This is a genomic window from Janthinobacterium sp. 13 (assembly GCF_002749695.1).
Taxonomy (GTDB): Bacteria; Pseudomonadota; Gammaproteobacteria; order Burkholderiales; family Burkholderiaceae_D; genus Janthinobacterium; species Janthinobacterium kumbetense.
The window spans coordinates 4297686-4409570 of sequence record NZ_PEEQ01000001.1; the positions used below are offsets into that span (position 1 = coordinate 4297686).

The window sequence follows — 111885 nt, forward strand, 5'->3', positions numbered from 1 at the left end:
GGTGCGGCGCGTAGGGCAGCAGCCAGATCAGCAGCAAGCCGCAGCCCGTCAGGCTGCCGACCCAGTAGACGAGGCCGTAGCCGCCGCCGGCGATGTGCATGGCCCAGGCGAGGCCGGCCGCCAGCGCCAGCCACCCCGTCCACTGCAGGCGGCGGCGCAGCGGCGCGGGAGGTTCGGCGCCGCGTCCATGCAAGTCGGCGTAGTGGCGGTCCATCGCCAGGCACAGCGAGGACAGGCCTGCGTAGCACAAGGCAAAGACGAGGAAGTTCGACAGCAGCTCCATCACGCGGCCTCCATCGTCGTCGGCGCCGGCTTGGCGGTGGGTGCGGCCTTGGCCGCCTTCACGGGCAGCGGTTTCAATTTGAACGCCGCATACGCGAGGCCCAGGCCCAGCACCAGCACCACCAGGTCGAAGGCGGCCACCGCCACGGGGCCGCGGCCCAGGAACAGGGTTACGCCCAGGTGCGATTCGGTGGTGAAGACGTTCAGCATGGGCAGCGACGCCAGCAGGAAGGCGCCGGCGGCCAGCTGCATGCGCCACATGGCGCGCGACGGACGCAGCTGCGCGATGATGGCGGCCAGGGCCCAGGCGCCGAAGAAGCAGGCGATTTCCTCCTGCGGCCGGTCTTCCATCGTCACCGACAGCAGGCGGTTGGCCCAGAAATAGGCGCCGAAGGCGATCGGGATGCCGGCGATGGCGCCGATGTTGAGCGCTTCCACCAGGCGCAGGCCGAAGCTGGCGCGCTTGCCGGCGGCCAGCGCCTTGGCCTGTTTCTGGCGCGTCTTGACGGCCCACAGCAAGGCGCCCGTGGCGACCATGGCGCAGCCGGCCAGGCCGGAGAGGAAGAACAGCGCGCGCAGCAGCGGTCCGCCGAAACGGGCGATGTGCAGGCCATACATGACGCCGTGCGTGGCTGCCGCGCCGGGCAGCGCGTCGCCGTCGGTGGCCAGCAGCTTGCCGGACACGCCATCGAATTCCAGCGACGGCTGCTTCGACGACATGTCGCGTCCGGACGCGCGCGACAGCGTCACGGTGGCGTTGGCGTCGCCCGGATTATTCACGGAGATGCGCTCGACCTTGCCGCCGCCCCAGTGCTGTTCCGCCTGGCGCACGAGGGGCGCGAACGGCGTCAGCGGCGCGGCCACGCCGGTCGCCTTGCGCTCGTCCGAGCGGCCCGGGAAGGCTTCGGCAAAGAAGGCATCCTGGTCGCCCTTGTAGGCGGCCGTGGCACCGGACGGCATGTACAGGAACATCAGGGTGACGAGGCCCGTGTAGGTGATCATCATGTGGTAGGGCAGGGCCAGCACGGCCGTCACGTTATGCGCGTCCAGCCACGAGCGCTGGCCCTTCTTCGGCCGGAAGGTGAACAGGTCCTTGAAGATGCGCTTGTGCGTGACGATGCCGCTGATGATGGAGACGAACATGAACATGGCGCAGAAGCCCACGATCCAGCGGCCCCAGATGGCGGACATGTAGTGCAGGTCGAAATGCAGGCGGTAGAGGAATTCGCCGCCCCGCGTCTCGCGCGGCTTGGACAGCACTTCGCCCGTGGCCGGGTCGGCCTTTTCGCTATGAAAATTGCCGCGCCGTCCGCGTTTCTTTTCGCCCGGTTGCGACGGTTTGCTCCAGCCCAGCTGCGTGGCGGGATTGCGTTCGCCGGGCAGGCTGATGAACCAGCGCGTGGCGCCCGTGGCCCGCTCTTCCATCGCCTGTTGCGCGACCTTGGCCGCCACTTCCGTCGTCACTTCGCTGGCGGCGGCGCCATGCAGCTCGGGCTGCATCCACAGGGTGATTTCATTGCGGTAGTAGCTGGCCGTGCCGGCGCAAAACACCAGCAGCAAGATCCAGCAGACGAGCAGGCCGGACCAGGTGTGCAGCCATGCCATCGACTGGCGGAAACCTTCTTTCATGCGAGACTCCAGGATAGTGCGTCCATCCACTGCAGGATGGCGGCGATGACGGCGGCGGGAATCAGAAGGCCCAGCCAGGCGCGCAGGGCGCTGCGCGTGGCGAAGACCCACATCACGGCGCAGGTATAGATGGCAAACGACAGCAGGGTGGCCGTCATGACGGCTTCGGAGCGGGCCATGGGCAGGCTCACCGACAGCAGCATGGTGACAAGCGCGGCCAGCACGTAGCCGCCGAAGATGGCTGCCACGCTGCGCGAAGCCACGCCGAGGCGGTACACGGCCCCGGCGGAGAGCCGCAGGCGCGGCATTTTTTCAGTGGTGGCTGGCGCTTGCATGGTCAGTCGTGATCCTTGCTCGGCGGCAGGGCCGGGCCGGCCGGCAGCGGCGTCACGCCTTGCGGCTGCACCAGGCTCAGGGTCGTCACGAACATGGCCTTGTCATAGGCTTGCGTGCCGCGCTGGCCGGCCGTCTTGTCCGTGTGCTGCACTTCCAGCACATAGGTGCCCTTCCATGGCAGCGGGAAGCTGACCAGGCCTTGCGCATCGCTCCACGCTTCCTTGCCCCAGCCCGACTGCACCACGGCGTTGACCTTGGCTTGCGCCAGCGGCTTGCCCTGGTAGCTGACCTGGAACTGGCCTGGTTTGCCGGTCGGCACCAGGTCCAGGGTCAGCGCGGGCGCTTGCGCCTTGCCGTCGGCGACCAGGCGCGCGGCCGGGACCCACACGGTGCGCGTGGCCTTGCCATCCTTTTTCTCTTCCCACGACGGGTAGTTGTCTTCCTCGACGATGATGCTTTCGCCGGCGCTTACCTTGCCATTCAGGATGAACGCGCCGGCCGTCTTGCTCGCCTGCAACGGCTGCGCGCCCTTGGCGGACACCCACGTCACGTTCTTGATGCTGAACTTGTCCAGCAAGCCGGGCGAGGCTTCGCGCAGGTTGTCGCCGAATTCGCCGAAGTACACGCTGGCCGTCTTGCCGTCCTGCTGCAGCCAGATCTGGTGCGCGCTGGCCGTGCCGGAAACGAGGGCCGCGCCCAGCAGGGCGGCGGCGAGGGCGCCGAGGCGCGCGATGGAAGTGAGGTGCATGGTGTATGCCTTAGTTTGTGGTGAGAAACGTGGTTGTCGCAGCGGTGCAAAGTACCGGAAAGTGGCGGCGGCAGCGCCGGCCAGCGAACGTGCTCGCGCCATGAAACGACCTTTTTGCGTTATGGATATGGGAAGGCTTGCTTGGCAGGGATGCCTGGCTGGCGCAGCGTGTCATCCAGCTGCGCATCGGCCATGCCGTCCTGGCCGGTCGATGGCAGGCGGGACATGCGAGATGCAGACCCCGAATGGAATCCAAATGTGAATGAGAACTATTCTTATTATAGTGCGAGGTTGCGAGACATGCAAGAGTGTGATGTTGTAAACGCGCACGGCCACCGCAGTGACGCGGCGGCCGTGCGTGCGCGGGAGCGCGAGTTTACAGCTGGCCGCGCAGGGTCAGCATGGCGTTGCGCGGTTCGCCATAGAAGTTGGAACCATACGCGGCCCACACGCGCGTGTAGTATTTTTTGTCGAACAGGTTGTTCACCGTCAACGACAGCTCCAGCGTGGGACTGAGGCGGTAGCCCGCCTGCAAGCCCACCGTGGTGACGGGGCCCTGTTCGAATTTCACGGGCCCGTTCAGGCGGTACATGCTGCTGACGCTGCGCAAGCCGCCGCCCACGCTGATCTTGTCGAGCGCGCCGGCGAGCCGGTAATTGGTCCACAGGTTGAAGTTGTGGCGAGGCGCGATGAAGGAATACAGTTGCGCTTTCTGGTCATCGCTGCCTTCGAGGGTGCGCGTGCTGGTGTAGGAATAGCCGCTCGTGATGTTCCAGCCCGGCAGGGGGCTGCCGCTCAGCTCGGCTTCCAGGCCCTGGCTGCGCATCTTGCCGGCGCCGATGGAAAACAGCGGATTGGCCGGATCGGGCATGTCGCGGTTCTCGTCTTCCATGCGGAACAGGGCCGCATGCGCATTGACGTTCTTGTCGAACAGCTCCGCCTTCAAGCCCAGTTCGAATTGCTGGCCCGTGCGCGGCTTCAGGGTTTGGCCTGCTGCGTCCGTGGTGGTCTGGGGCGAGAAGATGCGCGTGTAGCTGCCGTAGGCCGACACCTGCTTGTCGAGTTCATAGACCAGGCCCGCGTACGGCGTGAACTTGGCCTTGATGGTGTTGCTGACGTCGGTGAACTGGTTGAAATACGTGTTGCGGCTGACGGCATGGTTGTTCCGGTGCGTCAGGCGCCCGCCCAGGTTGACGGCCAGCCGGTCCGTTGCCTGCAGGCGGGTGCGCGCGTACAGGCCGAACTGTTTGGTGCGGTTGTCGTTACCGTCAGTAAAAGTGTAACTGGCCTGGGGGATATTGTTATCCGGATGGTAGATGTTGATCGGGGTGACCTTGCCGCCGCCGTAGCGGAAATTCTTGTGCACCTGGCGGTAGTCGGCGCCCACGATCAGGTCGTGGCTGCGGCCGAACGCCTGGAAGGGCGTGGCCAGGTAAGCATCGACTCCCTGCGTCTTCCAGTGGCTGCGGTAGCTCCAGGTGACCAGGCAACTGTCGCCAGTGACAGGGTCTGCCGAACAATCGGACCAGCCGAAATGGCGCGATGGCTCATCCTGTTCGCGGGACAGGGCGGTCACCTTGAACTGGCCGCCGTTGTCCAGCTTGTGATCGAGTTCGGCAAAATATTCCGTGACCTTTTCCGTGATGTGGTTCCAGGCCGGGTCCAGGTAGGTCGAGCGGGGCACGTCGAGCAGGCGCCCGTCTTCATAGGCGGGCAGACCGAAGGCGGGACGGCCCTTGTATTCCTGCCAGGTGACGCCGCCCGTCAGCACGGTGCCCGGCGCCAGGTCGATGGCGACGGTGCCGTACAGCAGCGGTTTTTCCGCATACACGTGGTCGACGAAGGAGCGCCGGTGTTCATAGGCGGCCACCAGGCGGCCGCGCACCTTGCCATCCGCGCTCAGGGGGCCGGTGACGTCCGCTTCCGCATAGTAGCGGTCCCAGGAACCCGCGCTGAGCACGCCGCTGGCGGCGAAGGTGTCGCGCGCCCGCTTGCGCACCAGGTTGATGGTGCCGCCTGGATCGCCCGCGCCCTGGAACAGGCCGGCGGGGCCGCGCAGCACTTCCACGCGGTCATAGATGGCCAGGCCGTAGCCGGCCGACAGGTCGTTGCCCGTGCTGGCGGGCGTCATCACGCCATCGACCTGCACCGAGTCAAGCGCATGGCCGCGCGAGTAAAAATTGCCGTGGTTACCGCCCGTGCTGCTCGCTTCGACGGTGATGCCCGTCACGCCGCGCATGGCGTCGTCCAGGCTCAGCAAATTCTGGTCGTTCAGCTGCTGGCGCGTCAGCACGGAGACGGACTGGGGAATGTCGCGCAGGCTTTGCCGGCCCTTGCCGATGCTCACCGCTTGCGCCGCATACGACTTCGTCAGCTCGGTATCGATGGTCGCGTCCTGGCGCGCGCTGACGGTGATTTCCGCCAGGGTCGCCACCTTGCCCGTGGCGGCGGGCGCCGGGCGGATGATGACGCTGTTGCCGTCGATGCTGGCGGCCAGGCCGCTGCCGGCCAGCAGGCGCTCCAGGCTGTCGGCCACGCTCAGGGTGCCGCTGACGGCGGGCGCCGTCTTGCCGGCCACCAGTTCCGGCGCAAACAGCAGTTGCAGATTGGCTTGCCGCGCCAGCTCATTCAGGGCTTGCCCCAGCGGCTGGGCGGCGATGGCCAGTTTGACGGGGGACAAGGTTTGCGCCTGTGCCAGGGGGATGTTGCCCAAGGCCAGCATGGCGGCCAGGGCGAGGGGAGCGGGTGTCAGATTGAGGCGGGGGGACCACATGTTGCATTTCTCCAGGTTAATTTATTGTCGATTAACTTGGTAGACGCAGCAGCGGAGAAAACCCTCACCTGCGAATGCGAATTATTTTCATTTATTTTCTTGCAGGTGCATGGCCGGCGCCTGCGCGGCAGCTTTCGGCGCCATGCCGATGGTGCTGACGGTGCCGCTGCGCACGATCTGCACGGGCAAGAGCTGCGGCAGGGCGGCGGCGAAACGGTCCAGCTGGGTCAGGCTGAAGCTGCCGCCGATGCGCAGCCTGGCGACGGCGGGATCGCGCACGACGAAGCCCGTGTCGCCATAGCGTTCGAACTCGGCCAGCGCCGCGCCCAGCGGCACATTGTCGAAGGTGATCCTGCCGTCGCGCCACGACGCCACGCTGCCCGGGGCCAGGCTGGCGATGGCCGACAGGCAGCCGCTGGCATCGCTGCTGACGCCCTGGCCGGCCCGCAGGTCGACCCGGTCTTGCCGCGCACCCGCCACGCGCACCTGGCCATGCTGCACGGCCACGCGCAGCTTGCCGTCGTGCTCGAGGGTATTGCGCACGGAAAACTGCGTGCCCACCACCGTCACTGTCAGGGGACCGCTGAGCACGTCGAAGGGCTGGCCCTGCTTCGATTGCACCTGGAACAGCGCTTCGCCGTGCGCCAGGCGCACTTCGCGCCGCAGGCGGTACAGGGTGACGTGCAGTTGCGTGGCCGTATCGAGCTGCAGCTGGCTGCCGTCGGGCAGCGCGACGGCCAGGCGCTGGCCGCGCACGGTGGCATACGACTGGCTGAACACGGCTTGCTGTTGCCACCACTGGTAGCCGCCCGCGCCCACGCTCAGCAGCAACATGGCGGCGGCCGCATACGGCAGCGCGCGCAGCCAATGACGGCGCGGCGCCTGCGGTGTCACGTGCGTTGCGGCTGGCGGCACCGCCCAGCGCGCGGCGACCTGCGGGGGAATCCGGCGCGCCACGCGGTGCGTGCTTTGCAGTTGCGCATAGGCTTCGGCATGGGCCGGATCGGCCGCCAGCCAGGCGGCAAACTCGGCCTGTTGTTGCGCATCAAGGTTGCCGTGCCGGCTGAACCAGGTGGCGGCCGCCAGCGCCACGCCATCTTGCGTGGCGGCAAAGTCGGCGTACTCGCGCAAGTCCGCCTGCTCCTGGGCAGAGGGGCCGAAATCATGGCGGGGCGAGTGGGCGGTCATGGGCGCCATTATGTGGCTTCCCGCAAAGAATGCAACTGCGCCTGGCAACTGAGCATGCCGCGCGCGATATGTTTTTCCACCATGCTCACGGAAATGCCCATGCGCGCGGCGATTTGCGCGTGCGGCAATTCCTCGAACACGTGCAGCACGAAGGCGTCGCGGCAGCGGGGCGGCAAGGCGTCGATGGCGGCCACGCAGGCTTGCCAGTCCTGGCTGCTTTCCAGCGCCTGCTCCGGCTGCAGATGACGGGGGGCGGCCGGATGCGCGGACTCCGGCAGGGCGTCGAGCTCCTCGTGCTGGCGCAAGGCGGCGCGGCGGTGCTTGTCGATCAGCAGGTTGCGCGCCGTGCGGTACAGCAGAGCGCGCGGTTCGCGCACGGCCGCTTCGCCCAGCACGCGCGCATAGCTTTCCTGCACCAGGTCGGCAGCGGCCTCGCGGTTGCGCAAGCTGCGCCAGCAAAAGTTCAACAGTTCTTGGTAATAGCGTGCAACCACGGCGTCCGATGTATGAGTCCGCAGCCAGGAATGCCGCATATGAGAATGATTCTCATTATATGTCATGCCGGGATGTCGCGCTAAGCGGCTTGGCGCACCGTGGCAGATGTACAACGCTTTGCCGCTTGCCTGGCATGCGTTAACATGGGAAGTTAATATGGAGGCAAGATGGCTATACAAATCATCAATACGGCGCCGATAGCCGGCCAGCGGCCCGGCACTTCGGGCTTGCGCAAGAAGGTGGCTGTCTTCAGCGCACCGCAATACCTGGAAAATTTCGTGCAGAGCGTTTTTGACACGCTGGGCGACTGCCGCGGCCAGACCCTGGTGCTGGGCGGCGACGGCCGCTTTTACAACCGCGCGGCCATCCAGACGGTGCTGCGCATGGCGGCCGCGCACGGCTACGCGCGCGTGCTGCTGGGGCAAGGCGGCATCCTGTCGACGCCGGCCGTCAGCTGCGTGATCCGCAAGCATGGCGCCAGCGGCGGCCTGATCCTGTCGGCCAGCCATAACCCGGGCGGCCCCGATGGCGATTTCGGCATCAAGTACAACATCGCCAATGGCGGCCCGGCGCCCGAAAAAGTCACCGAGGCCATGTTTGCGCGCACGCAAACGATCACCGAATACCGCATCAGCGATGCGGCCGACATCGACCTCGATACCCTGGGAGTGGTGCGCATCGAGCAGATGACGGTCGAGGTGATCGATCCGGTGCTCGATTACGCGGAACTGATGCAGCAGCTGTTCGACTTCGACGCCATCCGCGCCCTGTTCGCGGGCGGCTTGCGCATCTGCTTTGACGGCATGCACGCCGTTTCCGGCCCGTATGCGACGGCCATCCTGGAAGGCATGCTGGGCGCGCCCAAGGGCAGCGTCATCAACGGCGTGCCCCTGGAAGACTTCGGCGGCGGCCACCCGGACCCGAATCCCGTCAACGCGCAGGAATTGATCGCCATCATGGCGGCCGACGATGGGCCCGACTTCGGCGCCGCCTCGGACGGCGACGGCGACCGCAACATGATCGTCGGCCGCCGCTTCGACGTGACGCCCTCGGACAGCCTGGCCATCCTGGCCGCCAACGCCACCGTGGCGCCCGGCTACCGCGCCGGGCTGAAAGGCATCGCCCGCTCCATGCCCACGTCGGGCGCGGCCGACCGGGTCGCCAGCGCGCTGGGCATACCGTGCTACGAGACGCCGACGGGATGGAAGTTCTTCGGCACCCTGCTCGACGCCGGCCTGGCCACCCTGTGCGGCGAAGAAAGCTACGGCACGGGCTCGAACCACGTGCGCGAAAAGGATGGCCTGTGGGCCGTGCTGTTCTGGCTCAACCTGCTGGCTGAGAAAAAGCAATCGGTGGAAGAGATCGTGCGCGCCCACTGGGCCACCCATGGGCGCAATTATTATTCGCGCCACGATTACGAAGACATCGACAGCGCCGGCGCGGCGCAGCTGATGGAAGCCGTACGCGGCCAGCTGGCCGCCTTGCCGGGCCAGGCGCTGGGCGGCTACACGGTGGCGCTGGCCGACGATTTCAGCTACACGGACCCCGTCGACGGCTCGGTGGCGACGCAGCAGGGCATCCGCATCATCATGACGGACGGCGCGCGCATCGTGCTGCGCCTGTCCGGCACGGGTACCGAAGGCGCCACCCTGCGCCTGTACCTGGAGCGCTACGCAGCCGATCCGGCGCAGCATGACTTGCCGACCCAGCAAGCGCTGGCGGGGCTGATCGCCGTGGCGGAAACAGTGGCGCAGATCCGCTCGCGCACGGGGCGCGACGGGCCGACGGTGACGACGTAAAAAAAAGGGCGCCCTCGGGCGCCCTTTTGCGTTACATCAAACCGGCATCACGCTTTCGCCGGGATGACCGCCTGGCGGTAGTTATCCACCATCTTGTAGCGCTTCGCATACAGGCCGAAGGCCAGCATGGCCACGGCGGCGAAGGCGGCGAAGAAGAACATCTGGAAGGCCGTCACGCTGATGCCGCTCTCGGCGATCTTGCCGATCACGCCTTCGTTCATGACGCTGCGGTTGACGATCAGCACCCACAGGTTGCCCACCGTGGTCGACAGGTTCCAGAAGCTCATGATGGCGCCCTTCATGGACACGGGCGCCTGGCTGTACGCAAACTCCAGGCCCGTGGCCGAGACCAGCACTTCGCCGAACGTCAGCAAGGCATACGGGAGGATCTGCCACATGATGGAGACGGCGTTGCCGCTGTCGAGGGCCAGCTGCAGCAGACCGATGACGATCCACGCCAGCGAGGAAAAGCCGATACCGGCCGTCATGCGGCGCAGGGCCGTCGCTTCCAGGCCGAAGCGGTTCAGCATCGGGTACAGCACCAGGTTGTTGAACGGGATCAAGAGCATCACCAGCATCGGGTTCAGCGCCTGCATCTGCGCCGGCAGGAACCAGCTTGGTTTTTCCATGGTGTTCGCCTGCACGATCCACGTCGAGGCCTTCTGGTCGAACAGCGAGAAGAACGGCGTGACGAGGGCGAAGATGACGAGGATGCGCAACACGGCGCGCACGCCTTCGACGGCTTCGTCAGGGTGGATGCCGCGTGCGCGTTCCAGCTGCATGGCCGTGCCGATGCTGCCGAAGGCCAGCAGCAATACCAGCGCGGTACACGCGGCAATCACGAAGCCCCATTCGGGAATGCTGTAGAACGCATACAGGGCGCCGATCACGCCGACGTAGGCCACATACAGGCCGGGACGCGAACCGCCGTCGACACGGGCCAGCAGGGCCGTGCGGGCCACGCGGGTGAACGAATCGGGATTCGGCGGCGCCGGCGGCACGTGCACGTATTTCTTGGCGCCCATCCAGAAGACGATGGTGGCGGCCAGCATCATCAGGCCGGGGATGCCGAAGGCGATCGACGGGCCGAAGTCGCGCAGGAACATCGGCATCAGCAGCGAAGCGAAGAAGGAGCCGAAGTTGATGATCCAGTAGAACAGGTCGAATACCAGCTTGGCCTTGTGCTTGTTGGTCTGGTCGAACTGGTCGCCGACAAACGATGCCACCAGCGGCTTGATGCCCCCGGAACCGAAGGCGATCAGGAACAGGCCGAAATAGAAGCCGTTGACGCTGTTTTCAAACAGGGCCAGGCAGGCATGGCCGGCGCAATACACGAGGCTGAGCCAGAAGATGGTGTTGTACTTGCCAAAGAAGCGGTCGGCCAGCCAGCCGCCCAGCAGCGGGAAGAAGTACACGCCGATGACGAAGGTGTGGAAGACGTGCTTGGCTTCGCCCGTGCGCTGGTCGATCGGGATCATCAGCAGCAAGGTGCTGATGAGGAATGGCGTCAGGATGTTGCGCATGCCATAGAAGCTGAAGCGTTCGCAGCCTTCGTTGGCGATGATGTACGGTATTTGCCGCGGCATTTTGCCCGTGGCGGTTTGTGTCTCGGCCGATGACATTGGCTCTCCCCCAAGTTTTTTTTGTAAGCCGCGATGCTAAGGCCTGCCGCGTTTGCTTGCAACAGAAAAAACGGCCTGTCCGCTATTTCGCAGAGATTTGTAAGGTATTGATTTTCATAAAGACATTACTTTCGGCACTTGCGCGCGCCGGGCGGGGCAGCCACAGCTGCATTTGCAGCATGCCATCCGATGCGGGACAGTCTTCCAGGGTAAAACCGCAACCGAGGTACAGGGTCAATGCCGCGTGGTTGTCCTGCGCCACGGCCAGGCGCACGCGGCCCAGTTCGGGAATGGCGCAGGCATGGGTGATGGCGGCCTGCACCAGTTGCCGTCCCGCGCCGCGCCCGCGCGCCTGCGGCGCCACGTACACGCCCCACAGGCTGGCCTTGTCATGCACGACGGCAATCGGTTCGCGGCGCAGGCCGGCCAGCGCGATCAATTGTTCCTCGTCGAAAGCGCCAAATATTATTTGGTGGGAAGTGGCGCGCAAGCGCTGGGCTATCTGTGCCAGCGGCAAGCCGCTTTCCGCCGCATGCGTGGTGCAGAAGGCGGCGGGCAGTTCGGCGATGCCGGCCAGGCGCAGCGCGCGGTAGGCTGCAACGTCGTCTGGCGCGAGGGGACGGACAGTGATGGCTGGCATGTGGGCGAGTATCGGGCTTCGATGCCAGAAAGTAAAGCTTGCGCTGCAAGGCAAGCGTCCCTGGCCATCGCGCCCGCAGCCGGCGCAGGGGCCTTACTGCGTGGCGACGCGCTGCATGGGCGCATTGTCCTTGCGCCATTGTTCCAGGCTGATCAGCTCAGCGCTGACGATGTCGTCGACGAGGATGCGCTTGCCGTCGGGCGAAACGACGAAACTCTCCCACCGGTGCGCCGCATCGGGCGTATTTTCGAAAAAGCTCAGCTGATAACAGGCGACGCCATCGACGAGGCGCATCTCGGGCGACGTTTCCATCACGGCACCATGGGCGCGGCCGCCCGACGCCTTTTCGATATGCGCCGACCAGGCCTTGATTTCCGGCAAAGCCATCAAGGCATCGATGGCGCGCGCGTTCTGCTCCGGCGCCGCCGTCTGGCTGCTCGCGGCGGGGGCATTGCCTGCCTGCGGCGCGGATTGCTGGTGCAGGTAGAACGCGCCGAGCCCGGCGGCCAGCAAGCCGGCCAGGATGCCGGCGATGATGGTGGTTTTGGAAGAGGAGGCGCGTGGCGGCATGATGGTGAGCATGGGAAAGAGGGACGATGGCGGCCATGCTAAAGCAAAACGCCCAGGCCGGCAATCGCCGGGCTTGCCAAACGGGTTTGCGAAACGGGTTTGCCAGATCGCCAGGCGAAAAAAAGCCACCTTCCGTAGAAGGTGGCTTTCGGGGCCGCCGGGAGGCGCTGGCAGCTTTTGGTCTGCCAGCCCTGTCCCTGCGTATGCGGCCAGTCGCGCCGTCGCCTGCGCGACTGGCCGCCGGACATTACATCATGCCGTCCATGCCGCCCATGCCGCCCATACCACCCATGCCGCCGCCCATGCCGCCGCCTGCCTTGTCGTCAGCGATTTCGCAGACCATGCAGTCGGTCGTCAGCATCAGCGAAGCGATCGAAGCGGCGTTTTGCAGCGCCGAACGGGTCACTTTGGCTGGGTCCAGGACGCCCATTTCAACCATGTCGCCATACGTGCCATTGGCAGCGTTGTAGCCGTAGTTGCCCGAGCCAGCCAGTACGGCTGCCACGACGACCGAAGCTTCTTCGCCAGCGTTTTGCACGATCATGCGCAGTGGCTCTTCCATTGCGCGCAGGACGATCTTGATACCAGCGTCTTGATCAGGATTGTCGCCCTTGACCGTGATGTTGGCGCGTGCGCGCAGCAGGGCTACGCCGCCGCCTGGCACGATGCCTTCTTCCACGGCAGCGCGGGTTGCGTGCAGTGCATCTTCAACGCGGGCTTTTTTCTCTTTCATCTCGACTTCGGTGGCTGCGCCAACCTTGATCACGGCAACGCCGCCAGCCAGTTTGGCTACGCGCTCTTGCAGTTTTTCACGGTCGTAGTCCGAGGTCGCTTCTTCGATCTGTACGCGTACTTGTTTTACGCGTGCTTCGATCGAGGCAGCTTCGCCGGCGCCATCGATAACGATGGTGTTTTCCTTGCCCACTTCGATGCGTTTCGCTTGGCCCAGTTCGGCCAGGGTCACTTTTTCCAGGGTCAGGCCGACTTCTTCAGCGATCACTTGGCCGCCGGTCAGGACAGCGATGTCTTCCAGCATGGCTTTGCGGCGGTCGCCGAAGCCAGGGGCTTTCACTGCGCAAGTTTTCAGGATGCCGCGGATGTTGTTCACAACCAGGGTCGCCAGCGCTTCGCCTTCGATGTCTTCCGCGATGATCAGCAGTGGACGGCCAGCTTTTGCGACTTGTTCCAGTACCGGCAGCAGGTCACGGATGTTCGAGATTTTCTTGTCGCACAGCAGGACGAATGGGCTGTCCAGTACGGCAACTTGTTTCTCTGGGTTGTTGATGAAGTATGGCGACAGGTAGCCGCGGTCGAACTGCATGCCTTCAACGATGTCCAGCTCGTCGTTCAGCGACTTGCCGTCTTCTACGGTGATGACGCCTTCTTTGCCGACTTTTTCCATCGCTTCAGCGATACGCTCGCCGATCGAGTAGTCCGAGTTCGCCGAGATCGCGCCAACCTGGGCGATTTCCTTGGTCGTGGTGCAAGGACGGGCGATTTTCGCCAGTTCTTCGACGGTGGCTGCAACAGCCTTGTCGATACCGCGCTTCAGGTCCATCGGGTTCATGCCGGCGGCAACGAACTTCATGCCTTCGCGCACGATGGCTTGTGCCAGCACGGTCGCGGTGGTGGTGCCGTCGCCGGCGTTGTCGCTGGTGCGGGAAGCAACTTCCTTGACCATTTGCGCGCCCATGTTCATGAGCTTGTCTTTGAGTTCAACTTCTTTCGCTACCGATACACCATCCTTGGTGACGGTAGGGGCGCCGAACGAGCGCTCCAGGACCACGTTGCGGCCTTTCGGGCCCAGCGTTACTTTGACTGCGTTGGCGAGGATGTTGACGCCTTCGACCATCTTGGCGCGCGCTGCGTCGCCGAATACTACTTCTTTAGCTGCCATGTTCAATTCTCCTGAGTTTCGGGATGTATCTGTCTACAACGTGGAAACAATTACTTGACGACGATCGCCATGATGTCTTCTTCGCGCATGACCAGCAGCTCATCGCCGTCAACTTTGACGGTTTGGCCGGCGTACTTGCCGAACAGGACGCGGTCGCCCACTTTGACATCCAGAGGACGGACTTTGCCGTCGTCGAGAATCTTGCCATTGCCTACGGCAAGGACTTCGCCTTGATCCGGTTTTTCAGCAGCTGCATCAGGAATGATGAGGCCGGACGCAGTTTTGGTTTCCTGGTCGAGGCGTTTGACGATGACGCGATCGTTCAATGGGCGCAGATTCATACAAAACTCCTTAAAGTTCAATGGATAAGTGTTGCTAAATGAATACATGCCTGGCGCAGCGCCAGGCCTGCTTTCAGTGACCGCCGTTGAAAGCAGCCCGCAACGGTCAAGCAAACCCCATGTCATCGAGTGCGTGCCGGTGCTGGGCAGTGGTGGCATCGCGGCGTCGCCCGCCGCGTAGCGTTCCCTGCTGTTGTCCGGCATGCACCATCATGTCCTGAGGATTGCTACGAAAGAGTTTGTTAGCACTCTCTACTAACGAGTGCTAATTATAGGGACGCTAAGGGTCAACTTCAAGGGCTTATTCAAGGGGAACATATAGATAGATGCTGAGCAGAGCCTGCATCTACACAGGGTTTGCGCCAGCACAAGCCTCGTTCCCGGGCGTCAGCAACAGGCGGGACTCTAGCATGTCGTTCGGAGAGGGGGTGTTCCTGTACGCACAGGAAACAGAGTTTGACTATGAAATTTGATAAGATGATTGCAATTGCATATCAATATCACCACATATCACCGCTCGCGCCAGAAAGAACACCATGCCATTCCCGCTTTCCCGTCCCGCCCTGCGCCTGCTGGGCGTCACCGTCATCGGCCTCGCCTGCCTGGGCAATGCCGCCGCGCAAACGCCCACCATCGTCGATGAAATCACCGTGGCGGCCCTGACCCCGCTGGAAAAGAACATGCTGCTCAATGACTTGTTCAACGACTTGAACAAGGATGACGACGACCAGGAAGCCCATGTGTGGGACAACGGCGGCAACCGCGGCGTGCTGGTGAAAGTCACGTATAACTTCAGCAATTCCGGCATGACGGAGCACAGCCTGAAGGCGCACGTCTGCCGCGACCTGAAATTCGTCGTCACGGCGGGCGGCAAGTCGCAGGACCTGAGCCGCCGCACCTGTTCGCAAAACAGCGGCAACTGGGATGTGCAGGGCAAGGACCCGGCGCCCGTCGTGTATCCGCCATTCCTGTCCGACGTGACCATCGCCAAGCTGAATGCGAAGGAACAGAAAGCCTTGCTGACAGCTGCCGTGCGCACCTTGAAGGATGAAGAGGATGGCAAGACGCGCCAGTGGAGCAACAAGGGCCTGGGCAATGCGGTGCCGCTGGCAGTGCGCCTGACGCCCTCGGGGACGGACGCCAAACCTGGCAGCTACCGCAGTACATGCCGCGACTTGACGATGGTGCTTGACGGAAAGGGTGGACAACAGACGCTGACCCGCCGCTCTTGCGAAAACCGCTATGGCGGACTCGATATCGAACCCGATTACGTCGACGAGTAAAACGCCGCCATCGCGGCGCTGGCGGATGCGCGCACTTGGCGAAAAGCGCCGGAAAAAGCGTGTATTGTCCGCCAACTGCCCTGCATTGATGTAAATATGTGTGACAGCGGCGTGATTCGATTGACGCCCATGGAGCGTCCGCCCTATAGTGGCGGGATGATTTCCGAATTCAACGAATTATCCGACAAAATAGGCCTGCTGGCCGAAATGACCCATGCGCTGCGCCGTGAAAACGCGCAATTGCGCAAGGACAATGCCGCGCTGGCCGCCGACAACGCCCTGTACGTGCAACGCATGCGCGAGGCGCAGGAGCGGGTGGAAGCGTTGCTGGAAAAAATTCCCGAACTGGTGCAAGCTGGCCTGGAGCAAGCCGCTTCGGAAGCGGGCGCCTATATTGCCGAGAACGAGAAGGAAGCGTAATGCCGCGTGTCGATGTCAATATCATGGGCCAGTCCTACAGCATGGTGTGCCGCGACGGCGAAGAGCGCGCGCTGCGCGAAGCGGCGATCTATCTCGATAGCAAAATGAAAGCCATCCGCGACGCGGGCAAGGTCAAGGGCAACGACCGCATCGCCGTGCTGGCCGCCCTGGGCGTGGCTGCGGAATTCCTGTCCGTGAAGTCGCCGCAAGGCCCGCTGTCGGAATTGACGATACTGGAAGTGAAGCAGAAAATCTCGGCCATGCACACGGTATTGGATAGTGCTCTGACGCCCCAGGAAAACCTTTTTTAAGCGCGTACGCGACGATTTGTCTTTGCGATGCGCGATCAAAGGAGTAAACTTGGGTCTACCCTGCGGTGTTCGCGATTGCCATATATTCCTTGAACCATTTATGCGCATCGGTTGCGAATTTTGTTTGATGGGAGTGAGCGTCGCTCGTTCGACGAACCCGAAATTGAACTAACGTGACCACCTTGAACCGTTTGGTTCGGGATGCCGGCATAGCGGCACAGGCGGGGCCCAATTTGCAGTACCAAGAAAACGGTTGCAGCATCGATGCGCAACCGTTTTTTTACGCCTGTTGCTTTTGATAGGGAGTGAACATGAAACAATATTGGCTGATGAAATCCGAACCCGATGAAGTGAGCATCGACGACCTGATGGCGGCGCCGCAGCACACCATGCCGTGGTTTGGCGTGCGCAACTACCAGGCGCGCAACTTCATGCGCGATGGCATGCAGCCGGGCGATGGCGTGCTGTTCTACCATTCCAGCTGTCCGCAGCCGGGCGTGGCGGGCGTGGCCGAAGTGGCCAGCGGCGCGTATCCCGATCACAGCCAGTTTGAAGCGGGCGGCAAATATTTCGATGCCAAGGCGACGCCTGAACAGCCGCGCTGGATCAGCGTCGACGTGCGCGGCCTGAAGAAGACGGCGCTGCTGCCCCTGTCCGAGATGCGCCAGATGCCGGAGCTGGAAGACATGCTGCTGCTGAAGAAGGGCAGCCGGCTGTCGATCACGCCCGTGACGCCGGCGCAATGGAAAGTCATTACCGGCAAGCTGAAAGCCTAGACTTCGACCCGGTTGCGGCCATTTTGCTTGGCCCGGTACAGGGCCTGATCGGCGGCGGCCAGCAATGCTTCCGGCGTTTGTCCTGCGTCACTCAAGGCCAGGCCGATGCTGGCCGTGACCAGGCCGCCGCGCGACGGCGCGTGGGCGATGGCGGCCGCGGCGATCGCTTCCTGCATCTTGTGCGCCACCGCCAGGGCGCCCGCGCCATCGGTGGCGGGCAGGATGGCGGCAAACTCCTCGCCGCCGAAGCGGGCCGCCAGGTCGCTGGCGCGCGGCAGTGCGGAATGCAGGGCCGCCGCGATTTGCACCAGGCAGGCGTCGCCATACGGGTGGCCGAAGGTATCGTTGAGGCTTTTGAAGAAATCGATATCGATGATCAGCAGCGCCAGCGCCTGCTGGTTGCGCGCGGCCCGTTGCCACTCCAGCTGCAAGGTCTGGTCGAAGCAGCGCCGGTTGGCGATGCCCGTCAAGCCATCCGTCAGCGACAGCTTTTCCAGCTTGTCATGCGCCGCGCGCAAGGCCAGTTCGCTTTGCATGTAGCGGCTTTGCAGGGTGGCCGAGCGCAGCGCGTGGACCGTCAGCGCGACAAACAGGGCGCTGGCCGCCAGGTAGAAATGCTCCCGCAGCACGACGAATCCCAGTCCCAGCAGGGCTGCCGTGAAGAAGATGGGACTGAAGTTGTCAATCAGCAAGGTTAACGGCCGCGGCGGCCGCGCCTCTTCCTCGCCCGGCTGCACGCGCATGGCCAGCACCGCCAGCAGCAGGAAAGGCATGCTGGGCAGTATCTCGCTGGGGCCGGATTCGGCCAGCGCGTGCAGGGTCAGGTAATTATAGGCGCCCGCGCAGGCGGCGTAGCACCACAGGAACACGCTGAGCAGCAGGTAGAAACGCCCTTGTGCGCCATCGCGGCGGTGCGCCAGCAGGCGCAGCGAGGCGCAACAGGCCAGGACGAGGTTTTCCACGTTGTACGTCGTCACCAGCAGGCTGGCGGGTATCGGCGCGATCGAGCGCTGGTCGAAGGGCGAGACGGAAAAGATGGCCGTGTAGGTCAGGTAGGCCGCCAGCAGCACTTGCACGGCGTCCAGCCATTGCAGGGTGCGCGAAGGGTGGCGGTCGCTGACCGAGGAAATGGCCAGCAGCAAGGGCGCGCCATACATGAAATAGGCAAAATCGGAGAAATACGTCGTGTCGGAAGCCACATGGCCGCTCAGGTCTTGCCAGGCGGAAAGGGCCATGCCCACGCTCCAGAAAAGCATGGCGGCCGCAAACAGGCCCCAGCCCGTGCGCACGACGCCGGGGGCGCTCAGGCTGGCGTTGCGGCAGCAGGCGGCCAGCGCCAGCAGTGGCGCCGTCACGCCGAACAGGTAGCTCACGGCGGGGCCGCGCGTCCCGGCCCAGGCCGTCAAGGCCAGCTGCGCCAGCACGTAGCCGCCCGCCAGCGCCAGCCAGAATGTCGTGGTCTTCCTCGCATACTGCATGGATGGGACTCCCCGCTCGAATTGCCAACACAGCATGATTGCATGCCCTGCTCTTGCTGCAGGGTAAAGCGATCATTGCGCTATCGCAAGCGAAGATTCATTCCGCAAGGAAATTGTGCTGCTTTGAGGGAAAGGTTGCCGGGGGAGGGGGATGGCGCGCCTGCCTGGCGCGCCATCGGGGGAACAGCGGTTTTACGTGTTTGCGGGGCGGGCCTTGGTGGGCGGCGTGCCCATCACCTGGCTTTTATACGCCCACACGAGCAGCGCGATGGCGCCGACGATCATCGGCAAGGACAGCATCTGGCCCGAGGTGATCGGCACGCCCAGCCACACGACTTCCCAGTCCGGCGTGCGGAAGTATTCCGTGAAGAAGCGCGCGCAGCCGTACAGCAGGGTGAACATGGCGCCCACGGCCATGCGCGGACGCTGCTTGCGCGCATACAGCCACAGGATGATGAACACCAGGATGCCGTCGACCAGCATCTGGTAGATCGGCGACGGGTGCACGGGATACGGGATGCCCGGCCATTGCATGGCCCATGGCAGGGTGTCCGGGGCGATGCGGCCCGGCAGTTCGGCATTGATGAAGTTGCCCAGGCGGCCGGCCGCGTAGCCGAGCGGCACCAGCGGCGCGATGAAGTCGAGCACGTCGAACAGGTTGCGGCCCGCCTTGCGGCTCCACAGGTACATGGCCAGGATGACGCCGAGGAAGCCGCCGTGGAAGGACATGCCGCCATGCCACACCATGAAGATCTCGAGCGGATTGTGCAGGAAGTATTCGGGGCGGTAGAACAGCACTTCGCCCAGGCGACCGCCGATCACCACGCCCAGCATGCCGTAGAACAGCATGTCGTCGAGGTCTTCCTTCTTCCAGCCCAGCACGGCGATATGCGGCTGCTTGATGCGCACGCGGCCCAGGATAATGAACAGGGCGAAGGCCAGCACATACATCAGGCCGTACCAGTGCACGGCGAGCGGGCCGATCTGGATGGCTATCGGGTCGGGCATCGGGTGTATCAGCATGGGGTTTCTTTCTTTGTTTAAAGCTAAGGTTGCGTAGTATGGGGGCGCTTGCGGTTTTTTGCCTTAGCGGCCACTTAATTTAAGGGGCAGTACCGCCGATCTGCTTGCGCAGCAGCGCCAGAAAGCCTTGCAGCACGGCGGACGGGTTGTCGCGGCGCCAGGCCAGGCCCGTTTCCACCAGCGGCGTGGCGTCCTGCAGCGGCCTGTATTCTACGCCCGGGCGCATCAGATTCGATACCGATTGTGGCACAAGCGCGATGCCCATGCCAGCCGAGACGAGGCTGACGATGGTTTGCATCTGGATCGCTTCCTGGCCGATCTGCGGCGTGATGCCGGCCGCGCGGAACACGCCGAGGATGGCGTCGTGCAGGGCGGGCGAGATCGCGCGCGGGAAAATGATCAAGGGCAGGGGCGGCACGTCGCGCAGGCGCACGGGGCCCGGCGTGTTCAAGATGTCGAGGCCGGACGGCGCGGCCAGCACCAGCGGTTCGGCCAGCACGGGCAGGTAATCGAGTTCCCCCTTCGCCTTCTCGGGCAGGGGCGGGATCAGCAAGCCCGCATCCGTGCGCCCGGCCAGCAGTTCGTCCAGCTGCAGGTCGGACGTGGCTTCCTGCAGCGCGATCTGCACTTGCGGATAGGCCGTCCGGTAGGCGCGCAGCAATGGCGGCAGCACGCTGTAGTCGGCCGAGGAAACAAAAGCCAGGCTCAGGCGGCCCGCCTCGCCCTGCGCGGCCCGCCGCACCAGCGCGGGCAAGTCTTGCGCCTGCGCCAGCAGCCGGCGCGCCTCGGGCAGCAGGGCGTTGCCGGCCGGCGTCAGCTGCACCTCGCGCCGGGTGCGCACGAACAGGGGCGCGCCCAGCAAGTCTTCCAGGGCCATGATGGTTTGCGACAGGGGCGGCTGCGTCATGTGCAGGCGCGCGGCGGCGCGGCCGAAGTGCAATTCCTCGGCTACCGTGACGAAATAGCGAAGTTGTCGTAATTCAAGATTCATATGCATTTCCATGCTGATCGGATGCTGTGATACATAAAACGACTCACAGACACGTGCATCATATATTTGACAGTGGGACGCGCGCAAGGCAATCTGACGTACCCCCACTGCACGCAGGGTTTTGCCCAGGGCTCCCCGCCGCAGTCAGGCATCATTCATTTCTTGGAAGGTCCCCATCATGCCGCAATACCGCTCCCGCACCACCACCCACGGCCGCAACATGGCTGGCGCCCGCGCCCTGTGGCGCGCCACCGGCATGAAGGATGGCGACTTCGACAAGCCGATCATCGCCGTCGTCAACTCGTTCACGCAATTCGTGCCCGGCCACGTGCACCTGAAGGACCTGGGGCAGATGGTGGCGCGCGAGATCGAAGCGGCCGGCGGCGTGGCCAAGGAATTCAACACCATCGCCGTCGATGACGGCATCGCCATGGGCCACGGCGGCATGCTGTATTCGCTGCCTTCGCGCGACCTGATCGCCGACTCCGTCGAATACATGGTCAACGCCCACTGCGCCGACGCCATGGTCTGCATCTCGAACTGCGACAAGATCACGCCGGGCATGCTGATGGCCGCCATGCGCATCAATATCCCCGTCGTCTTCATCTCGGGCGGGCCGATGGAAGCGGGCAAGGTCGTCAAGGTCGTCAACGGCACGCAGAAGATCATCAAGCTGGACCTGGTCGACGCCATGATCAAGGCGGGCGACAGCACGGTGTCCGACGCCGACGTGGCGGAAATCGAACGCTCGGCCTGTCCGACCTGCGGTTCCTGCTCCGGCATGTTCACGGCCAACTCGATGAATTGCCTGACCGAGGCGCTGGGCCTGGCCCTGCCCGGCAACGGCACCATCCTGGCCACGCACTCGGACCGCCAGCAGCTGTTCCTGCGCGCGGGCCGCCTGATCGTCGAACTGGCCAAGCGCCACTACGAGCAGGACGATTACAGCGTGCTGCCACGCTCGATCGCCACCAAGGCCGCGTTTGAAAACGCCATGGCGCTCGACGTCTCCATGGGCGGCTCGACGAATACCGTGCTGCACCTGCTGGCCGCCGCGCACGAGGCGGAAGTGGCATTCACGATGGCCGATATCGACCGCATCTCGCGCAAGGTGCCGTGCCTGTGCAAGGTGGCGCCGATGACGGACAAATACCATATCGAAGACGTGCACCGCGCGGGCGGCATCGTGGGCATCCTGGGCGAACTGGCGCGCGCCGGCCTGCTCAACACGACCCTGCCGACCATCCACGCGCCGACCCTGGCCGACGCCATCGCGCAGAACGACATCATGTGCACGGACAATCCGGCCGTGCATGAACTGTTCCGCGCCGCGCCGGGCGGCGTGCCCACGCAGACGGCGTTCTCGCAGTCGGAGCGCTTCGCTGCCGTCGATACGGACCGCAGCACGGGCTGCATCCGCGACAAGGCGCACGCCTACTCGCAGGATGGCGGCCTGGCCGTCTTGTACGGCAACCTGGCCGAAAAGGGCTGCATCGTCAAGACGGCGGGCGTCGATGAAAGCATTTTGAAATTCTCGGGCAAGGCGCGCGTGTTCGAAAGCCAGGACGCGGCCGTCGCTGCCATCCTGGAAGACACCGTGCATGAGGGCGACGTCGTCATCATCCGCTACGAAGGCCCGAAAGGCGGCCCCGGCATGCAGGAAATGCTGTACCCGACGTCGTACATCAAGTCCAAGGGCCTGGGCAAGGCGTGCGCGCTGTTCACGGACGGGCGCTTCTCGGGCGGTTCCTCGGGCCTGGTGATCGGCCACGCCTCGCCGGAAGCGGCCGAAGGCGGCGCCATCGGCCTGGTGGAAGAGGGCGACTTCATCGACATCGACATCCCCGAGCGCACGATCAACCTGCGCGTGACGGATGCCGAACTGGCCGTGCGCCGTGCCGCCATGGAAGCGAAGGGCGATGCGGCATGGCTGCCCGTCAACCGTGACCGCTACGTGTCGCAGGCGCTGCAGGCGTATGCGGCGCTGACGACGTCGGCCGACCGGGGCGCCGTGCGCGACCTGTCGCAGCTGAAGAAGCGCTGATTTGTTGCGCAGGTAAGACAGCCGGCCCCGATCTGCTGCGCGGGGCCGGCTGTCGTTACATCGCCTTACAAACAACATGGTCATGGGCGCGCAGATGGGGCAGAATATGACTGCCTCTCGTCTACATTGCGTTACTACATTGAAACGCTTGATCTGGGCTCGTGGTGCATCTGCGGAAACACAGTAAAATGCCGCAGGAAGTAACTTTGGAGAAAAGACAATGAAACGTTTTATGTTGGTGAGTGTATTGACCGTATCGGCTCTGGCATCGCAAGCAGCGTTGGCCAATCCGGACCTGGCGAAAGCAAAAAACTGCATGGCTTGCCACGCGGTGAGCACGAAACTGGTGGGCCCTGCGTTCAAGGACGTGGCAGCCAAGTACGCTGGCCAGAAAGACGCGGAAGCCAAGCTCGTGGCGAAAGTCATGAAGGGCGGTTCCGGCACCTGGGGCGCGATCCCGATGCCAGCGAACCCGCAAGTGAGCGATGCTGAAGCCCACACCCTGGTCAAATGGGTACTGGCACAGAAATAATCTGTGCCGCAGTACCTGCAGTCAGCGCGCCGGCAATCCCGGCGCATTTTTTTTGCCTGCCGCCTTCAGATTGCCCATGCCTTCCAGTGTCGCCCGCACCGCCTCGTCGAGCGGCGTATGCGCTTCCTGCCCCAGCACGGCCAGCAGTTGCGCATTGTCCATGGACAGGGGCGTTTGCCACAGATAGCGCATCTCGCGCATTTCGCGCAGGGTCGCCACGAACGGCGACGCCAGCGCCACCAGCCACCATGGAAAGCGCCGGATGGCGGGCTTGGCGCCCGTCGCCTGCTCCACCGCGCGGGCAATCGCGCCCGTCATTTGCAGGCCGTCGTGGTCCCAGTGGCCGGCCATGTGAAAGCGCGCAAAGGCGGGCAAGGCGGCGCGCATGGCCAGCAACTGCACCATCGTGCGCGCCACGTCGGGCAGGTAGGACCACTGGTGGCCCACGCCGGGCGCGCCCGGATACAGGATGCTGCGCACGCTCTGGCCAGGCTTGACGAGGCCTTGCGAAAACCAGTTATTGCCGGCGCGGGGACCGAAGAAGTCGCCCGCGCGCACGATCAGGACCCTGGCACCCTGCGTGGCGGCCCGTTCCAGGCGCGCTTCCAGTGCCACGCGGATGGCGCCCTTGCGCGTGAGCGGGCGCTGCTGCGCGTCTTCTGTCAAGACAGGAAAGGCGTCGGGGCCGAAGTTGTACACGGTGCCAGGCAGCACGATGGTGGCGTTTTCGGCAATCGCCGCGGCGATGGTGTTGTCGAGCATGGGCAGCACCAGCCGGCCCCAGTGGCGGTAGCCGGGCGGGTTGACGGCGTGCACGATGACGGCGCAGCCTTTCGCGGCTGCCAGCGCGTCCGCGCGCGACAGCGCATCGCCGCGCAGCCATTCGACGTGATCGCCGCGTGGCGACGGCGTTTCTCCCCGCGTCAGGGCGCGCACCTGCCAGCCCGCCGCCAGGAGCTGGCGCACCATCTCGCCGCCGATGCCGCCCGTGGCGCCCAGTACCAATGCCGTGTTTTTCGTGTTTTCCATCGTGACCTCCGTGTGGTTGATGGAGCCAGTATCTGCCGCGCAAGGTTAATTGGGAATTGACGAGCATCGACCACAGGCTATACATTTATGTATGATCAATTCGATTGCCTGGGAATACTATCGTTCGCTGCTGGCCGTGCTGAAGCATGGCTCCCTGTCCGGCGCGGCCCGCGCGCTGGGCATCACGCAACCCACAGTCGGCCGGCATATCGCCGCGCTGGAACAGGCGCTGGGCGCGACCCTGTTCACGCGTTCGCAGCTGGGCTTGCTGCCCACGGAAGTGGCGCTGGCGTTGCGGCCCCATGCGGAAACCATGGAACACACGGCCGCCCTGATGGAGCGCGCCGCCAGCAGCCACGGGCAGGGCGTGGCCGGCGTCGTGCGCATCGCGGCCAGCGAAGTGGTGGGCGTGGAAGTGCTGCCGACTATCCTGGCCCGCCTGCGCGCGCGCCATCCGGGCTTGGTCATTGAATTGGTATTGAGCAACAAGGTGCAGGATTTGCTGCGCCGGGAAGCGGATATCGCCGTGCGCATGCTGCGTCCGCGCCAGGAGCAGCTGGTGGCGCGCAAGGTGGGAGATATCGAACTGGGCCTGCACGCGCACGCGGATTACCTGGCGCGGCACGGCATGCCGCTGGCACTGGCCGACCTGGCGCGCCATGCCGTCATCGGCTACGACGAAGCGAGCCCTTTCGTGCGCAACGCTGGCGCCGCCTTCCAGGGATTTTCGCGGGACAACTTTGCCTGGCGCAGCGACAGCGACCTGGCGCAACTGGCCCTGATCCGCGCGGGCGCGGGCATCGGCGTGTGCCAGGCGGGGTTGGCGGCGCGCGATCCGGCCCTGCGGCGCGTGTTGCCGCAGGCGTTTGCGCTGCCCATGGAAACGTGGGTCACCATGCATGAAGACTTGCGCGGCAGCCTGCGCTGCCGCGCCACCTTCGACGCGCTGGCCGAAGGGTTACTGGCTTATGTGGCCGGACAGCAAGAACCTTAGCGAGCGGATGTGAGTTGTGGCTGAGAAGCGGAGCTGTGCGAATGCACAGTGAGCATCGCAGGCCGCAAATCGCGCCGCGCAGTAGGTTCTATTATTTGACCACTTCCATCTTGGTCTTCTTGCCATCTCGATAGGTGAACAAGGTCAGCGCGCCATCCTTGATGTCGCCGTTGGCATCGAACGAGATCGGCCCCGTCACGCCCTGGTAGTGCACCTTGGCCAGGAATGGCAGGTAGACGGACGGTTTCGACGACTTGGCGTCGGCCATGGCGGTGGCCATGGTCATCACGGCATCGTAGACGTACGGCGCGTACAGCTGCACTTCCATGTTGTACTTTTGCTTGTAGCGGGCGCGGAAATCGTCCATGCCTTTTTGCTGCGCGCCCGTCACGCCGCCCGCTTCCGCGCAGGTGACCATGTCTTCGCCCACGGCGTCGCCCGCCAGCTTGCCCAGCGGTTCCGTGCACAGGCCGTCACCGCCCATGAACTTGGCCTTGATGCCCAGCGCCTTCATCTGGCGCAGCATGGGGCCGCCCACGGAATCCATGCCGCCAAAGAAGATCAGGTCGGGATTTTTCGACTTGATGCTGGTCAAAATGGCATTGAAATCGGTCGCGTTGGCATTGGTAAATTCCTTGCCGACGATTTGCACGCCTGGCGCCGCCTTCTTGGCGCCTTTGACGAACTGTTCCGCCACGCCCTGGCCGTAGGCCGTGCGGTCATCGATGACGGCGATTTTCTTCGCCTGCAGCTTGCCCACGGCATACGCGCCCAGGGTGCCGCCCAGCTTGTTGTCATTGGCCACCACGCGGAAGGCCGTGTTGAATTTTTGCTGGGTATACGTGGGGTTGGTGGCGGCAGGCGAAATCTGCGGAATGCCGGCATTGAAGTAAATGCGCGAGGCGGGAATCGTCGTGCCCGAGTTCAGGTGGCCGACGACGCCGTTGACCTTGGCGTCGACCAGCTTTTGCGCCACGGCCGTGCCCTGCTTGGGATCGGCCGCGTCATCTTCGGGCACCAGCACGAATTTCACGGCTTTGCCGTCGATCTTGAAGCCTTTGGCGTTCAAGTCCTCGATGGCCATCTTGGCCGCGTTCTCATTATCCTTGCCCAGGTGGGAGCTGGCGCCAGAGACCGGGGCGACGTGGCCTATCTTGATGATTTCCTGCGCGCCCGCATGGCCGGCAAAGGCGAGGGCGACGGCGAGAGGAAGGACTTTGGTCTTGAGCAGCATAAACATTCTCCAATGGATAAAGATACGGCGGCGTCTCGTGAAAACCGCTTCGAGGGGCGGTGCATTTGAAGAAGGTACAACAAAAAACAGGCGGCGCAAAGCCGCTTTTGGGGCTTTTTGCATTTTGTCGCAACAATCACCAAAGTGAGGCGCGATGCACCGATTTCGCAGGCGCGAGCGCACCAAAGAATGGCGTTGGGGGAGATACAGGTGTAGAGAAATCAGGCCAAATATGCCTAGTAACCTGACAGCACCTGATAAAACCGTAGCGAGCGGAAGGGAGAGGTGGCTGAGAAGCGCAACCGTACCAGGGTACGGTGAGCATCGCAGGCCGCCTATACCGACGCGCAGTAGGTTTTTGCAGGTGTCTTAGTGCGCGGGAGGGTGCAGGTGTCCCAGCTCGTGGCTGACGGCATGGGCGACGATCTGTTCCAGCGATTGCTGCAAGTCTTCGCGCAGGGCGCCGCGCATGCCGATCAGGGCGTTTTGCAGGGCCGTCTGCAGGACGTGGGCAATGCGCTCTTCCAGCAGGTGGTCGATCTTGCCCTGGACTTGATGCAGGATGCGCTGCGTCAGGCGCTGTTCGATGGCGTCCCAGTCGGGTTGCACTATGCTCGGTGGCAACACCGGCGCTTCCTCGACGGCAGGCGCAGCTGGCACGGCAGGGTCCGGCACTTCCGGCCCCAGCAGCACTTCCGTCAGCAGGGGGATGCCCTGGTCGAATGGCTGCTGGCTCATGTCTTCCCTGCCACGAAGTGGGTCGGCTGCACGTTTTGCTGGCGGTAATGCAGGAAGCGCTGGCGGCCCGCCTGCGCATCTTGCTCATCCATGGAGACGATCTCGAAGACGCGCTGGAATTGCGCGTAATTAGCGGGCGGCAACTGCGACAGGTTGACGAGGATGTCGTGGTGCGGCAAGTCCGCCGCTACGTCATCGGTCAGGATGATGGGCGTCTGCGCCGCCAGCGGATCGCCGGCCAGCACGTGGGGCAGGAAATCCGTGGCGGAAATGGTCCACATGGCGCTGTTCAAGGCGTCGAGCTGGGCGCCATCTTGCGCCAGGACGACGACCTTGTTGCCGGCCATATACGCCTTGCGCGCCAGGCGGCAGGCGTAGGCCAGCTTGTCCGGCACATTGCTGTGAAAATCGACGCGGCTCATGGCGATCAAGCGGCCATGCCGCTGTGGCGCAGCAGGGCGTCGATCGATGGTTCGCGGCCGCGGAAGGCCGTGAACGATTCCAGCGCGGGGCGCGAGCCGCCGACGGACAGAATTTCCTGCAGGTAACGCTTGCCTGCCGCCGTGGTGGCGGCTGGGCCCAGCACCTTGGCTTCCTCGAACGCCGCATACGCGTCGGCGGACAGCACCTCGGCCCACTTGTAGCTGTAGTAGCCAGCCGCGTAGCCGCCGGCGAAGATGTGCCCAAAGGAATTCTGGAAGCGGTTGAACGGCGGCGGAATCAGCAGCGAAAACTTGGCGCGCACGCCGTCGATCAGCTGCTGCACGCTCTGGCCCGTGCTGGCATCGTAGTCATAGTGCAAATGCATGTCGAGCAAGGAGAATTCCACCTGGCGCAGGGTTTGCAGGCCGGACTGGAAATTCTTGGCCGCCAGCATCTTGTCGTACAGCGCGCGCGGCAGCGGCGCGCCCGTGACGGCATGCGCTGTCATGTGCTCGAGCACTTCCCATTCCCAGCAGAAATTTTCCATGAATTGCGACGGCAGTTCCACGGCATCCCATTCGACGCCGGCAATGCCCGACACGCCCAGCTCGTCGACCACCGTCAGCATGTGGTGCAGGCCGTGGCCGAATTCGTGGAACAGGGTGATCACTTCATCGTGCGTGAACAGGGCCGGCTGTACCTTGCCGTCGACCACGGCCGGTTCCGTGAAGTTGCAGGTGAGATAAGCGATCGGCGTTTGCACGTGTTGCGCGTCGGCGCGGCGGCCGCGCGCGTCGTCCATCCAGGCGCCGCCGCTCTTGCCCGCGCGCGCATACAGGTCCAGGTAGAACTGGCCGACCAGCTTGCCGTCGCGCTCGATGCGGTAAAAACGCACATCCTTGTGCCAGACGGGCGCCGTATCGAGCTTGATGTCAACGGCGAACAGGTTCTGGATCTGGCGGAACAGGCCGTCGATCACCTTGTGTTCAGGGAAATACTGTTTGACTTCCTGGGCCGAGAACGCGTAGCGGCGTTCCTGCAGCTTTTCGGAAGCGTACGGCACGTCCCATGCTTGCAGTTCGGCAATCCCCAGTTCTTCCTTCGCGAATTGTTTTAGTTCTGATAAGTCTTTCTCGGCGAACGGGCGCGCGCGTTTGGCCAGGTCTTCCAGGAAAGCGATGACTTGCGCGGGCGAAGTGGCCATCTTGGAGACCAGCGACACTTCGGCGAAATTGGCGTAGCCGAGCAGTTGTGCCTCTTCTTCGCGCAATTGCAACAGGGTGACGATGTTGTGCGTATTGTCCCAGTCCTCTTTCTTGCTGAAGACGTCGCCCTGGTCCGATGCCTTGGTGGCATTGGCGCGGTAGATGGTTTCGCGCAGCGCGCGGTTGTCGGCAAATTGCAGGATCGGGTAATACGACGGAAAGTGCAGCGAGAATTCGTAGCCTTGCTTGCCCGCCTTGTCGGCGGCGGCGCGCGCGGCAGCCTTCACGTCGTCGGGCAAGCCGGCCAGTTCAGCTTCGTTCTCGACCAGCAACTTGTAGTCATTGGTGGCGTCGAGCACGTTTTCGGAAAAGCGCGTCGAAACGGCCGCGTGTTCTTCCTGGATGGCGCCGAAGCGCTCTTTCTTGTCCTCAGGCAACTCGGCGCCACCGAGGCGGAAGTCGCGCACGGCATTGTCGACGATGCGCCGGCGCGCGGGCGACAGGCTGGCGAAATCGGCGCGGGCCTGCAATTGCTTGTATTTGCCGAAGAGAATTTCGTTCTGGCCCAGTTCGGTCCAGAATTCCGTCACCTTGGGCTGGTTCGCATTGTAGGCGGCGCGCAGCTCGGGCGTGTCGACTACGCTGTTCAAGTGGTTGACGATGCTCCAGGCGCGGCCCAGGGTTTCGGCGATCTGATCCTGGGGCGCGACGAAGTTTTCCCAGCTGACTACTTCCATGGGCGCTTCCAGCTGCGCCACCGTGGCGCGCGCCTGGGCCAGCAGGGTATCGATGGCAGGCGTGACATGCTCGTGCGTGATTGCGTCGAAGCGTGGCAGGCCGGAAAAATCAAGCAGGGGGTTGGTGTTCATCGTCGGTTCGTCCATTCTGTCTTCATATATGAAGCGCCTGAAAAATGTTCAAGGCCAGGCAACGCCGCCATGAGCATTGTCTCAGGTGCTCCTCTTAAATGCGCTCGGCGGCTTCGACCGTGTTCATCAGCAACATGGTGATCGTCATCGGACCCACGCCACCCGGTACCGGGGTGATGTGCGACGCCACTTCCTTGATGCCGGCAAAATCCACGTCGCCGCACAGCTTGCCGTCGTCGTCGCGGTTCATGCCCACGTCGATGACGATGGCGCCCGGCTTGACCATGTCGGCCGTCAGGGTGTTGCGGCGGCCGACGGCGGCCACGACCACGTCTGCCTGGCGTGTGTACAGGCCCAGGTCCGGGGTCGCGCTATGGCAGATGGTGACGGTAGCGTTCGCTTGCAAGAGCAGCAGGGCCATCGGCTTGCCGACGGTGTTGCTGCGGCCGATGACGACGGCGTGCTTGCCGCGCAAGTCCACGCCCGTGCTTTCGATCAGTTTCATGCAGCCGTACGGCGTGCACGGGCGGAAGCCGGGCAAGCCCGTCATCAGTTCGCCGGCGCTCAGGACGGAATAGCCGTCCACGTCTTTCGTCGTGGCGATCGCTTCGATGACCTTGTGCGGGTTGATGTGCTTGGGCAAGGGCATTTGCACGAGGATGCCGTGGATGGCCGGGTCGGCATTCAGGCTGGCGATGCGTGCCAGCAAGTCCGCTTCGGACAGGTCCGCTTCATATTTTTCCAGCACCGAGTGGAAACCCACGTCGCCGCACGCCTTGACCTTGTTGCGGACATACACCTGGCTGGCCGGGTCTTCGCCGACGAGTATCACGGCCAGGCCGGGCTGGGTGCCCTTGGCCGTGAGGGCGGCGGCGCGCGTGGCGATCTCGCTGCGCAGTTTTTGGGAGAGGGCGATTCCGTCGATCAGTTGTGCTGGCATGGTAGGGAGGCTGAGAGCTGGTAGGAGGGAAAAGTCAGATTATAAAGCCGGGCGGCGCAAAGGGGCGGTTTTGGCGCCAATGCCGTGACGTTAAAAAGCGGGCCGGAGACGCGGGCCTGAGAAAATGCCGATGGCGGCGTTGCAGCTCCTTGCCGTACTGGCGTACTGTCTGTGTCGCCGCGCCTTGCCCTAGACATTTTTCAGGCCCGCCTGGCCCGGCATAAAAGCGGGCCAGAGACGCGAGCCTGAGAAAATGCCGATGGCGGCGTTGCAGCTCCTTGCCGTACTGGCGTACTGTCTGCGTCGCCGCGCCTTGCCCTCGACATTTTTCAGGCCCGCTTGGCCCGGTATGCCTGTGCTGGCGACTGGGGTTTTAATTCGGTTTGCTGATGTGCTCGTAGAGCAGGGCCGGCCAGGGCATGCAAGTTTTCCGGTTTCGGCGCTATTTGCTACTCTGATCACCCTAATTTCCGGGCAGAATTTGCGGCAGTGCAGCATAAATTTCATAGGGTAATTTCACAATACGAAATGCTATATCGTAATTTGAAAAATAGTAAATACGCTGTTAGAATCCCCACACTAAACCGACTTAATAGTAAATAATCAGCGAAATACCGTCCGACAGCGATCCGGAAAATCGGGGTGGGGCGTTCACAAAGGAGACTCAACAGATGTCAGCTCAACTGAACCAGGTAACGACACAGATCGGCACCGACCCGGATATGCAGGAAACCAAGGAGTGGCTGGACGCGCTCGAAGCCGTGCTGGAAAATGAAGGTCCGGAACGCGCGCATTACCTGATGGAGCGCATGGTTGACCTGGCCCGCCGCCGCGGCGCGCAGATCCCGTTCTCCAGCACCACCGCCTACGTCAATACCATCCCCACCAAGCAAGAAGCACACTGTCCCGGCAACCTGGAATACGAAGAGCGCCTGCGCTCGTGGATGCGCTGGAACGCCATGGCCATGGTCGTCAAGGCCAACCGCGCCGACGGCGACCTGGGCGGCCACTTGTCCTCGTTCGCTTCGCTGGCGAACATGCTGGGCATCGGTTTCAACCACTTCTGGCACGCGCCGACGGCCGACCACGGCGGCGACCTGCTGTACATCCAGGGCCACTCCTCGCCCGGCGTCTACGCGCGCGCCTTCCTCGAAGGCCGCTTGACGGAAGAGCAAATGCTGAACTTCCGCAAGGAAGTCGACGGCAAGGGCCTGTCTTCGTACCCGCATCCGAAGCTGATGCCTGACTTCTGGCAGTTCCCGACCGTGTCGATGGGCCTGGGCCCGCACATGGCGATCTACCAGGCGCGTTTCCTGAAGTACCTGCACGCACGCGGCATCGCGAAAACCGACAACCGCAAGATCTGGGCCTTCTGCGGCGATGGCGAGATGGACGAGCCGGAGTCCTTGGGCGCGATCGGCCTGGCCGCACGCGACATGCTCGACAACCTGGTCATCGTGGTCAACTGCAACCTGCAGCGCCTGGACGGCCCTGTGCGCGGTAACACCAAGATCATCCAGGAACTGGAAGGCGAATTCCGCGGCGCCGGCTGGAACGTCGTCAAGGTCATCTGGGGCCCGGGCTGGGACGCCCTGCTGGCACAGGACAAGGAAGGCATCCTGCAGCGCGTGATGATGGAAACCGTCGACGGCGAATACCAGAACTACAAGGCCAAAGACGGCGCCTACGTGCGCAAGCACTTCTTCGGCAAGCATCCGAAGCTGCTGGAAATGGTTGCCAACATGACGGACGACGACATCTGGCGCCTGACCCGTGGCGGCCACGATCCGCACAAGATTTACGCAGCCTTCAAGATCGCCCAGGAACACAAGGGCCAGCCGACCGTCCTGCTGGTGAAAACCATCAAGGGCTACGGCATGGGCAAGTCCGGCGAAGCGCGCAACACGGCGCACCAGACGAAAAAACTGGACGACGAGGCCATCCGCGAAATGCGCGACCGCTTCTCGCTGCCTATTCCTGACGACAAGCTGGCCGACATCCCGTTCTTCAAGCCTGCCGACGATGCGCCGGAAATGGTCTACCTGCACGAGCGCCGCAAGGCCCTGGGCGGCTACCTGCCGCAGCGCCGCCAGAAGTCGGAAGAAACCCTGCCCGTGCCTGGCCTGGACGCGTTCAAGAACGTGCTGGAAGCGACTCCTGAAGGCCGTGAAATCTCGACCACGCAAGCGTTCGTGCGCGTCATTTCGACCCTGCTGAAAGACCCGAACCTGGGCCAGCGCGTCGTGCCTATCCTGGTCGACGAGTCGCGTACCTTCGGCATGGAAGGCCTGTTCCGCCAGATCGGCATCTACAACCCGAAAGGCCAGTTGTACGAGCCGGTCGACAAGGACCAGGTCATGTACTACCGCGAAGACAAGGCTGGCCAGATCCTGCAAGAGGGCATCAACGAAGCGGGCGGCATGAGCTCGTGGATCGCCGCGGCGACGTCGTATTCGACCAACGACCGCATCATGATCCCGTTCTACACCTTCTACTCGATGTTCGGCTTCCAGCGCATCGGCGACCAGGTATGGGCTTCGGCCGACATGCGCGCCCGCGGCTTCCTGATGGGCGGCACGGCCGGCCGCACGACGCTGAACGGCGAAGGCTTGCAGCACGAAGATGGCCACAGCCATATCTTCGCCGCCACCATCCCGACCTGCATGCCGTACGATCCGACCTTCAGCCATGAAGTCGCCGTCATCATCCAGGACGGCCTGCGCCGCATGATCGCCAACCAGGAAGATGTGTTCTACTACATCACGATCATGAACGAGAACTACGCCCAGCCAGGCATCAAGCCAGGCCAGGAAGAAGGCATCTTGAAAGGCATGTACAAGCTGCAGGAAGGCCCGGCCGACGCCAAGCTGCGCGTACAGTTGATCGGCTGCGGCACCATCCTGCGCGAATCGATCTTCGCCGCCGAATTGCTGCAAAACGACTGGGGCGTGGCTGCGGACGTGTGGTCGGCGCCGTCGCTGACCCTGGTGGCCCGCGATGGCCAGGATGCGGAACGCTGGAACATGGTCAACCCGTCGAAAGAGCAGCGCGTGCCATACGTGACGTCGCTGATGCAGGATACGGACGGCCCGATCGTCGCCACGACCGACTACATGCGCGCGTTTGCAGAACAGATCCGCGCCTTCATGCCGAAGGGCCGCACTTATAAAGTGCTCGGTACCGATGGCTTTGGCCGCTCGGACAGCCGCGCTAAGCTGCGCGAGTTCTTCGAAGTGAACCGTTATTATGTCACCGTGGCTGCGCTCAAATCGCTGGCTGACGAAGGCAAGATCGACGTGTCGGTGGTGGAGCAGGCGATCGCCAAGTACGGCATCGACGCGAACAAACCGAATCCGGTGACCCAGTAATCGTTGTGCGGACCCGATGATGCCAGGGCGGTGCGAAAGTGTCGCCCTGGCGTGTGTGCGGGTCCATCTGACAAATAAAATAACGGAGCAAGCTATGAGCATTGTGGAAGTCAAAGTCCCGGATATCGGCGATTTCAAGGAAGTCGAGATCATTGAACTGATGGTCAAGCCAGGCGATACGGTCAAGGTCGACCAATCCCTGATCACGGTCGAATCGGACAAGGCCAGCATGGAAATTCCATCGAGCCACGCCGGTGTCGTCAAGGAATTGAAAGTCAACGTGGGCGACAAGATCGCCGAAGGTTCGCTGGTCCTGCTGCTGGAAGTGGCGGACGACGCCTCGGCGCCAGCGCCAGCGCCTGCCGCTGCCGCCCCTGCACCGGCTGCTGAAGCTGCACCAGCCGCCGCTCCCGCGCCAGCGCCTGCCGCTTCCGGCGCGCCGGCCCTGGTGGAAGTGACCGTGCCCGATATCGGCGACTTCAAGGAAGTCGAAGTCATCGAACTGATGGTCAAGGTGGGCGACAGCATCAAGGTCGACCAGTCGCTGCTGACGGTCGAATCGGACAAGGCCAGCATGGAAATTCCATCGAGCCACGCCGGTATTGTCAAGGAATTGAAAGTCAAGGTCGGCGACAAGGTGGCCAAGGGTTCGCTGGTGCTGGTCGTGGAAACGACCGCTGGCGCCGCTCCTGCCGCTGCCGCCCCGGCCGCAGCGCCGGCGCAAGCTGCCGCCGCACCAGCCGCCGCCGTCGCTTCGGCACCGGTCGCCGCTGCTGCACCTGCTGCTGCCCCAGTCGCCGCACCTGCCGTCAACGGCAAGCTGGCGCATGCGTCGCCTTCGATCCGCAAGTTTGCGCGCGAACTGGGCGTAGACCTGGCCCGCGTGGGCGGTTCCGGTCCGAAGGGCCGCATCACCCAGGAAGACGTGCAGAATTTCGTCAAGGGCGTGATGTCGGGCGCCGTCGCTGCGCCGAACGCACCGGTCGCCAAGGCCGGTTCGGGCGTGGGTCTGGACCTGCTGCCTTGGCCGTCGCTGGACTTCAGCAAGTTCGGCACGACCGAATTGCTGCCGCTGTCGCGCATCAAGAAAATTTCGGGTCCGAACCTGCACCGCAACTGGGTCATGATCCCGCACGTCACGCAGTTCGACGAAGCGGACGTGACGGACCTGGAAGCATTCCGCGTCGACACCAACGCCGCCAATGCGAAGAACAAGGATGCGGCCAAGCTGACCATGCTGGCCTTCGTCATCAAGGCCTCCGTCGCCGCGCTGAAGAAATTCCCCGCGTTTAACGCTTCGCTGGATGCCAAGGGTGAAAACCTGATCCTCAAGCAGTACTACAACATCGGCTTCGCGGCCGACACGCCGAATGGCCTGGTGGTGCCCGTGATCAAGGGCGCGGACCAGAAGTCGGTCTCGCAAATCGCCCGCGAAATGACGGAACTGTCGCTGCAGGCGCGCGAAGGCAAGCTGAAACCGGCCGACATGCAGGGCGCCAGCTTCACGATTTCGTCCCTGGGCGGCATCGGCGGCACGCACTTCACGCCTATCGTCAATGCGCCGGAAGTGGCTATTCTGGGTCTGTCGAAAGCCTCGATCAAGCCGGTATGGGATGGCAAGGCCTTCCAGCCGCGCCTGATGATGGGCACCTCGCTGTCCTACGACCACCGCGTGGTCGATGGCGCGATGGGCGCGCGATTCTCCGTGTACCTCGGCGAAGTCCTGGCCGACATGCGCAAAATTCTGCTGTAAGGAGCGATTGATGAGCACAGTAGAGGTAAAAGTACCGAATATCGGCGACTTCAAGGAAGTCGAAGTCATCGAACTGATGGTCAAGGTCGGCGACACCATCAAGGTGGACCAGTCGCTGATCACGGTCGAATCGGACAAGGCCAGCATGGAGATTCCATCGACCCACGCGGGCGTCGTCAAGGAATTGAAAGTCAAGGTTGGCGACAAGATCGCCGAAGGCAGCGCGCTGCTGGTGGTGGAAGCATCTGAAGGCGCGGCGGCAGCTGCACCGGCAGCCGCTCCTGCGCCTGCAGCAGCTGCTCCGGCGGCTGCCCCGGCGGCAGCACCGGCAGCCGTTGCCGCCATCCCGGCCGGCAATTACAGCGGCCAGGTCGACATCGATGTCGACATGATGGTGCTGGGCGGCGGTCCTGGCGGCTATTCGGCGGCGTTCCGCGCGGCCGACCTGGGCATGTCGACGGTCATCGTCGAGCGCTACGCCACCCTGGGCGGCGTATGCCTGAATGTGGGCTGCATCCCGTCGAAGGCGCTGCTGCACGTCGCTTCCGTCATCGATGAAACGGCGCACATGTCGAACACGGGCGTGACGTTTGCCAAGCCGACCATTGATATCGATCAGGTACGCAAGTACAAGGAAGGCGTAATCTCGAACATGACGGGCGGTCTGGCCGGCATGGCCAAGGCGCGCAAGACGCAAGTCGTCACCGGCGTGGGCCAGTTCCTCTCCGCGAACCACATCGAGGTGACGGCTACCGACGGCTCGAAAAAAGTCGTGCAGTTCAAGCAAGCCATCATCGCTGCCGGTTCGTCCGTGGTGAAACTGCCCTTCGTGCCGGAAGACCCGCGCATCGTCGATTCGACGGGTGCGCTGGAATTGCGCCAGATCCCGAAACGCATGCTGGTCATCGGCGGCGGCATCATCGGCCTGGAAATGGCGACCGTCTATTCCACCTTCGGCGCGCGCATCGACGTGGTCGAAATGATGGATGGCCTGATGCAGGGCGCGGACCGCGACGCCGTCAAGGTGTGGCAGAAGTTCAACGAGAAGCGCTTCGACAACATCATGACCAAGACCAAGACGGTCGCGGTGGAAGCGTTGCCGGAAGGCATCAAGGTCACGTTTGAAGCGGCTGAAGCGGGCGCCACGGCGCCGGCGCCGCAGATCTACGACCTGGTGCTCGTCGCCGTGGGCCGCAGCCCGAACGGCAAGAAGCTGGCGGCCGACAAGGCTGGCGTGCAAGTGACGGACCGCGGTTTCATCAACGTCGACAGCCAGATGCGCACCAACGTGCCGAACATCTTCGCCATCGGCGACCTGGTGGGCCAGCCGATGCTGGCGCACAAGGCCGTGCATGAAGCCCACGTGGCCGCGGAAGCGGCTTCCGGCCAGAAGTCGCACTTCGACGTCAAGGTGATTCCATCGGTCGCCTATACGGATCCGGAAGTGGCATGGGCCGGCATCACGGAAGACGAAGCGAAAGCCAAGGGCATCAAGGTCGAGAAGGGCCACTTCCCGTGGGCAGCTTCCGGCCGTGCCGTGGCCAACGGCCGCGCCGAAGGCTTCACCAAGCTGTTGTTCGACGCGGAAACGCACCGCATCATCGGCGGCACCATCGTCGGCACGCATGCGGGCGACATGATCGGCGAGATCGCGCTGGCCATCGAAATGGGCTGCGACGGCACCGATATCGGCAAGACCATCCATCCGCACCCGACCCTGGGCGAATCGATCGGCATGGCCGCGGAAGTGTACGAAGGCGTGTGCACGGACTTGCCGCCGCCGCGCAAGCGCTGATGCTGTAGCCGTACCTTGTTACACTCAAAAACCCGCAAGCGATTGCGGGTTTTTTTATTGGAGCGGGCTACCACCCGCCCCCGACCCTGCGTGAATCGATCTGCAGGTTGAAAAAACCGCGGAAGTGTACGAAGGCGTGTGCACGGACTTGCCACCGCCGCGCAAGCGCTGATGTTGTAGCCGCACCTTGTCACACTAAAAAAACCCGCAAGCGATTGCGGATTTTTTTTATATCCCTTGATCCTGGCAGCGTAAACCGCAGATGGGGCGTGGCGGATACGCCCCATGTGAAAATTGGTGAGTATTGCCGTATGGAAAAAGTGGCAGAATGGAGGTCTGTCACCATGTTCTTCTTTTTGCTGCAATGGAAGCGTGTGATTTTCCAGGAATGTTGCCAGCGTGGGGTTCGGTCAAGTTCCGCTGTACCGATGAGAGCCTGCCCCGGTGGATGAATGCATCCCCTGCTGGCGCCCCTCGGAAGCGGGGACTGCGTTGATCGTCGTCGCGTGGCTCGCCCCGCGTGCTCCTCACGCCTTGTCCGCGCTCCTGATGAACTGCCAGCAGAAGACGCTCCCTACTGGGATAGGCCCCAAGAAAGTTTTGCAACAATGAAAAAATTTACCGCCCTCCATATTGCCGATGTCCGTTTGCGCCGGGCCGATGAGCAAGAGCAAGCCGTGATGCTGCATGCCTTGTACCAGGATGTGGCCGCTATTCTGGCGGCGGGCAAGAGGATCGATGCAATTTTCTTCACGGGCCAGCTGGTGGCGCCCGACGCCTGTGCCGGCACGACGCCCGTGTATGTCTACGAATACTTCCTGCGCCCCTTGCTGCAGGCGGCCAGCTTGCCCGGCGCGCGGTTCTACCTGGTGCCGGGCAGCCGCGCGCAGGGTGTCGCGGCGGCGGCGCTGGGCAATGCCGGCTTCAGCTTTTTCTCCGCCGATGAGCATGCCAGTGCCGAGCAGCGCGCGCACTACAAGAATATCCACGCCGTGTTCCATGGCCACCAGCATACGGGCGATGCCAGTTCGCTGATGAAGTCGCTGGGAATCTTGTTCAAAAGCAATCCCGGCAGTCTGTACGGTGCGCATGGCCAGATGGCGGCGTTTGCCGTACTCGAGTTCGGCACGGACGCGGCCGATGACGGCAAGGCAGGCACGCAGTGGACGGTGTCCCTGCGCGAGTTCGATGACGTGAGCAAGAACTTCGCCCTGTCGGTGCTGTACACGCCGAATGGGCAGGAAACGGGGCAGGTGGATGCCGAGTATGTGTTTGCCACCTTGCTGCCGCAACTGGCAGGCGAGCGCGCCTATCTCGATGGCTTGCTGGGCATGGCGGGCGCGCCGCGGCGCGTGGACGCCGGCGCGGCTGCCGATGCGCGCGAATTCCTGATGGAGCTGGCGTTCGTGATGTTCGAAGCGAAGACCGTCTTCCTCAGCGCGGCAGAGCTGGAGCGCTTTGCCGGCGACTATTGTGGCGTGAAGGGCTGGGACATGGCGGCCGTGGACTGGCTGGCGCCGTTGTATGCGCATGGCTTGTTGCTGCAGGCCGATGGCCAGGTGGCGTTTTCCTTCGATTACTTCCGCACGTATTTCCTGGCGCAGCGTTTTGAAACGTCGTTCGACCTGATGCGCTATGGCCCCGAGCGCTACGATGGAAGTGAGTCTTCACTTAGTCTCGATGGCGCATCGGCGGCCCAGCCTTTCCTGCGCGCGCTGGGCTTGAACGATGAACACGCCGACGCGGCGGCGATGGAAGACTGCAGCCGCCCCGGCTGACCTGGCGGGCCAGCCGTCCCGCGTCAGCCCGCCAGCGGCTGGCGCAGGGTGCCGCGCAGGAACAGGTCGAGACTGACCGCCACCTTGGCGCGCAATTGCGCCACGTCCGGTTGCGCCTGCGGCGGAAACAGCAGGCGCGACATCTGGTCGCCCAGCAGGCAATTGAGCAGGTGCAGCGCCAGCATGGACGGCGTCAGTTCGGCGCGGAACAGGGGCGCGATGTCGGGTCGGCTGAAAAACTTGACCAGCATCTCGCGCGTCTGTCCCGGCCCCACCTTGTAAAACGTTTCCGCCAGTTCCGGGTGCGTGGCCGCCTCGGCCACCACCATGCGATTCAGGCGGATCGCCGCCGGCATGGTGACGAGCTGCACGAACAGCAGGCCGAACTCGCCCAGGATGGTAGGCAGGGGCCGCATATCCGTTTCCAGCGCCGGCATGGTCGAGAAGTAGGCGGCGCGGCGCAGTTCCACCACGGCATTGAACAAGCCCGACTTGCCGCCAAACTTCACATAAATCGTGCGCACGGCCACATGGGCTTCGCGGGCGATCATTTCCAGGCTGACCTTTCCATACCCCTTTTCCAGAAACAGGCAGCCGGCCGTGTGCAGCAGGTTTTCCATGCGCGCTTCCATGTCGGCCGCGCGCGGGCGGCCGGCTGGCTTGCCGCAGCAGGAAAGCTCCTGGGCAGCTGCGTCGGATTCTTTATCGGTTGGCAAGGTATCGCTGAGGCCGGGATCGGGCATGGTCTGGGTCTCTTTATAAGTGGGAAGGTAAGTGATGGCTCACACTGTAGTGCAAATTAAAATGAAATGCAATCGTTTCATTTCTTGACTTTGGCTTTTCTTTGCCTAATAATGAACCTACATCATTTCATTTCCGGAGCGAGTATGTCCAACCAGCCAGGCCAAGCAGAGCACAAGGTGCTGAGCGCCGTCCCACCCGCGGCCCCGGCCGCACCTTCCGCGCCTGCCGCTTCCGCCAGCTCCGCAGCACCGAATAACCGCGTGAAAATCATCGCCGGCCTGATCGTCCTGGTCGCCCTGGGCGCCGGCGCGCGCATGTGGTACCGCAGCCACTACTTCGTGGAAACGGAAAACGCCTATGTGGCCGGCCACGTGCATCCCGTCTCGGCGCGTATTTCCGGCGTCGTCACCAAGGTCTTCATCGACGACAATCAAATCGTGAAAGAGGGCGACGTGATCGCCGAACTCGACCCGTTCGACCAGCGCGTGAAAACCGAGCAGATCGCCGCGCAGATCGCCAGCGCCGAACAGCAAGTGCTGCAGGCGGACGCGCAGATCGCCCAGGTGCAGGCGCAAGCCAGCGGCGCCCAGGCGCAAGTGGCGCAAGCCGACGCGCAATTGCTGCGCGCGAAACAGGATGCGGAGCGTTATGGCCAGCTGTACACGAGCCAGATGAAAGCCGTCTCGAAAGCGGAACTCGACGCGGCCAATGCGGCCCGCTCGAGCGCCGTGGCCGACCTGGCCGCCCGCCGCGACAGCGCTTCGGCCGCCAAGGCGCAGATCGGCGCCGCCCAGGCCGCGCGCGACGTGGCCAAGGCGCAAGTGGCCGTGCTGCGCGTGCAATTGAAGGACGCGGAACAGCAGCTGCAATACAACCGCATCCTGGCGCCCGTCGCCGGCCGCATCGGCAAGCGCAACGTGGAAACGGGCATGCGCGTGCAGCCTGGCCAGCAATTGACGGCCATCGTGCAAGACAACGTCTGGGTCACCGCCAACTTCAAGGAAACGCAGCTGGCCGACCTGCACCGCGGCCAGAGCGTGCACGTGACGATCGACGCCATGCCGGGCAAGAAACTGGTGGGTACCGTGGACAGCTTCGCCCCTGCCTCGGGCGCGCAGTTCGCCCTGCTGCCGGCCGATAACGCCACCGGCAACTTCACCAAGATCGTCCAGCGCGTGCCGGTGAAAATCGTCTTCCAGCCGGAAGACATCAAGGCCATGAATGGCCGCCTGGTGCCGGGCATGTCGGTGATCGCCGAAGTGGAAGTGAACCAGCCCGTGTCGGAAAAGGATGCGCGCCACGCCGCCGCTCCTGCCGCCCATACCGCCACCCGCTAAGCTTCCATGAGCAGCTCCTCCACCACGCTGGCGAAGCCGCCAGCGTTTCCCGTGATCGACGAGAAAGTCTCCGGGCGCACCTGGCTGGCGGTCGCCGCCGGCATGCTGGGCGCCTTCATGGCGGTGCTCGACATCCAGATCACGAACTCCTCGCTCAAGGATATCCTTGGCTCGCTGTCGGCCACCCAGGAAGAGGGCTCGTGGATTTCCACGGCCTACCTGGTGGCGGAAATTATCGTCATTCCCCTCACCGCGCTGCTGGCGCGCGTGTTCGGACTGCGTACCTACATGATCGGCACCACCGCCTTCTTCCTGCTGTTCTCCACCCTGTGCGGGGCGGCGTGGAACCTGGAAAGCATGATCGTCTTCCGCATGCTGCAAGGGTTTACGGGCGGCGCGCTGATACCGATGGCGTTCACCCTGGTGATGCTCAAGCTGCCGGCGTCGAAGCGCGCCGTCGGCATGGCCATCTTCGGCCTGACGGCCACCCTGGCGCCGGCCATGGGCCCGACCCTGGGCGGGTATCTCTCCGAACTGTATGGCTGGCCTTCGATCTTCTACATCAACTGGGTACCGGGCGTGCTGCTGATCGCCGGCATGATCTATGGCCTGGACAAGGAGCCGATGCAACTGAAGCTGTTCTGGAAAGCCGACTGGCTGGGCATCTTCTTCATGGCCCTGGGCCTCGGTTGCCTGACCATCTTCCTGGAAGAGGGCAATTCGAAGGACTGGTTCGACTCGGGTTTCATCATCGCCTTCGCCGCGCTGGCCCTGACGGGCATCCTGGGCTGGGTCGTCACCAGCGCCACGCGCGCCGAACCGTTCGTCAACCTGGCCCTGTACGGCCAGCGCAATTTTCTCGTCGCCACCGTGCTGTCGGCCGTGACGGGCATGGGCCTGTATGGCTCGGCCTTTTTGCTGCCCCTGTTCCTGGGCCAGATCGCCGGCTATTCGCCGATGCAGATCGGTGAAGTCATCATGTGGGTGGGCTTGCCGCAGCTGTTCATCATGCCGTTTGTCGCCAAGCTGTCGTCGAAGGTGGACAACCGCATCCTGTGCTCGTTCGGCCTGCTGCTGTTCGGCGGTTCGTGCATGATGAATGCCTACATGGACGCTTCCACCGGCTACGACCAGTTGCTGTGGTCGCAGGTGGTGCGCGCGCTGGGCCAGCCCTTCGTCATGCTGACCCTGTCGAACTTCGCCATGAAGGGCATCGCGCCGAAGGACATGGCGTCCGCTTCGAGCCTGTTCAACATGACGCGCAACCTGGGCGGCTCGATCGGCATCGCCCTGCTGGCCACCGCCCTGAGCACCCGCGAGCACTTTCACTCGCAGCGCCTGGGTGAAGCGATCAACGCGTATTCCAGTGCCACGCAGCTGCGCATCGACCAGTTGACGTCCTCGTTCATGGCCAAGGGCTATGACGCCGTCACGGCCGGCAACCAGGCCTTGCAGGCGATCGACGGCATCGTGCGCCGCGAAGCGTATGTGATGGCTTACAACGACGGCTTCTTCCTCGTCGGCGCCATCCTGCTGGCCTGTATCGTGCCCCTGTGGCTGGCCGACAAACTCAAAGCCCCCGGTGGCGGTGGCGGCGGTCATTGACCGCGCACAGGCCGCACGTGCAGCACCTCAAGAACAAGAAGGTACACATCATGAACACAGTTATGACCAAAATCGCCGCAGCCGCCTCGCTGGCCGTGCTGCTTGCCGCCTGCGGCACCGTGGGCCAGGATTTCAAGGCGCCCGCCAATCTGGCCGGCATCGACACGGCCACGTTCCGCCACGGCGCGGGTAGCGCGGACGCCGCGCAATTGCCGGCCGAATGGTGGAGCGTGTTCGGCGACGACACCCTGAACCGGCTGGAACAAGCCGCGTTGCGCGACAACCCGAGCGTGAAAGCGGCCGGCGAACGCCTGCTGCAGGCGCTGGCGCAAAGCGGCACGGCGCGCGCCAACCAGGGCCCGAGCGTGAACGTCAGCACAGGCATCTCGAACTCGCGCACCTCGGCCAACACCTCGCAGGGCCTGGCCCTGGGCAACCGCTCCATCAGCGGCAACAATTTTTCCGTCGGCGGCACGCTGTCGTATGAAGTCGACTTGCTGGGCCGCGTCAAACGCATGGTCGAAGCGGCGGACTCGCAGGCGCTGGCGGCGCAGGCGGACCGCGACGGCGTGCTGCTGATGCTGTCGGCGCAAGTGGCCAGCAATTACTGGCAGCTGCGGGGGCTGGACGCGGAAATGGCGATTTTGAACGGTGCGCTCGACACGCGCCGCGAATCGGCCCAGCTGGTCGAGGCGCGCTTCAACGCGGGCTTGACGAATGAGCTGGACCTGGCGCGCGCGAAAGTGGAACTGTCGAACGCGCAAGCGGACCTGCATGAAGTCAAGCGCCAGCGCAACCAGCTGGAAAACAGCCTGGCCACCCTGACGGGCAAGCCGCCGTCGGCGCTGCAGCTGCCGGTGGCCGCCGAACCCTCGTCCTTGCCGCTGCCGCCAGGTATTCCTGTCGGCTTGCCTGCCAGCCTGCTGGCGCACCGTCCGGACCTGGTCTCCAGCGTGGCGGGCCTGCGCGCGGCGAATGCACAGGTGGGCGTGGCCGAAGGCGCGTTTTACCCGTCGCTGCAATTGACGGGCAATTTCGGTTATGCGTCCGAAAAGCTGCGCGACCTGGCGCAGGGCGGTTCGCGCCAGTTCAGTTTTGGTCCGCTGGCCCTGTCCCTGCCGATCTTCGACGGTGGCCGCAACCAGGCCAACCTGGATTTGTCCAAGGCGCGCTATGCGGAAGCCGTGGCGAATCATGAAACCAAGCTCCTGACGGCCTTGCGCGAAGTGGAAGACGCCTTGTCCGACGTGGAGCAGCGCCAGTTGCAGGGCGACGCCCAGGCCCTGTCGCAGGCAGCGGCCGCGCGCGCCTACCTGGTGGCGCGCACGCGCTATGAACGCGGCATCTCGACCTACCTGGACGTGACCGATGCGCAGCGCAGCTCGCTGGCTGCGGACCGCGCCGCCGCGCAGATCAAGACCCAGCGCCTGCTGGCGACGGTCGCCGTGGCCCGCTCTTTAGGTGCCGGGTGGCAGCCGGACGGCGAGCTGGCCAAGCTGGCGTCGGCGCCCGCCGCAAAGGCCAACTAAGCTTCCCGGTTACGTGAGCGTGGCCGGCGGCGGTGTCGCCGCCGGCCCGTAGCGTTCCAGCAGAAAATCGATGAAAGTCGTCAGCTTCGGCGTGGGCTGGCGGTCGCGCGCATACACGAGGTGCATGGGGCGCGGCGCCGGCACGTAGTCGGCCAGCAGCGGCACCAGCTTGCCGGCGGCGATATCGCCGGCCATCAGGATTTCCGCCTGCATGACGATGCCGAAGCCGTGCAGGGCGGCCACGCGCAGCGCCTGCCCATTGTTCGAGCGGAAGCGGCTCTCGCGCACGGGGCTGCCGTCGTCGTCGCCGCTCCTGGCCAGGCGCCAGCGCACATGGCGCGTCCACTGCATGAAATCCAGGCATTCGTGGCGCGCCAGATCGGCCGGCGTATGCGGCGTGCCGTGTCTGGCCAGGTAGGCGGGCGCGGCGCAGATCACCATCGCATACGGCCGCAGCGCGCGCGCCACCATGGCGGAATCTTCCAGCTTGCCGATGCGGATGGCGGCGTCGAATCCTTCTTCCACCAGGTCCACCGTCCTGTCGTTCAGGTTCAATTCCAGGCTCACTTCCGGATACGCATCGAGGTAGTCGGCCAGCAGCGGCGCGATGCACTCGCTGCCGAACGACACGGGCGCCGTGATCTTCAGCTTGCCGCGCGGCGCCGTGCGCATGGCTTCCGCACCCCGTTCGGCCGCATGGATGCTGGCCAAAATCTGGCGGCACTGCTCCACATATTGCTGGCCGATTTCCGTCAGGCTTTGCCGCCGCGTCGTGCGCGCCAGCAGCCGCGCGCCCAGCCGCTCTTCCAGGTATTTGATGTGCTTGCCCACCATCACGGGCGAGATCTGGAACGCCTCGGCGGCGGCCGTGAAACTGCCCGCATCGACGACGGCGACAAAAATTTCCATGCTGCGCAATTTATCCATGGCGCCTTGATTGCAAACTGTAGATTAGTAATCTTGTAAATTCTAGCGTATTTATTCCTTTTTGTAAGCGGCGCATACTGGCTCCATCGTTCAACCAGACAAGGAAGCATCATGAAAATCGTTATCATCGGCGCCAGCGGCACCATCGGCACGGCCGTCGCCGCCCAACTGGCGCAACGCCATGAAATCATCGAAGTGGGCAGCCGCAGCGGCACGCATCAGGCGGACATGGGCGACATCGCGCAAGTGCGCGCCCTGTTCAAGCGCATCGGCAAGGTCGATGCTGTCGTCGTCACGGCCGGCAAGCTGCATTTCGGCCCGCTGGCCGAATTTACGCCCGAGCAATTCCAGCTGGGCCTGGACAGCAAGCTGATGGGCCAGGTCAACGTGGCGCTGGTGGCGCAGGAATACCTGAACGATGGCGGCTCGATCACGCTCACGAGCGGTATCGTGGCCGACCAGCCGATCCGCTTCGGCACGGCCGCCACCATGACCAACGCGGCCGTGGAAGGTTTCGTACGGGGCGCCGCCATCGAGTTGCAGCGCGGCGTGCGTATCAATGTCGTCAGCCCCACGGTGCTGGAAGAGTCGCTGGAGTCGTATGGCCCCTTCTTCTACGGCTTCGAGCCGGTCGCCGCCAGCCGCGTGGCCCTGGCTTACAGCCGCAGCGTGGAAGGCGCGCAGACGGGACAGGTATACAAGGTCTGGTAAGCCGCTTGCCATGCCATGGGGCAGGTGGGACAATCGCAGGCTGAACAAGGAAGCGGCCGCGCCGTGATGGTGCGGGGCGCTTGCTTGCTGTGAACCATACACCGAGGCCCCATGAAAAACATCCTGATTCCCCTGCTGATGGCCGCCGCCGCCGGCAGCGCCTGCGCCGCGACGCCAGCCGCCGCACCAGCCACCCCGGCCACCGCGCAACAACTGACCAGCATGAGTGCCCGCTATGCGCCCGTCGCCCTGACGGCCGATGTCACGCACCTGTCCGCAGGCGACCGCCAGGCCATCGCCAAGCTGGTCGAGGCGGCCAAGCTGGTCGACGTGCTGCAGCTGCGCCAGCGCTGGTCCGGCAATGAAGCGCTGTGGGCGGCCTTGAAGAAGGACAAGTCGGCCCTGGGCCAGGCCCGTCTGAACTATTTCTGGATCAACAAGGGGCCCTGGTCGGTGCTCGACGCCCACGCCTCGTTCATGCCGGCCAGCTATGCCGGCATCACGATTCCCGCGCACAAGCCGGAAGCGGGCAACTTCTATCCGCAGGGCGCCACCAAGGCCAGCCTGGAAACGTGGATGAATGGCTTGACGGCGGACGACAAGCAGCAGGCGCAATGGTTTTTCACGACCATCCGCGCGGGCAAGGACGGCAAATACCACACAGTAAAATATTCGGATGAATACAAGGTGGAACTGAAGCAATTGGCCAAATTGCTCGACGAAGCGGCGGCCGCCACGGACAATGCATCGCTGAAGAAATTTTTGACCCTGCGCGCCAAGGCTTTCCTCGACAACGACTATCTGCCGTCCGACTTCGCCTGGATGGACCTCGATTCGCCCGTCGACATCACCATCGGCCCGTACGAAACGTATAACGACGAGCTGTTCGGCTACAAGGCCGCCTTCGAAGCCTACGTGAACATCCGCGACCAGGCGGAAACGCAAAAGCTGAACTTCTTCGCCAAGCACATGCAGGAGCTGGAAGACAATCTGCCGCTCGACGCCCAGTACCGCAACCCGAAAGTGGGCGCGCTGGCGCCCATGGTGGTGGTCAACCAGGTGTATGGCGCGGGCGACGGCAACATGGCCGTGCAGACGGCCGCCTACAACCTGCCGAACGACGAGCGCATCATCAGCGCGCGCGGCTCCAAGCGCGTCATGCTGAAAAACGTGCAGGAAGCCAAGTTCAAGGCCACCCTGACGCCGATCTCGAAACTGGTGCTGACGCCCGAAGCGCAGCAGGACGTGGATTTCAACTCCTTCTTCACGCACATCCTCGCGCATGAAATCATGCACGGCCTGGGCCCGCACGCGACCGTGGTCGACGGCAAGCCATCGACGCCGCGCCAGGACTTGAAGGAAGCGTATTCCACCATCGAAGAAGCCAAGGCCGACATCACGGGCCTGTTCGCGCTGCGCTACATGATGGACAAGGGGCAGCTGAACGATACCCTGGGCCAGGGCGACGTGGCCGAGCGCAAGCTGTACAACACTTTCCTCGCCTCCGGTTTCCGCACCCTGCATTTCGGCTTGACGGATTCGCACGCGCGCGGCATGGCCATCCAGATGAATTACATCCTCGACAAGGGCGGCTTTGTGTCGCTGGGCGATGGCAAGTTCGGCGTCGATTTCAGCAAGATCAAGCAGGCCGTGATCGACCTGGACCGCGAATTTCTGACCATCGAGGCGACGGGCGACTATGCGCGCGCGCAAGCGATGATGAGCAAATACGTGGTCATCCGCCCGGAAGTGCAAGTGGCGCTCGACAAGATGAAGGCCGTGCCCAACGATATCCGCCCGGAATTCGTCACGGCGCGCGCACTGGACAAGGCGGCGAAGAAATAAGCCCGAGCTTGATTATTGTCAGTGTGAAAAGCCGGCGCCTTTGCGCCGGTTTTTTTTCGTCTTTATTTATGAAAAGTTGCCAGTTTTTCCTTGTGGAAATATCCGTGCCGCTTACCCTGCAATGGTTGCTGCCCCATTTGTCCTGTCGACCCCATGCCCAATCCGCTCTTGCTGATGAGCTTGCTCATCGCCCTATCTCCTTTGCCCGCCGTGGCTGCCGCCAGTCTCACGGATCTGGAAACCCGCTGGCTGCAGGCGGGCCAGCCCGTGATCGCGTTTGCGCGGGCGCAAGGTTTGCCCATCGATATCATCGTGCAGCCGCAGGAGGCGCCCGGCGCCGTGCCGCTGGCGCTGGGCTACGAAGCCGGGCGCTGCAAGCTGGTGCTGTCCTTGCGCGGCAATGCCATGGCTGATACCGTCCTGCAGGGCGTGCCGCCCGCGCGCCATGGCGCGATGATCGAAGCGATGACGGCGCATGAGATCGGCCATTGCCAGCGCTACGCGCAGGGCGACTGGCATGCCTTGCCGCGCGGCTTTGTCGAACCACGCAGCATGCAGCGCGGCAAGCTCACACCGCTGGCGCAGGAGCTGCGCGAGACGCGCCGCGAAGAGGGCTATGCGGATCTGGTGGCCCTGGCCTGGATGCATGCACGCCACCCCGGGCAGTACCAGGAGGTGCTGGCCTGGATGCGCGGCGTGCGCGCGGCTGGCGAGGCCGCGGATGGTTCGCACGCCACGCAGGCATGGCTGGCGCTGGCCGATGGCGCGGGAGTTTTTGATGAGTCTGTTTCACCATTTGAACAGGCGCAAGTATTGTGGCGGAAGGGCTTGAGCGGCGACAAATAAACATGATTTTTCCCGCGGATGGCCTGTCAGCGTGTGCTGTCGCACGGAGCTTTGCGTCCGGCAGGGGTCTAATCTGGGCATCAATTAACCAGAGAGGAACCATCATGAACAAAATGATCGCACTCATGCTGGCCGCCAGTGCCAGCGCCCTGCTTGCCGCCACGCCCGCGTATGCGCAGGATGCCTCATACAAGAGTTTGACGGACAAGGCTTCAAATGATTACAAGCAGGCCAAGGCCGCCTGCGACAGCCATAGCGGCAACGCGAAAAAAGTCTGCGTGGAAGAAGCCAGGGTGGCGCGCGCCAAGGCCGATTCGGATGCCGTGGCCCAGTACCGCAACACGCCGCGCGAGCTGGGCAAGGCCCGCAAGGACGTCGCCAATGCCGAGTATGACCTGGCCAGGGCCAAGTGCGGCGACCGCACTGGCGCGGATAAAACCACGTGCATGAACGATGCCAAGGCGGCGAAAACGGCGGCCCTGGCCGATGCGAAAACGGGCGCCAGGGCCGGTACCAATGTGGCGCAAAATCCGCCCGCCACGACGAAGGAAAATTGCGACGCCATGGATGCGACGGCCAAGGCCGCCTGCGTGACGCGCAACGCGGCCGGCAGCACGAAGACGGCCGTGGCCGACTCCGTCATCACCACCAAGATCAAGGCCGACCTCGTCAAGGACAATGACTTGAAAGCGCTCGATGTGCACGTGGAAACGGTGAACGGCGTCGTCATGCTCAGCGGCTTCGTGCCTTCCCAGGCGCAAGTGAAAAAAGCGGCCGACCTGGCCCGTGGCGTGGAAGGCGTGACGGATGTGAAGAATGGCTTGAAAGTGAAGTAAGCGCATTTTGCACAGGCGTTAAAGCCAGGACTGGAGCCGCACGCAACAGTGCAGCTCCAGCTTTTTTTGATTGTATAAATTACGATCATAATATAACATGGGAAAAAACCCGCCAGCAGGCGGCGCTGGGCTAACTCTTTTCTCATGGGGACTGCATGCTTTCCTATCCTTTTTCGCAATGGCTGGAGCGGCGCGGCGTGCACTTTGCCTGGGTCATCGTCGCCATCACTTTTCTCACGGCATTAACCTCGTCGGCCGCGCTGGGCTTGCCGGGCGCGCTGATGCAACCCTTGAGCCGAGAATTCGGCTGGGATGCGGAGCAGATTTCCTCGGCCCTGGCCGTGCGCTTCGTGCTGTTCGGTTTGATGGGCCCGTTTGCCGCCATCCTGATGGAGCGCTTCGGCTTGCGCAATATCATTTGCGTGGCCCTGGGCCTGATCGCCGCCGGCATGCTGCTGGCCACGCGCATGACGCAGTTCTGGCACCTGGTGGCCCTGTGGGGCATCTTGCTGGGGTTGGGTTCGGGCATGACGGCGCTGGTCTTGAGCGCCGTGGTGGCGAACCGCTGGTTCGAGACGCACCGGGGCCTGGTGGTGGGCGTGCTGACGGCCAGCTCGGCCACGGGCCAGCTGCTGTTCCTGCCCGTGGGCGCCTGGCTGATCGAGCACTACGGCTGGCGCACGGCCGTCATGCCCGTGTTTGCCGCCTGCGCCATCGTCGCCGTGCTGGCCTTCCTGTGCATGCGCAACCGTCCGCAGGATGTGGCCTTGCGTCCATATGGCGCCGATCCGGCCACGCCGCTGGCGCCACCGCCAGCAGCGAAGATGACGTTTGCCACGCCCTTTTTGATCTTGCGCAGTGTTGCCGCGAATCGCACCTTCTGGATCCTGTTCGGCACCTTCTTCATCTGTGGCCTCAGCACCAACGGCTTGATCCAGACGCATTTCATTTCCCTGTGCGGCGACTCGGGCCTGTCCGCCGTGCCGGCCGCGTCCGTGCTGGCCATGATGGGCGCCTTCGACCTGTTCGGCACCATCCTGTCCGGCTGGCTGTCGGACCGCTACGACAACCGGAAATTGCTGTTCTGGTACTACGGCTTGCGGGGCTTGTCGCTGTTCTGGCTGCCGTATTCGGAATTCACCTTGTACGGCCTGTCGCTGTTTGCCATGTTCTACGGCCTGGACTGGATCGCCACCGTGCCGCCCACCGTCAAATTGGTGGGGGCCACGTTTGGCCGGGAGCGGGCGGGCATGGTGTTCGGCTGGATCTTCGCCGGCCACCAGCTTGGGGCCGCCGTGGCCGCGTATGGGGCGGGCCGTATCCGCACCCTGATGCTGACCTACAACCCGGCCCTGTTCGCGGCCGGCGCCGCCTGCCTCGTCGCCGCGCTGATGGTGCTGGCGATCCAGCGGCAGAAGGCGGCCGTGGCCTCCGCCCAGCTCGCATGAAAAAAACCAGGCCCGCGCGTGCGGAGCCTGGCTTTTTCATTTTTCAAGAACGTTTCAGGACTTATTTGAGGTACTTGGCCAGCCAGCCTTCCAGTTCGCTGTAGAAGAAACGGCTGTTCTCGCCCTTCAAAATCCAGTGGTTTTCGTCCGGGAACACGAGCAGTTTCGCCGGCACGTTCAGGCGTTGTTGCACGGCAAAGTTCATCAAGGCATTGTTGGCCGGCACGCGATAGTCGAGCTCGCCCACGGTGATCAGGATCGGCGTGGTAAAGCCCGTGCCTTTTTCGTGGTTGCCCGCTTGCATGACGGGGCTTTGGTCGCGCCACACGGGCAGGTTCGACCAGACGGGGCCGCCTGCATTCGTTTCACGGCCGAAACCTCCGTCGCTGGTGCCCCACTGCATGATCAGGTCCATTTCGCCCGCGTGCGAGACGATGGCCTTGTAGCGCGTGGTGGTCGCCTGCAGCCAGTTGGCCAGGTGGCCGCCATAGCTGGCGCCGCCGGCGGCCAGTTTCGTGCCGTCGATGAATGGATATTTCTTGATGGCTTCATCGACGCCTTGGTTGACTTCGTCGCCCGGGCCCTTCAATGGGTCGAATTGAATCGAGCGCGAGAATTCCTCGCCATAGCCGGTGGAACCCTTGTAGTCCGTCAGCAGCACGACATAGCCGGGCTTGGCCAATAAATGATAGTTCCAGCGCAGCACGAACTGGTCGCGCCACATGCTGGCCGCGCCGCCGTGGATGACGGTAAACAGCGGATATTTCTTGTTCGGGTCGAAATTGGCCGGCTTGACGAGCATATTGTGGATCTGGCGGCCGTCGGCCGTCGTGAACCAGAAGTGCTCGGGCGCCTGCCAGTCGATCTTATCTGCCTTGTCCGTGTTGAAAGCCGTCAGGCGCTTTGGCTGCTTGCCGTTGAAGGCATAGATTTCCGGCGGGTTGATGGCGGACTCCCACACGCCGACCAAGGCCTTGCCGCCGCTGCTCAGCGAGTTGATGGTGCCCGTAGGCAAGGATGGCTCTTCGCGCACGTCGCCGCCCCTGGCGTCGATCGAGTACAGCTTTTCCAGGCCCGCATGTTCATAGCTGAAGAGGACGCGCTTGCCGCCTTCGGGCAGCACGAAGCGGGAGATCGAACGGTCCAGCTTGGCCGTCAGGATGGTCGGTGCAGGGTTGCTCATCGGCCAGGCGAAGCTGGCCAGGCGCTTCACGTCATACACTTTACCGGGCGTTTGCGCGTCGCTGAGGGCGAACAGGGTCTTGCCGTCGGCGGCAAATTTCAGGGAACCGTAGCTATGTTTGTCCTGCGTCAAGCGCTGCGCTTCGCCGCCCGCCACGGGCAGCAGATACAGTTGCGAGTAGACGGCTTCGCGCTGGGCCGCATCGCGGTTGGTGGCGGCGTTGAAGACGACGGCTTTGCCGTCCGGCGTCCAGACGGCGTCCAGCGATTGTCCCTCGTCGCCCTGGCCGCCGCCAAAGCCCGGCAGAGTGACCAGTTGCGTGCCCGACAGGATGTCGCGCGGCGTGTTTTCACCTTTCGTATCAGGCTGCGCATCGACGATGAACAACCGCACCTGCTTGTCGGTCAGCCATTTGTCGAAATAGCGGGGCGCCGTCGTTTCATACGAACGGGCGCTGTATTTGCGCTCCTTGCGCTCTTTCGCGCTTTGCTTGACGTCGGCTTCCGTCTTGTTGCCTGGATAGATGTCGCTGATGAACAGCAATTGCTTGCCGTCCGGACTCCATTTCGGCATGCGCGCGCCCAGGGTGAGCGAGGTCAGGCGTTGCGCTTCGCCGCCGGCGGCCACGTCGAGGCGGTAAATCTGGCCCGCTTCATCGCCGTCGCGCTTGGCAACGAAGACCAGCTGGCGGCTGTCCGGCGACCAGGCCACGGCGCTTTCGCCCCCCTTGGAAGAGGTCAGGCGGCGCGCGGGGCTGTCGTCAAGCAAGGACTTGATCCACAGGTCGGACGATTGGTCTTGGCTAGAGTAGGCGCTGTCGACCACGGAAAACACGGCCCATCGCCCATCGGGGCTGGCGACGGGCGCGCCCACCCGTTTCATCAGCCACACGTCTTCATGCGTGATGGCGTGCCTGGCCTGCGTGGCGGCAACTGGGGTGGTGGCCTTGGTATCGGCGGCGTGGACGGTCGTTGCCAGCGAGGCGCAGGTCGCTGCGATCAGCAGCGAGCCGAGGGAACGGCGAAGACGGGGTGAGGTCATGGGCGTGGTCCGGAGTAGTGAAAAAAGTACAGCGGGCAACATTATTGCCCATCGTTTCCTGCACTGCCAAGGCTGTGTACCGTTACTTACCAGGCCGGCGCACGCATGGCGGACGGGTGGGGCGTATCCGATCAGTTAAACTTGCCGCTTTACTCACGCTGGCGACGATTCAACATGAAAATTAGTCTACCTTTATTGAAAACGCTATTGCTGGGCGCAAACTGCCTGCTGGTCGCCCCGGTTTTTGCCGCTGCCGCCGCACCGTACCCGAATACCAGCGCCATGGGCGTGGGTCACGCGGAAAGCACGGCCTGGTATGCGGCTTGCCTGAAGGTCAAGGATGCGGCGCCGCCGCCCGCCGACTTGCCGGCGCCGTCCGCCGTGGCGTCGCTGCAGCAATGCCAGGCAACGGACCTGTATTACGATACCAAGAGTATGTCCTCGCCCAAGCCGGCCGACTGGCGTCCCGCGCGCCATTGCGCCATGGCCACGCAGAACAGCGCCGTGCTGATGATGCTGTACCAGAATGGGCAGGGCGTGCAGAAAGACCCGTTGCTGGCGCTGAAGTATGCGTGCAGCATCGATGCGGCGCCGGCCGAGATGCGGGGGCGCATCGAGCACTTGCAGCAGATCAATGCCAGCGGACGCGGCATGATCGACCTGTGCGACGACATCACGAGCGGCTACATGATGGGCGTGTGCAGCGCCATCGATGCGCGGCAAAAGCAGCGCGTGCGCGCGCAGGCGACAGATAAGGTCAGTGCGGCCATGCCGGCCGTGGCGCAAGCGTCGCTGCAAAAGCTGCAGGCGGCGGCAAGCAAGTTTGCCGATGCGCGCGCGGCGAATGAAACGGACTTGAGCGGCACGGCGCGCGCCGCCCTGAGCATCGCCGCCCGCACGGCCGAGCTCGACCAGCTGGCGCACGATCTGCGCGAGTATGAAGCGGGCAAGTTGCCAGAAAGCATGTCCAAGGAACAGGCGGCGGCGCTCGACAAGGAACTCAACGCCATCTACGGCAAGCTCATGAAAAAGCCGGCGGAAACCCATGCGGGCGCCGTGGGCAAGGATGGCATCCGCGCCACCCAGCGCCTGTGGCTGGCGTACCGCGACGCCTGGATGAATTTTGGCGCCGTGCGCTATCCATCCGTGACGAGCGAGACCTGGGCCGGCCGGCTGACGTCGCGGCGCAATGTGCAACTGCAAGATTTGCTGGGGAATTGAGCCATGCGGGAAGCGTACTACCACGAAGACGATTTTTGCATGATCGAACTGTTGCCGCTGGATAATTTACAGCATTGTCTGACGCAGATGGGCGAGCAGCAGGCGTTCGCCGACGCGCACCGCAGCGGCGCCGGCTGGACGGACATGTACGTGCCCGAGGCGCCGCCGTCGCCGCTGCGCGCGCTGGGCCTCACGGCGGACCAGCTGCGCCTGGCGCTGGCCGATGCCTTGCCGCCCTACGACGCCGTCTACACGGGCTACAGCAGTTACCGGGTGGAATGCAAGAATGTGCGGGCCTTTGGCAGCGACAAGACGGAGACTTTGTTCGCAGGCCTGGACGACAAGGGCATCGTGTGCGACCTGTGGTGCAGCGATGGCATGCCCGGGCTGTTGCTGCTGCCCTTGAAGGAACGGTTGCTGCTGGCCGACTGGGGCGCGGGGTTTGCGTGCCCGCTGGCCGATGGGGAACTGTTCGCCCGTTATCTGCAGGAATACGAACTCGACTGATTTATTCGCAGGCGATGGCGTTCGGTTGCGCCACTTTGACGACCGACGCCAGGCGCGCCATGTCGTTGCCGTCGCCTTGCTCCACATATGGTTGATACGTATCAATGACGATGCGCGCACGCGCCTGCCAACCGCAATTGTCGGCCTGGCGCGCGGGTACGCGCAGCAGGCGCCGCGCCTCGCCATCGTTGCTGAAACAAAACCACGCATCGTGCGTGGCGGCAGGCCGGGGCAAACGGCCCCACTGCGCCTTGTCGGGCGCGAAGCAGACGCGGTTGCCGATGATCTCCAGGCTCATCTCGTCCGTGCGCGCGCTGTACTGGCCGTCGAGCACGATGGGCGTTTGCGCCTGCGCGGACAGGCAGGTACAGGCCAGGAGGAGGGCGACGGCAAGTTTCATGTGTTGCTTTCAGGGCTGGCAAGACGAAGGGCCAGTATAACCGGAGGCTGGAAACGAAAAAAGCCAATCCCGGAGGATTGGCTTTTTAGTACTGCGCATTCGTGGTAGGCCGTGCGGGATTCGAACCTGCGACCAACGGATTAAAAGTCCGCTGCTCTACCAGCTGAGCTAACGACCCGAAAGAGGCCGCATTATATATCAGTTGAAAAAGAATGCAAAGCATTCCTGCGAGAAAGTACTGAGGCTCACGGCAGGGCCGCCGTGAGCTTCAGCACTTCGTCGAGACTGGTCGTGCCATCGATGATCTTGCGCGCGCCGGCGATGCGCAGCGGCGTCATGCCGTCCAGCAGGCTCTGGCGGCGCAGCGCGTGCAGGTCGGCCCCCGCCTTGACCAGCTGGCCGAACGTTTCCGTCACGCCCAGCAGTTCATAGATGCCGGCCCGCCCCAGGTAGCCGCTGTGCCGGCACAGGGCGCAGCCGACGGGGCGGTACGCTGCGGCCGGCCGTTCCAGCTGGCCGCCCGTCAGGCGCTGCCAGGCAGCGGCGCCGGGGGCGGCGTCCAGCTGCTTGCAGGCCGCGCACAGGCAGCGCAACAGGCGCTGCGCCAGCACGCCGGCCAGGCACGCTTCCAGCAGATAGGCGGGCAAGCCCAGTTCCAGCAGGCGCATGACGGCCGAGGGCGCGTCATTGGTGTGCAGGGTCGACAGCACCAGGTGCCCCGTCAGCGCCGCCTGGATGGCCATCTCGGCCGTGGCCAGGTCGCGGATCTCGCCCACCATGATGATGTCGGGATCTTGCCGCATCAGCGCCCGCACGCCATCGGCAAACGACAGTTCGATGCCGGCCTGGGTTTGCACCTGCATCTGGTTGAAGGCCGGTTCGACCATTTCGATGGGGTCTTCCACCGTGCACACATTGACTTCGCTGCCGGCCAGCGCCTTCAGGGTGCTGTACAGGGTGCAGGTCTTGCCCGAGCCGGTCGGGCCCGTCACCAGCACGATGCCGTGCGTGCGCGCCGTCAGCTGGCGCCAGCGTTCGGCGTCCGCGGGTGGGAAGCCCAGCTCGGCCAGGCTCTTGACGGCCACTTCCGGGTCGAAGATGCGCATGACGAGCTTTTCGCCGAAGGCCGTGGGCAAGGTCGACAAACGCAGCTCGATTTCCTGGCCCTGCGCATTGCGCGTCTTGATGCGGCCATCCTGGGGGCGGCGCTTTTCCACCACGTCCATGCGCCCGAGCAACTTGATGCGCGCCGTCATGGCCAGCAAGACCACGGGCGGCAGCTGGTAGGCCTGGTGCAGGCGGCCGTCGATGCGCAGGCGCACGAGGCCCGCGTCGCGCTTCGGTTCCAGATGGATGTCGGAGGCGCGCTGGGCAAACGCGTATTGCCACAGCCAGTCGACGATGCGCACCACGTGCTGGTCGTTGGCGTCCAGGTTACCCTTGTTGCGCCCCAGTTCCACCAGTTGTTCGACATTCTGGCGCAGCGCCAGGTCTTGCGTGGAGGCTTGCCGGGCCACCTTGACGGAACTGGCCAGGCTGAAAAATTGCGCGATGGCATCGGCGATGTGCAGCGGATTGGCGATGACCAGGCTCAGCTTGCGCGGCGCCAGCTTGCCCAGCTGTGCCTGCCAAGCGAGCGCGTACGGCTGGGCCGTGGCGATGACGATGCGCTCCGGCGTGCTTTCCACGGGCAGGATGTTGAAGCGGGCCGCATAGCCGGCCGTCATGACGTCGGCCACCTGGCTGAAATCGATGTGCAGGGGATCGATGCGCACATACGGCAGGCTTGCGCGTTGCGCCAGCCAGGCGCACAGGGTGTCGAGCGTCAGCGCGCCGTGGGCGATGCTGCACAGCGGATGCAGGGCCGGCGCCGGCAGCAGGGCGGCCTGGGCGCCGATGGCGGCCGCTTGCGCCGCGTCGAGCAAGCCGTCTTCCTGCAGCCAGGCCAGCAGTTGCGACAGTTGCAGCGGCGTATCGGGAGAAGGAGGGGATGCGGGCATGGCCGGCGCCTTTCCGGGCTGCCGGCCTTGCCTGGACTTGCCGGCGGTTACAGGGTGCTGACGATGCCCTTGACCCAGGACTTGGCGGGCAGCTTGGTCTCGGCGACGATCTGCTTGGCGCGCTCGAGCAGGGCGGCTTGCGCTTCGGCATCGAGTGCCACTTTCGTCTTGAAAGCGATGGCCACCACGTTCCCATCATGGACTTCCGGCAGGCAGATCACCTGTTCGAACGCAAACTTCATCGCCTTGATGTTCTTTGCATAGCTGGGGTGGTCGCCAAACAGGTTGACCGTCATGATGCCGTGCGGCGCCAGGCAGGCGCAGCAGGCGGAATAGAACTCGGCGCTGTCGAGCACGGGACCGCGCGCCGTGGCGTCGTACAAGTCCACTTGCAGGGCGTCCAGGCTGCCATGGTTGGCCTCATCGTTGACGTAGTCGAGCGCATCCATCTCGCGCACGTGCAGGCGCTCGTCGTTGGGCGGCAGCTTGAACATCGAGGCGCAGATGGTGATGACGGACGGGTTCAGTTCGATGGCCTCGACCTGTGCCTGCGGGAACTGGCGGTAGCAGAACTTGGTCAGCGCGGCCGTGCCCAGGCCCAGCTGGGCGAGGCGCTGCGGCTGTTCGATCCACAGCATCCACGCCATCATCTGCTGCGCGTATTCGAGTTCCGGCCAGTCCGGCTTGCGGATGCGCATGGCGCCCTGCACCCATTCCGTGCCGAAATGCAGATAGCGCACGCCATCCATTTCCGACAGGGTGACAGGGGCGTAGCGTGGCTTGCGCGCAGGGCGCGAGGATTCGACTTGTTCGATGGATTTTCGTTTGATAAGCATAAGGCGGCCTGAAAGTGTGCCGCATTATAGCCCGTGCCGGGGCGCCATAAAAAATGCCAGCCCCATGAGAAAGACATGGGGCCGGCATTTTAGTACTGAGTAACAACGCTTGACAGAAGCGTCGCGAGCGGAAGGCAGAGGTGGCCGAGAAGCGCAACCGTACTCCAGTACGGTGAGCATCGCAGGCCACCTATGCCGACGCGCAGCAGCTTATGTCAGGCGTTACTGTTGCGCAGGCTCGATGGAGACGCGCAAACGGATGCGTTCGCCCGGATCGTAGGACATGATGCTCGTGTAGTTGCGGCCGCGGTAGTCGTAGGTGACCTGGTAGCCATTGTTGCGCGATTCCCAGTGGTCGACCTGACGGCATTGCTTGACGGCTTGTTCCTGCATGCCGCCCTGGTAGTTGTTCTGGTTGTCGACACGGTCGCCGACGACGGCGCCGGCAATCGCGCCAGCGGCTGCCGCAGCCGTGCGGCCATTGCCGCCGCCGACCTGGCTGCCGAGCAGGGCGCCGGCGATACCGCCGACGATGGAGCCGCCAGCGCTGCGCTGTTGCGGCGGTGCCTGGACTTGCACGTATTCCGTACGGCATTCCTGGCGTGGACGATTGATCTGTTCCACTTGCGGCACGACGCGCACGACCTTGCCGAAATCTTCAAAGTCGGCGGCCTGGGCGAGTGGCAATGCACCGATACAAAGGGCTGACATCATCAATTTGGCTTGCAAGTTCATTTGTAACCTCGTTATCTAGAGAATCTTTCAGGGTATTTTTTACAACTTGGGGCTATAGTAATCCCGCCGGGCGGCGACAAGTGTTTCGCGTGGCAACAAAATGTAACAGCCCAAGCCCCTTGCCCCACAGTCTGTAACATGCACTTTCAATCGATACAAGATGTTGAAGTGACTTGAAACCAGCGGTTTGTAACAAATCTTGCGTTTGACATCATATTCGGGTTGATTCATGCAGGACAACACGTTACCCTAATACGCGTATGGCTTATATAAAATCGCACTGAATCGCATAAAAGTTGATACAGATCGAATCACCGCGTGCGCATTGACCCGCGTGCGGGGATGCAATAAGAAGAGCAGCTAGAAGATATCCATACATAACAGGTCGATTTGAGGGAAAAATGAGTTTGTTACTAACCGTGCCGCCCAACCTTGTCCAGTCCATCCGTGCCTTTCGCGTGACCGAATTACAAGACGAGGCGATCCGTCTCGGGCAGCACTTTTTATATGCGCATTGCAACGCTGGACAGACCAAACAACAAGTCATCGGCATTATTGCAGAAGCATTCCTGTTTCCGAAGAACCTGGCGAAGAATTTCGACGCCCTGCGCCTGTGCCTGACGGATACCATGTTCAAGGCGGGCACGCAAACGGGCTTCCTGGTGGTGCTCGAGCAATTGCCAAATACGCAAAAATTCGACAAGGAAGCGCGCGAGATCCTGCTCGACGTGTTCCGCGACGCGGCCGACTACTGGGCCGAGAAGAAAGTCCCGTTCCGCGTCTTCTATTCGTTTGAGTAAATACTTACTCTTGCCGCAGCGCCCTCAAGCGGGCCTCCGGCGCAGGTGAAAACCGGCATCGCCGGGCGGCTGCGGCGCGCCGGCGCTCATGTTGCGCCGCAACAATAATACCGGCCTTTCTAGATTCGCATCGCCATAGCGGGTACAATGCGCGCTATGAAAAATATCGTTATCCTCATTTCCGGACGCGGCAGCAACATGGAAGCGGTCGTCCGCGCGGCGCAAGCCGAGCAATGGCCAGCCCGTATTGCCGCCGTCATCAGTAACCGGGCCGATGCCCAGGGACTGGTTTTTGCCGCGGAACACGGGATAGCGACGGCAGTCGTTGCCAACAAGGATTATGCCAGCCGCGAACAGTTCGATGCGGCGCTGCAAGCCGTGATCGACGGCTTCGCCCCCGACCTGGTCGTGCTGGCCGGTTTCATGCGCATCCTGACGCCGCCCTTCGTCGAGCATTACGCGGGGCGCATGCTCAATATCCACCCGTCGCTGCTGCCGCTGTTCCCGGGCATGGCGACGCACCGCCAGGCGCTCGAGGCGGGCGTGACGGAACACGGCGCGACCGTGCATTTCGTGACTGCCGAGCTTGACCATGGCCCGGCCGTGGCGAGCGCGGTGGTGCCAGTCTTGCCAGGCGACACAGAAGACAGCTTATCGGCGCGCGTGCTGGTACAGGAACATCTGCTTTACCCGCGCGCCATCCGCCTGTTCATTGACGATAAACTGTCAGTCGAGCATGGCCAGGTCCGCGTGGACCCTCAATAAAATATTACAGGAAGAATAACAATGAGATTGCCACCAGCGATACTTGCCAATGCTGAAGAAGTATTGCGCGAAATTTTACGTTTCACGGCCCCGGCCGACACCACCCTGTCGCGCTATTTCCGCGACCATCCGCGCCTCGGTTCGCGCGAACGCGGCGCCATCGCCGAAGGCATTTATGCCGTCCTGCGCAACAAATCGTTCTTCACGGACTTCGCCGAAGCGGGCAGCGGCCCGACCATGCGCCGCCTGACCATCCTCGGCCTGGCCGAAGCCGTCGGCGCCGACTCCTTGGGCGGCCTGACGGAAGAAGAAGTGGAATGGCTGGAACGCATTACGCAGATCGACCGCAGCCTGATGCCGTCGAACATGCGCGCCAACATGCCGACCTGGCTGTTCGACAAGCTGATCGCCCAGTTCGGCGAAGCGGAAACCATGAAGCTGGCCGATGCGCTGAACGCGCCGGCGCCGCTGGACTTGCGCGTCAACTCGCTCAAGGCCACGCGCGACGACGTGATGCTGGCCCTGGCCGAAGCGCCTATCCTCAGCACGCCGACGCCGTACGCCCCGCTGGGCTTGCGCGTGATCAAGAAGCCATCGTTGCAAAACCTGCCATTGTTCCAGAGCGGCGCCATCGAAGTGCAGGATGAAGGCAGCCAGATCCTGTCGCAGATCGTCGGCGCCAAGCGCGGCGAGATGGTCGTCGATTTCTGTGCCGGCGCGGGCGGCAAGACCCTCGCATTGGGCGCGCTGATGCGCAACACGGGCCGTTTGTACGCGTTCGACGTGTCGGAAAAGCGTTTGGCCAAGCTGAAGCCGCGCATGGCCCGCAGCGGCCTGTCGAACGTGCATCCGGTGCAGATCGCGCATGAGCGCGATGCCAAGATCAAGCGCCTGGCTGGCAAGATCGACCGCGTGCTGGTCGACGCCCCATGCAGCGGCCTGGGCACCCTGCGCCGCAATCCGGACGTGAAATGGCGCCAGCAGCCGAACTCGATCGTGGAATTGCAAGCCAAGCAGGCAGCCATCCTGGCCGGCGCGGCGCGCCTGGTCAAGGGCGGCGGCCGCCTGGTGTACGCCACCTGCAGCTTCCTGAACGAAGAAAACGACTTTATCGCCGAGCAATTCCTGGCCGCCCATCCGGACTTCACCCTGGTACCGATGAGCAAGGTGCTGGCGGAACAGAAGATCGAGCTGGAAATGGGCGACTACCTGAAATTGTTGCCGCACCTGCACCAGACCGACGGCTTCTTCGCCGCCGTGTTCGAGCGCAAGGTCATGCCGAAAAAAGTCTACGCCGATGAAAAACCGGCCGACGACGCTGACGCTGAACAAGCCGAGTAAGCCTGTCACGGGCCGCCGCTGCACCTGGCAGTGGCGGTTTTCAATGCCGCCGGCCCGCCTGGCGGCATGGGCCTAGCCCCTCCGTATCACCTCCGTCCCACCCGTCTCACCTTCCGGACCGCATCCGCCATGAATGAAACCCCACTGCTGAATCTGATCACTGACTTTGTCGATGATTTCCGTCAACCGGCCATCCTGTGGCAGGCGCTGGTCATCGTCGCCTGCCTGGCGCTGAGCTGGCTGCTGGTGCGGCAGTTGCGCGTGTTCCTGCATCAGCGGGCGGAAGCGGCCACCGTGCCGGCCACGCCGGAAACCTTGCAGCGCACGGATAGTTTCATCCGCATCCTGACGCCCGTGCTGGCGGCCATGCTGCTGGGCATTGCGCAGCATTTCCTGGCCAAGTTCCAGTCCGTGAACCTGCTCAGTATTGCCATTCCCCTGTGCACGTCGATGGCGCTGGTGCGCTTCGGGTTTTATGTGCTGCGCCGCATTTTTGCCCGCCATGGCGACATCAGCCCGACCATGTTGCTGCTGGAGAAGATATTCACGGTGGTGGTGTGGGCCGGCATGGCCCTGTACATCACGGGCCTGTGGCCGGAATTGCACACCTTCCTGGAAAGCATCGTCGTGCCGCTGGGTCGCAACAAGGTGTCCGTGGCTGCCATCTTGCAAGCCGCTATTTCCGTGGCCGTGCTGCTGGTGCTGGCCATGTGGGCCGGTACCTCGCTCGACGAGCGCCTGATGAAAATGCAGGGCTTGCACACTTCCTTGCGCGTGGTGCTGTCGCGCATGGGGCGCGCCGTGCTGATCCTCGTTTCCGTACTGGTCAGCCTGTCGCTGGTGGGCATCGACCTGACGGTGCTGTCCGTGTTCGGCGGCGCCTTCGGCGTGGCGCTGGGCTTTGGCTTGCAAAAGATCGCCGCGAACTTCGTGTCCGGTTTCATCATTTTGCTGGACCGCAGCCTGACCATCGGCGACATGATTACGGTGGGTCAATTCACCGGCAAGGTCACGCAAATCAATACGCGCTATACTGTGTTATTGGGTGGCGATGGCGTTGAATCCATCGTGCCGAATGAAATGCTGATTTCCGGCGGCGTGCAGAACATGTCGCTGAGCAACCGCATGGTCTGGCTGTCGACGGCCGTGTCGGTGGGCTATGAAACGGATCTGGATGTCATCTTCCCCTTGCTGGAAGCGGCGACGGCCAAGGTGCCGCGTGTGTCGCAAAGCAATCCGCCATCGGCTACCCTCGTGCGTTTCGGCGCCGACGGCCTGGATGTGCAGATCGGCTTCTGGATCGCGGACCCGGAAAACGGCACCGGCGGCGTGAAGTCGAATGTGAACCGCGCCATCTGGCGCACCTTGCAGGAACATAAGGTCACTGTACCGTTTCCGCAACGCGAATTGCGTATTGTTGGTACGCCTCCTGCCCCGCTCGCCAGCGCGGCAGAGGGTGAGTCCGCCCCATCCGGCACCCAGCCTTAACCTCGCTGCCTGCCTCCGATTTTGCCTGACCGCACCCATTAGGGCGTACAATCACGCCTAAAATTAACTCTGCCGGACCTCCAGAGTCACTGGAGCGACCGTGCGCACGCCCTGTCCACTTGGAGTAGTAGTAATGACATTGAGTTCCGTTTTACACGACGTTTTGCAGTTCATGGCAACTGGCATTACCGATCTGTCCGCATGGCAAGTTTTCCTGTACACCATGGTGGTCACGCATATCACCATCGCCAGCGTCACGATTTACCTGCACCGCCACCAGGCCCACCGGGCGCTGGAATTGCATGCGATCCCCAGCCATTTCTTCCGTTTCTGGCTGTGGCTGACGACGGGCCAGGTGACCAAGGAATGGGCGGCCATCCACCGCAAGCACCACGCCAAGTGCGATACGGAAGAAGATCCGCACAGCCCCGTGACGCGCGGCATCAAGAAAGTCTTCTGGGAAGGCGCCGAGCTGTACCGCGCTGAATCGAAGAACATGGAAACCATGGCGAAATATGGCCACGGCACGCCGACGGACTGGATCGAGCGCAACCTGTACACCAAGTACAGCTGGCTGGGCGTGGTGTCGCTGTTCGTCATCAATTTCATCCTGTTCGGCGTGATCGGCATTTCCGTGTGGGCCGTGCAAATGATGTGGATCCCCATCACGGCGGCCGGCATCATCAACGGCATCGGCCACTACTGGGGCTACCGCAACTACGACTGCGCCGATGCGGCCACCAACATCATTCCGTTCGGCATCCTGATCGGCGGCGAAGAGTTGCACAACAATCACCATACCTATGCGACTTCGGCCAAGCTGTCGTCGAAATGGTATGAAATCGATATCGGCTGGGCGTACATCCGCGCGCTGGAAATGCTGGGCCTGGCCAAGGTGAAAAAGCTGGCGCCGGAGCCGAAGTTCTCGCACGGCAAGCTGGAAGCGGACTTCGAGACCTTGCAATCGGTCATCGCCAACCGCTACGATGTGATGGCCAAGTATGCGAAATCGATCAAGCATGCCTGGAAGGAAGAGCTGGAACACTTGAAGCACAAGGCGGAACTGGAAAAGCGCTTCCTGAAATCGTCGCGCAAGCTGATGCAGCGCGAGCCGGGCAAGCTGGCCGATGCGCACCACGAACAGCTGTCGGAATTGTTCCAGCACAGCAAGGCGCTGGAAACCATGCACCACATGCGCGTGGAGCTGGGTGCCATATGGGAACGCTCGCATTTTACGCGTGAGCAATTGCTGCAAAAGCTGCAAGACTGGTGCACGCGCGCCGAAGCGTCGGGCATCAAGTCGCTGCAAGATTTCTCCTTGCGCCTGCGCAGCTATGCCTGAGTAAGCTGTTGCGTCATATCAAGGCCCTGGTTTCCAGGGCCTTTTTTTCGTCCCGACACAAGGGGAGAACGGCGAGATGAAAATCAGGGCGAAAAAAAACCGCTCATCGGAGCGGCTCTTTTTACAGAACACAATATCAATTACTTGATTTTGGTTTCTTTGTACGTTACGTGCTTGCGTGCTTTAGGATCGAATTTCATGATCTCCATTTTCGCAGGCGTCGTACGCTTGTTTTTGGTGGTCGTGTAGAAGTGACCCGTACCGGCGGTCGATTCTAACTTGATTTTGTCGCGGCCTGATTTTGCCATGATAGCTCCCTTATTCTGCTAATTAGACTTTTTCGCCACGAGCGCGCATATCGACCAATACGGCGTCGATGCCGACTTTATCGATGACGCGCAGACCGGCGTTGGACAAACGCAGGGAGACCCAGCGGTTTTCAGATTCAACAAAAATACGACGATTCTGCAAGTTAGGCAAAAAACGACGTTTGGTTTTGTTGTTTGCATGGGAAACATTGTTGCCGACCATCGGCTTCTTCCCAGTGACTTGGCAAACACGTGCCATGGCGCACTCCTTAAAGATATTCCAAATTGGAAAAACGAGAGTATATCCAAAATAAGCCGATTTATCAATGACTTGCGAAAAACAATTGTGTCATGTTGTATTGAAATAATTTAACAATTTGACTTTTCCCCTTCTTCATAGGGGAAGGCACTGGTAAACAGCGCTGTTTACTGTTAGATAAGCGTCTCGCTGCAGTGACGTATGTCCTTGTTTACACATGGTTAACTGTCGCCTGGCCGGCCCCGGCCTAGATCTGGCCGTGTTCCGCGAACGAATGCACGTGCCGTCCGGCCACGACGAAATGGTCGAGGATGCGCACGTCCACCAGCGACAACGCTTGCACCAGCGCGCGCGTCAGCAATAGATCCGATTCGCTGGGCTCGGGCGCGCCGGACGGGTGGTTGTGCGCCAGCATGACGCTGGCCGCGTTGTGCAGCAGTGCCTGCTTGACGACTTCGCGCGGATATACGCTGGTGTGGGTGAGGGTGCCGCGAAACATTTCCTGGGTCGTGATCAGGCGGTTCTTGACGTCCAAAAACAACACGTGGAATGCTTCATGCGCCAGGTGGCCCAGGGTCAGGCGCAGGTAATCCTTGACGGCGTGCGGCGAATTGAGGGTCTGGCCCGCCTGCAAGTCTTCGATGATGGCGCGCCGCGCCAGTTCCAGCACTGCTTGCAACTGGGCAAATTTGGCGCTGCCCATGCCGTGCACGGCGGAAAAGCTCACGAGGCTGGCGCCAAACAGGCCCCGCAGCGAACCGAAGTGCTCGACCGTGTCGCGCGCCAGTTCCACGGCGCTCTTGCCGCGCACGCCCGTGCGCAGGAAGACGGCCAGCAATTCCGCGTCCGACAGCGATTGCGCGCCATCTTCGATCAGGCGTTCGCGCGGCCGTTCGCCGGCCGGCCAATCCTTGATGCCCATCTTGCCTCCCGTTCGCGCCCGGCTGGTCGTGGCGCCTGCCGATGATTGTCGCGCCTTCCCCGGGCGGCCATGCTGCGCTAGCTCGTCTTCATGGCGAATCCTATGAAAAAAACAAAAACCAAGATGCCCGGCCTGGCCATTTTCAAGCGCTATGATTTGCCTGTCGTTGCATTCCATGCAAGTTGCAGCGGCGGGGAGTCAGGGCCCTGAACTCAATGTCTTCCACTTGTTTTACAGGAGTCGTCATGCCGTACATCAAAGTTATCAATGGAGTCATGCAAGAGTTCAACGCCGCCGGCGTCAACACGGGCAAGGTCAGCGGCATCGGCCTCAATGCGCACGCGTATCTGGAGCGCCGTCAATGGAGCGCTACCGCACCGCTGGCGCCGGAAGTGGAACATCCTGATTACAGTACCGATTTGCCTTATCTTGCGGCCAACGGCTTCAAGTACATCCAGGTGATGGTGGCGCCATTCAACGGCAAACTGGCTGACGGTACGGGCTATCAGGTATGGGACTACGTTGTGGGCGCGCCGAGGTTTGCCACCGACAACACGGTCGTGGACCTGAGAATCCAGGATAAATATTGGAAAGCGGTGCAGGCGCTGCTTGACTATGCGCTGGCCAATGGCATCGGCATCATCGCCTGTCCATTCTGGAATCCCTTTGCCGTGCCGGAGTTGGTGGGGGAAGCGGGCGCTACGGGAGCTACGCCGGACGAGCACGATGCCGCCGCGCGCGCCGCACTGGCCAATCCACAATCGAAAACACGCCACTACATGCGTGCCTTTGCCAAGGCGTTTGCGCAGCGCTACAGCAACCACGCCGGCATCGCCGCCTGGATGGCTGCACAGGAACTGATGGCCATTGCCAAGATAGACTTGACTACCACCCGCGAAATCATCCAGGAAACGGCGCAAGCGCTGCGCGACAACGATGCCCTGGGGCGGATGATTTCCTCGGGTAATGCAGGAATCCCCGCTTACATACCGCACCAGGGTACCCTCGAACAATACATTGCGGAAACCCTGCCATTGATAAATCCGGATCCTGTCGACTGTATTTGTGAAAACCTGTTCTTGAATAATGAATATGTCAGCAGCGCCATGAACAGCAGTGCGGATCTGCCGGCCGACTTCGTCTCGTCTTCGCTCGCCTACCTGCAGGTGATGCAGCGCGCTGCCCATGCCTTGGGCAAACCGTATTACCTTGGCAGCTTTTGCTTGTCGAAAGAGCAAGAAACGGCGTTGCAAGATACCGAACGGCAAGACAACCTGCATGCCTTGCTGAGCGCCATACGCCGTACGGGCGTGCAACTGGCGTGCTATTGGGCCTGGAATGCGGGGAAAACCATGGAGCGCGCCGGTTTGAACCTGGTGGAGACGCCGGGCTACAGTAACAAACGCAAGGCTGTCTGGGACGCCTTGCGCGGCCAAGATGCCATGCGCCCGGCACCGCCCAAGCCCTGTTTCGGCGTGACGAAGACCTTGCAATTCAAGCCTGGCCTGCTGCTCACCGTGCCGTCGTCCGTGCGCTACGAGAGTGCGGATTTTTCGCTGTCGTATTGCATCCGGCAACAGGACTTCTCTTCGACCGTTGCTCTGGCGCAGGCTTTTATCGCACATCAGGCGAACAAGAAAGGATGGGTGCTGCTGACGCAGGATATCAAGACGTTCCTGTATTTATTCAATGGCGTTGGCGACAATGGCCTGGGCGCCAACAGCAATGGGCATGGCTTGAAGGTGGACATTCCCAACCGCTGGTTCCGCTGTACTTATACTGTGAAGCATGATGGACGCATCAGCCTGTATGTGGATGATTTCCTCATGTATCAGAGTTTGCAAAACATGGCGCCGCCATTCTTGAATGCCACTGGCACCCCGCTGGTGATCGGCCGCGCCGTGCATGCGCAGGAGCAGGGCGCGCCAGCCTGGCAGTTGTCGGACGTCATCCTGTACGACCGCGTGCTGACGCCGAAGGAAGTGTATGACTATGGCCAGTATGGCATCGTGCACCGGCCCGTAGGGCGCTGGAAGCTCGACGGCAACCTGGAAGACAGCTCCGGCTTCGGCAATCACGCCAGCACGGCGGGCGGGTTGACGTACGTCAACGTCTGATTCGTCGATTCGACGTCGGATGTGTTGCGCGGCCATGTTTTTTGACAAAAGCATGGCCGCGCCGAGATGGCATGGGGCGCGCTGGCTCAGGGTGGCTTACAATATCGTTTTGCACCAGTTACTTGAAAACTACTATGTCCAACGAGCAACCAGCAGTCGTCACCGAAGCGGCTTACCTCACCCTGCATTATCGTCTTGCCACTGTTGACGGTACTGACATTGTCACGACCTTCAGCGGCAATCCCGCGACCTTGATGCTGGGACAGGGCCAGCTGGCGCCGTTCCTCGAGCAGCGCTTGCTGGGCTTGCCTGAAGGCACGCACCAGACGTTCGAGCTGGCGGCCGGCGAAGGTTTCGGCGAGCGCAATCCCGAGCTGGTGCAGTCCGTCTCGCGCGCCACCCTGGACGAGAACTCCGTGCCGGGCGCCGACTACAAGATCGGCGACCTGGTCGATTTCGCCGCGCCGGGCGGCGGCCGCTTTGCCGGCGTGCTGCGCGAAATGCGCGAGGACTCGGCCCTGTTCGACTTCAACCATCCGCTGGCTGGCCAGCCGCTGCGTTTTGAAGTCAAGCTCATCTCGGTCCTGTAAGGAGTAGCGATGGATAAGGAACTGTTACTGGCCCAGCCCCGCGGCTTTTGCGCTGGCGTCGACCGGGCGATCGAAATCGTCGAGCGCGCCTTGCAGCAATTTGGCGCACCGATCTATGTGCGCCATGAAATCGTCCACAACGCCTATGTGGTGGCCGACTTGCGCAACAAGGGCGCCATCTTCATCGACGACCTCGATGACGTGCCTGCAGGCAATACGCTCGTGTTTTCCGCGCATGGCGTGTCGAAAGCCGTGCGCGCCGAGGCGGAATCGCGCGGCCTGAGCATTTTTGACGCGACTTGCCCGCTGGTCACCAAGGTGCACATGGAAGTGAGCAAGATGCGCCGCGAAGGCCGCGAGATCATCATGATCGGCCACGATGGCCATCCCGAGGTGGAAGGCACGATGGGCCAGGCCGATATGGGCATGCATCTGGTGGAAACGCTCGAGGATGTGGCGAAATTGCAAGTTGCCAATCCGGAAAGCCTGGCCTATGTTTCGCAAACAACGTTGTCAGTTGACGACACTAGCGACATTATTGCGGCCTTGAAAGCGAAATATCCGAATATCGCCGAGCCGAAAAAAGGCGACATCTGCTACGCCACCACCAACCGCCAGGAAGCCGTGAAATTCATGGCCCCGCAAGTGGAAGTGGTGATCGTCGTGGGCAGCCCGAACAGCTCGAATTCGAACCGCCTGCGCGAAGTGGCCGAGAAGATGGGCACGCCTGCCTACATGGTCGACAATGCCTCGCAAATCGATCCCGCCTGGCTGGAAGGCAAGCTGCGCGTGGGTGTGACGGCCGGCGCCTCGGCGCCCGAGGTGCTGGTGCAAGCCGTCATCGACCGCTTGAAAGAGTGCGGCGTGAAGAGCGTGCGCCCGCTCGACGGCGTGCAGGAAGCCGTCACGTTCCCGATGCCGAAAGGCCTCGATGGCCTCAAGCGCGACGTCGCCTGAGTCTGCAGGACGATTGAGTATCGGTGAAATAGTTACCTCAAAACCGAATTTAATTCGGAAATGATCGATTTATTCCAAGCTTAGTTTTTGCAAAAGATCGTTATGATTGCCTCAAGCTTGAATATGTTGTCGTTATGACTAAGCAAGGTCACGCCTTTTTTGAGTGCGTGCACCATGCTGGTGAGAACGGTCCAGGGATGGCACTGCAGGAATTCTTCCTCCGGTGCCGTTTTTGTATCAGCGACCCATGTTCTGGCGGAAGTTGTTCCCGAAAAATGCATATTTGATAGGGCAATCATGGATACATTCATCCAGCAGATCATCAACGGCTTGGTGTTGGGCAGCATGTATGCCTTAGTCGCCCTCGGTTACACAATGGTGTATGGCGTCTTGAATCTGATCAACTTCGCCCACGGCGACGTGCTCATGATCGGCGCCATGGTGGGCTTGAGCATTCTCAAGCTGCTGGGCATTTATGTACCGGACTGGCCCGGCTATTTGAAACTGGCCACCGCCATCCTCGGCGCCATTCCCATCTGTATTCTGGTCAACATCATCATCGAGCGGGTCGCCTACCGCCGCCTGCGCAACGCCCCCCGCCTCGCCCCCCTGATTACCGCCATCGGCGTTTCCATCCTGCTGCAAACCTTCGCCATGATGATCTGGACGCGCAATCCCTTGCCTTTCCCGCAATTGCTGTCGACGGACCCCATCAACATAGGGGGCGCCGTGATTTCGCAAACGCAAGTGCTGCTGCTGGCCCTGGCCGCGCTGTCGATGGGCGGATTGGTGTTGCTGGTGGAAAAAACGAAAATGGGCCGCGCCATGCGCGCCACGGCGGAAAATCCCCGCGTGGCGGGCCTCATGGGCGTCGATTCCGACAAGGTCATCGTCGCCACCTTTGCCATCGGCGCCGCGCTGGCCGCCGTGGCGGGCGTGATGTGGGGCGCCAATTACGCGTCCATCCAGTTTTCCATGGGCGCCATCCCCGGCTTGAAAGCCTTTTGCGCGGCCGTGCTGGGCGGCATCGGCAATATCTACGGCGCCATGCTGGGCGGTGTCTTGCTGGGCATTATCGAGAGCCTGGGCGCCGGCTATATCGGCGACATCACGGGCGGCTTCCTGGGCAGCCACTACCAGGATATCTTTGCCTTCGTCGTGCTGATCATCGTGCTGACCCTGCGTCCGTCCGGCATCATGGGCGAACGCGTGGCCGACCGTGCCTGATGTGAAACTGGGAGACTGAATCATGGCACTACTCGATTTTGACGCTAAGAAAAATCCGACCAAAGCCTACGCCGGCATGCTGGGCCTGGCCGCGCTGCTGATGGTGTTCCCGTTTTTTGCCGCGCAGTTCGGCAACTCGTGGGTGCGCATCATCGACATGGCCTTGCTGTACATCATGCTGGCCCTGGGCTTGAACATCGTCGTCGGCTTCGCCGGCCTGCTCGACCTCGGTTATATCGCCTTCTATGCCGTGGGCGCCTACCTGACGGCCTTGCTGGCGTCGCCCCAGTTCGCCATCCTGCTCGAATCGGTGGTGAATCAATATCCGGTGCTGGGCGCATCCCTGGTGCAGCTGATGGGCCCGGAAATCCGCGAAAACGGCATCCACCTGTCGATCTGGATCATCGTGCCGCTGGCCGCAGCCGTGGCAGGCCTGTTCGGCGCCCTGCTGGGCGCGCCCACCTTGAAACTGCGCGGCGACTACCTGGCCATCGTGACCCTGGGTTTTGGCGAGATCATCCGCATTTTCATGAACAATTTGAACGACCCGATCAATTTCACGAACGGTCCGCAAGGCATCAATTTGATCGACCCGATCCGCATCTTCGGCGTCAACCTGGCGGGCGAGGCGGGCACCAACAGCACCGTGACGGTGGCCGGTTTTTCCATGCCGTCCGTGAATGCTTATTATTTTCTTTTCCTCTTCCTGTGCATCACCGTCGTGTTCGTCACCAAGCGCTTGCAGCATTCGCGCCTGGGCCGCGCCTGGGTGGCCATCCGCGAAGACGAGATCGCCGCCAAGGCCATGGGCATCAACACGCGCAACGTGAAATTGCTGGCTTTTTCCATGGGCGCCTCGTTCGGCGGCGTGGCTGGCGCCATGTTTGCGTCCTTTCAGGGCTTTGTTTCGCCGGAATCGTTCTCGCTGACGGAATCGATCGCCGTGCTGGCCATGGTGGTGCTGGGCGGCATCGGCCATATCCCCGGCGTGATCCTCGGCGGCGTGATCCTCGCCTCGATACCGGAAGTGCTGCGCCATGTGGTGGAACCGGCCCAGCAGGCGCTGTTCGGCCACGTGGTGATCGAGGCGGAAGTGCTGCGCCAGCTGCTGTACGGCCTGGCCATGGTGTTGATCATGCTCAATCGTCCTGCGGGACTGTGGCCATCGCCGAAGCACGAAGACCGGCCCGACCACGATGTGGACCAGCCGAACAAATCCACCGGCGTCGTGTCCGCTTAAGGGAGGGATAGTATGAGCGAACAGATCATTCTCAATATCGCCGGCGTAAACAAGCGTTTCGGCGGCTTGCAGGCGCTCACCGACGTGGGCATCACCATCCGCCAGGGCCAGATCTACGGCTTGATCGGCCCGAACGGCGCCGGCAAGACGACATTTTTCAACGTGATCACGGGCCTGTACCAGCCCGACACGGGCACCTTCGAGCTGGCCGGCAAGCCGTATTCGCCGTCCGCGCCGCACCAGGTGGCGAAGGCGGGCATCGCGCGCACCTTCCAGAATATCCGTCTGTTCGGCGACATGACGGCGCTGGAAAACGTCATGGTGGGGCGCCACGTGCGCTCGCACCAGGGCGTGTTCGGCGCCATCTTCCGCCACAAGGCGGCGCGCGAGGAAGAGGCATCCATCCGCAAGCGGGCCATGGAGTTGCTCGATTTCGTCGGCATCGCCCAGTTCGCCAACCGGACGGCGCGCTTCCTGTCGTATGGCGACCAGCGGCGCCTGGAAATCGCCCGCGCGCTGGCCACCGACCCGACCCTGCTGGCCTTGGACGAGCCGGCGGCCGGCATGAACGCGACGGAAAAGCTGGCCCTGCGCGAGTTGCTGGTGAAAATCAAGGCGGAAGGCAAGACCGTGCTCCTGATCGAGCATGATGTGAAACTGATGATGGGGCTGTGCGACCGCATCACGGTGCTCGAATATGGCAAGCGCATCGCGGAAGGCTTGCCGGCCGAAATACAACAAAACCAGGCCGTCATCGAGGCTTACCTGGGGGGATCGCACGCATGAGCAATATATTGAAGGTGGCGGGCCTGCACGTGGCCTACGGCGGCATCAAGGCGGTGAAAGGCATCGACCTGGAAGTCAACGAGGGCGAGCTGATCGCCCTGATCGGCGCGAACGGCGCGGGCAAGACGACGACCCTGAAAGCCATCACGGGCACTTTGCCTGCCTGCAAGATCGAGGGCACGATCAGCTACCTGGGCGAATCGCTGAAGGGCACGAAATCGTTCCACCTGGTGGAACGGAAACTGGCCATGGTGCCGGAAGGGCGGGGCGTGTTTACCCGCATGTCGATCCGCGAAAACCTCATGATGGGCGCCTACACGCGCACGGACAAGGCGGGCGTCGAGGACGACATCGCCCGCTGGTTCGACGTGTTTCCCCGCCTGAAGGAAAGGGCGGCGCAGATGGCCGGCACCCTGTCCGGCGGCGAGCAGCAGATGCTGGCCATGGCGCGCGCCCTGATGAGCCATCCGAAGCTGCTGCTGCTCGACGAGCCGTCGATGGGCCTGTCGCCCATCATGGTCGAGAAAATCTTCGAGGTGATCCGCAAGGTGTCGTCCGAAGGCATCACGATCTTGCTGGTCGAACAGAATGCCCGCCTGGCCCTGCAGGCGGCACACCGCGGCTACGTGATGGATTCCGGCCTGGTCACCATGGGCGGCAACGCGGCCGCCATGCTCGACGACCCGCGCGTGAAGGCGGCGTATCTGGGCGAGTAAGCGCGTTCGGGAAGTGTTCAGGCATAAAAAATGCCCCAGCTGGGCTGGGGCATAATGGCATCCGTCGGGGAAGTGCGGGATGGATGCCTGGAGGAGCCGATAACAGCAGACCGCCGTGGCGGCCGCTTGATAATTACTTGGCGGCAGTGCGCGGCACGATTTTTTCAGCCGCTTGCGTGAACTGGTTCACGGCCGACGTCAGGTTCGCTTCGATGGCTTCGACGGCTTGCTTGCTGGTTTTCGAGAATTGCTCGTAGCCTGCATTGGCGTTGCCGATGGCGCTTTTCAGGATGGCGACGGCGTTTTCCGAACCGGCTGGCGCGTTCTTGGTGACTTCTTCCACCAGCGACAGGACTTTACGGTTGGTTTCAGCGATCTGCGATTCAGCAGCTTTGCTGAATTCGGCTTGCGTGCCCGACGTGATGGCAGCCAGGTGGCGGCCGTAAGCGATGGCTTTTTCGGCGCCAGGCTGGGCTTGGGCAGAGGCCAGCGAGAAGAATTCTTGTGGATCTTTTGCCGACAGCAATTGCTTGGCGGCGGCGGTCGATTCTTCCAGCGTTGCCTTGGCAGCGGTCAGGTTCAGTTCGACGATCTTTTCGATGCCTTCGAAGGCCTTGCCCGTCAGCGACGAGAACAGGGCGAATTGGGCTTCCAGGTTGGCTTTGGTAGCGGACGAAAATTGCTCAGGAATTGAAAACATATAAATCTCCAAAAAATCGAAATCTGGTTAATTTGATGCTGCGTGTACCGTTTGGGAAAGCAGGTGAATCTAAATTTTTCAAGCTGAACAAGAATTGTGCAACGCAACAAACCCTATTCTACGGCGAAAAAAACGTAAGTCAAGCGATTCTTGTGCGATGCAACAATTGAATAGATTTGCATCAAAAGTCATTGTTTCTAAAGAGAAATATTTGATTTCTACCTGTTAATGGTTTGTGCTTAAACTATCGTTTCCAGTGCCTGCGGGGACGATCGCGGCGCAGCATGCTAGACTTTGCCTCCCGCACTGGGCAACGCCCCGGTGCCGATCCCGTTTCCCGAGTCGATACCATGTCCAATCCTCCCGCCGCGGCTGGCGCCAGCGGCAAAGCCTCTTTCCTGACTAACTTGGCGCCGATGGCCTTGCCCGGCTTCTTCGTGTTGTTATGGAGCACAGGTTTTATTGTGGCCAAGTTCGGCTTGCCGTATGCGCCGCCGCTGACCTTTTTGCTGCTGCGCTTCCTTGGCGTGCTGGTCATTTTGTTGCCGCTGGTGCTGCTGTTGCGCGCGCCGTGGCCCGTGGGCCAATTCCGCCAGATCGCCGTGGCCGGCATCCTGATGCAAGCCGGTTACCTGGCCGGCGTGTGGTGCGCCATCAAGCTGGGCATGCCGGCCGGCCTGTCTGCGCTGATTGTCGGCATGCAGCCCGTGCTGACGGCCTGCGCCGCTCCCCTGATCGGCGAATCCGTGCGCCCGCGCCAGTGGCTGGGCCTGTTCTTTGGCTTGCTGGGCGTGGCCCTCGTCGTGTATGCGAAGATCAACCTCGTGGGCTTGACCGTGGAAAGCGTGCTGCTGTGCGTGTTCGCGCTGCTGTCGATGACGGCCGGCACCATGTACCAAAAACGCCACTGTCCGCACTTTGACTTGCGCACCGGCACGGTGGTGCAGTTTGCCGCCTCCATCGTGGTGGTCTTGCCATTCGCCCTGTATTACGAAGGATTGGACTTGCATTTCAGCAATGTTCAATGGACGGCGAATTTCATCGGCGCCTTGCTGTGGTCGGTGCTCGTGCTGTCCATCGGCGCCATCTTCCTGCTGTTCGCCCTGATCCGCCGCAGCGATGCGACGAAAGTGACGGGCTTGCTGTACCTGACGCCGCCCACGACGGCCGTGATGGCCTGGCTGATGTTTGGCGAAGCCTTTAATATGCTGGGCATCGCCGGCATGCTGGTGGCCGTGGTCGGCGTGGTGTTCGTGGTCAAGAAATAATAAGCTATAGCGGGAGAGCAGGGCAGTGAACAAGCAAGCATTGGAAACACCAGCGGCGCAGCAAGCCGTCGATAGCGTCATCCTGTCGCGCCGTTCCATCCGCGCCTTTTTGCCCACGCCGGTGGCGCAGGACGAGATCGCGCGCATCCTGGAAGTGGCGGCGCGCGCGCCTTCGGGCGCCAACATGCAGCCGTGGAAAGTGTATGTGCTGTCGGGCGAAGCCCGCCTGCGCCTGTCGCAGCGCATCCTGGCCGCCTACGCCGCACCGAAGGCGCCCGATGCGCCCGCGCGCACGGCCTCATATATCTATTACCCGCGCCAGTGGACGGCGCCATTCATCGAGCGCCGCCGCAAGATCGGCCTGGACCTGTACCAACTGCTGGGCCTGGAACGGGGCGACACGGCCGGCATGGCGGCCCAGCATGGGCGCAATTTCCAGTTTTTCGATGCGCCCGTGGGCCTGATCTTTACCATCGAGCGGGTACTGGAACAGGGTTCCTGGCTCGACTACGGCATGTTTTTGCAAAACATCATGCTGGCGGCGCGTGCGCGGGGACTCGACACGTGCCCGCAGGCGGCCTTCATCCATTACCATGACATCATCCGCGACGAACTGGGCGTGCCGGCCGGTGAAATGGTGGTGTGCGGCATGGCCCTCGGCTATGCCGACCCGGACAAGGTCGAGAACCGCCTGAACACGGAGCGCGAGCCGCTGGCCGGCTTTGTTAAATTCATGGACAAATAGACATTACTGGCGACGGGCGGAGAAAAACAGCCGGTTAAGGATGAGTTTGTTTGCTGATCGCCAACGATTTGTATTTCATTGCTGCAATAAATACTGTCCTAACTGTTAAATAGGCTTGCGATTGCTCTGCATTTCGCTACACTGCAATAAGGCAACAGCTTCACGGGGAATTATCGAATGGCTAAGTTTAAACTTGCGCTGGGTATCCTGGCTTCCCTGCTGTTTGCACTGGCGCCGGCTGCGGCCGTGCACGCCAAGGAAGCGAACGGCAAATCCTCAGCCTCGAAGAAACACAACACCAAGAAAATCAAAGTCGTGCTGCGCAAGGGCGCGACGGCCGCGCCGCGCGAAAAGACCGTGCGCCGGGTCGTCATGGTGCGCGGCAAACGCAAGGTCATCTATCAAAAAGTCAGTAGCGTGGCCGTGCCCATGGCCGCACCGATGCCCACCATGGGCGACCTGGCGGGCCTGAACCTGACGCGTGATCCGCTCGACCTGAAGTCCAGCGTGGCGCTGGTGCTGGACCAGGCGAATGCGGAAGTGTTGTTTGAAAAGAATTCCAATGTGGCCCTGCCCATCGCCTCCATCACCAAGATGATGACGGGCCTGGTGGTGGTCGAAGCGCGCCAGGACATGGATGAGTTGCTGACGATCACGGACGAGGACGTCGACCGCGCCAAGTTCAGCAGCTCGCGCCTGAAAGTGGGTTCGCAATTGACGCGCGCGAATATGCTGCACATCGCCCTGATGAGCTCGGAAAACCGCGCCGCCTCGGCGCTGGGCCGCAATTATCCGGGCGGCTTGCCGGCGTTTGTCGACGCCATGAACAGCAAGGCGCGCCAGCTGGGCATGATGGATACGCATTACGTCGATTCCAGCGGCTTGTCGAAGATGAACGTGGCCAGCGCGCGCGACCTGGGCAAGCTGGCCATGGCCGCCTTCCGCCATCCGCTGCTGCGCGAGTACTCGACGGACCCGAAAGCCATCGTCGAAGCCAGCGGCCAGCCCATGCAGTTTGGCAATACGAATCACCTGGTGGCCAATCCGGGCTGGGAAATCGGCTTGCAAAAGACGGGGTTCATCAATGAGGCGGGACGTTGTCTGATGATGCAGGCGGTCATCGAAGGACGGGCCGTGATCATGGTCTTCCTCGATTCCAAGGGGAAACAGTCGCGTACGGCCGATGCGGGACGCATGCGCAAGTGGCTGGAAGCCTTGAAACCAGCCAACATGAGCCTGCCCGGCGGCTAAAAATATCCATGGCGGCGTTGCACTAACTCGCAGTACTAGTCGTACTGCCTTCGTTAGTGCGCCTTGCCCTGAACATTTTTATGCGGAAGTCAGTCTTGCGGGATATAACCCAATGTGACGGAAATCTGGTTCGCCGTTTCCACCAGATCCACCAGCCACTCATCCTGCAGGCGGTCGGCCGGTGCCGAGATCGACAGGCCGGCGATCAGCTTGCCTGTATCGTCGCGGATGCCGGCCGCCATGCAGCGCACGCCCAGTTCCAGCTCTTCATTGTCGCGCGCATAGCCGCGCTCGCGAACCAGGCTCAGCTCGCGCTCGAGCTTTTGCAGATCCGTGATGGAATTCTTGTTGTGCCCGGCCAGTCCCGTGCGCGTGGCGTAGGCGCGGATGGCTTTCGGCTCGTCCACGGAGAGGAACAGCTTGCCCGTCGAGGTCAGGTGCAGCGGACCGCGGCCGCCGATGGCGCGCACCACCTGCATGCCCGAGCGCTCGGAGAAGGCGCGGTCGATGTAGACGATCTCGTCGCCCTGGCGCACGGACAGGTTGATGGTTTGCTGGGTTTTCTTGTGCAGCTGGCGCATGAAGTCCAGCGCCGCTTCGCGCACGCTGAGGCGGCTTTTCACCACATTGCCCAGTTCCAGCAGGCGCATGCCCAGCCGGTACGTGCCCGGTTCGATGCGGTCGACAAAGCGCGTCAGCACCATGTCGTTGAGGATGCGGTGCGCCGTCGAGGGGTGCAAACCGGAAACCTTGGATAATTCCTTCAGGCTGACCGGGTCGGAATATTTGGCCAGGGCATCGAGCAGGGCGACCATGCGTTCGATCACCTGGATCGTCGTCTTCGGGGCAGCGACCGGTTCAATTTTCATGATGGATTTGGTGCAATGCAGTATTCATGCTTCTTTATACCATGATGTGAAAAAATAGTGAAATGTTCCGAGATATTCAGCGAATAAATGGTCACAGTGCTATGTCGCCCCCATAATGTGCCCACTGCGCCTGCTTTACATATGGAAAACTATGCAACCTGTAAACGAATTCAAAAGTAAAAGTGGCTTGAAACGGATTTTTTCCGCTTTTTTCTACTCGCTCGATGGCTTGAAAGCGGCCTGGCGCCATGAACACGCGTTCCGCCAGGAACTCGGTTTGTTCGTCGTCGGCACCGTGATCGCCTTGCTGCTGCGCGTCTCCGCCTTTGAAAAACTGGTGCTGATCGGCGTGCTGCTGCTGGTGCTGATCGTCGAACTGATCAATTCCGCCATCGAAGCCGTGGTCGACCGCATCTCGCTGGACCGCCATCCGCTGTCGAAGAACGCCAAGGATTTCGGCAGCGCGGCCGTGCTGCTGACCTGCATCCTGGCCTTCGCCACGTGGGCCGTCGTATTATTTAACCGTTTCTATTAAGCGCTTTATCCCCGTTGCGTACCGTCCATATGCGAAAAATGTATATCAAACGGCGAAACGCTTCGTTCTCTTTGCGGCCATAGCGCCGTAATCTGGTGGCTCTGAAAGTTCAACCACACGGGGATCTTAGATGCTGTCGAAAAAAATCATCACTGCCGCCGCCATCAGCGCGTTTGCCCTTCTGCAAACGGCGCAGGCTGCCGATATCACCCTGCTCAACGTGTCATACGACCCGACGCGCGAGCTGTACCAGGATGTGAATACGGCGTTTGCCAAGGAGTGGAAAGGCAAGACGGGCGACAACGTCAAGATCAAGCAATCGCACGGCGGTTCCGGCAAGCAGGCGCGCGCCGTCATCGACGGCCTGGAAGCGGACGTGGTCACTTTGGCCCTGGCCTACGACATCGACGCGCTGGCCGAGCACAAGCTGCTGGCCGCCGACTGGCAAAAGCGCTTGGCGCACAACAGCTCGCCTTACACCTCGACCATCGTGTTTCTGGTGCGCAAGGGCAACCCGAAAGGCATCAAGGATTGGAATGACTTGATCAAGCCGGGCGTGTCCGTCATCACGCCGAACCCGAAAACCTCGGGCGGCGCCCGCTGGAACCACCTGGCCGCGTGGGGTTATGCCTTGCGCCAGCCGGGCGGCAACGAAGCCAAAGCGAAGGATTTCCTCGGCAAACTGTATAAAAACGTGCCCGTGCTCGATTCCGGCGCGCGCGGCGCCACCACCACGTTCGTGGAACGGGGCATCGGCGACGTGCTGATCGCCTGGGAAAACGAGGCTTACCTGGCCGTCAAGGAACTGGGTCCGACCAAGTTCGACATCATCACCCCATCCGTCAGCATCCTGGCCGAGCCGCCCGTCGCCGTCGTCGACAAGTTTGCCGACAAGCACGGCACGCGCAAGGTGGCCGAGGCTTACCTGAACTACCTGTACACGGACGAAGCGCAAGACATCATCGCGAAGAACTACTACCGTCCGGCAACGGACAAGGCGGCAAAGAAATACGCGTCGCAGTTCGCCAAGGTCAACCTGTTCACCATCGAGCAAGTGGCCGGCGGCTGGACGGCGGCACAGAAGGCGCACTTTGCCGACGGCGGCATCTTCGACCAGATCTATCAGCCGAAGTAATCTTCACCGGCAGGCGGCAACGCTTGCCGGAATCGATCACGCAAGGACACATCATGGCGCTGCGCAGCTTTTCCGATTACCGGGTATTGATCGTGCCGGGCTTGCATAACAGCGGTCCCGAGCATTGGCAGAGCCGCTGGCAGCGCCTGTATCCGCAATTCGAGCGGGTCGAGCAGGACGACTGGAACGCTCCCGACCTGGCCACCTGGTCGGCGCGCCTGGATCAGGTGCGACGCCAGGATGCGCGCCCGACCCTGATCGTCGCCCACAGCTTCGGCTGCCTGACGACGGCGCACAGCCTGGCCCGCGACCCGCAGGGCGTGGCCGGCGTGCTGCTGGTGGGGCCGGCCGATCCCGACAAGTTTGGCGTGGCGAAGGCATTGCCGCAAAAGCGGCTGCCTTGCCCTGGCATCCTGATCGCCAGCCAGACGGACCCGTGGATGACGGCCGAACACGCGGCGCAGTGGGCACGGCGCTGGAATTGCAAGTATATTGATGGCGGTGCGCTGGGCCATATCAACGCCGAGTCGCGCCTTGGTGACTGGGTCTATGGCCAAGCGCAACTGCAAACACTGTTTGATCTGGCGCAAAGCGACAAACGCCACCGTCAGGCAGCCTGATTCGACGCACATCCCATTGCCACACAACCTCTCAAGGAGATCACGATGACTTTACGCCTGGGCGATGTCGCCCCTGATTTTGAACAAGACAGCTCGATCGGCCCCCTCAAGTTCCACGAGTGGGCGGGCAATTCCTGGGTGGTGCTGTTTTCCCACCCGGCCGACTTCACCCCCGTGTGCACGACGGAACTGGGCTTGACGGCCAAGCTCAAGCCGGAATTCGACAAGCGCAACGTGAAGGCCATCGCCCTGTCCGTGGATGCGGCCGAGTCGCACAAGAGCTGGATCAAGGATATCGAAGAGACGCAAAACACGGTGGTGGGCTTCCCCATCATCGCCGACGTCGACAAGAAAGTATCGGTGCTGTACGACATGATCCACCCGGAACAGTCCGTCACGGCCACCGTGCGCTCCGTCTTCATCGTCGACCCGAACAAGAAAGTGCGCCTGATCCTCACGTATCCGCTGAGCACTGGCCGCAACTTCAATGAAATCCTGCGCGTCATCGACGCCCTGCAGCTGACGGACGGCTACACGGTCGCCACGCCCGGCAACTGGAAAGATGGCGACGACGTCATCATTCCATTGACGGTGCAAGACCCGGACGTGATCAAGCAGAAATATCCGAAGGGATTTACGGCAGCCAAGCCCTATCTGCGTTTGACGCCGCAGCCAAACAAGTAATTCCGGGGTCAGTTGCTTCGCAATCGGAATGCGTCCCATTGGGACGCATTCCCCCTCGGGGTCTGACCCCAGCATTTGTCTCGGGTATAAATATGTCTAAGAAGCAAAAACGCACCTGTCCGGTGCGTTTTTTTTCGCCCAACGATTCTGCAAGCAAGTATGCAAAATCCATCTAAGCAAATGAGAAATGGTTAGTTCTTTTTATAACGAATGCATGTGATTATTGCACTCTATAACTCAAAAATGTAATAAGAAGGAGTTTCTATGTCTGCAGCATCAGCAGCACCGCTCAAGGCGCGCGGAGCGCCGTTTCGGGTCATGCCGGGGTTTAAGCTGTCACTGGGCTTCACGCTCTTTTACCTGGCCTTGATCGTTCTCATTCCGCTGTCGTCGGTGTTCCTGAAAACTTTCACCATGACATGGGACGCCTTCTTCAGCGCCGTCACGTCAGACCGTGTGATGGCGTCGTACCGCCTGACGTTTGGCGCTTCGCTGATCGCCGCCCTGTTGAACGTGGTGTTTGGCGGCATCCTGGCCTGGGTGCTGGTGCGTTACAAATTCCCCGGCAAGCGCATCATCGACGCGCTGGTCGACTTGCCGTTTGCCTTGCCGACGGCCGTGGCCGGCATCACCCTGACGGCTTTGTATTCGTCGAATGGCTGGTTCGGCCAGTTCATCGAAGGCGTGCTGGGCATCAAGGTGGCGTTCACGCCGCTGGGCGTGGTGGTGGCGCTGACCTTCATCGGCTTGCCCTTCGTCGTGCGCACCGTGCAACCGGTGCTGGAAGACGCGGAAAAGGAACTGGAAGAAGCGGCCGCCAGCCTGGGCGCCAATTCATTGCAAACGTTTATCCGCGTCATCTTCCCCACGATCTTGCCATCCTTGCTGACGGGCTTTGCGCTGGCGTTTGCCCGCGCCACGGGCGAGTACGGTTCCGTGATCTTTATCGCCGGCAACATGCCGATGGTGTCGGAAATCACGCCGCTGTTCATTATTACCAAATTGGAACAATACGATTACGCAGGCGCCACGGCCATCGCCGTGGTGATGCTGGTGGTGTCTTTCCTGCTGTTGTTGACGATTAACCTGCTGCAAGCATGGACGCGCGGAAAGGCGAAGAAATCATGAGTACGAATACGACTGGCGTCGCTGGCGTGGACAATGCGCGCCCGGCAGTGCGCCGCTTCGAGCCGAATGTCGGCCCCGTCGTGCTGGAACCGTTGTGGGTACGCACGGTCCTGATCACCGTCGCCTTGCTGTTCCTGACGGCGTTCCTGATCGTGCCCCTGGTGGCCGTGTTCGCGGAAGCGTTCAAGAAGGGCTGGGAAGCGTATATCGCCGCCATCATCGACCCGGACGCGATTTCCGCCATTAAATTGACCCTGATCACGGCCGCCATCGCCGTGCCGTTGAACCTGGTGTTCGGCGTGGCCGCTTCCTGGTGCATCGCCAAGTTCGAATTCCGCGGCAAGAGCATCTTGCTGACCCTGATCGACTTGCCGTTTTCCGTCTCGCCCGTGATTTCCGGCCTGATCTATGTGCTGATGTTTGGCGCCCAGGGCTGGTTCGGCCCGTGGCTGCAGGCGCACGACATCAAGATCCTGTTCGCCGTGCCCGGCATCGTGCTGGCCACCATCTTCATCACTTTCCCGTTCGTGGCGCGTGAATTGATTCCGCTGATGCAGTCGCAGGGCAGCGAAGAGGAAGAGGCCGCCATCGTGCTGGGCGCCTCGGGCTGGAATACCTTCCGCCGCGTGACTTTGCCAAATATCAAGTGGGGTCTGCTGTATGGCGTGATCCTGTGTAACGCCCGCGCCATGGGCGAGTTCGGCGCCGTCTCCGTCGTGTCCGGCCATATCCGCGGCGAAACCAACACCATGCCGCTGCAGGTGGAGATTCTGTACAACGAGTACAACTTCGCCGCCGCGTTTGCCGTCGCCTCCCTGCTGGCCCTGCTGGCGCTGGTGACCCTGGCCTTGAAAGCTTTCATTGAGTGGCGTTTGAACGAGAGCAACGCCGACGATTCCGCCTTACGTTCCACGGAGCACTGATATGACCATCGCAGTTAAAAACATCCACAAGCGCTTCGGCGATTTCGTTGCCCTCGACAATATCTCGCTGGATTTTCCCGCCGGCGAACTGACGGCCTTGCTGGGCCCGTCCGGTTGCGGCAAGACAACCTTGCTGCGCATTATTGCTGGCTTGGAACATCCGGACAGCGGCCAGGTGCTGCTGGACGCGGAAGACGCGTCGAACCGCCATGTGCGCGAGCGCCAGGTCGGTTTTGTGTTTCAACACTATGCGCTGTTCAAGCACATGACCGTGTTCGAGAACGTGGCCTTCGGCTTGCGCGTGAAGTCGCGCAGCGAGCGCCCGTCGGAAGACCAGATCCGCCGCAAGGTCAAGGATTTGCTGGAACTGGTGCAGCTCGATTGGCTGGCCGACCGCTATCCGCCGCAATTGTCGGGCGGGCAACGCCAGCGCATCGCCCTGGCGCGCGCGCTGGCGGTCGAGCCCCGCGTGCTGCTGCTGGACGAGCCGTTCGGCGCCTTGGATGCCAAGGTGCGCAAGGAATTGCGCCGCTGGCTGCGCCGCCTGCATGACGACTTGCACGTCACCAGTATTTTCGTCACGCATGACCAGGAAGAGGCGCTGGAAGTGGCCGACCAGGTCGTACTGATGAACAAGGGCACGGTCGAGCAACTCGGTTCCCCTGAGCAAGTTTATAACCACCCTGCGTCGCCCTTCGTCTACGGCTTCCTCGGCAACGTCAACCTGTTCCACGGCCGCGTGCATGACGGCGTGATGGCCACGGGCGATGCCAGTTTCGAGGTACCCGATTACGCAGGCGTGAGCGACAGCAAGGGCACGGCCTATGTGCGGCCGCACGACCTGGAAATCGACCGCTACACGCAGGGAGCGGAAGGCATCGTCGTGAAACTGAGCCGCGCGCATGCCATCGGCCCGCTGGCCCAGCTGGACTTGCAGCGCGTGGATAACAGCGAACTGATCGAAGCGGTGATGTCGAACGAGCGTTTTACCCATCTGCAGCTGAAGGAAGGCGAGACATTAGTTGTCCGCCCGAAACGCCTCCATGTATTTGTGGAACCCACCCGAACTTGATACAGGATAGCCATGAACTTTCAACAATTGCGATCGATCCGCGAAGCGGCCCGCCGCGGCTATAACCTGACGGAAGTGGCCAACGCCCTGTTCACGTCGCAACCGGGCGTGAGCCGGCAAATCCGCGAACTCGAAGACGAGCTGGGCGTGGTGATTTTCGAGCGCAACGGCAAGCGGCTGACGGGCTTGACGGAGCCGGGCAAGGGCATCCTGAAGATCGTCGACCGTCTCTTGATCGAGGCGGAAAACCTGCAGCAGGCCAGCCTCGAATACAGCGGCCAGACGAGCGGGACCTTGTCCGTGGCGGCCACGCACACGCAGGCGCGCTATGCGTTGCCGAAAGTGGTGCAAAGCTTCCGCGCCGCTTTCCCCGAAGTGCGTATTGCGCTACAACAAAGCGCGCCCGAGCACATCGCGGAATGGGTGCTGTCCGGCAAGACCGACATCGGCATCGCCACGGAAGGCTTGAGCCAGTTCCCCGACCTGGTGTCGTTCCCGTGCTACCGCTGGAGCCATCTGATCGTCGTGCCCGACGGCCATCCGCTGCTCGAGCACTCGCCCATCCGCCTGGAAGACCTGGCGAAGTATCCGCTGATTACCTACGACAAGGGTTTCACGGGGCGCGGGCATATCGACGATGCGTTTGCCAAGGCGGGCGTGGCGACCGATATCATCCTGACGGCCATGGATTCCGACGTCATCAAGCAATACGTGGCGCTGGGCCTGGGCGTGGGCATCGTCGCCTCGATGGCCTTCGACCATGGCCGCGACAAGGGGCTGCGGGCCGTGGAAGCGTCGCATCTGTTCGCCACCAACACGACGCGCCTGGCCGTGCGGCGCGGCGCCTACCTGCGCGCCTACGCCTACGAGTTCATCCTGCAGCTGGCGCCGGACCTGACGCGCGAAGACATCGACCGCGCGATGGCGGGCGAGGACGCCCTCTAGGCGATGGCCGCCCTTTGCGCGCGCGTCAGGCTGGCCACGGCGCGCGCGTAGCTACCCTGCACCAGTTCCGCCAGGTAATCGGCCGGGAAGTGCGCCACGTCGACGATGGTCACCCAGTGAAAGCGGCCCATGTAACGGGCCGGTTTCACGCCGGGCATGTCCGTCAGCTCGATAAAGCGCCCGGCGCTGGCGCGCAGGCTGAAGCGCCACTGTTCCGGCATGCTGGTCTTGAAGTACGCAAATTTTTTCCCCGCCACTTCATACACGAGGATGTTCGACGGCGCACCGTACAACACGGCTTGCGCGCCGGGCAGGGCCGCGCAAACGTCTTTCAGTTCATCACTTGTCATTCGTCAACCGCCATGAATTGTTGGGTGTTATGGTCGAAGGCATAGGCCGCGCCGGCGGGTGCGTCGAGCAGCGCAATGAAGCGGTCGTCCACGCCGAGCACGGCGCCCAGCGACACGAGGGCCACGTTGGCGCTGTCGTTGATGTAGTCGTCGCTTTCATCATTCGCCGTGAAGCGCCAGCCGCTGTCGTCGGCGTTGTCCGGTTCCTCGCGGTACAGATAGCCGACAGGCGCGCCGTCTTCCAGCACTTTTTTCGTCACGAAGCACAGGCCCGCATAGCGGTTGACGAGGTTGTCGTCATCGTCGTGCTGCGTATTGATGATGTGGCGTGCCGCGAAGGCGACGGGGTCTTTGGCTTGCAGATCACGGATGTAGCCTGGCGTGTTGTCGAGCTTGCCGGTGAAGTGTCCGTGCGGCTCGACTGTGTCGACCAGCACCCACATGCGCTCGGCGCCCGGCGCCTGCGGATCGTCGCTGTGGAAGGCGAAGATCAGCTTGACCACCTCGCCGGGGCGCACCTGGGCGATGGCCTCGGGCGGCGATTTGTAGAAGGTGTAGGGATGGCGCGCCGCCAGTTCGGCGGCGTCGGCCAGGTGCCAGCTGGGCATGGTGATCCGTTATCAAGAAGAGTAACACCCATGGTAGCCGATTGCGTGCCAGGATGACCACGCCTACCTGCCGGCTTGCCGTTGCCGCAGGGCTACACCGCTATCTGGCATGTGCCGATCTACAACAATCCTGCTGCCAGGAGCGGCGCCCGGACATGGCAGGGAGGGCTGCATGCCCCGCGATAGCCGGCACCGGCCATAAATCGATAAGGCCTATTGAAAATGCCAATGGTAAAAATTGTTTCTTTTATTGTATTTTGATTTCCTGAATGATATCTTTTGCTCTGCGATGTGAGAGTGATAGAAAAATAATTAAAATTGCAATTATTGAAATATTTATATCAGGGGAATATATGAACATGACCAAACGCGCGTTGCTGGGTCTTTGCCTGACCGCTGCGGCTTGCCTGGCGCCATTGGCCCAGGCGGCGAGCTGGGTGGAAATCACCGATCCTGCCATGACGGGCTTTTTGGTGGGCGGCAAGACCGTCACCTATGGCAGCGTGGCAGCGGACTCGGTCTGGGTCTATGACGGCGCCAACCCGCCCGGCGCGCAAAGCGCGGCCGCCATCCAGAGTTTGGTCAGCAGCACGTTTGGCCTGCCGTCCAGCGGTACCGGCTCCTTGGTCTTTGCCGCCCAGGGCGACTTGGCCAGCAGCAACTCTGGTTCGTTCACCGTCAACTCCAGCTTTGACTACCTGGCCGTGCATTATGGTCGTGGCGAACTGTTGTTCCACTGGGACACGCCGCTGGCCGCCAATACGGTTGTCACCATTGCCAACCTGCCGCGTGGCCTGAGCAATTTCCGCGCGTTCAATTCGGTTTCGGCAGTGCCTGAGCCAGCGACCTACGGCATGCTGATGCTGGGCCTTGGCCTGGTCGGATTTGTCGCGCGCCGCCGCCGCGCCTGAGCCTGCAGCGCCTGCGGGCGCATGCGCTGACGCATGAAAAAAAAGCCTGGAAACGCGATGCGTTCCAGGCTTTTTGCATGGCAGAGCGCCATTTACCAGCTATAGCCGGCCTTGGCGTAGTAATAGCGGCCGTTGAAGCCGTTCGGCGCGAAGCCGCTGTACGGCTGGGTGCCGCCATTGTTGAAGTTGCCCACGCTGGTGACCTGGTCAGGATAGCGGTTGGTGACGTTGTCGATACCGGCCACCAGGCGCCAGTTCTTGCCCAGTTTCACGGAACCGGACACGTCCAGCACCCATTGCGGATCGTAATGCTGGTCTTGCAGGGCATTGTTTTGCGGCACGATGAAACTGCCGTAGCGCGTCACGACGCCGTGTGCATTCCAGATGCCGACGCTGTAGTCGGCGGCCAGGCTGAACTTGTCCTTTGGCGAACCGACGGTGGCGCGCTGGATGGTCTGGCGGTCGATCAGTTTCAGGTCGTTGGCCGTCAGGATGGCCGGATTGTCCGCCAGTTTCTGTACCGAGGTCTTGTTGTGGTTGTACGCCACGGTCAAGTCCAGGCGGTCCTTGTCCTGCAAGTCGATGCGGTAGGTGCTGACGATGTCCACGCCTTCCGTGCGCGTATCGACGGCGTTGGTGAAATAGCGTCCTGCGCCCACCGGCGTGCCTTGCGCGGCGAGGATGTTTTTCAAAGTAGTGCTGAGTATCAGATTGGAGGAAAACAGGATGCGGTCATCGATGTCGATGCGGTAGGCGTCGATCGTCGTCGTGAAGTTGCGCGTGGGCTGGAATTGCAGCCCCAGGCTGTAGTTGCGGGCTTTCTCCGCTTTCAGGTTTTGTGCGCCCAGTGCGCGCGCCTGCGGCGTGTTGACGGCAAAGGTGCCCGTTTCGATGGCCGTATTCGTGCCATTAATGACCTGGAAGTTGGTGGTGGTGATGGTGTAGTACTGCTGCGCCAGCGACGGTGCGCGGAAGCCGCTCGACACGGTGCCGCGCAGGGACAGGGCGTCCGTGAAGGCATAGCGGGCCGAACCTTTGGCCGAGGTGGTGCTGCCGAAATCGCTGTAGCGCTCATGGCGCAGGGCCACGCCGCCGGACAGTTTTTTCGTCGCTTCCGCTTCCAGGTTGACGTAGATCGATTCATTGTGGCGGCTGTGGCTACCCGCATTTTCGGGACGGAAGCCGGCAAAGCCCTGCGAACCGGTACCGGTATACGATGCTTGCTCGCCAGCGCCGATCGTGTATTTTTCATGGCGCGCTTCGGCGCCCACGGCCACCGTCAGCGGCCCCGTAAAGTAAGCGACGGGAAATTCGCGCGCCGCGTCGAGATTCAGGACGGTCTGTTCATTTTTCAGCGAGCCCACATAGAAGTGCGTGGGGCTGGCGGCAGCCAGGTCGAAATTGACGGTATTGTCGAGATCCAGCTTGAACTTGTTGCTGCCGTAATTCAGGCTGGCATCCCAACGCCAGCCGGCCGCCTCGCCGCGCAAGCCTGTCACCAGCGATTGGTCGGTCAGGGTGCTGTTCTGGATCGGCAGGAAGCCTTCGGGGAAGATCGACGAGCGCGTGACGTATTGTCCATTTTTGTCCTTCACCAGGCCTGCGCGCCAGGTGGCGCCGGCCGAGGTGTCGCGCTGGCCGTAGCCGCCGAAGGCATACCAGTCGAGGTTGTCGCCGAGATGGTATTCGCTGTTGATGAAGACGGTAGCCGGCTTGCTCTCGGCATCGCCGTAGCGCAGGTTGACCTTGCCGTAGCGCGGTTCCAGCGGGTTGCTGAAATCGCGGCCGGCGCGGTTGGTGGGACCGCGATCGGCCACTTCCGCCGAGACGCGCACCCAGCCGTCGTCGCCCAGGGCGAAGCCGGCCGAACCCTTGATGGATTTCTGCTTGCCGTCGCGTTCCTGCGTCTGGCCATAGCCCACTTCGATGTCGCCGCCGGCCGCGCCTTTTTTCAGGATGATGTTGATCACGCCGGCAATCGCATCGGAACCGTACTGGGCCGCCGCGCCATCGCGCAGCACTTCCACGTGGTCGATGGCGGCCAGGGGGATGGCGTTCAGGTCGACAGGCGCCGAGCCGCGGCCCAGGGTGCCGTTGACGTTGACGACGGCCGAAGTGTAGCGGCGCTTGCCGTTCACCAGCACCAGGGTCTGGTCGGGCGACAGGCCGCGCAGCTGGGCAGGGCGCACGGCGTCGCTGCCATCGGCACCCGTCGGACGGGGGAAGTTCATCGATGGCAGCAGGCGCGCCAGCACGGTGGCCAGTTCGGCCGAGCCCGTGCTTTGCAGGTCGCGCGAGGTGAGGATGTCGATCGGCGATTCGGAATCGATGGTGCGGCGGTTCTTGGCGAAGGTGCCGGTGACAACCACCGATTGCAATTCGCCTTCGGCCGGCAGCTCTTGCTGCGCTTGCGCCTGCATGGGCAGGCTGAAGCAGGCGATCAGGCTGGCGGCGATAACGGTTTTCACGGGCAGGGCGGGAAGCTGGGAGCGGGCGTTGCTTGAACTCATCGACGATATCTCTTCGGTTGGTGGTTACGCGGACCATGGCGGTCCGACGATGAAATCAGATTAACAGTGGGCACGTGGCGTGCTTACGAATCGTTCTGTCTATCGATATGCAATAAATATCTGAAACACGTCAACATGGCGCGAGTAGCGCATATGGCCTCGTTTCCAGCATACGGCCGGGCAAGGCAAGGCCGCAATGCTGCACAGCAGTAAATTGCCAGCTGTTGTATAAAAACGACTATCTGGGAGAAGAGGGGGAGCCTGGCGGCGGCATGCGCCGCCAGACGCAGGGCGTTTATTGCCCCGGATTGGGCGCACTGGCGTGGATGGCGTCGACGGCCGCCACCAGTTCCGGCGACAGGGTGACTTGATGGGCGTCGATATTTTGCTGCAATTGCTCCACGCTGGTGGCGCCGATGATGGTCGAGGCCACGAACCAGCGCGTGTAGCACCAGGCCAGCGCCAGTTGCGCCGGCGTCAAGCCGTGCGCGCGGGCCAGCGCCGCATACTGGCCGGCGGCCGCGATGGTGGCGGGGCGCACGTAGCGGGGGCTCCAGCCGGCCGGAAAGCGCGTCAGGCGGCCCTTGGCCTGCGGATCGTCGAGGTATTTCGCCGTCAGCTGGCCGAACGCCAGCGGGCTGTAGGCCAGCAAGCTGACATTTTCCCGGTGGCAGGTTTCGTCGAGCAAACTCGTCTCGAAATGGCGCGCCGTCAGGTTGTACAGGTTCTGGATGGAGGCGATGCGCGGCAAGCCCTTCAGTTCCGCCTGCTTGATGTATTCGCAGACGCCCCACGACGATTCGTTCGACACGCCGATGTGGCCGATCTTGCCTTCCTCGACCAGCTTGCCCAGCACGGCCAGCGTGTCTTCGATGGCGACGCAAGCGTGCTCCTTGCGCGGGTTGTACACGCTGGCGCCGAAGATGGGCAGGTTGCGGCTGGGCCAGTGCAATTGATACAGGTCAATGTGCTCCGTCTGCAGCCGGCGCAAGCTGTCTTCGACGGCGGCGCGGATGTTGATCGCGTCGTGATCCGTCTTGCCCTTGCGTATCCAGTGCATGCGCGAATTCGGCCCGGCCACCTTGCTGGCCAGCACGATGTTGCCGCGCTTGCCGCTTTTCTTCAGCCAGCTGCCGATGTGGCGCTCGGTGCTGCCCTGCGTCTGCGCGCTGGCCATCACCGGATACATCTCGGCCGTGTCGATGAAGTTGATGCCCCGTTCCAGCGCGTAATCGAGCTGGCTGTGCGCTTCGGCTTCCGTGTTCTGTTCGCCGAAGGTCATCGTGCCCAGGCAGATCCTGCTGACTTCCAGGCTGCTGGTACCCAGCTTGACCTTTTCCATGCGCCGTCCTTAGCGGGCCTGCTTGCCGTGCAGCGCGCGCGCGCAATCCTTGATCAGCGCGGGGCCGGCGTAAATCAGGCCGCTGTACAGCTGCACCAGTTGCGCGCCCGCCTCGAACTTGGCCACGGCGTCGCTGCCCTGCATGATGCCGCCCACGCCGATGATGGGCAGCGCGTCGCCCAGTTCCGCCTTCAGCAGGCGGATGACATTGTTCGACAGCTCGAACACGGGCGCGCCCGACAGGCCGCCCGCTTCCGCGCCGTGCGGCATGCCTTCGACGGCGCTGCGCGACAGGGTCGTGTTGGTGGCGATGACGCCGTCGATCTGGTGGCGCGTGAGCGACTCGGCGATGCTCTTCACCTGTTCGCCATCCATGTCCGGCGCGATTTTCAGGGCCAGCGGCACGTAGCGCTTGTGCTTGTCCGCCAGGCGCGCCTGGGCATCTTTGAGCTGCGACAGCAGGGCGTCGAGTTCCGACGCACCCTGCAGCTGGCGCAAATTCTTGGTGTTCGGCGACGAGATGTTCACCGTCACATAGCTGGCGTAGGGGTAGACTTTTTCCAGGCACAGCAGGTAGTCGTCGGCCGCGCGCTCGATGGGCGTGTCGGCGTTCTTGCCGATGTTCAGGCCCAGTACCCCGGCGCGGTTCTGGTAGAACTTCGACGCCTGCACGTTGGCGACAAACGCATCCACGCCGCCATTGTTAAAGCCCATGCGGTTGATGATGCCTTGCGCCTGCGGCAGGCGGAACATGCGCGGTTTCGGGTTGCCCGCCTGCGCGCGCGGCGTGACGGTGCCCACTTCGATGGAGCCGAAACCCAGGTCGGCCAGCGCGTCGATGTAGGCGCCGTCCTTGTCCAGGCCGGCGGCCAGGCCGACCGGGTTCGGGAAGGTGATGCCCATCACCGTGCGCGGGTCCGCCGCCGGTTTGCCGGCCAGCTTCGTCAGGCCCAGCGCGCTGGCGCGTTTCAGGGCGGGCAGGGTGAGATGGTGGGCCGCTTCGGCATCCATCGAAAACAGCAAGGGGCGGGCGAGGGAGTACAGGAATTTTTCAGACATGGGGCGCTTTGAGTAGGTATGCGGGCTGCCGGGAAGGGCTGGCGGCGCGCGAAATAAGTGGCGTATTTTACCGTGTTCCGCGCGGCTGCCGGGTGTATAGTTCTTGTTGGTCTAATGCAATATTGAATCCTTGATAATTCGCATTCGACCGTGGACCTTCCTGTTTTTTCTCTGTTCTGTTGACTTCATAAGCGAGACATCGATTGAAAAAGACACGCATCCTGACCGCCATCGCGGCCGCCAGCGCACTGCTGCTGAGCCATCCGGCCCTGGCCCTGCCCAATACGCAAGACACCCGCATGCTGAGCGAACCGGCCGTCTCCAGCCGCCACATCGCCTTCATCTATGCGGGCGACGTATGGCTATCGAACCTCGATGGTGGCGGCGCGCGGCGCCTGACCTCCGACCTGGGCGACAAATCGAACCCCGTGTTTTCGCCCGACGGCAGCCTGATCGCGTATAGCGCCAACATCGACGGCAATGTCGACGTGTATGTGATCGCGGCTGCCGGCGGCGTGCCGCGCCGCCTGACCTTCCACCCGGGTGTTGATCTAGCGCAATCGTTCACCCCCGATGGCCAGTCCGTGATGTTCACCTCGCCCCGCGCCGCCTTCAACAACCGCTTCCAGAAGTTGTTTACGGTGCCGGTGGCGGGCGGCGTGGAAACCCAGCTGGAAATCCCCAACGCGTCGCGCGCCACGTATTCGCCCGATGGCCAGCGCATCGCCTACAACCCGCTGGCGCCCGCCTTCAAGCAGTGGAAGCGCTACCGGGGCGGCACCAATTCCTGGCTGTGGCTGTTTTCGTCCAGTGATAAATCGATTGAAAAAATCCCCCAGCCGACGACGCGCTCGAACGACGTCGACCCGATGTGGATCAAGGATACCGTGTACTTTCGCTCGGACCGCAACGGCGAATTCAACCTGTTTGCCTACGACGTCAAGACGAAAGCCGTGCGCCAGTTGACGCAGCACAAGGATTTCCCCGTGCTGAACGCGTCGGCGGCGAACGGCACCATCGTCTACGAGCAGGCCGGTTATCTGCACTCGCTCGACATCGCCAGCGGCCAGGCGCACAAGCTGGCCATCGCCGTGGCCAGCGACCTGGGGCAGGCGCGCCCCCGCTGGGTCAAGAACGCGAAATACATCCGCGACGCGTCGATTTCGCCGTCGGGCGCGCGCATCGCCTTCGAATACCGGGGCGAGATCGTCACCATCCCCGCCGACAAGGGCGACGTGCGCAACCTGACGCAGACGGCCGGCGCCCACGAGCGCACGCCGATCTGGTCGCCCGATGGCCGCTCGGTCGCGTATTTTTCGGACGAGTCGGGAGAATATGAACTGCATGTGCGGGCGCAGGATGGCAAGGGCGCCGTGCGCAAGTTCAAGCTCAATGGCAGCGGTTTCTATGACAACGCCGTCTGGTCGCCCGACAGCCGGAAGATCGCGTTTGCCGACAATGGCTGGAGCATGTACGTGATCGATGTCGGCACGGGCAAGGTGCAAAGAATCGCCACGGAGCCGATGTATGGCGTCGACAAGAGCATGCGCGCCTCGTGGGCGCCCGATTCGCGCTGGCTGGCCTATACGCTCAATTCTCCCACCTACACGCGCAGCGCCTATATCTATTCCGTCGAGCAGAACAAGTCGATGCCCGTGACCGACGGCTTGTCCGACGTGGCCCAGCCCGTGTTCGACAAGAGCGGCAAATACCTGTACTTCTTCGCCTCGACGAATGCTGGTCCCAGCAACAACTGGTTCTCGCAGCAGAACGAAGACAATCTGGTGACGCGCACCGTGTGGATGGCCGTGTTGCGGCGCGACTTGCCGTCGCCCCTGATCAAGGAAAGCGACGAGGAAAAGGCGGCCAGCGCGGAGAGTAAAAAAGACACGGCAAAGGGGGAAGCGGAAGCGAAGAGCGAGCCGAAGGTCGACCCGAAGACGGGCCGCGACGACCCGAAAGTGACCGTAGCCCCCGTGGTGCCGATCCACATCGATTTCGACGGCATCGCCACGCGCATCGTCGACTTGCCGCTGCCGGCCGCGCAATTCTCCAGCCTGACGGCTGGCGCCGCGGGGCAAATCTTCCTGCTGCGCGAAAGCGACGGCAAGAAGGCCGTGCAGCGCTTCGATCTGAAGGAGCGCAAGGCGGAAACCGTGGTGGCGGAAGCCGATGATTTCGAGGTCTCGGCCGACGGCAAGAAGCTGCTGTACCGCCAGAAGGACAATTGGGCCATGGGGTCGGCCACGGGCAAGCTGCTGGCGCCGGGAGAAGGCAAGATCAAGGTCGACGCCATCGAAGTGAAGGCCGATCCGCGCGCCGAATGGACGCAGATTTTCAACGAGGTGTGGCGCATCAACCGCGACTATTTCTACGACCCGGGCATGCATGGCGTGGACTGGAAGGCCATGCGCGACAAGTACGCCGTGTTCCTGCCCGAGCTGTCCAGCCGCGCGGACTTGAACCGATTGATACAGTGGATGTGCAGCGAACTGGCCGTGGGCCACCACCGGGGCGGCGGCGGCGACGACTTTATCGAGGCAAAGAAAGTGCCGGGGGGCTTGCTGGGCGCCGATTATGAAGTGCGCGACGGCCATTACCGCTTCAAGAAGGTGTATGGCGGCTTGAACTGGAATCCGGCCCTGCGCGCGCCGCTGACGGAGCCGGGCCTGAACGTCAAGGCGGGCGAATACCTGCTGGCCGTCGACAGCCGTCCTTTGCGGCCGCCGACGAATATCTACAGCGCCTTCGAGAACACGGCCGGCAAGGCCATCGACCTGACCGTGGGACCGTCGGCCGACGGCAAGGGCGCGCGCACCATCACCGTGGTGCCCGTGCCGACCGAGGATGCCTTGCGCAACCGAGACTGGATCGAAGGCAATATGCGCAAGGTCAATGCGGCCACGGGCGGCAAGGTGGCGTACGTGTACGTGCCGAATACGGCGGGGCTGGGCCATACCTACTTCAAGCGCTACTTCTTCCCGCAGGCGGACAAGCAGGCCATCATCGTCGACGAGCGTTTCAACGGCGGCGGCAGCGTGGCCGATTACTACATCGAGATCCTGCAGAAGAAGGAAATCGCCTGGTGGACCATGCGCTATGGCGCCGACATGAAGACGCCGTCCGCGTCGATCCAGGGGCCGCGCGCCATGCTGATCGACGAGACGGCCGGTTCGGGCGGCGACCTGCTGCCGTGGATGTTCCGCAAAAACAACATGGGCCCGCTGATCGGCAAGGCGACGTGGGGCGGCCTGGTGGGCGTACTGGGCTTCCCCGTGCTGATGGACGGCGGCTTCATCACGGCGCCGAACCTGGCGTTCTGGACGCGCGAGAATGGCTGGGGCGTGGAAAACGAAGGCGTGCCGCCCGATATCGACGTCGAGCAAACGCCGGCCGACGTCATCGCCGGGCGCGATCCGCAGCTGGAAAAGGCGATCGAGGTGATCCAGGCCGAACTGGCAAAGAATCCGCCCGTGCAGCCCAAGCGTCCTGCGTTTCCGGACAAGAGCAAGTAAGCCGGTACGGCAGGCATGAAAAAAGGGGCGCGAGCCCCTTTTTTTACAGGATGACCCACTGCCCCTTGATCCGTGCTTCCAGCGGCTTGAAGTTGATTTTATACGCCATCTTCGGGCTTTGCTTTATCCAATAGCCCAGGTAGATGTAGGGCAGGCCCAGTTCGCGCGCCTGGGCGATTTGCCACAGCACGTTGTAGGTGCCGTAGGAGGCGCCTGGCACGTCCGGATCGAAAAAGGTGTAGACGGACGACAGGCCGTCGGCCAGCACGTCGATGATGCTGACCATGCGCAGGATGCCTTCGGCATCGCGAAACTCCACCAGGCGCGTGTTGACCCGGCTTTGCAGCAGGAATTGCGCGTACTGGTCGCGGCTGTCCTGGTCCATGCCGCCGCCCGCGTGGCGCGTGCTCTGGTAGCGCAGGTACAGCTCGTAGTGCTCGTCGAGGAAGGACAGGGTGGCCACGCCCGCCTGCAGGTCGGCGTGGCGGCTCCAGGCGCGGCGCTGGTTGCGGTTCGGGGTGAACTCGCCCGTCACGACGCGCACGGGTATGCAGGCCTGGCAGCCATCGCAATACGGGCGGTAAGTAAAAATGCCGCTGCGGCGAAAGCCGTTGCGCACCAGTTCCGAATACACGTCGCTGTTGATCAGGTGCGAGGGCGTGGCCACCTGCGAGCGGGCCTGGCGGTCGTCCAGGTAGCTGCACGGGTAGGGCGCCGTCGTGTAGAACTGCAGGGTGGCAAACGGTAGTTCGTTCAGGTGCGTCATGCTGATCCTGTCTGGTCTGTCCGCGGCAATGGAAGTCTGCGTGGAGATATCATAGCTTTTTTATGCCGGCGGTGCAGCCTGCCAATCCGTGATTTGCGCTGCTTCAATGGCGACGCGCACATGGGCGAGGAAGCGCGCGCGCGAAATGGGCGCCGCGCCCAGCGACGCCAGGTGTCTTGTTTCTTGCTGGCAGTCAATCATGGTCACGCCGCGCGCCTGCAAAAAGCGCACGAGGTGCGCCAGCGCGATCTTCGAGCCATCCGTCACGCGCGCGAACATCGATTCGCCATAGAACATGCGCCCGATCGACACGCCATACGCGCCGCCCACCAGTTCCCCGTCCAGCCACAGTTCCGACGAGTGCGCGTAGCCCAGCTTGTGCAAGCCCGTGTAGCCGGAGATGATTTCATCGGAAATCCACGTGCCCGGGCCATCCTTGCGCGGCGCGGCGCAGGCGCGCATGACGGCGTCGAAATCGCCGTCGAAACGCAGCTGCCAGCGCCCGTCCGTCGCGGCGCTGCGTTCGACCTTGCGGATCGCCTTGGCCAGGCTGTCGGAGACCTTGAAATGCTCCGTCATCAGCACCATGCGCGGATCGGTGCTCCACCACAAAATAGGCTGGCCTTCGGAAAACCAGGGGAAGATGCCGCGCCGGTAGGCGTCGAGCAGGCGCGCGGGCGACAGGTCGGCGCCGGCCGCCAGCAGGCCGGGAGCCTCGTCGGTCAGGGCGCGCGAGACGTCGGGGAACGGGGTGTGGATGTCGAGCCAGGGAATCATGCGGCGTCAAAGGTGGCAGGTGAGGGGAGCTTATTCTGCATCCGTGCGCGCCATCGGGCGCGTGATGTCGCCCGTATGCACGCCGTAGCTGCCGCCTTCGCGGATTTTCACGCGGTCGGCAAAGAACAGTTCCAGGGTGGCGCGGATGGTGGGGAAGGCCAGGTCGTCCCAGGGAATCTGCGCTTCCGTAAACAGCTGCACATCCAGGCTTTCGATGCCGGGCGCGAAATCGAGGTCGCGCAAACGCGCCAGGTAAAACAGGTGCACCTGGTGCACGCGCTGCACGTTCAGCAGCGAAAACAGGGGCCCCAGTTCGATATTCGCGCCCGCTTCCTCCACCGTTTCGCGCTCGGCCGCGTCGGAGGTCGTTTCATCGTTTTCCATGAAGCCGGCCGGCAGGGTCCAGTAGCCCAGGCGCGGCTCGATGGCGCGCTTGCACAGCAAGACCTGCAACTGGCCATCTTCTTCCCACACGGGGATGGAGCCGACCACCATTTTCGGGTTCTGGTAATGGATGGCGTCGCAGTTGGCGCAGACATAGCGCGGACGGTTGTCGCCTTCCGGGATGGACAGGCTGACAGGGTGGGCGCATTCGGAGCAGAATTTCATGGGCGGGCTTCGGAAAATGGATGTCTAGTGTAACGCTTACTGTACACCGATTGCGCGCGGCGTGGCGTGACGGGCGGACACAATGCCAGCCGGCAATTGGCCGAGTTTTTTAATTAAATGGTTCTATTGCAGTCTAAGTTGAGATAGCTATTGCCTAAGCCACCCGTTTGCCCTTATAATTCTTGTGCGGGGTGGAGCAGTCTGGCAGCTCGTCGGGCTCATAACCCGAAGGTCACAGGTTCAAATCCTGTCCCCGCAACCAATACCGGAAAGCCGCTGATTCTTGCAAAAGATCAGCGGCTTTTTCCATTTCAGATCCATGCAATCGCGTCTTTTTTCCGCCTGCCGAGATTGATCCCCGCAGTGCAGCAAACTGGTATATAATTCGCCTGCGGGGTGGAGCAGTCTGGCAGCTCGTCGGGCTCATAACCCGAAGGTCACAGGTTCAAATCCTGTCCCCGCAACCAATTCGAAGCCGCTGGTTCCTCGCAAGAGGGCCAGCGGTTTTTTCGTTCTACGGCGCTGCTTCGGGTGCTGCTTCCTGCGGCAGCTGGCGCGCATACACCACCAGCCGCAGATGGCGGTCCGCATCGATGGTCAGCGAGGTGTGTTCATACGCGGCCTCCTCGCCATCGGCGTCCAGGCGGCGCACGCCGGCACACGGCGCATGCACGTCGTGGCGGCGCCACCACAGCTTGAATTCGGGCGAGACTTTTTCCAGTTCTTCCACCAGCGCGTGGATGTCCGCTTCCTGCGTGGCGCGCGCGTAGTCGCGGCGAAAGCTCGACAGCATCAGCGGTGCCTGCTCTTCCCAGCCGATGAAGCGTGACCGCAGCAGCGGATCGGTAAACAAGAGCCACAGCAGATTGCGCCGCGCCGGCACGTGCGCGCCGAAGCCGAACAAGGCGTCCGCGCCCGCATTGAACGCCAGCACGTCCCAGCGCAGGTTGAGCACATATGCCGGATGCGCCAGTTCGTGCATCAGGCGGCGCACCAGCGGCGGCACCACGCAAAACGTCTTGCCTTCTTCGGCCGGCGGACGCGCATGCGCCAGCAGGAACAGGTGGCGGCGTGCGCCCGCGTCCAGTTTCAGCACTTCGGCCAGCTTGTCGAGAAAGGCGCTCGAGACGCCGATGTCGCGTCCCTGTTCCAGCCAGGTGTACCAGGTCAGCCCCACGCCGGCCAGCGCCGCCACTTCTTCGCGGCGCAAGCCGGGCGTGCGCCGCCGTCCACCGCCGGGCAAGCCCACGTCTTCCGGCGACAGGCGCGCGCGGCGCGCCTGCAGGTAGGCGGCCAGTTCGTGGCGGGTGCGGGCCAAAGTGCGCATGGTGCGGTCTTTCCTGTGAGCCTGTTGCTATCAGTAATAGCATAAACAGTTAAATTGTAATTGTTTATATTGTATTCCAGAATGCCTGCTTTCTTCCTGAAGGCTTGCCATGTCCGACTATTCTTCTCACGCCAGTAGCGGCACTTCCGCCGCCGCGCTGCCTTCCACCGTCTACCTGATCGCCGTGGGCGCGTTCGCGCTGGGCATGGCGTCGTATGTGACGGCGGGCCTGATGCCGATGATCGCCGGCGCGTTCTCCGTTTCCCTGGCGATGGCCGCGCAGCTGGTGACGGCGTTTACGCTGGCCTATGGCCTCGGCTCGCCGCTGGCCGTGGCCCTGCTGCCGGCGCGCGCGCAGCGCTCGGGCCTCCTGATCGCCCTGGCCGTGTTCGTGCTGGCGAACGGGGCCAGCGCGCTGGCGCCCGGTTTCAGCAGTTTGCTGGCCTGGCGCGCCATTGCCGGCATCGGTGCGGGCGTCTATCTGGCGCTGGGCATCGCGGCGGCGGCCGGCGTGTCGGCGCCGCAGCAGCGGGGCAAGGCCATCGGCGCGATCATGGGCGGCATGGCGGGCGGCACGGTGCTGGGCGTGCCCTTGAGTTTGCTGCTGGCGCAGCAGCTGGGCTGGACGGCGGCCCTGTGGCTGGTCGCGCTCCTCGGTGCGCTGGCGCTGGCGGGCTTGCTGTGGAAGCTGCCCGCGCTGCCGGCGGTGCCGGCCATTTCGCTGCGCCGCAAGCTGGCCTTGCTGGCCGACGGGCAGGTGCTGGCCATCTTGCTGGTATCGCTGCTGGCGGCCATCGCCAGCCTGGGCATGTACACGTTTATCGCGCCGCTGCTGGCGTGGTCGGCGCCGGGCGCGGCGATGTCCGCCACGCCCTTCCTGTGGGCCTGGGGCGTGGGAGGGATCGCGGGCAGCGTGCTGGTCGGACCATGGGCGGACAAGGTGGCGGCGCCGAAACTGACCTGCTTCATCTTGCTGCTGCTGGCGCTGGCCCTGTGCGCGCTGCCGCTGGCGGCCGGCTGGTCGGCCTGGCTGATGCTGGCGCCGATCGTGCTGTGGGGCGCGGCCGGCTGGGCCCTGCAAGTGCCGCAAAACCAGCAGCTGCTGGCCGTGCGCGCGCGCCAGGGCGACGGCAACCTGGCCATCGCCCTCAACGAATCGGCGCTGTACCTGGGCAGCGCCATCGGCGCCGCCACGGGCGGGGTGCTGCTCCTGCTCGACTGGCCCATGTGGCTGCTGGCGGCCGGCGCCGCCCTGGTCGCCGCCGCCGCCTTGCTGCTGCAGTTGCCGGCGGCGCGGCGCGGCTAGCCTTTCTTCGCCAGCTGCATGCCCACGGGCAGGGCGCGGATGCGCTTGCCCGTGGCGGCGAAGATGGCGTTGCACAGGGCCGGCGCGATGGGCGGCGTGGCCGGTTCGCCCACGCCGCCCAGCTCCATGTCCAGGGTGCCCGGCACCAGGTGCGTGTGGATCACGCGCGGGGCGTCGGCGGCGCGCAGCACGGCGTAGTCGTGGAAATTGCTTTGCTCGACCCGGCCATTCTTGAAACTGATCTCGCCGCTCATGGCCAGCGACAGGCCCATGATGCAGGCGCCCTCGATCTGCGAGCGCACGCGGTCCGGGTTGATCTGCGGGCCGCAATCCATGGCGATGTCGACCCTCGGCACGATGACTTCGCCGGCCGCATTGATTTCCACTTCGATCACGGCCGCCACATAAGTGACGAAACTGTAGGACACGGCCAGGCCCAGGCCCCGTCCCTTGGGCAGCTTGCGGCCCCAGCCCGCCTTGGCCGTCGCCAGCTCGATCACGTGGCGCATGCGGCCTATGTCGACCGGATACTTCGCCGGATCTTCGCCATAGTTCCAGCCGTCGGACAGGTCGGCCGGATTGATCTTGCGCGCGGGGCCCAGCAGTGCCAGCAGGTAGTCGCGGTGGTCCTTCTTTGCCGCGTGCGCCAGTTCGGCCGTGAACGACTGGATGGCGAAGGCGTGCGGGATGTTCGACACGGAACGGAACCAGCCGATGCGCGTGTGGGCCGGCACTTCGGGCACTTCGACGCGGATGTTTGGAATGGCGAACGGCACGTTGATGGCCGACATGCCCAGCTCGAACGGCGCCTGCTTGTTCGCGCCGGCGGCAAAGGTCGAGGTGATGGTGGGGGCGGCCGTGCGGTGCAGCCAGGCCGTCGGCATGCCTTTCGCGTCCAGCGACGCTTCCAGCCGTTCGACGGAGACCGTGTGCAGGTAGTCGTGCTGCAGGTCGTCGTCGCGCGTCCACGTCAGCTTGACGGGCGCGCCCTCCATGGCTTTCGACAGCAGCGCCGCCTCGACGGCGAAGTCGGGTTTCGATTTGCGCCCGAAGCCGCCGCCGAGCAGGGTCACGTGGACGGTCACGTCGTCATGCGCCAGCCCCAGGGCCTTGGCCACGTTGCTGCGCGTCGCCTGCGGCGCCTGCACGCAGGCCCACACTTCGGCCTTGCCGTTGGCGATGCGCACGGTGGCGGCGGGCGGTTCCATGGTGGCGTGGGCCAGGTGGGGCAGATAGTATTCGGCACTGAATTTCCGCGCGGCGGGAGCGGCGGCCAGCGTGGCCACCGTCTTGCCCTGGTCGCGCGCCGGGCTGGCCGGCTGGCGCACGGCCGCTTCCAGCGTCTTGCGGAAGGCCTTCGAATCGTAGTCGCCGTTCGGGCCATCTTCCCATTCCAGCACCAGCGCTTCGCGGCCCTTGATGGCGGCCCAGGTATTTTTCGCGATGACGGCCACGCCGCCCAGCGGATTGAACATGGCCGGCGGCGGACTGCCCGCCAGTTCGACGATGCGCAGCACGCCCGGCACTTTCAGGGCCGCCGTCTTGTCCACGCTTTTCAGCTTGCCGCCGAAGACGGGCGGACGGGCGATGACGGCATACGCCATGCCATCGAGGCGGGTGTCGATGCCGAAGTGGGTGTTGCCCGTGACGATGTCGTGCAAGTCGATGCCGCGCGTGCTGGTTTGCCCGATGTAGCGCAGCTCGCCCGCCGTTTTCAGGCTGATGCGCGCGCGTGGCGGCACGGGCAACTTGGCCGCGTCTTCGGCCAGCGCCCCGAAGGACAGCGAGCGCCCGCTGGCCGCATGCACGACCGCGTGATTGACGGCTTTCACTTCTGTCACGGGTACGTCCCAGCGCACGGCGGCCGCCGTTTCCAGCATCAGGCGCGCCGTGGCGCCCACGTGGCGCATGGCGCGGAACGAGTGGCGCATGCTGCGCGAACCGTCCGTATCCTGGCTGCCGTAGCGCGCTTCGTCGGCGGGCGCCTGCTGCACGCGCACCTGCGCCCAGTCGGCGCCCAGTTCGTCGGCCGCCACCATGGGCAGGCTGGTGCGGATGCCCTGGCCCATTTCTGAGCGGTGCGCCACGATGGTGACGATGCCGTCGGCGCCGATTGACAGGAAGACCAGGGTGTCGTCGACCACGCCGCCAGCCATATTGTCGCCGCCGTATTTGACGGCATCGGCCGCCATCACGAGGCCGGAAGGGCCGGCCACCAGGGTCAAGCCGGCCAGCGCGCCGGCGGCCTTGAGCCAGTTGCGCCGCGCAGGCGAATGTGCGGCGGCAGTGTCATGGATGCTCATTTGGCCGCTCCTTTCGCGTGGATGCTGGCCGATACCTGCTTGATGGCCGCGTGGATGCGCGTGTAGGTGCCGCAGCGGCAGATATTGCCGCTCATCGCTTCGCGGATTTGCTGGTCGTTCGGTCTTGGCGTCTTGTGCAGCAGGGCCGTGGCCGACATGATCTGCCCGGCCTGACAGTAACCGCATTGTGGCACGCCGTGTTCCTGCCAGGCTTGTTGCAGCGCAAGGCCGACCTTGTCTTCGCCCACCGCTTCGATGGTGGTGATCTTCTTGCCTGCGGCGGCCGACATGGGCGTCACGCAGGAGCGGATGGCTTCGCCATCAAGGTGCACGGTGCAGGCGCCGCACAGGGCCATGCCGCAGCCGAATTTGGTGCCGGTCATGCCCAGTTCGTCGCGCAGGGCCCACAGCAGGGGCGTGTCTTCAGGCAGTGCAAGGTCGTGCTGCTTGCCATTGATGGTCAGGGTCGTCATGTGTATTCCTCGGAGTGGGGATGGTGCGGGACAGCGCGACGGCCATCCGCCAGACGGATTAGCTCATCAGTAGGGGATGGTAGCACCGCTCGCCCTGCGCTGCAGGAGATGGCGCCAGTGGCATACTGCGGTTTCTGATATCGGAGTTTTCCATGACATACCCCACAACGGCGCCGGGCTTGCCCGACATCCTCGCTCCCGGCTTGCAGGTGGTTTTTTGCGGCCTCAATCCCGGCGTGGATGCGGCGGCCGCCGGCCACCATTTTCTCGGTCGCGGCAACCGCTTCTGGCCCGTGCTGCACCTGGCCGGGTTCACGCCGCACCTGGTGGCGCCGCAGGACGATGCCAGCGTGCTCGGTTTCGGGCTGGGCTTGACGGCGGCCGTCGGGCGCCCGACCAGCCGCGCGGACCAGGTGGGGGCGGACGAATTCGCGCAAGCGGCGGCGGGCCTGCGGCACAAGCTGGCATGGGCGCAGCCGCAGTGGATCGCCTTCCTGGGCAAGGCCGCCTACGCGGCGATGACGGGAAAACGCCAGCTGGCGTGGGGCGAGCAGCCAGAGCGCTTCGGCGGCGCGCGCGTGTGGATCTTGCCCAATCCGAGTGGCCTCAATCGCGGTTATTCGAAGGAGCGGCTGGTCGACGCGTATGCGGAACTCAAGCGCGCGCTGGGCTGATGCCGGGCTGGCGTTCAGCGCACTTGCGCATGGATGAAGGGGCTTAGCGGGCTTGCTCCAGCTGCGCGTACACGGCGTCGGCGATCTTGCCCAGTTCCCGTTTGGGCAGGCTCGCCGAGAGGGCATAACCGAGCTGGCCGTCGATCCAGTAAAACACGCTCAGGTCCTTTTCCTGCGTATAGCGGAAAGCCGTTTCCTGCCTGCCCGCCCGTTCCTTGGCCACGTACAGGGTCAGGCGCTTGCCACCGCCATCTTCGTACATGAATTGCGCCACGGGACCGTCGCCATCGCCGGGCAGCAAGCGCCCGCCGATCAGGTGATAGCCGAGTGGCGACAGCGCGGGCGGCTGCAGTTGCGTGCCCAGGCGTTTCGACAGCCATTGCACCAGGTGCGCTTCCTGCGCCGCGCCCACTTCGACGGGGTGGCGTACTTCGGGCGTGTAGACGGCATGGGCGATGGCGGCGCTGCGCGCCAGGGTCAGGGGGCTGGCGCTGGCGCCCGTGCCATCGCCGCCGCGCAGCAGCCAGCCGCCCGCGCCGCCGGCGATGAGCAGCACGATGGCCGCTGCCGCCTGCATGGCGGGGCGGCGCCAGGCGCCGTTCGCCGCCGCTGGCGATGCCGCCTGCCGCAGGGCCGGCGGCACGGCGTCATCCAGCACGGGATCGAACAGGGCGCGCAATTGCCGGTTCTGTTCGCGCCACGCATCCACCCTGGCTGCGTCCTCGGGGTGCGCGCGCAGGTGGGCGTCGATGGCCGCGCGCTGCTCCTCGGGCAGGACGCCGTCGGCCAGGGCGTGCAATTGCGCTTCGCTGATGGCTTGCGTTGTCATTTCACGACTTTCAGGGTAGGGGCGCCATGGCTGCCGGCGGGGCGGCCGTCGAGCAGTTCGCGCAGCCGCTCGCGCCCGCGCGACAGCCGCGACATGACGGTGCCGACGGGGATGCCCAGCGTGGACGCCACCTGCTCGTACGGCATCTGTTCCAGCGCGACGAGCAGGATGACTTCGCGCTGCCCCAGCGGCAAACGGGCCAGCGCCGCATCCATTTCGCCGATGGCGATGGCCTGCCCTGGCGCGCGCTCCGGCGCGGGCAGCAGGGCGTCGTCGTCGAGCTCCTGCAGCGCCAGGCCGGGGCGGCGCAGTTGATCCACGTGCAGGTTATGCATGATGGAAAACAGCCAGGGCCGCATCTCGCCACCGCGCTGCCACTGGTCGAACTTGCGCCAGGCCCGCTCCACGGTGTCCTGCACCAGGTCGTCCGCGTGCGCGGCGCCCGCCAGCGCGCGCGCATAGCGGCGCAGGCCGGGCAGGCAGGCTTGCAGCTGGCGGCTGTCCTCTTGCGTGGTCATCGTGGCGGCGGGATGGCGTGCTTAAGGCTTGACGACGTGCCACACGTTCTTGAAATTGTCGCCGGCCGCGTCGCCCGGTTTCTTGTCTTCCTTGTACAGGTACAGGGGCTTGCCCTTGTAGGTCAGCTGCATGGCGCCGTTGTCTTCGCGCTTGATGCTGCCATACGGGGCGGCGGGCGCCGCTTCGGTGGCGATGACGGCGGGCCAGGCCACCAGGCAGCCGCCGCTGCAGGCGCTCTTGCCGCTGTCGGCGATATCCTTGTCGAACACATACACGGTCATGCCGCTGGCGTTGACCAGCATGCCGTTGGCGGGCATGACGTCGGCGGCAAAGGCCAGCGGGGCGGACAAGGCGGTGCAAAGGGCGGTGGCGGCAAAAGTGGTAAAGCGCATGGTGGTCTCCTTGAGGTTTTGGGGGCTTGCAAGGGATGGACGCGTGCCGCCCGCCGTTTATTCCCCGGCAGGCAAAATATTTTTTTCCGGCGCGTGCAGGCTGGCCCACAGGTGGGCGGCGGCCATGGTGCGGTGCGGCGCGTACTGGCGCAGCCACTGCTCCGTGCGCGCCATGTCCGGCTTGACCTCTTCGCCGAGCAGCTTTTGCAGGGCGGCGCGGATGGCCACGTCGCCATGTAGCGAGCAGTCGGCATAGCCGTAGCCGCGCAGCAGCGCATAGTTGACGGTCCACGGGCCGATGCCCTTCACGGCCAGCAGCGCCTGCGAAATGGCCGCCACGTCGCCGGAAGGGGGCAGCTCCAGCGACAGTTCTCCATCGTTGACGAGATGCGCCAGGCGCAGCACGGTTTCCGCCTTGGCGCGCGAGAATTTGCGGCTCGTCAAATCCTCGGCGGATAGCCGCGCCACGTCGCGCGCCTCCGGGTAGCACCACAAGCCGCTGGCGTGCCGGCGTCCCGCCTGCACGATGAAGGTGCGGCGCAGGGAAATGGCGAACGGCAGGTTGATTTGCTGGCCGATGATGGCCCAGGTCAGCGCTTCGAAGGGGCTGGCCGATTGCACGATGCGCAAGCCCGGGTTGACGTGGATCAAGGGCGCCAGCAGCGGGTCGGCGGCGGCCAGTTGCGCGAACGGCTGCGGGTCGATGCGCAGGCCGAGGATGTTCAGCAGGGCGCCGTGCAGCGGCGTTTGCAGGTCGGCGACGGTGTCGTCATTGTCGTCGAGGTCTGCCTGGCAGATGGCGGCATCCTGCGTGAACGCCACGTCCAGTACGACGGGGACGCCGGCAAGCAGGATGCCCTTGCGCAGGCCTGTCGGCGTGACTTGTTCCGCCACGGCTTGCGTATCCCGGCTGTGGAAGGCGATGACGTCGTCGCGGCGGTAGCCGGCGGGCAGGGGGAGGGTCCAGTGCAGCAGGGTCATGGCGGGCCAAAGTCAGGGAAGGTATCAGGGGGACGATGCTGGCGCATCCCGTTTCTTGCTTTTCACGCTTCAGCGCACGCAGAGGTCAGGGTTGGGCGGGCTCAAGGCGGCCGCGTGCTGGATTTGCAGCGCATCGGGCACGCCGTTTTTCACGGCCGTCAGTTCGGCCAGGATGGAAATGGCGATTTCGGCCGGCGTCTTGCTGCCGATGTACAGGCCGATGGGGGCGTGCAGGCGCGCCAGCTGCTCGGCGCTGACGTCGAATTGCAGCAGCCGTTCGCGCCGCTTGGCGTTATTCGCGCGCGAGCCGATGGCGCCCACGTAGAAGGCGGGCGACTTCAACGCTTCCATCAGGGCCAGGTCGTCGAGCTTGGGGTCGTGCGTGAGGGCGACGACGGCGCTGCGGCTGTCGAGCTTTAATTCCAGCACCAGGTCGTCCGGCATGGCGTGCAGCAGGGGCACGCCCGGTACGTTCCAGCCGCCCCGGTATTCCTCGCGCGGATCGCAGACGATGACGTGGTAATCCATGGCCGTGGCGATTTGCGCCACGAAGCGCGACAGCTGGCTGGCGCCGATGATCAGCAGGCGCCAGCGCGGGCCATGCTGCGTGGTGAGCGCCCCGTCTTCCAGGGCCAGCACGGCGCCCGGCGTGGCGCGCTGCAGGGTGACGGCGCCGCTGCGCAGGTCGAGGCGGCGTTCGACCAGTTCATGCGCTTCCAGGCGCGCCAGCAGTTCGGCCACGCGGCTGCCCGCGTGCAGCGGCTCGATGGCCAGTTCGATGGTGCCGCCGCAGGGCAGGCCGAAGCGGTGCGCCTCGTCGGCGCTGATGCCGTAGCTGACGATTTCGGGCCGCGTGCGCACGATGCCATGCACGCGCACGGTGTCGATCAGGTCATCTTCGATGCAGCCGCCGGAGACGGAACCGACCACCGTGCCATCGTCGCAGATGGCCAGGGTGGCGCCCACGGGACGGGGGCTGGAACCCCAGGTCTTGATGACGGTGACGAGTTCGCAGCGGCGGCCGGCGGCGAGCCAGGCGGCGCTGGTTTTCAGAACTTCAAGGTCGATGCTGTCCATGGCGCGCGCGAGTTACATGCCGCATGTTTGCGGCAAAGTATGGAAAAGTATTCAAGATTGTGGATATACTACCTGTTCCACCACCCTGCGGAGAATTTTCATGTCAAATGAAGTCAAGACGCAAGAAGAGGGTATTCCCAAGTTCGGCAAGCTGCTCATTGTCCTGTTTCTAGCCGTCGTGTTCTGCGGTGCCCTGACCTGGATCATGGGCACCTACTTCCCCAACTTCCCGGGGGCCTGAGCAAACCCTGTTTGATCAGGATTGAGCACAGTGAGCATCGCAGACCGCAAAGCGCGACGCGCAGTAGGTTATGGCAGGCGTTCTAAGGCTTCAGCGGTTTCTTCGCCGCCTGCTTGGCGCGCACGTCGGTGACGGCGCGGTTGACGGCGGCCATGCGCGAGTTGGTGCCCGGATGCAGCGCCGTGTAGCCGTTGGCGACCGTGGCCGGTACTTGTGTGGCCAGCCGCTGCCAGAAGCGGGCCGCGTTGTCGACGTTGTAGCCGGCGCGCGCCAGCAGGTAGATGGCCAGGGTGTCGGCTTGCACGTCGAGTTCTTGCGGCATGGCCTTGATGCCGGCGGCGCCCGTCAGCATCGACACGTCGGGCTGCACGGCGCCCAGGCTGTCGATGATGCTGCCGGCCGTCCCTGCCGTGCGCTGGCTGCGCGCGTGGTCGAGGATGTTGTGCGCCATTTCGCGGGCGATGACAAAGGCGATGCCTTCGTCGTTTTGCGCCGCATTGACCATGCCGCGCGTGAGCATGATGCGCGCGCCGTCCGAGTAGGCGTTGATATTGTCCGCATTGCCCAGGGCGACGCGGAAGGCGCAGGCGCGCGTGACGGGAATCTTCAGGTCCTGCTGCTGGCCGTCGCGGGCGATGGTCATGTTCAGGCTTGCGCTTTTCGAGGCCAGCGGGCCGACGATGGCGCCAAACGGGCCTTCCGCCTTCGGGCCGGCCGGCAGCGGCTTGCCTTCGGCGGCCAGCAAGCCGTCGCCCTTGCGCAAGCCGGCGCGTGCGGCGCCGCTGCCCGGCAAGACGCCGGAGACTTGCATCTGTTCGCCGTAGCCGAGAGCCGCCTGCGCCGCGTCGGCATAGATGCCGGGGTAGGAATACTTGTTCTGCGCCGTGAAGCCCAGCAGGTTGCGCGCATACGTCTTGCACAGGTCCGCATTGTTGATCAGCAGGGGCGCCGAGACTTTCGACAGGCGGTCCTGCAGCGCCACCATCTTCACCAGTTCTTCCTGCGCCGCCTTTTGCTGCGCCGTCGGGGCGGGCGCATCGGGCGCCGGCACCACGTTGAACGGGCCGCTGACATGCGTCGTTGGCGTGGTACAGCCGGCGAGGATGGCCGCACTGGCCAGCAGGAGGGGAGTGGCCAGTTGGCGCAGCGAAGTTGGGGCTGTGATCAGATGGCGGAAACCTGGCATAAGACGATCCTTAATGTTTGCCGGTGCTGCCGAAACCGCCAACACCGCGTTCGCTGTCGCCGAATTCCTCGACGACGTTAAAGCCCACTTGCAGCACCGGCACGATAATCAGTTGCGCCAGGCGTTCCATGGGATTGAGCGTGAAAGCGCTCTGGCCCCGGTTCCAGGTCGATACCATCAACTGGCCCTGGTAATCGGAGTCGATCAAGCCTACCAGATTCCCCAATACGATGCCGTTTTTGTGGCCCATGCCGCTGCGCGGCAGGATCATGGCCGCATACGACGGGTCGCCGATGTGGATGGCCAGGCCCGTGGGAATGAGCACGGTCTGGCCGGCTTCGATGGTGATCGCCTCGTCGATGCAGGCGCGCAGGTCCAGGCCGGCGCTGCCGGGTGTGGCGTAGGCCGGCAGCATTTCTTTCATGCGGGCGTCGAGGATCTTGATGTCGATATTTTTCATTAATCTAACTAACTAAGCTAAGTCGTATAAAAGGTTATTTGAGCAGCGAATTCTTGGCCAGCCGCTTCGAGATTTCCGAAATCAGCTGGCGTGCCAGGTTCAGTTTCGAGGCGCGCGGCAGTACGGTATGGCCTTCCTCGTCGAACAGGATGATGGTGTTGTCGTCCTGGCCAAAGGTGTTCTGGCCGATATTGCCGACCAGCAAGGGGATGCCCTTCTTTTCGCGCTTGGTCGAGCCGAATTCCACCAGGTTTTCCGATTCGGCGGCAAAACCGACGCAGTACGGATAGCCGGCCAGGTTGGTGCGCGCCGCCACGGTGGCCAGGATGTCGGGATTTTGCGCGAACTGCAGCTCCGGCACGGAGCCGTCGGCCTGCTTTTTCATCTTTTGTTCGCTGGCGTTGGCCACGCGCCAGTCGGCCACGGCGGCCACGGCGACGAAGACATGCTGGCCGTCGACGTGGGCGAGTACCGCATCGTGCATCTGCTGTGCGCTTTGCACGTCGATGCGGCGCACGCCGAAGGGGGCGTCCAGGGCCGTGGGGCCGGAAATGAGCAGCACCTCGGCGCCCGCTTCGCGCGCCGCGCGCGCCACCGCATAGCCCATCTTGCCCGAGGACAGATTGGTGATGCCGCGCACGGGGTCGATGGCTTCGAACGTGGGACCGGCAGTGACCAGCACGCGCTTGCCCGCCAATACCTTAGGCTGGAAGGCGGCGATCAGCTCCGTCAGCAGCTGTTCCGGTTCCAGCATGCGGCCCAGCCCCGTTTCGCCGCACGCCTGTTCGCCGGCGGCCGGGCCGAACAGCTTGATGCCGTCGTCGCGCAGCTGCTGCACATTGCGTTGCGTGGCGGGGTTTTGCCACATTTCCACGTTCATGGCCGGCGCCACCAGCAGGGGCAGGTGGGATGGGCGGGCCAGGCACAGGGTCGACAGCAGGTCGTCGCACACGCCGTGCGCCAGCTTGCGCATGAAGTCGGCCGAACACGGCGCGATCAAAATCGCGTCCGCATGGCGCGTCAAATCGATATGCGCCATGTTGTTGGCTATGCGCGCATCCCACTGGCTCGTGTGCACGGGGTGGCCTGACAGGGCCTGCATCGTGACGGCCGTGATGAAGTGGCTGGCCGCATCCGTCATCACCACCTGCACCGAGGCGCCTGCTTTTGTGAGCGCGCGGCACAATTCGGCCGCCTTGTAGCAGGCGACGCCGCCCGAGAGTCCCAGGACGATTTTTTTGCCGGACAGTTCCATGCCGTTCTCCTGCGTGTTTATTTGTTTACCCGGCGCAGTTCATCGATGATGAACAGGGCCGCGCCGATGCAGATGGCGCTGTCGGCGATATTGAAAGCGGGGAAATGGCCCCAGCTTTTCCAGTGGAAGTCGAGGAAGTCGACCACGTGGCCGTACATCAGGCGGTCGATGGCGTTGCCCAGCGCGCCGCCGAGGATCAGCGACAGGGCCCAGCAGAACATGCGCTGGCCGGCGTGCTTTTTCAGCAGGTAGATGATGTAGATGGCGGCCGCCAGGGCGATGCCGGTGAAGAAATAGCGCTGCCAGCCGCCCTGGTCGGACAGGAAGCTGAATGCGGCGCCCTTGTTATACGCGAGCACCAGGTTGAAATACGAGGTGATGACCATTTCCTGCGCATAGCGGAAGGTCTTCAGGATCGTGATCTTGGTGATCTGGTCGAACAGGATGACGATGGCGGCAATGCCCAGCCACAGCGTCAGCGGCGATTGCGGTTTCGATGAAAAACGGTTTTTAGTGGCCATATTTTTCCAGGGAAGATAAAGCCGCCGCCTGGCAGCAGGCGGCGGTTGGACGGATAGCATACAACGGCGGGCAAAATCGTAGCGAGCGGCAGCGATTTGTGGCCGA

General features: G+C 63.1%; 103 protein-coding genes, 3 tRNA genes and 1 other RNA gene (1 of these 107 cut by a window edge). 53 read left to right on the plus strand and 54 right to left on the minus strand.

Going from position 1 to position 111885, the window contains the following annotated elements; translation table 11 throughout:
* From CLU94_RS18820 to CLU94_RS18850, 7 genes are all read right to left on the minus strand, one after another.
* Positions 1 to 283, minus strand: the 5' portion of a protein-coding gene (locus tag CLU94_RS18820) for a DUF3325 domain-containing protein (RefSeq protein ID WP_099666754.1). The gene continues 71 nt to the left of window position 1, outside the view; 283 of the gene's 354 nt are visible here — the first part of the coding sequence; the start codon lies at positions 281 to 283; its stop codon lies beyond the left edge, outside the window.
* Positions 283 to 1911, minus strand: coding sequence for a PepSY-associated TM helix domain-containing protein (locus CLU94_RS18825; RefSeq protein ID WP_099666755.1), 1629 nt, complete (start codon positions 1909 to 1911; stop codon positions 283 to 285). Before CLU94_RS18825 ends, CLU94_RS18820 begins: the two co-directional genes overlap by 1 nt.
* Positions 1908 to 2246, minus strand: a complete 339-nt coding sequence (locus CLU94_RS18830) for a DUF3649 domain-containing protein (RefSeq protein WP_099666756.1) — start codon at positions 2244 to 2246, stop codon at positions 1908 to 1910. Before CLU94_RS18830 ends, CLU94_RS18825 begins: the two co-directional genes overlap by 4 nt.
* A 2-nt stretch (positions 2247 to 2248) precedes the next feature.
* Positions 2249 to 2995, minus strand: a complete 747-nt coding sequence (locus CLU94_RS18835; RefSeq protein ID WP_099666757.1) for a DUF4198 domain-containing protein — start codon at positions 2993 to 2995, stop codon at positions 2249 to 2251.
* Positions 2996 to 3371: 376 nt separating this feature from the next.
* Positions 3372 to 5768 carry a TonB-dependent siderophore receptor gene (locus CLU94_RS18840; protein WP_099666758.1) on the minus strand — a complete coding sequence of 799 codons (2397 nt, stop codon included), beginning with the start codon at positions 5766 to 5768 and terminating at the stop codon, positions 3372 to 3374.
* 87 nt (positions 5769 to 5855) lie between these two features.
* On the minus strand, positions 5856 to 6965 hold the full coding sequence (locus CLU94_RS18845) for a FecR family protein (RefSeq protein ID WP_257218872.1): 1110 nt from the start codon (positions 6963 to 6965) through the stop codon (positions 5856 to 5858).
* Positions 6965 to 7450, minus strand: coding sequence for a sigma-70 family RNA polymerase sigma factor (locus CLU94_RS18850; protein WP_180278703.1), 486 nt, complete (start codon positions 7448 to 7450; stop codon positions 6965 to 6967). Before CLU94_RS18850 ends, CLU94_RS18845 begins: the two co-directional genes overlap by 1 nt.
* Positions 7451 to 7618: 168 nt before the next feature.
* Between CLU94_RS18850 and CLU94_RS18855 the strand changes: the two genes are divergently transcribed.
* The gene (locus tag CLU94_RS18855; protein WP_099666760.1) at positions 7619 to 9250 is read left to right on the plus strand and encodes an alpha-D-glucose phosphate-specific phosphoglucomutase; all 1632 of its coding nucleotides are present in this window, start codon (positions 7619 to 7621) and stop codon (positions 9248 to 9250) included.
* 47 nt (positions 9251 to 9297) lie between these two features.
* Here CLU94_RS18855 and CLU94_RS18860 read toward each other — a convergent pair whose 3' ends face one another.
* The 5 genes from CLU94_RS18860 to groES all read right to left on the minus strand — a co-directional run bounded on the left by CLU94_RS18860 (position 9298) and on the right by groES (position 14320).
* Positions 9298 to 10872 carry a POT-type proton-dependent oligopeptide transporter gene (locus CLU94_RS18860; RefSeq protein ID WP_077408069.1) on the minus strand — a complete coding sequence of 525 codons (1575 nt, stop codon included), beginning with the start codon at positions 10870 to 10872 and terminating at the stop codon, positions 9298 to 9300.
* An 82-nt stretch (positions 10873 to 10954) separates the two neighbouring features.
* Complete coding sequence (locus CLU94_RS18865; protein WP_099666761.1) at positions 10955 to 11512, minus strand: GNAT family N-acetyltransferase; 558 nt, start codon at positions 11510 to 11512, stop codon at positions 10955 to 10957.
* Positions 11513 to 11605: 93 nt separating this feature from the next.
* The gene (locus tag CLU94_RS18870; RefSeq protein WP_257218873.1) at positions 11606 to 12082 is read right to left on the minus strand and encodes a hypothetical protein; all 477 of its coding nucleotides are present in this window, start codon (positions 12080 to 12082) and stop codon (positions 11606 to 11608) included.
* Between the two features lie 247 nt (positions 12083 to 12329).
* Complete coding sequence (gene groL / locus CLU94_RS18875; RefSeq protein WP_034786546.1) at positions 12330 to 13979, minus strand: chaperonin GroEL; 1650 nt, start codon at positions 13977 to 13979, stop codon at positions 12330 to 12332.
* Between the two features lie 50 nt (positions 13980 to 14029).
* Positions 14030 to 14320 (minus strand): co-chaperone GroES, encoded by a 291-nt coding sequence (gene groES, locus CLU94_RS18880; protein ID WP_010400979.1) that lies wholly within the window; start codon positions 14318 to 14320, stop codon positions 14030 to 14032.
* 536 nt (positions 14321 to 14856) lie between these two features.
* On the opposite strand from groES, the gene CLU94_RS18885 reads away from it, so the two are divergent.
* From CLU94_RS18885 to CLU94_RS18905, 5 genes are all read left to right on the plus strand, one after another.
* Positions 14857 to 15603, plus strand: a complete 747-nt coding sequence (locus CLU94_RS18885) for a hypothetical protein (protein WP_099666762.1) — start codon at positions 14857 to 14859, stop codon at positions 15601 to 15603.
* A gap of 129 nt (positions 15604 to 15732) precedes the next feature.
* Positions 15733 to 16023 carry a DUF904 domain-containing protein gene (locus CLU94_RS18890; protein WP_306558416.1) on the plus strand — a complete coding sequence of 97 codons (291 nt, stop codon included), beginning with the start codon at positions 15733 to 15735 and terminating at the stop codon, positions 16021 to 16023.
* Positions 16023 to 16334, plus strand: coding sequence for a cell division protein ZapA (locus CLU94_RS18895; RefSeq protein WP_034747344.1), 312 nt, complete (start codon positions 16023 to 16025; stop codon positions 16332 to 16334). The genes CLU94_RS18890 and CLU94_RS18895 overlap by 1 nt, the downstream gene beginning before the upstream one ends.
* Positions 16335 to 16388: 54 nt before the next feature.
* Positions 16389 to 16566, plus strand: a non-coding RNA gene (ssrS, locus tag CLU94_RS18900) — 6S RNA.
* 79 nt (positions 16567 to 16645) lie between these two features.
* On the plus strand, positions 16646 to 17110 hold the full coding sequence (locus CLU94_RS18905) for an EVE domain-containing protein (RefSeq protein ID WP_099666763.1): 465 nt from the start codon (positions 16646 to 16648) through the stop codon (positions 17108 to 17110).
* Here the strand turns inward: CLU94_RS18905 and CLU94_RS18910 are convergent.
* From CLU94_RS18910 to CLU94_RS18920, 3 genes are all read right to left on the minus strand, one after another.
* On the minus strand, positions 17107 to 18588 hold the full coding sequence (locus CLU94_RS18910) for a GGDEF domain-containing protein (protein WP_180278704.1): 1482 nt from the start codon (positions 18586 to 18588) through the stop codon (positions 17107 to 17109). The genes CLU94_RS18905 and CLU94_RS18910 overlap by 4 nt on opposite strands.
* 192 nt (positions 18589 to 18780) lie before the next feature.
* Positions 18781 to 19611, minus strand: coding sequence for a prolipoprotein diacylglyceryl transferase (lgt, locus tag CLU94_RS18915; protein ID WP_077408057.1), 831 nt, complete (start codon positions 19609 to 19611; stop codon positions 18781 to 18783).
* 79 nt (positions 19612 to 19690) lie between these two features.
* On the minus strand, positions 19691 to 20602 hold the full coding sequence (locus tag CLU94_RS18920) for a LysR family transcriptional regulator (RefSeq protein WP_099666765.1): 912 nt from the start codon (positions 20600 to 20602) through the stop codon (positions 19691 to 19693).
* 178 nt (positions 20603 to 20780) lie between these two features.
* On the opposite strand from CLU94_RS18920, the gene ilvD reads away from it, so the two are divergent.
* Positions 20781 to 22646: a dihydroxy-acid dehydratase gene (ilvD, locus tag CLU94_RS18925; RefSeq protein WP_099666766.1), complete on the plus strand. Its 1866-nt coding sequence runs from the start codon at positions 20781 to 20783 to the stop codon at positions 22644 to 22646.
* 220 nt (positions 22647 to 22866) lie between these two features.
* Positions 22867 to 23178, plus strand: coding sequence for a c-type cytochrome (locus CLU94_RS18930; protein ID WP_099666767.1), 312 nt, complete (start codon positions 22867 to 22869; stop codon positions 23176 to 23178).
* 21 nt (positions 23179 to 23199) lie between these two features.
* On the opposite strand, the gene CLU94_RS18935 is transcribed toward CLU94_RS18930, so the two are convergent.
* Positions 23200 to 24207 (minus strand): NAD-dependent epimerase/dehydratase family protein, encoded by a 1008-nt coding sequence (locus CLU94_RS18935; protein WP_099666768.1) that lies wholly within the window; start codon positions 24205 to 24207, stop codon positions 23200 to 23202.
* 91 nt (positions 24208 to 24298) lie between these two features.
* Between CLU94_RS18935 and CLU94_RS18940 the strand changes: the two genes are divergently transcribed.
* A complete protein-coding gene (locus CLU94_RS18940; RefSeq protein WP_099666769.1) occupies positions 24299 to 25201 on the plus strand; it encodes a LysR family transcriptional regulator in 903 nt (300 codons plus the stop codon).
* A 91-nt stretch (positions 25202 to 25292) separates the two neighbouring features.
* On the opposite strand, the gene CLU94_RS18945 is transcribed toward CLU94_RS18940, so the two are convergent.
* The 5 genes from CLU94_RS18945 to folD form a co-directional block, all read right to left on the minus strand.
* Positions 25293 to 26435 carry a branched-chain amino acid ABC transporter substrate-binding protein gene (locus tag CLU94_RS18945; RefSeq protein WP_070257968.1) on the minus strand — a complete coding sequence of 381 codons (1143 nt, stop codon included), beginning with the start codon at positions 26433 to 26435 and terminating at the stop codon, positions 25293 to 25295.
* 369 nt (positions 26436 to 26804) lie between these two features.
* Positions 26805 to 27173 carry a hypothetical protein gene (locus tag CLU94_RS18950; RefSeq protein ID WP_099666770.1) on the minus strand — a complete coding sequence of 123 codons (369 nt, stop codon included), beginning with the start codon at positions 27171 to 27173 and terminating at the stop codon, positions 26805 to 26807.
* The gene (locus CLU94_RS18955) at positions 27170 to 27595 is read right to left on the minus strand and encodes a DNA polymerase III subunit chi (RefSeq protein ID WP_099668388.1); all 426 of its coding nucleotides are present in this window, start codon (positions 27593 to 27595) and stop codon (positions 27170 to 27172) included. The genes CLU94_RS18950 and CLU94_RS18955 overlap by 4 nt, the downstream gene beginning before the upstream one ends.
* Before the next feature lie 5 nt (positions 27596 to 27600).
* Positions 27601 to 29670: a M3 family metallopeptidase gene (locus CLU94_RS18960; RefSeq protein WP_099668389.1), complete on the minus strand. Its 2070-nt coding sequence runs from the start codon at positions 29668 to 29670 to the stop codon at positions 27601 to 27603.
* A 94-nt stretch (positions 29671 to 29764) separates the two neighbouring features.
* The gene (gene folD, locus CLU94_RS18965) at positions 29765 to 30610 is read right to left on the minus strand and encodes a bifunctional methylenetetrahydrofolate dehydrogenase/methenyltetrahydrofolate cyclohydrolase FolD (RefSeq protein WP_099666771.1); all 846 of its coding nucleotides are present in this window, start codon (positions 30608 to 30610) and stop codon (positions 29765 to 29767) included.
* Between the two features lie 671 nt (positions 30611 to 31281).
* On the opposite strand from folD, the gene aceE reads away from it, so the two are divergent.
* The 4 genes from aceE (at position 31282) to CLU94_RS18985 (ending at position 39304) form a co-directional block, all read left to right on the plus strand.
* Complete coding sequence (gene aceE, locus CLU94_RS18970; RefSeq protein WP_034747396.1) at positions 31282 to 33978, plus strand: pyruvate dehydrogenase (acetyl-transferring), homodimeric type; 2697 nt, start codon at positions 31282 to 31284, stop codon at positions 33976 to 33978.
* A gap of 94 nt (positions 33979 to 34072) precedes the next feature.
* On the plus strand, positions 34073 to 35731 hold the full coding sequence (gene aceF / locus CLU94_RS18975) for a dihydrolipoyllysine-residue acetyltransferase (protein WP_099666772.1): 1659 nt from the start codon (positions 34073 to 34075) through the stop codon (positions 35729 to 35731).
* Positions 35732 to 35741: 10 nt separating this feature from the next.
* On the plus strand, positions 35742 to 37526 hold the full coding sequence (lpdA, locus tag CLU94_RS18980; RefSeq protein WP_099666773.1) for a dihydrolipoyl dehydrogenase: 1785 nt from the start codon (positions 35742 to 35744) through the stop codon (positions 37524 to 37526).
* 608 nt (positions 37527 to 38134) lie between these two features.
* Positions 38135 to 39304, plus strand: a complete 1170-nt coding sequence (locus CLU94_RS18985; RefSeq protein WP_099666774.1) for a hypothetical protein — start codon at positions 38135 to 38137, stop codon at positions 39302 to 39304.
* Positions 39305 to 39327: 23 nt separating this feature from the next.
* Here CLU94_RS18985 and CLU94_RS18990 read toward each other — a convergent pair whose 3' ends face one another.
* Positions 39328 to 40047: a TetR/AcrR family transcriptional regulator gene (locus tag CLU94_RS18990; protein WP_099666775.1), complete on the minus strand. Its 720-nt coding sequence runs from the start codon at positions 40045 to 40047 to the stop codon at positions 39328 to 39330.
* 144 nt (positions 40048 to 40191) lie between these two features.
* On the opposite strand from CLU94_RS18990, the gene CLU94_RS18995 reads away from it, so the two are divergent.
* The 3 genes from CLU94_RS18995 to CLU94_RS19005 all read left to right on the plus strand — a co-directional run bounded on the left by CLU94_RS18995 (position 40192) and on the right by CLU94_RS19005 (position 44519).
* Positions 40192 to 41385 (plus strand): HlyD family secretion protein, encoded by a 1194-nt coding sequence (locus tag CLU94_RS18995; RefSeq protein WP_099666776.1) that lies wholly within the window; start codon positions 40192 to 40194, stop codon positions 41383 to 41385.
* Positions 41386 to 41391: 6 nt separating this feature from the next.
* A complete protein-coding gene (locus tag CLU94_RS19000; protein WP_077408028.1) occupies positions 41392 to 42990 on the plus strand; it encodes a DHA2 family efflux MFS transporter permease subunit in 1599 nt (532 codons plus the stop codon).
* Positions 42991 to 43052: 62 nt separating this feature from the next.
* Positions 43053 to 44519: an efflux transporter outer membrane subunit gene (locus tag CLU94_RS19005; RefSeq protein WP_099666777.1), complete on the plus strand. Its 1467-nt coding sequence runs from the start codon at positions 43053 to 43055 to the stop codon at positions 44517 to 44519.
* 9 nt (positions 44520 to 44528) lie between these two features.
* Here CLU94_RS19005 and CLU94_RS19010 read toward each other — a convergent pair whose 3' ends face one another.
* Positions 44529 to 45446 (minus strand): LysR family transcriptional regulator, encoded by a 918-nt coding sequence (locus CLU94_RS19010; RefSeq protein WP_099666778.1) that lies wholly within the window; start codon positions 45444 to 45446, stop codon positions 44529 to 44531.
* Between the two features lie 111 nt (positions 45447 to 45557).
* Here CLU94_RS19010 and CLU94_RS19015 point away from each other — a divergent pair, with 111 nt between their 5' ends.
* From CLU94_RS19015 to CLU94_RS19035, 5 genes are all read left to right on the plus strand, one after another.
* Positions 45558 to 46157, plus strand: a complete 600-nt coding sequence (locus CLU94_RS19015; RefSeq protein WP_099666779.1) for a short chain dehydrogenase — start codon at positions 45558 to 45560, stop codon at positions 46155 to 46157.
* A gap of 111 nt (positions 46158 to 46268) precedes the next feature.
* A complete protein-coding gene (locus tag CLU94_RS19020) occupies positions 46269 to 48002 on the plus strand; it encodes a dipeptidyl-peptidase 3 family protein (RefSeq protein WP_099666780.1) in 1734 nt (577 codons plus the stop codon).
* A gap of 153 nt (positions 48003 to 48155) precedes the next feature.
* Positions 48156 to 48848 (plus strand): hypothetical protein, encoded by a 693-nt coding sequence (locus tag CLU94_RS19025; protein ID WP_257218874.1) that lies wholly within the window; start codon positions 48156 to 48158, stop codon positions 48846 to 48848.
* A 104-nt stretch (positions 48849 to 48952) separates the two neighbouring features.
* On the plus strand, positions 48953 to 49684 hold the full coding sequence (locus CLU94_RS19030) for a BON domain-containing protein (protein WP_099666781.1): 732 nt from the start codon (positions 48953 to 48955) through the stop codon (positions 49682 to 49684).
* A 155-nt stretch (positions 49685 to 49839) separates the two neighbouring features.
* Complete coding sequence (locus tag CLU94_RS19035; protein WP_099666782.1) at positions 49840 to 51132, plus strand: MFS transporter; 1293 nt, start codon at positions 49840 to 49842, stop codon at positions 51130 to 51132.
* Between the two features lie 61 nt (positions 51133 to 51193).
* On the opposite strand, the gene CLU94_RS19040 is transcribed toward CLU94_RS19035, so the two are convergent.
* Complete coding sequence (locus tag CLU94_RS19040; protein ID WP_099666783.1) at positions 51194 to 53356, minus strand: alpha/beta hydrolase family protein; 2163 nt, start codon at positions 53354 to 53356, stop codon at positions 51194 to 51196.
* 174 nt (positions 53357 to 53530) lie between these two features.
* Between CLU94_RS19040 and CLU94_RS28535 the strand changes: the two genes are divergently transcribed.
* Entirely contained in the window at positions 53531 to 54577 is a 1047-nt protein-coding gene (locus CLU94_RS28535) for a lysozyme inhibitor LprI family protein (RefSeq protein ID WP_218965308.1), read from the plus strand.
* Between the two features lie 39 nt (positions 54578 to 54616).
* The gene (locus tag CLU94_RS19050; RefSeq protein ID WP_143451479.1) at positions 54617 to 55084 is read left to right on the plus strand and encodes a hypothetical protein; all 468 of its coding nucleotides are present in this window, start codon (positions 54617 to 54619) and stop codon (positions 55082 to 55084) included.
* 1 nt (position 55085) lies between these two features.
* Here CLU94_RS19050 and CLU94_RS19055 read toward each other — a convergent pair whose 3' ends face one another.
* From CLU94_RS19055 to CLU94_RS19075, 5 genes are all read right to left on the minus strand, one after another.
* On the minus strand, positions 55086 to 55484 hold the full coding sequence (locus CLU94_RS19055) for a hypothetical protein (protein ID WP_099666786.1): 399 nt from the start codon (positions 55482 to 55484) through the stop codon (positions 55086 to 55088).
* A gap of 102 nt (positions 55485 to 55586) precedes the next feature.
* Positions 55587 to 55662: transfer RNA gene (locus CLU94_RS19060), tRNA-Lys, on the minus strand.
* A 67-nt stretch (positions 55663 to 55729) separates the two neighbouring features.
* Positions 55730 to 57484, minus strand: a complete 1755-nt coding sequence (locus tag CLU94_RS19065) for a GspE/PulE family protein (RefSeq protein WP_180278705.1) — start codon at positions 57482 to 57484, stop codon at positions 55730 to 55732.
* A 47-nt stretch (positions 57485 to 57531) separates the two neighbouring features.
* Positions 57532 to 58320 carry a spermidine synthase gene (locus tag CLU94_RS19070; protein WP_099666787.1) on the minus strand — a complete coding sequence of 263 codons (789 nt, stop codon included), beginning with the start codon at positions 58318 to 58320 and terminating at the stop codon, positions 57532 to 57534.
* 222 nt (positions 58321 to 58542) lie between these two features.
* Positions 58543 to 59055: a glycine zipper 2TM domain-containing protein gene (locus CLU94_RS19075; RefSeq protein WP_034785134.1), complete on the minus strand. Its 513-nt coding sequence runs from the start codon at positions 59053 to 59055 to the stop codon at positions 58543 to 58545.
* A 401-nt stretch (positions 59056 to 59456) separates the two neighbouring features.
* Between CLU94_RS19075 and CLU94_RS19080 the strand changes: the two genes are divergently transcribed.
* From CLU94_RS19080 to CLU94_RS19100, 5 genes are all read left to right on the plus strand, one after another.
* Complete coding sequence (locus CLU94_RS19080) at positions 59457 to 59855, plus strand: barstar family protein (protein WP_034747450.1); 399 nt, start codon at positions 59457 to 59459, stop codon at positions 59853 to 59855.
* 156 nt (positions 59856 to 60011) lie between these two features.
* Complete coding sequence (gene purN, locus CLU94_RS19085) at positions 60012 to 60620, plus strand: phosphoribosylglycinamide formyltransferase (RefSeq protein ID WP_099666788.1); 609 nt, start codon at positions 60012 to 60014, stop codon at positions 60618 to 60620.
* A 21-nt stretch (positions 60621 to 60641) separates the two neighbouring features.
* Positions 60642 to 61961 (plus strand): RsmB/NOP family class I SAM-dependent RNA methyltransferase, encoded by a 1320-nt coding sequence (locus CLU94_RS19090; RefSeq protein ID WP_099666789.1) that lies wholly within the window; start codon positions 60642 to 60644, stop codon positions 61959 to 61961.
* 129 nt (positions 61962 to 62090) lie between these two features.
* A complete protein-coding gene (locus CLU94_RS19095) occupies positions 62091 to 63449 on the plus strand; it encodes a mechanosensitive ion channel family protein (RefSeq protein WP_099666790.1) in 1359 nt (452 codons plus the stop codon).
* 172 nt (positions 63450 to 63621) lie between these two features.
* Positions 63622 to 64791, plus strand: a complete 1170-nt coding sequence (locus CLU94_RS19100) for a DesA family fatty acid desaturase (RefSeq protein WP_369811458.1) — start codon at positions 63622 to 63624, stop codon at positions 64789 to 64791.
* A 140-nt stretch (positions 64792 to 64931) separates the two neighbouring features.
* On the opposite strand, the gene rpmG is transcribed toward CLU94_RS19100, so the two are convergent.
* The 3 genes from rpmG to radC all read right to left on the minus strand — a co-directional run bounded on the left by rpmG (position 64932) and on the right by radC (position 66280).
* Positions 64932 to 65099 (minus strand): 50S ribosomal protein L33, encoded by a 168-nt coding sequence (gene rpmG, locus CLU94_RS19105; protein WP_010400929.1) that lies wholly within the window; start codon positions 65097 to 65099, stop codon positions 64932 to 64934.
* Positions 65100 to 65121: 22 nt separating this feature from the next.
* Positions 65122 to 65358 (minus strand): 50S ribosomal protein L28, encoded by a 237-nt coding sequence (gene rpmB / locus CLU94_RS19110; protein ID WP_010400928.1) that lies wholly within the window; start codon positions 65356 to 65358, stop codon positions 65122 to 65124.
* A gap of 247 nt (positions 65359 to 65605) precedes the next feature.
* Positions 65606 to 66280: a RadC family protein gene (gene radC, locus CLU94_RS19115; RefSeq protein ID WP_099666791.1), complete on the minus strand. Its 675-nt coding sequence runs from the start codon at positions 66278 to 66280 to the stop codon at positions 65606 to 65608.
* Between the two features lie 245 nt (positions 66281 to 66525).
* On the opposite strand from radC, the gene CLU94_RS19120 reads away from it, so the two are divergent.
* The 7 genes from CLU94_RS19120 (at position 66526) to CLU94_RS19155 (ending at position 73913) form a co-directional block, all read left to right on the plus strand.
* Complete coding sequence (locus CLU94_RS19120) at positions 66526 to 68397, plus strand: LamG-like jellyroll fold domain-containing protein (protein WP_099666792.1); 1872 nt, start codon at positions 66526 to 66528, stop codon at positions 68395 to 68397.
* Positions 68398 to 68531: 134 nt separating this feature from the next.
* Complete coding sequence (locus CLU94_RS19125; protein ID WP_070224501.1) at positions 68532 to 68987, plus strand: FKBP-type peptidyl-prolyl cis-trans isomerase; 456 nt, start codon at positions 68532 to 68534, stop codon at positions 68985 to 68987.
* Between the two features lie 9 nt (positions 68988 to 68996).
* The gene (ispH, locus tag CLU94_RS19130) at positions 68997 to 69944 is read left to right on the plus strand and encodes a 4-hydroxy-3-methylbut-2-enyl diphosphate reductase (protein WP_099666793.1); all 948 of its coding nucleotides are present in this window, start codon (positions 68997 to 68999) and stop codon (positions 69942 to 69944) included.
* Positions 69945 to 70241: 297 nt separating this feature from the next.
* The gene (locus CLU94_RS19140) at positions 70242 to 71171 is read left to right on the plus strand and encodes a branched-chain amino acid ABC transporter permease (protein WP_077407985.1); all 930 of its coding nucleotides are present in this window, start codon (positions 70242 to 70244) and stop codon (positions 71169 to 71171) included.
* Positions 71172 to 71193: 22 nt separating this feature from the next.
* Positions 71194 to 72411 carry an ABC transporter permease subunit gene (locus CLU94_RS19145; RefSeq protein ID WP_099666794.1) on the plus strand — a complete coding sequence of 406 codons (1218 nt, stop codon included), beginning with the start codon at positions 71194 to 71196 and terminating at the stop codon, positions 72409 to 72411.
* 12 nt (positions 72412 to 72423) lie between these two features.
* Entirely contained in the window at positions 72424 to 73197 is a 774-nt protein-coding gene (locus tag CLU94_RS19150) for an ABC transporter ATP-binding protein (RefSeq protein ID WP_099666795.1), read from the plus strand.
* Positions 73194 to 73913 carry an ABC transporter ATP-binding protein gene (locus CLU94_RS19155; RefSeq protein WP_070256673.1) on the plus strand — a complete coding sequence of 240 codons (720 nt, stop codon included), beginning with the start codon at positions 73194 to 73196 and terminating at the stop codon, positions 73911 to 73913. The genes CLU94_RS19150 and CLU94_RS19155 overlap by 4 nt, the downstream gene beginning before the upstream one ends.
* A gap of 133 nt (positions 73914 to 74046) precedes the next feature.
* Here the strand turns inward: CLU94_RS19155 and CLU94_RS19160 are convergent, their stop codons facing one another.
* A complete protein-coding gene (locus CLU94_RS19160) occupies positions 74047 to 74613 on the minus strand; it encodes a phasin family protein (protein ID WP_099666796.1) in 567 nt (188 codons plus the stop codon).
* A 350-nt stretch (positions 74614 to 74963) separates the two neighbouring features.
* Here CLU94_RS19160 and CLU94_RS19165 point away from each other — a divergent pair, with 350 nt between their 5' ends.
* From CLU94_RS19165 to pbpG, 3 genes are all read left to right on the plus strand, one after another.
* Positions 74964 to 75881 (plus strand): DMT family transporter, encoded by a 918-nt coding sequence (locus CLU94_RS19165; protein WP_099666797.1) that lies wholly within the window; start codon positions 74964 to 74966, stop codon positions 75879 to 75881.
* A gap of 25 nt (positions 75882 to 75906) precedes the next feature.
* Entirely contained in the window at positions 75907 to 76626 is a 720-nt protein-coding gene (locus CLU94_RS19170; protein WP_099666798.1) for a nitroreductase, read from the plus strand.
* 177 nt (positions 76627 to 76803) lie between these two features.
* The gene (pbpG, locus tag CLU94_RS19175; protein WP_099666799.1) at positions 76804 to 77877 is read left to right on the plus strand and encodes a D-alanyl-D-alanine endopeptidase; all 1074 of its coding nucleotides are present in this window, start codon (positions 76804 to 76806) and stop codon (positions 77875 to 77877) included.
* A gap of 89 nt (positions 77878 to 77966) precedes the next feature.
* Here pbpG and CLU94_RS19180 read toward each other — a convergent pair whose 3' ends face one another.
* Complete coding sequence (locus CLU94_RS19180; protein ID WP_099666800.1) at positions 77967 to 78746, minus strand: IclR family transcriptional regulator; 780 nt, start codon at positions 78744 to 78746, stop codon at positions 77967 to 77969.
* Between the two features lie 151 nt (positions 78747 to 78897).
* Between CLU94_RS19180 and CLU94_RS19185 the strand changes: the two genes are divergently transcribed.
* From CLU94_RS19185 to CLU94_RS19220, 8 genes are all read left to right on the plus strand, one after another.
* On the plus strand, positions 78898 to 79281 hold the full coding sequence (locus CLU94_RS19185) for a diacylglycerol kinase (protein WP_099666801.1): 384 nt from the start codon (positions 78898 to 78900) through the stop codon (positions 79279 to 79281).
* A 130-nt stretch (positions 79282 to 79411) separates the two neighbouring features.
* A complete protein-coding gene (locus CLU94_RS19190; protein ID WP_099666802.1) occupies positions 79412 to 80416 on the plus strand; it encodes a sulfate ABC transporter substrate-binding protein in 1005 nt (334 codons plus the stop codon).
* Positions 80417 to 80469: 53 nt separating this feature from the next.
* Positions 80470 to 81036, plus strand: coding sequence for an RBBP9/YdeN family alpha/beta hydrolase (locus tag CLU94_RS19195; RefSeq protein ID WP_034747509.1), 567 nt, complete (start codon positions 80470 to 80472; stop codon positions 81034 to 81036).
* Positions 81037 to 81081: 45 nt separating this feature from the next.
* Positions 81082 to 81720: a peroxiredoxin gene (locus CLU94_RS19200; protein ID WP_034785187.1), complete on the plus strand. Its 639-nt coding sequence runs from the start codon at positions 81082 to 81084 to the stop codon at positions 81718 to 81720.
* A gap of 318 nt (positions 81721 to 82038) precedes the next feature.
* Positions 82039 to 82848: a sulfate ABC transporter permease subunit CysT gene (cysT, locus tag CLU94_RS19205; RefSeq protein ID WP_099408869.1), complete on the plus strand. Its 810-nt coding sequence runs from the start codon at positions 82039 to 82041 to the stop codon at positions 82846 to 82848.
* Positions 82845 to 83771, plus strand: a complete 927-nt coding sequence (cysW, locus tag CLU94_RS19210; protein WP_099668392.1) for a sulfate ABC transporter permease subunit CysW — start codon at positions 82845 to 82847, stop codon at positions 83769 to 83771. Before cysT ends, cysW begins: the two co-directional genes overlap by 4 nt.
* 1 nt (position 83772) lies before the next feature.
* On the plus strand, positions 83773 to 84843 hold the full coding sequence (locus CLU94_RS19215; protein ID WP_034747519.1) for a sulfate/molybdate ABC transporter ATP-binding protein: 1071 nt from the start codon (positions 83773 to 83775) through the stop codon (positions 84841 to 84843).
* Between the two features lie 12 nt (positions 84844 to 84855).
* Complete coding sequence (locus CLU94_RS19220) at positions 84856 to 85788, plus strand: CysB family HTH-type transcriptional regulator (RefSeq protein ID WP_034785189.1); 933 nt, start codon at positions 84856 to 84858, stop codon at positions 85786 to 85788.
* On the opposite strand, the gene CLU94_RS19225 is transcribed toward CLU94_RS19220, so the two are convergent.
* The gene (locus CLU94_RS19225) at positions 85785 to 86138 is read right to left on the minus strand and encodes an MmcQ/YjbR family DNA-binding protein (RefSeq protein WP_099666803.1); all 354 of its coding nucleotides are present in this window, start codon (positions 86136 to 86138) and stop codon (positions 85785 to 85787) included. The genes CLU94_RS19220 and CLU94_RS19225 overlap by 4 nt on opposite strands.
* A complete protein-coding gene (locus CLU94_RS19230) occupies positions 86135 to 86746 on the minus strand; it encodes an immunity protein Imm33 domain-containing protein (protein ID WP_099666804.1) in 612 nt (203 codons plus the stop codon). The genes CLU94_RS19225 and CLU94_RS19230 overlap by 4 nt, the downstream gene beginning before the upstream one ends.
* A 353-nt stretch (positions 86747 to 87099) precedes the next feature.
* On the opposite strand from CLU94_RS19230, the gene CLU94_RS28735 reads away from it, so the two are divergent.
* On the plus strand, positions 87100 to 87657 hold the full coding sequence (locus CLU94_RS28735; protein ID WP_257218875.1) for a PEP-CTERM sorting domain-containing protein: 558 nt from the start codon (positions 87100 to 87102) through the stop codon (positions 87655 to 87657).
* A 92-nt stretch (positions 87658 to 87749) separates the two neighbouring features.
* Here CLU94_RS28735 and CLU94_RS19240 read toward each other — a convergent pair whose 3' ends face one another.
* The 3 genes from CLU94_RS19240 to CLU94_RS19250 form a co-directional block, all read right to left on the minus strand.
* Positions 87750 to 90167 (minus strand): TonB-dependent receptor plug domain-containing protein, encoded by a 2418-nt coding sequence (locus tag CLU94_RS19240; RefSeq protein ID WP_099666805.1) that lies wholly within the window; start codon positions 90165 to 90167, stop codon positions 87750 to 87752.
* A 295-nt stretch (positions 90168 to 90462) separates the two neighbouring features.
* Complete coding sequence (locus CLU94_RS19245; protein ID WP_099666806.1) at positions 90463 to 91509, minus strand: aldo/keto reductase; 1047 nt, start codon at positions 91507 to 91509, stop codon at positions 90463 to 90465.
* 9 nt (positions 91510 to 91518) lie between these two features.
* Positions 91519 to 92568 carry a quinone-dependent dihydroorotate dehydrogenase gene (locus tag CLU94_RS19250; RefSeq protein WP_099666807.1) on the minus strand — a complete coding sequence of 350 codons (1050 nt, stop codon included), beginning with the start codon at positions 92566 to 92568 and terminating at the stop codon, positions 91519 to 91521.
* Between the two features lie 203 nt (positions 92569 to 92771).
* Here CLU94_RS19250 and CLU94_RS19255 point away from each other — a divergent pair, with 203 nt between their 5' ends.
* Positions 92772 to 96083, plus strand: coding sequence for a S41 family peptidase (locus tag CLU94_RS19255; RefSeq protein ID WP_099666808.1), 3312 nt, complete (start codon positions 92772 to 92774; stop codon positions 96081 to 96083).
* A gap of 43 nt (positions 96084 to 96126) precedes the next feature.
* Here the strand turns inward: CLU94_RS19255 and CLU94_RS19260 are convergent, their stop codons facing one another.
* From CLU94_RS19260 to CLU94_RS19270, 3 genes are read right to left on the minus strand one after another with little or no spacing between them, the layout of a single operon-like run.
* Positions 96127 to 96849, minus strand: a complete 723-nt coding sequence (locus tag CLU94_RS19260) for an arginyltransferase (protein ID WP_099666809.1) — start codon at positions 96847 to 96849, stop codon at positions 96127 to 96129.
* 60 nt (positions 96850 to 96909) lie between these two features.
* Positions 96910 to 97626 carry a leucyl/phenylalanyl-tRNA--protein transferase gene (gene aat, locus CLU94_RS19265; RefSeq protein WP_099666810.1) on the minus strand — a complete coding sequence of 239 codons (717 nt, stop codon included), beginning with the start codon at positions 97624 to 97626 and terminating at the stop codon, positions 96910 to 96912.
* 30 nt (positions 97627 to 97656) lie between these two features.
* A complete protein-coding gene (locus tag CLU94_RS19270) occupies positions 97657 to 98235 on the minus strand; it encodes an NUDIX hydrolase (protein WP_099666811.1) in 579 nt (192 codons plus the stop codon).
* A 185-nt stretch (positions 98236 to 98420) separates the two neighbouring features.
* On the opposite strand from CLU94_RS19270, the gene CLU94_RS19275 reads away from it, so the two are divergent.
* Positions 98421 to 98497, plus strand: a tRNA-Met gene (locus CLU94_RS19275).
* Between the two features lie 128 nt (positions 98498 to 98625).
* Positions 98626 to 98702 (plus strand) — tRNA-Met (locus tag CLU94_RS19280).
* Between the two features lie 47 nt (positions 98703 to 98749).
* On the opposite strand, the gene CLU94_RS19285 is transcribed toward CLU94_RS19280, so the two are convergent.
* The gene (locus CLU94_RS19285) at positions 98750 to 99562 is read right to left on the minus strand and encodes a helix-turn-helix transcriptional regulator (protein WP_099666812.1); all 813 of its coding nucleotides are present in this window, start codon (positions 99560 to 99562) and stop codon (positions 98750 to 98752) included.
* A gap of 109 nt (positions 99563 to 99671) precedes the next feature.
* Here CLU94_RS19285 and CLU94_RS19290 point away from each other — a divergent pair, with 109 nt between their 5' ends.
* Positions 99672 to 100868 carry an MFS transporter gene (locus CLU94_RS19290; protein ID WP_099666813.1) on the plus strand — a complete coding sequence of 399 codons (1197 nt, stop codon included), beginning with the start codon at positions 99672 to 99674 and terminating at the stop codon, positions 100866 to 100868.
* Here CLU94_RS19290 and CLU94_RS19295 read toward each other — a convergent pair.
* Both CLU94_RS19295 and CLU94_RS19300 read right to left on the minus strand, forming a co-directional pair.
* A complete protein-coding gene (locus CLU94_RS19295; protein ID WP_099666814.1) occupies positions 100865 to 103171 on the minus strand; it encodes a xanthine dehydrogenase family protein molybdopterin-binding subunit in 2307 nt (768 codons plus the stop codon). The two genes, CLU94_RS19290 and CLU94_RS19295, sit on opposite strands and share 4 nt — an antisense overlap.
* Positions 103168 to 103644, minus strand: coding sequence for a (2Fe-2S)-binding protein (locus tag CLU94_RS19300; protein ID WP_099666815.1), 477 nt, complete (start codon positions 103642 to 103644; stop codon positions 103168 to 103170). Before CLU94_RS19300 ends, CLU94_RS19295 begins: the two co-directional genes overlap by 4 nt.
* Positions 103645 to 103796: 152 nt before the next feature.
* On the opposite strand from CLU94_RS19300, the gene mug reads away from it, so the two are divergent.
* A complete protein-coding gene (gene mug / locus CLU94_RS19305; RefSeq protein ID WP_099666816.1) occupies positions 103797 to 104318 on the plus strand; it encodes a G/U mismatch-specific DNA glycosylase in 522 nt (173 codons plus the stop codon).
* 43 nt (positions 104319 to 104361) lie between these two features.
* Here mug and CLU94_RS19310 read toward each other — a convergent pair whose 3' ends face one another.
* From CLU94_RS19310 to CLU94_RS19330, 5 genes are all read right to left on the minus strand, one after another.
* Positions 104362 to 105147, minus strand: a complete 786-nt coding sequence (locus tag CLU94_RS19310) for an anti-sigma factor family protein (RefSeq protein WP_099666817.1) — start codon at positions 105145 to 105147, stop codon at positions 104362 to 104364.
* Positions 105144 to 105665, minus strand: a complete 522-nt coding sequence (locus tag CLU94_RS19315) for an RNA polymerase sigma factor (RefSeq protein ID WP_099666818.1) — start codon at positions 105663 to 105665, stop codon at positions 105144 to 105146. Before CLU94_RS19315 ends, CLU94_RS19310 begins: the two co-directional genes overlap by 4 nt.
* A gap of 21 nt (positions 105666 to 105686) precedes the next feature.
* A complete protein-coding gene (locus tag CLU94_RS19320; RefSeq protein ID WP_099666819.1) occupies positions 105687 to 106058 on the minus strand; it encodes a COG4315 family predicted lipoprotein in 372 nt (123 codons plus the stop codon).
* 57 nt (positions 106059 to 106115) lie between these two features.
* Positions 106116 to 107039, minus strand: a complete 924-nt coding sequence (locus CLU94_RS19325; RefSeq protein WP_099666820.1) for a DNA-3-methyladenine glycosylase family protein — start codon at positions 107037 to 107039, stop codon at positions 106116 to 106118.
* 69 nt (positions 107040 to 107108) lie between these two features.
* The gene (locus CLU94_RS19330; protein WP_099666821.1) at positions 107109 to 108116 is read right to left on the minus strand and encodes an XdhC family protein; all 1008 of its coding nucleotides are present in this window, start codon (positions 108114 to 108116) and stop codon (positions 107109 to 107111) included.
* Positions 108117 to 108216: 100 nt separating this feature from the next.
* Between CLU94_RS19330 and CLU94_RS28440 the strand changes: the two genes are divergently transcribed.
* A complete protein-coding gene (locus tag CLU94_RS28440) occupies positions 108217 to 108357 on the plus strand; it encodes a hypothetical protein (protein WP_162835767.1) in 141 nt (46 codons plus the stop codon).
* Between the two features lie 82 nt (positions 108358 to 108439).
* On the opposite strand, the gene CLU94_RS19335 is transcribed toward CLU94_RS28440, so the two are convergent.
* The 4 genes from CLU94_RS19335 to lspA are packed head-to-tail and all read right to left on the minus strand — an operon-like array spanning position 108440 to position 111779.
* Positions 108440 to 109543: a M48 family metallopeptidase gene (locus tag CLU94_RS19335; protein ID WP_099666822.1), complete on the minus strand. Its 1104-nt coding sequence runs from the start codon at positions 109541 to 109543 to the stop codon at positions 108440 to 108442.
* Positions 109544 to 109553: 10 nt separating this feature from the next.
* Positions 109554 to 110003 carry a dUTP diphosphatase gene (dut, locus tag CLU94_RS19340; RefSeq protein WP_099666823.1) on the minus strand — a complete coding sequence of 150 codons (450 nt, stop codon included), beginning with the start codon at positions 110001 to 110003 and terminating at the stop codon, positions 109554 to 109556.
* Between the two features lie 34 nt (positions 110004 to 110037).
* A complete protein-coding gene (gene coaBC, locus CLU94_RS19345) occupies positions 110038 to 111258 on the minus strand; it encodes a bifunctional phosphopantothenoylcysteine decarboxylase/phosphopantothenate--cysteine ligase CoaBC (RefSeq protein WP_099666824.1) in 1221 nt (406 codons plus the stop codon).
* A 17-nt stretch (positions 111259 to 111275) separates the two neighbouring features.
* Positions 111276 to 111779: a signal peptidase II gene (gene lspA, locus CLU94_RS19350; RefSeq protein WP_077407922.1), complete on the minus strand. Its 504-nt coding sequence runs from the start codon at positions 111777 to 111779 to the stop codon at positions 111276 to 111278.
* Between the last annotated feature and the right edge of the window lie 106 nt (positions 111780 to 111885).

What these genes read in the sequence shown, in the direction of transcription:
- CLU94_RS18825 (WP_099666755.1), bottom strand. Translation starts at nt 1,911, where the DNA reads ATGAAAGAAGGTTTCCGCCAGTCGATGGCATGGCTGCACACCTGGTCC.
- CLU94_RS18830 (WP_099666756.1), bottom strand. Translation starts at nt 2,246, where the DNA reads ATGCAAGCGCCAGCCACCACTGAAAAAATGCCGCGCCTGCGGCTCTCC.
- CLU94_RS18835 (WP_099666757.1), bottom strand. Translation starts at nt 2,995, where the DNA reads ATGCACCTCACTTCCATCGCGCGCCTCGGCGCCCTCGCCGCCGCCCTG.
- CLU94_RS18840 (WP_099666758.1), bottom strand. Translation starts at nt 5,768, where the DNA reads ATGTGGTCCCCCCGCCTCAATCTGACACCCGCTCCCCTCGCCCTGGCC.
- CLU94_RS18845 (WP_257218872.1), bottom strand. Translation starts at nt 6,965, where the DNA reads ATGGCGCCCATGACCGCCCACTCGCCCCGCCATGATTTCGGCCCCTCT.
- CLU94_RS18855 (WP_099666760.1), top strand. Translation starts at nt 7,619, where the DNA reads ATGGCTATACAAATCATCAATACGGCGCCGATAGCCGGCCAGCGGCCC.
- CLU94_RS18860 (WP_077408069.1), bottom strand. Translation starts at nt 10,872, where the DNA reads ATGTCATCGGCCGAGACACAAACCGCCACGGGCAAAATGCCGCGGCAA.
- CLU94_RS18865 (WP_099666761.1), bottom strand. Translation starts at nt 11,512, where the DNA reads ATGCCAGCCATCACTGTCCGTCCCCTCGCGCCAGACGACGTTGCAGCC.
- CLU94_RS18870 (WP_257218873.1), bottom strand. Translation starts at nt 12,082, where the DNA reads ATGCCGCCACGCGCCTCCTCTTCCAAAACCACCATCATCGCCGGCATC.
- groL (WP_034786546.1), bottom strand. Translation starts at nt 13,979, where the DNA reads ATGGCAGCTAAAGAAGTAGTATTCGGCGACGCAGCGCGCGCCAAGATG.
- groES (WP_010400979.1), bottom strand. Translation starts at nt 14,320, where the DNA reads ATGAATCTGCGCCCATTGAACGATCGCGTCATCGTCAAACGCCTCGAC.
- CLU94_RS18885 (WP_099666762.1), top strand. Translation starts at nt 14,857, where the DNA reads ATGCCATTCCCGCTTTCCCGTCCCGCCCTGCGCCTGCTGGGCGTCACC.
- CLU94_RS18890 (WP_306558416.1), top strand. Translation starts at nt 15,733, where the DNA reads ATGGAGCGTCCGCCCTATAGTGGCGGGATGATTTCCGAATTCAACGAA.
- CLU94_RS18895 (WP_034747344.1), top strand. Translation starts at nt 16,023, where the DNA reads ATGCCGCGTGTCGATGTCAATATCATGGGCCAGTCCTACAGCATGGTG.
- CLU94_RS18905 (WP_099666763.1), top strand. Translation starts at nt 16,646, where the DNA reads ATGAAACAATATTGGCTGATGAAATCCGAACCCGATGAAGTGAGCATC.
- CLU94_RS18910 (WP_180278704.1), bottom strand. Translation starts at nt 18,588, where the DNA reads ATGCAGTATGCGAGGAAGACCACGACATTCTGGCTGGCGCTGGCGGGC.
- lgt (WP_077408057.1), bottom strand. Translation starts at nt 19,611, where the DNA reads ATGCTGATACACCCGATGCCCGACCCGATAGCCATCCAGATCGGCCCG.
- CLU94_RS18920 (WP_099666765.1), bottom strand. Translation starts at nt 20,602, where the DNA reads ATGAATCTTGAATTACGACAACTTCGCTATTTCGTCACGGTAGCCGAG.
- ilvD (WP_099666766.1), top strand. Translation starts at nt 20,781, where the DNA reads ATGCCGCAATACCGCTCCCGCACCACCACCCACGGCCGCAACATGGCT.
- CLU94_RS18930 (WP_099666767.1), top strand. Translation starts at nt 22,867, where the DNA reads ATGAAACGTTTTATGTTGGTGAGTGTATTGACCGTATCGGCTCTGGCA.
- CLU94_RS18935 (WP_099666768.1), bottom strand. Translation starts at nt 24,207, where the DNA reads ATGGAAAACACGAAAAACACGGCATTGGTACTGGGCGCCACGGGCGGC.
- CLU94_RS18940 (WP_099666769.1), top strand. Translation starts at nt 24,299, where the DNA reads ATGATCAATTCGATTGCCTGGGAATACTATCGTTCGCTGCTGGCCGTG.
- CLU94_RS18945 (WP_070257968.1), bottom strand. Translation starts at nt 26,435, where the DNA reads ATGCTGCTCAAGACCAAAGTCCTTCCTCTCGCCGTCGCCCTCGCCTTT.
- CLU94_RS18950 (WP_099666770.1), bottom strand. Translation starts at nt 27,173, where the DNA reads ATGAGCCAGCAGCCATTCGACCAGGGCATCCCCCTGCTGACGGAAGTG.
- CLU94_RS18955 (WP_099668388.1), bottom strand. Translation starts at nt 27,595, where the DNA reads ATGAGCCGCGTCGATTTTCACAGCAATGTGCCGGACAAGCTGGCCTAC.
- CLU94_RS18960 (WP_099668389.1), bottom strand. Translation starts at nt 29,670, where the DNA reads ATGAACACCAACCCCCTGCTTGATTTTTCCGGCCTGCCACGCTTCGAC.
- folD (WP_099666771.1), bottom strand. Translation starts at nt 30,610, where the DNA reads ATGCCAGCACAACTGATCGACGGAATCGCCCTCTCCCAAAAACTGCGC.
- aceE (WP_034747396.1), top strand. Translation starts at nt 31,282, where the DNA reads ATGTCAGCTCAACTGAACCAGGTAACGACACAGATCGGCACCGACCCG.
- aceF (WP_099666772.1), top strand. Translation starts at nt 34,073, where the DNA reads ATGAGCATTGTGGAAGTCAAAGTCCCGGATATCGGCGATTTCAAGGAA.
- lpdA (WP_099666773.1), top strand. Translation starts at nt 35,742, where the DNA reads ATGAGCACAGTAGAGGTAAAAGTACCGAATATCGGCGACTTCAAGGAA.
- CLU94_RS18985 (WP_099666774.1), top strand. Translation starts at nt 38,135, where the DNA reads ATGAAAAAATTTACCGCCCTCCATATTGCCGATGTCCGTTTGCGCCGG.
- CLU94_RS18990 (WP_099666775.1), bottom strand. Translation starts at nt 40,047, where the DNA reads ATGCCCGATCCCGGCCTCAGCGATACCTTGCCAACCGATAAAGAATCC.
- CLU94_RS18995 (WP_099666776.1), top strand. Translation starts at nt 40,192, where the DNA reads ATGTCCAACCAGCCAGGCCAAGCAGAGCACAAGGTGCTGAGCGCCGTC.
- CLU94_RS19000 (WP_077408028.1), top strand. Translation starts at nt 41,392, where the DNA reads ATGAGCAGCTCCTCCACCACGCTGGCGAAGCCGCCAGCGTTTCCCGTG.
- CLU94_RS19005 (WP_099666777.1), top strand. Translation starts at nt 43,053, where the DNA reads ATGACCAAAATCGCCGCAGCCGCCTCGCTGGCCGTGCTGCTTGCCGCC.
- CLU94_RS19010 (WP_099666778.1), bottom strand. Translation starts at nt 45,446, where the DNA reads ATGGATAAATTGCGCAGCATGGAAATTTTTGTCGCCGTCGTCGATGCG.
- CLU94_RS19015 (WP_099666779.1), top strand. Translation starts at nt 45,558, where the DNA reads ATGAAAATCGTTATCATCGGCGCCAGCGGCACCATCGGCACGGCCGTC.
- CLU94_RS19020 (WP_099666780.1), top strand. Translation starts at nt 46,269, where the DNA reads ATGAAAAACATCCTGATTCCCCTGCTGATGGCCGCCGCCGCCGGCAGC.
- CLU94_RS19025 (WP_257218874.1), top strand. Translation starts at nt 48,156, where the DNA reads ATGCCCAATCCGCTCTTGCTGATGAGCTTGCTCATCGCCCTATCTCCT.
- CLU94_RS19030 (WP_099666781.1), top strand. Translation starts at nt 48,953, where the DNA reads ATGAACAAAATGATCGCACTCATGCTGGCCGCCAGTGCCAGCGCCCTG.
- CLU94_RS19035 (WP_099666782.1), top strand. Translation starts at nt 49,840, where the DNA reads ATGCTTTCCTATCCTTTTTCGCAATGGCTGGAGCGGCGCGGCGTGCAC.
- CLU94_RS19040 (WP_099666783.1), bottom strand. Translation starts at nt 53,356, where the DNA reads ATGACCTCACCCCGTCTTCGCCGTTCCCTCGGCTCGCTGCTGATCGCA.
- CLU94_RS28535 (WP_218965308.1), top strand. Translation starts at nt 53,531, where the DNA reads ATGAAAATTAGTCTACCTTTATTGAAAACGCTATTGCTGGGCGCAAAC.
- CLU94_RS19050 (WP_143451479.1), top strand. Translation starts at nt 54,617, where the DNA reads ATGATCGAACTGTTGCCGCTGGATAATTTACAGCATTGTCTGACGCAG.
- CLU94_RS19055 (WP_099666786.1), bottom strand. Translation starts at nt 55,484, where the DNA reads ATGAAACTTGCCGTCGCCCTCCTCCTGGCCTGTACCTGCCTGTCCGCG.
- CLU94_RS19065 (WP_180278705.1), bottom strand. Translation starts at nt 57,484, where the DNA reads ATGCCCGCATCCCCTCCTTCTCCCGATACGCCGCTGCAACTGTCGCAA.
- CLU94_RS19070 (WP_099666787.1), bottom strand. Translation starts at nt 58,320, where the DNA reads ATGCTTATCAAACGAAAATCCATCGAACAAGTCGAATCCTCGCGCCCT.
- CLU94_RS19075 (WP_034785134.1), bottom strand. Translation starts at nt 59,055, where the DNA reads ATGAACTTGCAAGCCAAATTGATGATGTCAGCCCTTTGTATCGGTGCA.
- CLU94_RS19080 (WP_034747450.1), top strand. Translation starts at nt 59,457, where the DNA reads ATGAGTTTGTTACTAACCGTGCCGCCCAACCTTGTCCAGTCCATCCGT.
- purN (WP_099666788.1), top strand. Translation starts at nt 60,012, where the DNA reads ATGAAAAATATCGTTATCCTCATTTCCGGACGCGGCAGCAACATGGAA.
- CLU94_RS19090 (WP_099666789.1), top strand. Translation starts at nt 60,642, where the DNA reads ATGAGATTGCCACCAGCGATACTTGCCAATGCTGAAGAAGTATTGCGC.
- CLU94_RS19095 (WP_099666790.1), top strand. Translation starts at nt 62,091, where the DNA reads ATGAATGAAACCCCACTGCTGAATCTGATCACTGACTTTGTCGATGAT.
- CLU94_RS19100 (WP_369811458.1), top strand. Translation starts at nt 63,622, where the DNA reads ATGGCAACTGGCATTACCGATCTGTCCGCATGGCAAGTTTTCCTGTAC.
- rpmG (WP_010400929.1), bottom strand. Translation starts at nt 65,099, where the DNA reads ATGGCAAAATCAGGCCGCGACAAAATCAAGTTAGAATCGACCGCCGGT.
- rpmB (WP_010400928.1), bottom strand. Translation starts at nt 65,358, where the DNA reads ATGGCACGTGTTTGCCAAGTCACTGGGAAGAAGCCGATGGTCGGCAAC.
- radC (WP_099666791.1), bottom strand. Translation starts at nt 66,280, where the DNA reads ATGGGCATCAAGGATTGGCCGGCCGGCGAACGGCCGCGCGAACGCCTG.
- CLU94_RS19120 (WP_099666792.1), top strand. Translation starts at nt 66,526, where the DNA reads ATGCCGTACATCAAAGTTATCAATGGAGTCATGCAAGAGTTCAACGCC.
- CLU94_RS19125 (WP_070224501.1), top strand. Translation starts at nt 68,532, where the DNA reads ATGTCCAACGAGCAACCAGCAGTCGTCACCGAAGCGGCTTACCTCACC.
- ispH (WP_099666793.1), top strand. Translation starts at nt 68,997, where the DNA reads ATGGATAAGGAACTGTTACTGGCCCAGCCCCGCGGCTTTTGCGCTGGC.
- CLU94_RS19140 (WP_077407985.1), top strand. Translation starts at nt 70,242, where the DNA reads ATGGATACATTCATCCAGCAGATCATCAACGGCTTGGTGTTGGGCAGC.
- CLU94_RS19145 (WP_099666794.1), top strand. Translation starts at nt 71,194, where the DNA reads ATGGCACTACTCGATTTTGACGCTAAGAAAAATCCGACCAAAGCCTAC.
- CLU94_RS19150 (WP_099666795.1), top strand. Translation starts at nt 72,424, where the DNA reads ATGAGCGAACAGATCATTCTCAATATCGCCGGCGTAAACAAGCGTTTC.
- CLU94_RS19155 (WP_070256673.1), top strand. Translation starts at nt 73,194, where the DNA reads ATGAGCAATATATTGAAGGTGGCGGGCCTGCACGTGGCCTACGGCGGC.
- CLU94_RS19160 (WP_099666796.1), bottom strand. Translation starts at nt 74,613, where the DNA reads ATGTTTTCAATTCCTGAGCAATTTTCGTCCGCTACCAAAGCCAACCTG.
- CLU94_RS19165 (WP_099666797.1), top strand. Translation starts at nt 74,964, where the DNA reads ATGTCCAATCCTCCCGCCGCGGCTGGCGCCAGCGGCAAAGCCTCTTTC.
- pbpG (WP_099666799.1), top strand. Translation starts at nt 76,804, where the DNA reads ATGGCTAAGTTTAAACTTGCGCTGGGTATCCTGGCTTCCCTGCTGTTT.
- CLU94_RS19180 (WP_099666800.1), bottom strand. Translation starts at nt 78,746, where the DNA reads ATGAAAATTGAACCGGTCGCTGCCCCGAAGACGACGATCCAGGTGATC.
- CLU94_RS19185 (WP_099666801.1), top strand. Translation starts at nt 78,898, where the DNA reads ATGCAACCTGTAAACGAATTCAAAAGTAAAAGTGGCTTGAAACGGATT.
- CLU94_RS19190 (WP_099666802.1), top strand. Translation starts at nt 79,412, where the DNA reads ATGCTGTCGAAAAAAATCATCACTGCCGCCGCCATCAGCGCGTTTGCC.
- CLU94_RS19195 (WP_034747509.1), top strand. Translation starts at nt 80,470, where the DNA reads ATGGCGCTGCGCAGCTTTTCCGATTACCGGGTATTGATCGTGCCGGGC.
- CLU94_RS19200 (WP_034785187.1), top strand. Translation starts at nt 81,082, where the DNA reads ATGACTTTACGCCTGGGCGATGTCGCCCCTGATTTTGAACAAGACAGC.
- cysT (WP_099408869.1), top strand. Translation starts at nt 82,039, where the DNA reads ATGCCGGGGTTTAAGCTGTCACTGGGCTTCACGCTCTTTTACCTGGCC.
- cysW (WP_099668392.1), top strand. Translation starts at nt 82,845, where the DNA reads ATGAGTACGAATACGACTGGCGTCGCTGGCGTGGACAATGCGCGCCCG.
- CLU94_RS19215 (WP_034747519.1), top strand. Translation starts at nt 83,773, where the DNA reads ATGACCATCGCAGTTAAAAACATCCACAAGCGCTTCGGCGATTTCGTT.
- CLU94_RS19220 (WP_034785189.1), top strand. Translation starts at nt 84,856, where the DNA reads ATGAACTTTCAACAATTGCGATCGATCCGCGAAGCGGCCCGCCGCGGC.
- CLU94_RS19225 (WP_099666803.1), bottom strand. Translation starts at nt 86,138, where the DNA reads ATGACAAGTGATGAACTGAAAGACGTTTGCGCGGCCCTGCCCGGCGCG.
- CLU94_RS19230 (WP_099666804.1), bottom strand. Translation starts at nt 86,746, where the DNA reads ATGCCCAGCTGGCACCTGGCCGACGCCGCCGAACTGGCGGCGCGCCAT.
- CLU94_RS28735 (WP_257218875.1), top strand. Translation starts at nt 87,100, where the DNA reads ATGAACATGACCAAACGCGCGTTGCTGGGTCTTTGCCTGACCGCTGCG.
- CLU94_RS19240 (WP_099666805.1), bottom strand. Translation starts at nt 90,167, where the DNA reads ATGAGTTCAAGCAACGCCCGCTCCCAGCTTCCCGCCCTGCCCGTGAAA.
- CLU94_RS19245 (WP_099666806.1), bottom strand. Translation starts at nt 91,509, where the DNA reads ATGGAAAAGGTCAAGCTGGGTACCAGCAGCCTGGAAGTCAGCAGGATC.
- CLU94_RS19250 (WP_099666807.1), bottom strand. Translation starts at nt 92,568, where the DNA reads ATGTCTGAAAAATTCCTGTACTCCCTCGCCCGCCCCTTGCTGTTTTCG.
- CLU94_RS19260 (WP_099666809.1), bottom strand. Translation starts at nt 96,849, where the DNA reads ATGACGCACCTGAACGAACTACCGTTTGCCACCCTGCAGTTCTACACG.
- aat (WP_099666810.1), bottom strand. Translation starts at nt 97,626, where the DNA reads ATGATTCCCTGGCTCGACATCCACACCCCGTTCCCCGACGTCTCGCGC.
- CLU94_RS19270 (WP_099666811.1), bottom strand. Translation starts at nt 98,235, where the DNA reads ATGAAATTCTGCTCCGAATGCGCCCACCCTGTCAGCCTGTCCATCCCG.
- CLU94_RS19285 (WP_099666812.1), bottom strand. Translation starts at nt 99,562, where the DNA reads ATGCGCACTTTGGCCCGCACCCGCCACGAACTGGCCGCCTACCTGCAG.
- CLU94_RS19290 (WP_099666813.1), top strand. Translation starts at nt 99,672, where the DNA reads ATGTCCGACTATTCTTCTCACGCCAGTAGCGGCACTTCCGCCGCCGCG.
- CLU94_RS19295 (WP_099666814.1), bottom strand. Translation starts at nt 103,171, where the DNA reads ATGAGCATCCATGACACTGCCGCCGCACATTCGCCTGCGCGGCGCAAC.
- CLU94_RS19300 (WP_099666815.1), bottom strand. Translation starts at nt 103,644, where the DNA reads ATGACGACCCTGACCATCAATGGCAAGCAGCACGACCTTGCACTGCCT.
- mug (WP_099666816.1), top strand. Translation starts at nt 103,797, where the DNA reads ATGACATACCCCACAACGGCGCCGGGCTTGCCCGACATCCTCGCTCCC.
- CLU94_RS19310 (WP_099666817.1), bottom strand. Translation starts at nt 105,147, where the DNA reads ATGACAACGCAAGCCATCAGCGAAGCGCAATTGCACGCCCTGGCCGAC.
- CLU94_RS19315 (WP_099666818.1), bottom strand. Translation starts at nt 105,665, where the DNA reads ATGACCACGCAAGAGGACAGCCGCCAGCTGCAAGCCTGCCTGCCCGGC.
- CLU94_RS19320 (WP_099666819.1), bottom strand. Translation starts at nt 106,058, where the DNA reads ATGCGCTTTACCACTTTTGCCGCCACCGCCCTTTGCACCGCCTTGTCC.
- CLU94_RS19325 (WP_099666820.1), bottom strand. Translation starts at nt 107,039, where the DNA reads ATGACCCTGCTGCACTGGACCCTCCCCCTGCCCGCCGGCTACCGCCGC.
- CLU94_RS19330 (WP_099666821.1), bottom strand. Translation starts at nt 108,116, where the DNA reads ATGGACAGCATCGACCTTGAAGTTCTGAAAACCAGCGCCGCCTGGCTC.
- CLU94_RS28440 (WP_162835767.1), top strand. Translation starts at nt 108,217, where the DNA reads ATGTCAAATGAAGTCAAGACGCAAGAAGAGGGTATTCCCAAGTTCGGC.
- CLU94_RS19335 (WP_099666822.1), bottom strand. Translation starts at nt 109,543, where the DNA reads ATGCCAGGTTTCCGCCATCTGATCACAGCCCCAACTTCGCTGCGCCAA.
- dut (WP_099666823.1), bottom strand. Translation starts at nt 110,003, where the DNA reads ATGAAAAATATCGACATCAAGATCCTCGACGCCCGCATGAAAGAAATG.
- coaBC (WP_099666824.1), bottom strand. Translation starts at nt 111,258, where the DNA reads ATGGAACTGTCCGGCAAAAAAATCGTCCTGGGACTCTCGGGCGGCGTC.
- lspA (WP_077407922.1), bottom strand. Translation starts at nt 111,779, where the DNA reads ATGGCCACTAAAAACCGTTTTTCATCGAAACCGCAATCGCCGCTGACG.